Source organism: Pantoea sp. GW821-FHT03E06 (assembly GCF_059420725.1).
Window position 1 is genome coordinate 3,502,186 of record NZ_JBWKUG010000001.1, and the last position, 112,366, is coordinate 3,614,551.

General features: G+C 54.8%; 112 protein-coding genes, 1 tRNA gene and 1 riboswitch (2 of these 114 running past the window's edge). Of the genes, 37 read left to right on the plus strand and 76 right to left on the minus strand.

The genetic code is table 11. From position 1 onward, the window contains the following. The 9 genes from deoB to AC07WB_RS16225 form a co-directional block, all read right to left on the minus strand. On the minus strand, positions 1-232 hold the 5' end (the start) of the coding sequence (gene deoB / locus AC07WB_RS16185; protein WP_494940843.1) for a phosphopentomutase. The gene continues 992 nt to the left of window position 1, outside the view; the window shows 232 of its 1,224 coding nt (coding positions 1-232); it begins with the start codon at positions 230-232; its stop codon lies beyond the left edge, outside the window. 94 nt (positions 233-326) lie between these two features. After that, entirely contained in the window at positions 327-1,649 is a 1,323-nt protein-coding gene (gene deoA / locus AC07WB_RS16190) for a thymidine phosphorylase (RefSeq protein ID WP_494940844.1), read from the minus strand. Between the two features lie 62 nt (positions 1,650-1,711). Next, entirely contained in the window at positions 1,712-2,491 is a 780-nt protein-coding gene (gene deoC, locus AC07WB_RS16195) for a deoxyribose-phosphate aldolase (RefSeq protein ID WP_494940845.1), read from the minus strand. A gap of 294 nt (positions 2,492-2,785) precedes the next feature. Beyond that, positions 2,786-3,565, minus strand: a complete 780-nt coding sequence (locus AC07WB_RS16200; RefSeq protein WP_494940846.1) for a TatD family hydrolase — start codon at positions 3,563-3,565, stop codon at positions 2,786-2,788. Then, positions 3,562-4,614: a patatin-like phospholipase family protein gene (locus tag AC07WB_RS16205; RefSeq protein ID WP_345828305.1), complete on the minus strand. Its 1,053-nt coding sequence runs from the start codon at positions 4,612-4,614 to the stop codon at positions 3,562-3,564. Before AC07WB_RS16205 ends, AC07WB_RS16200 begins: the two co-directional genes overlap by 4 nt. Positions 4,615-4,788: 174 nt before the next feature. Then, positions 4,789-4,950, minus strand: a complete 162-nt coding sequence (locus tag AC07WB_RS16210) for a DUF1328 domain-containing protein (protein ID WP_007893192.1) — start codon at positions 4,948-4,950, stop codon at positions 4,789-4,791. Positions 4,951-5,043: 93 nt separating this feature from the next. Continuing rightward, positions 5,044-5,658 carry a molecular chaperone OsmY gene (osmY, locus tag AC07WB_RS16215; RefSeq protein WP_097096031.1) on the minus strand — a complete coding sequence of 205 codons (615 nt, stop codon included), beginning with the start codon at positions 5,656-5,658 and terminating at the stop codon, positions 5,044-5,046. Positions 5,659-5,919: 261 nt separating this feature from the next. Continuing rightward, complete coding sequence (prfC, locus tag AC07WB_RS16220) at positions 5,920-7,509, minus strand: peptide chain release factor 3 (RefSeq protein ID WP_494940847.1); 1,590 nt, start codon at positions 7,507-7,509, stop codon at positions 5,920-5,922. Between the two features lie 286 nt (positions 7,510-7,795). Then, entirely contained in the window at positions 7,796-8,899 is a 1,104-nt protein-coding gene (locus AC07WB_RS16225; RefSeq protein ID WP_097096029.1) for a M20 peptidase aminoacylase family protein, read from the minus strand. Positions 8,900-9,137: 238 nt separating this feature from the next. Here AC07WB_RS16225 and ftnA point away from each other — a divergent pair, with 238 nt between their 5' ends. Continuing rightward, positions 9,138-9,644 carry a non-heme ferritin gene (ftnA, locus tag AC07WB_RS16230; protein ID WP_097096028.1) on the plus strand — a complete coding sequence of 169 codons (507 nt, stop codon included), beginning with the start codon at positions 9,138-9,140 and terminating at the stop codon, positions 9,642-9,644. Between the two features lie 107 nt (positions 9,645-9,751). Here the strand turns inward: ftnA and AC07WB_RS16235 are convergent, their stop codons facing one another. The 11 genes from AC07WB_RS16235 to AC07WB_RS16285 all read right to left on the minus strand — a co-directional run bounded on the left by AC07WB_RS16235 (position 9,752) and on the right by AC07WB_RS16285 (position 24,491). Continuing rightward, positions 9,752-12,595 carry an EAL domain-containing protein gene (locus tag AC07WB_RS16235; protein ID WP_494940848.1) on the minus strand — a complete coding sequence of 948 codons (2,844 nt, stop codon included), beginning with the start codon at positions 12,593-12,595 and terminating at the stop codon, positions 9,752-9,754. A gap of 202 nt (positions 12,596-12,797) precedes the next feature. Beyond that, positions 12,798-14,534 carry an ABC transporter permease gene (locus tag AC07WB_RS16240; protein ID WP_494940849.1) on the minus strand — a complete coding sequence of 579 codons (1,737 nt, stop codon included), beginning with the start codon at positions 14,532-14,534 and terminating at the stop codon, positions 12,798-12,800. A gap of 2 nt (positions 14,535-14,536) precedes the next feature. Further along, positions 14,537-15,523: an ABC transporter substrate-binding protein gene (locus tag AC07WB_RS16245; RefSeq protein ID WP_494940850.1), complete on the minus strand. Its 987-nt coding sequence runs from the start codon at positions 15,521-15,523 to the stop codon at positions 14,537-14,539. Between the two features lie 24 nt (positions 15,524-15,547). Beyond that, entirely contained in the window at positions 15,548-16,615 is a 1,068-nt protein-coding gene (locus AC07WB_RS16250; RefSeq protein WP_494940851.1) for an ABC transporter ATP-binding protein, read from the minus strand. Positions 16,616-16,767: 152 nt separating this feature from the next. Further along, positions 16,768-18,468, minus strand: coding sequence for a bifunctional ornithine lipid synthase OlsF (gene olsF / locus AC07WB_RS16255; protein ID WP_345828284.1), 1,701 nt, complete (start codon positions 18,466-18,468; stop codon positions 16,768-16,770). Positions 18,469-18,600: 132 nt separating this feature from the next. Beyond that, on the minus strand, positions 18,601-19,305 hold the full coding sequence (locus AC07WB_RS16260) for a proteasome-type protease (protein ID WP_494940852.1): 705 nt from the start codon (positions 19,303-19,305) through the stop codon (positions 18,601-18,603). 20 nt (positions 19,306-19,325) lie between these two features. Further along, positions 19,326-20,123 carry a transglutaminase family protein gene (locus AC07WB_RS16265; protein WP_097096021.1) on the minus strand — a complete coding sequence of 266 codons (798 nt, stop codon included), beginning with the start codon at positions 20,121-20,123 and terminating at the stop codon, positions 19,326-19,328. Further along, positions 20,120-21,049: an alpha-E domain-containing protein gene (locus AC07WB_RS16270; protein WP_345828280.1), complete on the minus strand. Its 930-nt coding sequence runs from the start codon at positions 21,047-21,049 to the stop codon at positions 20,120-20,122. Before AC07WB_RS16270 ends, AC07WB_RS16265 begins: the two co-directional genes overlap by 4 nt. Beyond that, positions 21,043-22,482, minus strand: a complete 1,440-nt coding sequence (locus AC07WB_RS16275; RefSeq protein WP_097096019.1) for a circularly permuted type 2 ATP-grasp protein — start codon at positions 22,480-22,482, stop codon at positions 21,043-21,045. The genes AC07WB_RS16270 and AC07WB_RS16275 overlap by 7 nt, the downstream gene beginning before the upstream one ends. 111 nt (positions 22,483-22,593) lie before the next feature. Continuing rightward, the gene (locus AC07WB_RS16280; RefSeq protein WP_494940853.1) at positions 22,594-23,202 is read right to left on the minus strand and encodes a hypothetical protein; all 609 of its coding nucleotides are present in this window, start codon (positions 23,200-23,202) and stop codon (positions 22,594-22,596) included. 596 nt (positions 23,203-23,798) lie between these two features. Then, entirely contained in the window at positions 23,799-24,491 is a 693-nt protein-coding gene (locus AC07WB_RS16285; protein WP_097096017.1) for a FliA/WhiG family RNA polymerase sigma factor, read from the minus strand. An 882-nt stretch (positions 24,492-25,373) separates the two neighbouring features. Here AC07WB_RS16285 and AC07WB_RS16290 point away from each other — a divergent pair. After that, positions 25,374-25,856, plus strand: a complete 483-nt coding sequence (locus tag AC07WB_RS16290) for a YlaC family protein (RefSeq protein ID WP_097096015.1) — start codon at positions 25,374-25,376, stop codon at positions 25,854-25,856. Here the strand turns inward: AC07WB_RS16290 and AC07WB_RS16295 are convergent. From AC07WB_RS16295 to AC07WB_RS16305, 3 genes are all read right to left on the minus strand, one after another. Further along, on the minus strand, positions 25,853-27,265 hold the full coding sequence (locus AC07WB_RS16295) for an aminotransferase-like domain-containing protein (protein ID WP_345829839.1): 1,413 nt from the start codon (positions 27,263-27,265) through the stop codon (positions 25,853-25,855). The two genes, AC07WB_RS16290 and AC07WB_RS16295, sit on opposite strands and share 4 nt — an antisense overlap. A gap of 96 nt (positions 27,266-27,361) precedes the next feature. Next, positions 27,362-29,452: a putative bifunctional diguanylate cyclase/phosphodiesterase gene (locus AC07WB_RS16300; RefSeq protein WP_097096013.1), complete on the minus strand. Its 2,091-nt coding sequence runs from the start codon at positions 29,450-29,452 to the stop codon at positions 27,362-27,364. 159 nt (positions 29,453-29,611) lie between these two features. Then, on the minus strand, positions 29,612-31,696 hold the full coding sequence (locus tag AC07WB_RS16305; RefSeq protein WP_400458314.1) for a putative bifunctional diguanylate cyclase/phosphodiesterase: 2,085 nt from the start codon (positions 31,694-31,696) through the stop codon (positions 29,612-29,614). 548 nt (positions 31,697-32,244) lie between these two features. Here AC07WB_RS16305 and AC07WB_RS16310 point away from each other — a divergent pair. The 5 genes from AC07WB_RS16310 to AC07WB_RS16330 are packed head-to-tail and all read left to right on the plus strand — an operon-like array spanning position 32,245 to position 37,467. After that, entirely contained in the window at positions 32,245-32,814 is a 570-nt protein-coding gene (locus tag AC07WB_RS16310; RefSeq protein ID WP_097096011.1) for a spore coat protein U domain-containing protein, read from the plus strand. A 22-nt stretch (positions 32,815-32,836) separates the two neighbouring features. Beyond that, on the plus strand, positions 32,837-33,352 hold the full coding sequence (locus tag AC07WB_RS16315; RefSeq protein ID WP_400458313.1) for a Csu type fimbrial protein: 516 nt from the start codon (positions 32,837-32,839) through the stop codon (positions 33,350-33,352). 25 nt (positions 33,353-33,377) lie between these two features. After that, positions 33,378-34,076, plus strand: a complete 699-nt coding sequence (locus AC07WB_RS16320) for a fimbrial biogenesis chaperone (protein ID WP_176519149.1) — start codon at positions 33,378-33,380, stop codon at positions 34,074-34,076. Beyond that, positions 34,076-36,505 carry a fimbria/pilus outer membrane usher protein gene (locus AC07WB_RS16325; protein WP_097096009.1) on the plus strand — a complete coding sequence of 810 codons (2,430 nt, stop codon included), beginning with the start codon at positions 34,076-34,078 and terminating at the stop codon, positions 36,503-36,505. The genes AC07WB_RS16320 and AC07WB_RS16325 overlap by 1 nt, the downstream gene beginning before the upstream one ends. After that, a complete protein-coding gene (locus AC07WB_RS16330) occupies positions 36,502-37,467 on the plus strand; it encodes a Csu type fimbrial protein (RefSeq protein WP_400458312.1) in 966 nt (321 codons plus the stop codon). Before AC07WB_RS16325 ends, AC07WB_RS16330 begins: the two co-directional genes overlap by 4 nt. A gap of 88 nt (positions 37,468-37,555) precedes the next feature. On the opposite strand, the gene AC07WB_RS16335 is transcribed toward AC07WB_RS16330, so the two are convergent. The 3 genes from AC07WB_RS16335 to exbB all read right to left on the minus strand — a co-directional run bounded on the left by AC07WB_RS16335 (position 37,556) and on the right by exbB (position 40,214). After that, positions 37,556-38,875 carry an MFS transporter gene (locus AC07WB_RS16335; protein ID WP_097096007.1) on the minus strand — a complete coding sequence of 440 codons (1,320 nt, stop codon included), beginning with the start codon at positions 38,873-38,875 and terminating at the stop codon, positions 37,556-37,558. A 182-nt stretch (positions 38,876-39,057) separates the two neighbouring features. Then, positions 39,058-39,480 (minus strand): TonB system transport protein ExbD, encoded by a 423-nt coding sequence (exbD, locus tag AC07WB_RS16340; RefSeq protein ID WP_097096006.1) that lies wholly within the window; start codon positions 39,478-39,480, stop codon positions 39,058-39,060. A gap of 5 nt (positions 39,481-39,485) precedes the next feature. Beyond that, positions 39,486-40,214, minus strand: a complete 729-nt coding sequence (gene exbB, locus AC07WB_RS16345) for a tol-pal system-associated acyl-CoA thioesterase (protein WP_176519207.1) — start codon at positions 40,212-40,214, stop codon at positions 39,486-39,488. Positions 40,215-40,474: 260 nt separating this feature from the next. Here exbB and metC point away from each other — a divergent pair, with 260 nt between their 5' ends. Continuing rightward, complete coding sequence (gene metC / locus AC07WB_RS16350) at positions 40,475-41,665, plus strand: cystathionine beta-lyase (protein WP_494940854.1); 1,191 nt, start codon at positions 40,475-40,477, stop codon at positions 41,663-41,665. A gap of 97 nt (positions 41,666-41,762) precedes the next feature. Next, entirely contained in the window at positions 41,763-42,425 is a 663-nt protein-coding gene (locus AC07WB_RS16355) for a DedA family protein (protein WP_097096003.1), read from the plus strand. Here the strand turns inward: AC07WB_RS16355 and AC07WB_RS16360 are convergent, their stop codons facing one another. Continuing rightward, complete coding sequence (locus tag AC07WB_RS16360; RefSeq protein WP_097096002.1) at positions 42,426-43,346, minus strand: AraC family transcriptional regulator; 921 nt, start codon at positions 43,344-43,346, stop codon at positions 42,426-42,428. Between the two features lie 205 nt (positions 43,347-43,551). On the opposite strand from AC07WB_RS16360, the gene dkgA reads away from it, so the two are divergent. After that, positions 43,552-44,379: a 2,5-didehydrogluconate reductase DkgA gene (dkgA, locus tag AC07WB_RS16365; protein ID WP_097096001.1), complete on the plus strand. Its 828-nt coding sequence runs from the start codon at positions 43,552-43,554 to the stop codon at positions 44,377-44,379. Between the two features lie 62 nt (positions 44,380-44,441). Here dkgA and ftsP read toward each other — a convergent pair whose 3' ends face one another. The 3 genes from ftsP to parC form a co-directional block, all read right to left on the minus strand. Beyond that, a complete protein-coding gene (ftsP, locus tag AC07WB_RS16370; protein WP_097096000.1) occupies positions 44,442-45,869 on the minus strand; it encodes a cell division protein FtsP in 1,428 nt (475 codons plus the stop codon). Positions 45,870-45,988: 119 nt separating this feature from the next. Beyond that, entirely contained in the window at positions 45,989-46,726 is a 738-nt protein-coding gene (locus tag AC07WB_RS16375) for a 1-acylglycerol-3-phosphate O-acyltransferase (RefSeq protein WP_097095999.1), read from the minus strand. Positions 46,727-46,767: 41 nt separating this feature from the next. Further along, positions 46,768-49,038 carry a DNA topoisomerase IV subunit A gene (gene parC, locus AC07WB_RS16380; protein ID WP_097095998.1) on the minus strand — a complete coding sequence of 757 codons (2,271 nt, stop codon included), beginning with the start codon at positions 49,036-49,038 and terminating at the stop codon, positions 46,768-46,770. A 407-nt stretch (positions 49,039-49,445) separates the two neighbouring features. On the opposite strand from parC, the gene AC07WB_RS16385 reads away from it, so the two are divergent. The 8 genes from AC07WB_RS16385 (at position 49,446) to AC07WB_RS16420 (ending at position 55,924) form a co-directional block, all read left to right on the plus strand. Further along, positions 49,446-51,008 (plus strand): BglG family transcription antiterminator, encoded by a 1,563-nt coding sequence (locus tag AC07WB_RS16385; RefSeq protein WP_494940855.1) that lies wholly within the window; start codon positions 49,446-49,448, stop codon positions 51,006-51,008. Positions 51,009-51,025: 17 nt separating this feature from the next. Further along, positions 51,026-51,496: a PTS sugar transporter subunit IIA gene (locus AC07WB_RS16390; RefSeq protein WP_097095996.1), complete on the plus strand. Its 471-nt coding sequence runs from the start codon at positions 51,026-51,028 to the stop codon at positions 51,494-51,496. 24 nt (positions 51,497-51,520) lie between these two features. After that, complete coding sequence (locus AC07WB_RS16395; protein ID WP_008103372.1) at positions 51,521-51,835, plus strand: PTS fructose transporter subunit IIB; 315 nt, start codon at positions 51,521-51,523, stop codon at positions 51,833-51,835. An 11-nt stretch (positions 51,836-51,846) separates the two neighbouring features. Beyond that, positions 51,847-52,938, plus strand: a complete 1,092-nt coding sequence (locus tag AC07WB_RS16400) for a PTS fructose transporter subunit IIC (RefSeq protein ID WP_097095994.1) — start codon at positions 51,847-51,849, stop codon at positions 52,936-52,938. Positions 52,939-52,947: 9 nt separating this feature from the next. Then, entirely contained in the window at positions 52,948-53,796 is an 849-nt protein-coding gene (locus tag AC07WB_RS16405) for a class II fructose-bisphosphate aldolase (protein WP_494940856.1), read from the plus strand. 127 nt (positions 53,797-53,923) lie between these two features. Continuing rightward, positions 53,924-54,784: a ketose-bisphosphate aldolase gene (locus AC07WB_RS16410; protein ID WP_097095992.1), complete on the plus strand. Its 861-nt coding sequence runs from the start codon at positions 53,924-53,926 to the stop codon at positions 54,782-54,784. A gap of 218 nt (positions 54,785-55,002) precedes the next feature. Continuing rightward, positions 55,003-55,584, plus strand: coding sequence for an NAD(P)H-dependent oxidoreductase (locus tag AC07WB_RS16415; protein ID WP_345828263.1), 582 nt, complete (start codon positions 55,003-55,005; stop codon positions 55,582-55,584). A 31-nt stretch (positions 55,585-55,615) separates the two neighbouring features. Continuing rightward, positions 55,616-55,924 carry a putative quinol monooxygenase gene (locus AC07WB_RS16420; RefSeq protein WP_097095990.1) on the plus strand — a complete coding sequence of 103 codons (309 nt, stop codon included), beginning with the start codon at positions 55,616-55,618 and terminating at the stop codon, positions 55,922-55,924. Positions 55,925-55,960: 36 nt separating this feature from the next. Here AC07WB_RS16420 and AC07WB_RS16425 read toward each other — a convergent pair whose 3' ends face one another. The 6 genes from AC07WB_RS16425 to nudF are packed head-to-tail and all read right to left on the minus strand — an operon-like array spanning position 55,961 to position 61,371. Next, positions 55,961-56,860 (minus strand): LysR substrate-binding domain-containing protein, encoded by a 900-nt coding sequence (locus AC07WB_RS16425; RefSeq protein ID WP_097095989.1) that lies wholly within the window; start codon positions 56,858-56,860, stop codon positions 55,961-55,963. A 56-nt stretch (positions 56,861-56,916) separates the two neighbouring features. After that, on the minus strand, positions 56,917-58,812 hold the full coding sequence (parE, locus tag AC07WB_RS16430) for a DNA topoisomerase IV subunit B (protein WP_345828261.1): 1,896 nt from the start codon (positions 58,810-58,812) through the stop codon (positions 56,917-56,919). 46 nt (positions 58,813-58,858) lie between these two features. Next, positions 58,859-59,440, minus strand: a complete 582-nt coding sequence (yqiA, locus tag AC07WB_RS16435) for an esterase YqiA (RefSeq protein ID WP_097095987.1) — start codon at positions 59,438-59,440, stop codon at positions 58,859-58,861. A 3-nt stretch (positions 59,441-59,443) separates the two neighbouring features. After that, positions 59,444-60,271, minus strand: a complete 828-nt coding sequence (cpdA, locus tag AC07WB_RS16440) for a 3',5'-cyclic-AMP phosphodiesterase (RefSeq protein ID WP_345828260.1) — start codon at positions 60,269-60,271, stop codon at positions 59,444-59,446. 42 nt (positions 60,272-60,313) lie between these two features. Further along, a complete protein-coding gene (locus AC07WB_RS16445; protein WP_008103400.1) occupies positions 60,314-60,739 on the minus strand; it encodes a DUF1249 family protein in 426 nt (141 codons plus the stop codon). Beyond that, complete coding sequence (nudF, locus tag AC07WB_RS16450) at positions 60,736-61,371, minus strand: ADP-ribose diphosphatase (protein WP_097095985.1); 636 nt, start codon at positions 61,369-61,371, stop codon at positions 60,736-60,738. The genes AC07WB_RS16445 and nudF overlap by 4 nt, the downstream gene beginning before the upstream one ends. A 213-nt stretch (positions 61,372-61,584) precedes the next feature. On the opposite strand from nudF, the gene tolC reads away from it, so the two are divergent. The 3 genes from tolC (at position 61,585) to AC07WB_RS16465 (ending at position 65,045) form a co-directional block, all read left to right on the plus strand. After that, a complete protein-coding gene (gene tolC, locus AC07WB_RS16455; RefSeq protein ID WP_097095984.1) occupies positions 61,585-63,057 on the plus strand; it encodes an outer membrane channel protein TolC in 1,473 nt (490 codons plus the stop codon). A 141-nt stretch (positions 63,058-63,198) separates the two neighbouring features. Further along, positions 63,199-63,873, plus strand: a complete 675-nt coding sequence (locus tag AC07WB_RS16460; protein ID WP_345828258.1) for a DUF1190 family protein — start codon at positions 63,199-63,201, stop codon at positions 63,871-63,873. Between the two features lie 8 nt (positions 63,874-63,881). Beyond that, positions 63,882-65,045: a glutathionylspermidine synthase family protein gene (locus AC07WB_RS16465; protein WP_494940857.1), complete on the plus strand. Its 1,164-nt coding sequence runs from the start codon at positions 63,882-63,884 to the stop codon at positions 65,043-65,045. A gap of 38 nt (positions 65,046-65,083) precedes the next feature. On the opposite strand, the gene ygiD is transcribed toward AC07WB_RS16465, so the two are convergent. Next, the gene (gene ygiD / locus AC07WB_RS16470; protein WP_494940858.1) at positions 65,084-65,869 is read right to left on the minus strand and encodes a 4,5-DOPA-extradiol-dioxygenase; all 786 of its coding nucleotides are present in this window, start codon (positions 65,867-65,869) and stop codon (positions 65,084-65,086) included. Positions 65,870-66,201: 332 nt separating this feature from the next. On the opposite strand from ygiD, the gene AC07WB_RS16475 reads away from it, so the two are divergent. After that, on the plus strand, positions 66,202-66,606 hold the full coding sequence (locus AC07WB_RS16475; protein WP_494940859.1) for a cell wall hydrolase: 405 nt from the start codon (positions 66,202-66,204) through the stop codon (positions 66,604-66,606). Positions 66,607-66,638: 32 nt separating this feature from the next. On the opposite strand, the gene ribB is transcribed toward AC07WB_RS16475, so the two are convergent. Continuing rightward, positions 66,639-67,295, minus strand: coding sequence for a 3,4-dihydroxy-2-butanone-4-phosphate synthase (ribB, locus tag AC07WB_RS16480; RefSeq protein ID WP_097095979.1), 657 nt, complete (start codon positions 67,293-67,295; stop codon positions 66,639-66,641). 105 nt (positions 67,296-67,400) lie between these two features. Continuing rightward, positions 67,401-67,550: riboswitch (FMN riboswitch) on the minus strand. Between the two features lie 171 nt (positions 67,551-67,721). Here ribB and ubiK point away from each other — a divergent pair. After that, the gene (ubiK, locus tag AC07WB_RS16485; protein ID WP_008103418.1) at positions 67,722-68,027 is read left to right on the plus strand and encodes a ubiquinone biosynthesis accessory factor UbiK; all 306 of its coding nucleotides are present in this window, start codon (positions 67,722-67,724) and stop codon (positions 68,025-68,027) included. Between the two features lie 37 nt (positions 68,028-68,064). Here ubiK and hldE read toward each other — a convergent pair whose 3' ends face one another. The 3 genes from hldE to AC07WB_RS16500 all read right to left on the minus strand — a co-directional run bounded on the left by hldE (position 68,065) and on the right by AC07WB_RS16500 (position 73,775). Then, positions 68,065-69,489 (minus strand): bifunctional D-glycero-beta-D-manno-heptose-7-phosphate kinase/D-glycero-beta-D-manno-heptose 1-phosphate adenylyltransferase HldE, encoded by a 1,425-nt coding sequence (gene hldE, locus AC07WB_RS16490; protein ID WP_345828251.1) that lies wholly within the window; start codon positions 69,487-69,489, stop codon positions 68,065-68,067. Positions 69,490-69,580: 91 nt separating this feature from the next. Next, the gene (glnE, locus tag AC07WB_RS16495; protein ID WP_494940860.1) at positions 69,581-72,439 is read right to left on the minus strand and encodes a bifunctional [glutamate--ammonia ligase]-adenylyl-L-tyrosine phosphorylase/[glutamate--ammonia-ligase] adenylyltransferase; all 2,859 of its coding nucleotides are present in this window, start codon (positions 72,437-72,439) and stop codon (positions 69,581-69,583) included. Positions 72,440-72,464: 25 nt separating this feature from the next. Continuing rightward, positions 72,465-73,775, minus strand: coding sequence for a CYTH domain-containing protein (locus AC07WB_RS16500; protein WP_097095976.1), 1,311 nt, complete (start codon positions 73,773-73,775; stop codon positions 72,465-72,467). 204 nt (positions 73,776-73,979) lie between these two features. Here AC07WB_RS16500 and AC07WB_RS16505 point away from each other — a divergent pair, with 204 nt between their 5' ends. Next, positions 73,980-74,603 carry a TIGR04211 family SH3 domain-containing protein gene (locus AC07WB_RS16505; RefSeq protein WP_097095975.1) on the plus strand — a complete coding sequence of 208 codons (624 nt, stop codon included), beginning with the start codon at positions 73,980-73,982 and terminating at the stop codon, positions 74,601-74,603. 142 nt (positions 74,604-74,745) lie between these two features. Next, positions 74,746-75,978 (plus strand): multifunctional CCA addition/repair protein, encoded by a 1,233-nt coding sequence (locus tag AC07WB_RS16510; protein WP_097095974.1) that lies wholly within the window; start codon positions 74,746-74,748, stop codon positions 75,976-75,978. 18 nt (positions 75,979-75,996) lie between these two features. On the opposite strand, the gene bacA is transcribed toward AC07WB_RS16510, so the two are convergent. Next, positions 75,997-76,815, minus strand: a complete 819-nt coding sequence (gene bacA, locus AC07WB_RS16515) for an undecaprenyl-diphosphate phosphatase (RefSeq protein ID WP_097095973.1) — start codon at positions 76,813-76,815, stop codon at positions 75,997-75,999. 191 nt (positions 76,816-77,006) lie between these two features. After that, positions 77,007-77,366, minus strand: a complete 360-nt coding sequence (folB, locus tag AC07WB_RS16520) for a bifunctional dihydroneopterin aldolase/7,8-dihydroneopterin epimerase (protein ID WP_097095972.1) — start codon at positions 77,364-77,366, stop codon at positions 77,007-77,009. A 107-nt stretch (positions 77,367-77,473) separates the two neighbouring features. Here folB and plsY point away from each other — a divergent pair, with 107 nt between their 5' ends. After that, on the plus strand, positions 77,474-78,073 hold the full coding sequence (gene plsY / locus AC07WB_RS16525; RefSeq protein ID WP_097095971.1) for a glycerol-3-phosphate 1-O-acyltransferase PlsY: 600 nt from the start codon (positions 77,474-77,476) through the stop codon (positions 78,071-78,073). A gap of 29 nt (positions 78,074-78,102) precedes the next feature. Here the strand turns inward: plsY and tsaD are convergent, their stop codons facing one another. Next, on the minus strand, positions 78,103-79,116 hold the full coding sequence (gene tsaD, locus AC07WB_RS16530; RefSeq protein ID WP_494940861.1) for a tRNA (adenosine(37)-N6)-threonylcarbamoyltransferase complex transferase subunit TsaD: 1,014 nt from the start codon (positions 79,114-79,116) through the stop codon (positions 78,103-78,105). Between the two features lie 281 nt (positions 79,117-79,397). Here tsaD and rpsU point away from each other — a divergent pair, with 281 nt between their 5' ends. The 3 genes from rpsU to rpoD all read left to right on the plus strand — a co-directional run bounded on the left by rpsU (position 79,398) and on the right by rpoD (position 83,695). After that, positions 79,398-79,613 carry a 30S ribosomal protein S21 gene (gene rpsU, locus AC07WB_RS16535; RefSeq protein ID WP_008103436.1) on the plus strand — a complete coding sequence of 72 codons (216 nt, stop codon included), beginning with the start codon at positions 79,398-79,400 and terminating at the stop codon, positions 79,611-79,613. 118 nt (positions 79,614-79,731) lie between these two features. Continuing rightward, positions 79,732-81,477 (plus strand): DNA primase, encoded by a 1,746-nt coding sequence (dnaG, locus tag AC07WB_RS16540; RefSeq protein WP_097095969.1) that lies wholly within the window; start codon positions 79,732-79,734, stop codon positions 81,475-81,477. Positions 81,478-81,853: 376 nt separating this feature from the next. Then, the gene (gene rpoD, locus AC07WB_RS16545) at positions 81,854-83,695 is read left to right on the plus strand and encodes an RNA polymerase sigma factor RpoD (RefSeq protein ID WP_097095968.1); all 1,842 of its coding nucleotides are present in this window, start codon (positions 81,854-81,856) and stop codon (positions 83,693-83,695) included. Positions 83,696-83,743: 48 nt separating this feature from the next. Here the strand turns inward: rpoD and AC07WB_RS16550 are convergent, their stop codons facing one another. The 3 genes from AC07WB_RS16550 to AC07WB_RS16560 all read right to left on the minus strand — a co-directional run bounded on the left by AC07WB_RS16550 (position 83,744) and on the right by AC07WB_RS16560 (position 85,691). Continuing rightward, positions 83,744-84,502 carry a substrate-binding domain-containing protein gene (locus tag AC07WB_RS16550; RefSeq protein WP_494940862.1) on the minus strand — a complete coding sequence of 253 codons (759 nt, stop codon included), beginning with the start codon at positions 84,500-84,502 and terminating at the stop codon, positions 83,744-83,746. Between the two features lie 89 nt (positions 84,503-84,591). Further along, the gene (mug, locus tag AC07WB_RS16555; RefSeq protein ID WP_097095966.1) at positions 84,592-85,107 is read right to left on the minus strand and encodes a G/U mismatch-specific DNA glycosylase; all 516 of its coding nucleotides are present in this window, start codon (positions 85,105-85,107) and stop codon (positions 84,592-84,594) included. Continuing rightward, the gene (locus AC07WB_RS16560; RefSeq protein WP_400458298.1) at positions 85,104-85,691 is read right to left on the minus strand and encodes a TetR/AcrR family transcriptional regulator; all 588 of its coding nucleotides are present in this window, start codon (positions 85,689-85,691) and stop codon (positions 85,104-85,106) included. Before AC07WB_RS16560 ends, mug begins: the two co-directional genes overlap by 4 nt. A gap of 133 nt (positions 85,692-85,824) precedes the next feature. Between AC07WB_RS16560 and AC07WB_RS16565 the strand changes: the two genes are divergently transcribed. The 3 genes from AC07WB_RS16565 (at position 85,825) to AC07WB_RS16575 (ending at position 87,438) form a co-directional block, all read left to right on the plus strand. Continuing rightward, complete coding sequence (locus AC07WB_RS16565; protein ID WP_400458297.1) at positions 85,825-86,610, plus strand: SDR family NAD(P)-dependent oxidoreductase; 786 nt, start codon at positions 85,825-85,827, stop codon at positions 86,608-86,610. Between the two features lie 187 nt (positions 86,611-86,797). After that, positions 86,798-86,873, plus strand: a tRNA-Ile gene (locus tag AC07WB_RS16570). Positions 86,874-87,030: 157 nt separating this feature from the next. Beyond that, positions 87,031-87,438, plus strand: coding sequence for a hypothetical protein (locus tag AC07WB_RS16575; RefSeq protein WP_494940863.1), 408 nt, complete (start codon positions 87,031-87,033; stop codon positions 87,436-87,438). Positions 87,439-87,485: 47 nt separating this feature from the next. Here AC07WB_RS16575 and AC07WB_RS16580 read toward each other — a convergent pair whose 3' ends face one another. The 9 genes from AC07WB_RS16580 to AC07WB_RS16620 all read right to left on the minus strand — a co-directional run bounded on the left by AC07WB_RS16580 (position 87,486) and on the right by AC07WB_RS16620 (position 94,770). Further along, positions 87,486-87,704, minus strand: a complete 219-nt coding sequence (locus AC07WB_RS16580) for an ogr/Delta-like zinc finger family protein (protein ID WP_010678536.1) — start codon at positions 87,702-87,704, stop codon at positions 87,486-87,488. Between the two features lie 68 nt (positions 87,705-87,772). Next, positions 87,773-88,945, minus strand: a complete 1,173-nt coding sequence (locus AC07WB_RS16585; protein ID WP_494940864.1) for a phage late control D family protein — start codon at positions 88,943-88,945, stop codon at positions 87,773-87,775. Beyond that, positions 88,942-89,469, minus strand: coding sequence for a phage tail protein (locus AC07WB_RS16590; protein WP_494940865.1), 528 nt, complete (start codon positions 89,467-89,469; stop codon positions 88,942-88,944). Before AC07WB_RS16590 ends, AC07WB_RS16585 begins: the two co-directional genes overlap by 4 nt. A 3-nt stretch (positions 89,470-89,472) precedes the next feature. Next, the gene (locus AC07WB_RS16595; protein WP_494940866.1) at positions 89,473-91,935 is read right to left on the minus strand and encodes a phage tail tape measure protein; all 2,463 of its coding nucleotides are present in this window, start codon (positions 91,933-91,935) and stop codon (positions 89,473-89,475) included. Beyond that, entirely contained in the window at positions 91,925-92,050 is a 126-nt protein-coding gene (locus AC07WB_RS16600) for a GpE family phage tail protein (protein ID WP_071778604.1), read from the minus strand. Before AC07WB_RS16600 ends, AC07WB_RS16595 begins: the two co-directional genes overlap by 11 nt. Before the next feature lie 32 nt (positions 92,051-92,082). Beyond that, on the minus strand, positions 92,083-92,361 hold the full coding sequence (locus AC07WB_RS16605; RefSeq protein ID WP_031594560.1) for a phage tail assembly protein: 279 nt from the start codon (positions 92,359-92,361) through the stop codon (positions 92,083-92,085). Positions 92,362-92,419: 58 nt separating this feature from the next. Then, positions 92,420-92,929: a phage major tail tube protein gene (locus AC07WB_RS16610; RefSeq protein WP_010246672.1), complete on the minus strand. Its 510-nt coding sequence runs from the start codon at positions 92,927-92,929 to the stop codon at positions 92,420-92,422. Positions 92,930-92,941: 12 nt separating this feature from the next. Then, the gene (locus tag AC07WB_RS16615; protein ID WP_494940867.1) at positions 92,942-94,111 is read right to left on the minus strand and encodes a phage tail sheath protein; all 1,170 of its coding nucleotides are present in this window, start codon (positions 94,109-94,111) and stop codon (positions 92,942-92,944) included. A gap of 80 nt (positions 94,112-94,191) precedes the next feature. Next, the gene (locus tag AC07WB_RS16620; RefSeq protein WP_494940868.1) at positions 94,192-94,770 is read right to left on the minus strand and encodes a recombinase family protein; all 579 of its coding nucleotides are present in this window, start codon (positions 94,768-94,770) and stop codon (positions 94,192-94,194) included. Positions 94,771-94,830: 60 nt separating this feature from the next. Between AC07WB_RS16620 and AC07WB_RS16625 the strand changes: the two genes are divergently transcribed. Together AC07WB_RS16625 and AC07WB_RS16630 are read left to right on the plus strand one after the other, a co-directional pair. Beyond that, positions 94,831-95,199: a gp53-like domain-containing protein gene (locus tag AC07WB_RS16625; RefSeq protein WP_494940869.1), complete on the plus strand. Its 369-nt coding sequence runs from the start codon at positions 94,831-94,833 to the stop codon at positions 95,197-95,199. Continuing rightward, positions 95,200-95,607 carry a tail fiber assembly protein gene (locus AC07WB_RS16630; RefSeq protein ID WP_494940870.1) on the plus strand — a complete coding sequence of 136 codons (408 nt, stop codon included), beginning with the start codon at positions 95,200-95,202 and terminating at the stop codon, positions 95,605-95,607. It begins immediately after the preceding gene. 35 nt (positions 95,608-95,642) lie between these two features. Here the strand turns inward: AC07WB_RS16630 and AC07WB_RS16635 are convergent, their stop codons facing one another. The 8 genes from AC07WB_RS16635 to AC07WB_RS16670 all read right to left on the minus strand — a co-directional run bounded on the left by AC07WB_RS16635 (position 95,643) and on the right by AC07WB_RS16670 (position 101,708). Then, complete coding sequence (locus AC07WB_RS16635) at positions 95,643-96,407, minus strand: hypothetical protein (RefSeq protein WP_494940871.1); 765 nt, start codon at positions 96,405-96,407, stop codon at positions 95,643-95,645. Continuing rightward, entirely contained in the window at positions 96,407-97,525 is a 1,119-nt protein-coding gene (locus AC07WB_RS16640; RefSeq protein ID WP_494940872.1) for a DGQHR domain-containing protein, read from the minus strand. The genes AC07WB_RS16635 and AC07WB_RS16640 overlap by 1 nt, the downstream gene beginning before the upstream one ends. A 104-nt stretch (positions 97,526-97,629) precedes the next feature. Continuing rightward, positions 97,630-98,025: a tail fiber assembly protein gene (locus tag AC07WB_RS16645; protein WP_494940873.1), complete on the minus strand. Its 396-nt coding sequence runs from the start codon at positions 98,023-98,025 to the stop codon at positions 97,630-97,632. Further along, on the minus strand, positions 98,025-99,257 hold the full coding sequence (locus AC07WB_RS16650; RefSeq protein ID WP_494940874.1) for a phage tail protein: 1,233 nt from the start codon (positions 99,255-99,257) through the stop codon (positions 98,025-98,027). Before AC07WB_RS16650 ends, AC07WB_RS16645 begins: the two co-directional genes overlap by 1 nt. Further along, positions 99,254-99,862, minus strand: coding sequence for a phage tail protein I (locus AC07WB_RS16655; protein ID WP_494940875.1), 609 nt, complete (start codon positions 99,860-99,862; stop codon positions 99,254-99,256). Before AC07WB_RS16655 ends, AC07WB_RS16650 begins: the two co-directional genes overlap by 4 nt. Continuing rightward, positions 99,855-100,763, minus strand: coding sequence for a baseplate assembly protein (locus AC07WB_RS16660; protein WP_494940876.1), 909 nt, complete (start codon positions 100,761-100,763; stop codon positions 99,855-99,857). The genes AC07WB_RS16655 and AC07WB_RS16660 overlap by 8 nt, the downstream gene beginning before the upstream one ends. Positions 100,764-100,767: 4 nt before the next feature. After that, positions 100,768-101,118 (minus strand): GPW/gp25 family protein, encoded by a 351-nt coding sequence (locus tag AC07WB_RS16665; RefSeq protein WP_494940877.1) that lies wholly within the window; start codon positions 101,116-101,118, stop codon positions 100,768-100,770. Continuing rightward, positions 101,115-101,708, minus strand: a complete 594-nt coding sequence (locus tag AC07WB_RS16670) for a phage baseplate assembly protein V (protein WP_494940878.1) — start codon at positions 101,706-101,708, stop codon at positions 101,115-101,117. The genes AC07WB_RS16665 and AC07WB_RS16670 overlap by 4 nt, the downstream gene beginning before the upstream one ends. 86 nt (positions 101,709-101,794) lie before the next feature. On the opposite strand from AC07WB_RS16670, the gene AC07WB_RS16675 reads away from it, so the two are divergent. Continuing rightward, positions 101,795-102,415 (plus strand): hypothetical protein, encoded by a 621-nt coding sequence (locus AC07WB_RS16675; RefSeq protein WP_494940879.1) that lies wholly within the window; start codon positions 101,795-101,797, stop codon positions 102,413-102,415. A 271-nt stretch (positions 102,416-102,686) separates the two neighbouring features. On the opposite strand, the gene AC07WB_RS16680 is transcribed toward AC07WB_RS16675, so the two are convergent. The 11 genes from AC07WB_RS16680 to AC07WB_RS16730 all read right to left on the minus strand — a co-directional run bounded on the left by AC07WB_RS16680 (position 102,687) and on the right by AC07WB_RS16730 (position 108,262). After that, positions 102,687-103,133 (minus strand): phage virion morphogenesis protein, encoded by a 447-nt coding sequence (locus AC07WB_RS16680; protein ID WP_494940880.1) that lies wholly within the window; start codon positions 103,131-103,133, stop codon positions 102,687-102,689. After that, a complete protein-coding gene (locus tag AC07WB_RS16685) occupies positions 103,130-103,597 on the minus strand; it encodes a phage tail protein (protein WP_494940881.1) in 468 nt (155 codons plus the stop codon). Before AC07WB_RS16685 ends, AC07WB_RS16680 begins: the two co-directional genes overlap by 4 nt. Next, positions 103,530-103,802 carry an Rz1-like lysis system protein LysC gene (gene lysC / locus AC07WB_RS16690; protein WP_242462570.1) on the minus strand — a complete coding sequence of 91 codons (273 nt, stop codon included), beginning with the start codon at positions 103,800-103,802 and terminating at the stop codon, positions 103,530-103,532. Before lysC ends, AC07WB_RS16685 begins: the two co-directional genes overlap by 68 nt. Next, positions 103,699-104,121, minus strand: a complete 423-nt coding sequence (gene lysB / locus AC07WB_RS16695) for an Rz-like lysis system protein LysB (protein WP_494940882.1) — start codon at positions 104,119-104,121, stop codon at positions 103,699-103,701. Before lysB ends, lysC begins: the two co-directional genes overlap by 104 nt. Further along, on the minus strand, positions 104,118-104,627 hold the full coding sequence (locus AC07WB_RS16700) for a lysozyme (protein WP_494940883.1): 510 nt from the start codon (positions 104,625-104,627) through the stop codon (positions 104,118-104,120). Before AC07WB_RS16700 ends, lysB begins: the two co-directional genes overlap by 4 nt. Next, the gene (locus AC07WB_RS16705) at positions 104,611-104,829 is read right to left on the minus strand and encodes an HP1 family phage holin (RefSeq protein ID WP_010255079.1); all 219 of its coding nucleotides are present in this window, start codon (positions 104,827-104,829) and stop codon (positions 104,611-104,613) included. Before AC07WB_RS16705 ends, AC07WB_RS16700 begins: the two co-directional genes overlap by 17 nt. 2 nt (positions 104,830-104,831) lie before the next feature. Then, complete coding sequence (locus tag AC07WB_RS16710; RefSeq protein WP_494940884.1) at positions 104,832-105,035, minus strand: tail protein X; 204 nt, start codon at positions 105,033-105,035, stop codon at positions 104,832-104,834. Then, on the minus strand, positions 105,035-105,505 hold the full coding sequence (locus tag AC07WB_RS16715) for a head completion/stabilization protein (protein ID WP_494940885.1): 471 nt from the start codon (positions 105,503-105,505) through the stop codon (positions 105,035-105,037). The genes AC07WB_RS16710 and AC07WB_RS16715 overlap by 1 nt, the downstream gene beginning before the upstream one ends. Positions 105,506-105,597: 92 nt before the next feature. Next, complete coding sequence (locus tag AC07WB_RS16720) at positions 105,598-106,266, minus strand: phage terminase small subunit (protein ID WP_494940886.1); 669 nt, start codon at positions 106,264-106,266, stop codon at positions 105,598-105,600. Positions 106,267-106,269: 3 nt separating this feature from the next. Further along, positions 106,270-107,361 carry a phage major capsid protein, P2 family gene (locus tag AC07WB_RS16725; RefSeq protein WP_494940887.1) on the minus strand — a complete coding sequence of 364 codons (1,092 nt, stop codon included), beginning with the start codon at positions 107,359-107,361 and terminating at the stop codon, positions 106,270-106,272. Between the two features lie 52 nt (positions 107,362-107,413). Further along, positions 107,414-108,262 carry a GPO family capsid scaffolding protein gene (locus AC07WB_RS16730; RefSeq protein WP_494940888.1) on the minus strand — a complete coding sequence of 283 codons (849 nt, stop codon included), beginning with the start codon at positions 108,260-108,262 and terminating at the stop codon, positions 107,414-107,416. 144 nt (positions 108,263-108,406) lie between these two features. On the opposite strand from AC07WB_RS16730, the gene AC07WB_RS16735 reads away from it, so the two are divergent. Together AC07WB_RS16735 and AC07WB_RS16740 are read left to right on the plus strand one after the other, a co-directional pair. Beyond that, entirely contained in the window at positions 108,407-110,170 is a 1,764-nt protein-coding gene (locus AC07WB_RS16735) for a terminase ATPase subunit family protein (protein WP_494940889.1), read from the plus strand. Then, positions 110,170-111,204 (plus strand): phage portal protein, encoded by a 1,035-nt coding sequence (locus AC07WB_RS16740; RefSeq protein WP_494940890.1) that lies wholly within the window; start codon positions 110,170-110,172, stop codon positions 111,202-111,204. The genes AC07WB_RS16735 and AC07WB_RS16740 overlap by 1 nt, the downstream gene beginning before the upstream one ends. Before the next feature lie 29 nt (positions 111,205-111,233). On the opposite strand, the gene AC07WB_RS16745 is transcribed toward AC07WB_RS16740, so the two are convergent. Further along, positions 111,234-112,366 carry the 3' portion of a hypothetical protein gene (locus AC07WB_RS16745; protein WP_494940891.1) on the minus strand. 79 nt of this gene lie beyond the right edge of the window, so the window shows 1,133 of its 1,212 coding nt (coding positions 80-1,212); the start codon falls outside the window, past its right edge; its stop codon occupies positions 111,234-111,236.

Sequence of the window (112,366 nt, forward strand, 5' to 3'; positions counted from 1 at the left end):
GATCGAGGCCTGGCGGGAAACGACCGGTGGAAAGCTCAGCGGCTTTGCCGAGTCCTAATTTAGTCAGGTTAGGTAAGTGCAGCGGGCCTTCGCGACCTTCATTGGCGCGGCCTTCGAAACACGCTTCGGCGATATGGCCGAGGGTGTCCGATCCTTCATCACCGAATTTATCGGCGTCTTTGCTAGAACCGATCCCGAAGGAGTCGAGAACCATAATAAAAGCACGTTTCATGCAAGTCTCCTGCGCAATGCGCGATGACAAGTCAAAAAAAAGCGATCAGATCAGTATACCCGAACGGCCGCTGCCTGGCACGCGGAAGCGTGCGTTATTCGCTCACGCGACGATAAACGACCGGTGTAATTTCGGGGGCCGCGTCGCTCAGCGTAATCGCGGCTTTCACCGCGGCGGCGGCCTGCTGCCACTGCGCTTCAGAGCTTGCGTGAATAATCGCCAGCGGACGCTGCGCGTCTATCGGGGTGCCGAGCGTGGTCATATCGCTTAAGCCCACGCTGTAATCAATGCTGTCGCTGGCGCGCTGGCGACCACCGCCGAGTGACACCACCGCCATGCCGAGCGCTCGCGTATCCATGGCGCTGACAATACCGGCGCTGTCGGCATACACCGCTTTGCTTAAGGTAGGTGCAGGTAAATAGTTGTCCATCCGCTCGATGAAATCTACCGGGCCCTTTTGCGCCGCTACCATGCGGGCGAACACTTCAGCAGCTTTACCGTTATCCAGCACCTGCTGCAGTTTTTTGCGCGCATCGGCGTCGTTTTCCGCCAGTTTGCCGGAGATCAGCATTTCTGAGCACAGCGCCATCGTCACTTCCAGCAAACGTGGATTCCGCGCAACGCCGGTCAGGAATTGCACCGCTTCACGCACTTCCAGCGCGTTGCCGGCGGTAGACGCCAGCACCTGGTTCATGTCGGTAAGCAGCGCGGTGGTTTTACATCCTGCACCGTTCGCCACGCCGACAATCGCCTGCGCCAGATTTTCTGACGCGTCGAAGGTCGGCATAAAGGCACCGGAGCCCACTTTGACGTCCATCACCAGTGCATCCAATCCTTCCGCCAGTTTTTTGGCGAGGATCGAGGCGGTGATCAGCGGAATCGAATCAACGGTGGCGGTGATATCGCGCGTGGCGTAGAAACGCTTGTCGGCCGGTGCCAGCGAGTTGGTCTGGCCGATAATGGCGATACCCACGTCTTTAATAATCTCGCGGAAACGATCGTCGCTGGGGAAGATATCGAAGCCGGGAATCGCTTCCAGTTTATCCAGCGTGCCGCCGGTGTGCCCCAGGCCACGACCGGAGATCATCGGCACATAACCACCGCAGGCCGCTACCATCGGGCCGAGCATCAGCGAGGTCACATCGCCCACGCCGCCGGTGGAGTGTTTATCCACAATTGGGCCGTTGAGGTTGAGCGATTTCCAGTTCAGCACCGTGCCGGAATCGCGCATCGCCATGGTTAGCGCTACGCGCTCTTCCAGCGTCATGTCATGGAAGTAAATGGTCATCGCCAGCGCGGCGATTTGGCCTTCCGAGACGCTGTTGTCGCGCACGCCGTTAATAAAGAAGCGAATCTCTGCTTCACTCAGCGCCTGGCCGTCGCGTTTTTTACGAATAATTTCTTGTGGCAGGAACACGGTTGCCTCCCTGGAATGAGGAGGTCGCCATGAATGGCGACCCTACAAAGAATGGGTTGAACTTAGTAGCCCGCTTTACTGGTCGCGGTTTCGTGGCCCAGCGTATTGAGCAGGCTTGCCAGCAGGCTGGACGCGCCAAAGCGGAAATGACGCGCATCCGCCCAGCCTTCACCCAGCGTGTCGTCAGCCAGCTTCAGATACAGCGCCGCATCTTCAGCGGTACGTACGCCGCCCGCCGGTTTAAAGCCGACCTGCTGCTGCACGCCTTTATCGCGGATCACCTGCATCATGATGGCCGCCACTTCTGGCGTGGCGTTGACCGGCACTTTACCGGTGGAGGTTTTGATGAAATCGGCGCCCGCATCAATTGAAATCTCAGAAGCCGCACGAATCAGTGCTTCATCTTTCAGCTCACCGCTTTCGATAATCACCTTCAGCAGTACGTTGGCGTCTGCGCAGGCTTTTTTACAGGCTTTCACCAGTTCAAAACCCACGTCGCGATTACCGGCAATCAGCGCGCGATACGGGAACACCACGTCGACTTCGTCGGCACCGTAAGCGATCGCCGCGCGGGTTTCGGCCAGCGCAATCTCGATGTCATCGTTGCCGTGCGGGAAGTTGGTGACGGTAGCAATGCGAATTTCTGTTGTACCCTGCTCGCGCAGCGCTTTACGCGCCGCCGGAATAAAGCGCGGATAGATACAGATTGCAGCGGTATTGCCGGCCGGCGATTTCGCCTGACGGCACAGCGCGATCACTTTCTCGTCGGTGTCGTCTTCGTTCAGGGTGGTTAAATCCATCAGTTGCAATGCGCGCTGTGCTGCTGCTTTCAGGTCGGTCATGATGCTCTCCAAAATTCAGATCGGCGGGCACAACCCACCGGGGAATGTGATAATTCTAACAATTATCGTGACAACGAATTGCGTTTCATGTCACACATGAACAGAAAACCCGTCATTCATATACAATAATTTAGTGATTAACATCACAAATAATTGCCAATCAAGCCAGAATACCGCCCAGCTCGCCATTGTTAGTATTATCACAAAAAAGGATGCAAAAGTGTACTATCGGCTCTATCACTGTAGCTAATCAGACGTAAGGTGGCGTAAATGCAGATTTTGTCGGGTGGGGAATCAGGCTGGCAGCGCAAAAAGACGCAGGCTGTTATGCCATAACGCATTGGCGATGGTTTCAGGGGATTCACTGCGCAGCTGGCACAGCACATCAAACACATTACGCGCCCGCTCGGGGCGATTCGGCTGGCCCTGAAAACCCTGCAGCGGCATATCCGGCGCATCGGTTTCCAGTAACAGCGACGCCAGCGGCAGATGGGCGATGGTATTGCGGGTTTTGCTGGCACGTTCATAGGTGATAGTGCCGCCGACGCCAATCGCGTAGCCGAGCTGAATAAAGCGCTCAGCCTGCTGCTGGCTACCGGCGAAACCGTGTACCACGCCACGACGCGGCAGATCGTGACGACGTAAGTGCATGGCTAACTGATCGTGGGTGCGACGTGAGTGCAGAATAACCGGCAGATCATACTGCTTCGCCAGCCTGAGCTGCTTATCGAGCAGCCGCGTCTGCTTAGCGAATTGCGCATCCTCCATGTAAAGATCGAGACCGATCTCACCGATCGCCACGCGCTTGCTGTCTGGCTTTTTCAGCCAGCTTTCCAGCGCCTCAAGATGCGCATCTTCCTGATGCTGCGCAATATTAATGGGATGCAGGCCCAGCGCAGCATACAGCGCGTCATGTTGCTGCGCGAGCTGGCTAACCCGAGCGAAACGGCTGGCATCTACGCTGGGCACAATAATGCGCTCCACGCCCGACTGCGCGGCACGCTCAATGCTAGCGTGCGCATCGTCAACAAATGGGGGAAAGTCAAAGTGGCAATGCGTGTCGATAAATCTCATGCCAGCGAACCTTTATTAAAATCTGCATCGTTTTCCGCCAGCGAAGGCGTAATTACAACGCGATTATCTGGCGCATTCGCTACGGCTGCCGGCGGCGTTACCGTGATCTGACGGACAAACGGCTCGGCATCGCTCAGCCATTGCCCAAGCGTGGCGAGGAAATAACGCCCGCTGCGCCGACCTAAATGGTAATCCTGATTCAGCGACGACATCCTGCTGCCGAGCGCCATGCTCGCCAGCGGTTTCGGCGGACAGATTTCGATGATGCGCAGATTATCCGGTGGCTGCTCAATAAACTGCTGAATCTCGCGATAGCTCTCTTCATGCTGATGCAAGATGTTGATCATCGGCTGCAAGGCGCTGTCGGACAAAAAACGCTCCATGCGTTTAAACCACTTCGGCGTGTATGACATCTGCGAAGGCACGGTGCGGATCACCACAATGGTGTCTGCGCCGCGTCGTGCCGCTTCACGCACCGGAATCGCATCGCTGATACCGCCATCCAGATAACTTACGCCGTCCATCTGCACGCCGCTGCGGTAAAAGCCGGGAATGGCGCTGGAGGCCTTAATGATGTCATGCCAGTTGGTGCTGGTAGGATTGAAATACTCTGCGCGATAATCATCGCTGCGGCAGGCGCACATATAGAATTCGCTGCCTTTGGCAAACAACCCTTCGGCGGTAGTCAGCGCCAGCGGAAACTCCTGCTTGGTAATATCGATTAGCCAATCGAGATCGATAAGATGCCCACCGCGCACGAAACGCAGCGGATCAAAAAACAATTTGCTGGTGGTGTAACGAGAAATCACGCGCCGCGCGTAGCCGGGCTGGCCACAGACAAAGGCAGACAAGTTTTGTGCACCTGCTGAAGTGCCGAGTAATAGCTGAAAGGGATTGAATCCTGCGCGTTGAAACTCATCGAGTACGCCTGCAGTGAAGATACCGCGCTGACCGCCGCCTTCGCAGACGAGGGCAATTTTATTGGCTTTGAAGGGCGTTAATGCAAGCGGTTCAATAGAACCCAACGTTAATGGAATACGCGTACCCATGGACATCCCTCAGTGTTTTGCTCTGAGGGAGCTGCCAGAGGCAGCATCCCGGAGAACCAGTCATTGTCGTTCCCTGACCAATTGCTTCTGCAATCGTCGCGGCTTCGTAGTATGCCGCAAATGACTGGTCTCCGCTTTAGGTGACTCGCGGGTTAACGTCTAAGACGCAAGTAGTCAGGGTCGTTTGCGCCCGGTAAACAGGCTCACGAGGAACAGAATAATACCGACAATGAAGACAATTTTAGCTGCCCATGCTGCCGTACCCGCCAGACCGCCGAAACCTAATGCTGCAGCAATCAGAGCGATGACCAGAAAGATAATACCCCAACGAAACATAAGCCTCTCCTTTACCATTGTGAAAATCGAACTGCTTATTTACACCTTTGTTTTTATTACGAAACGGCATCAGATGATGCCGTAACGCTCGCGTTAAGATTTCACCTTCAGGTCATTCTTCACGCTTTTCACGCCTTCAATGGCTTTAGCGATTTTCTCTGCACGATCGGACTGTGCCTGGTTCGCCACCTCTCCAGATAACTGCACCACGCCATCGGTGGTTTCCACCTTCACGTTGCGCGACGGTACGATGTCATCTGCTAAAAGCTTAGCTTTAATTTCGCTGGTGGTGGCGGTATCACCGGCATACCCCTTCAGCGAAGCATTTTTGCTGTCTTTAACGTGTAGTTTGTCACTGACGGATTTCACACCTTCGACTTTCTGCACCAGCGCGACGGCTTTTTCCGCCTGATCCTGAGAAGCAACGAAGCCGCTCAAGGTCACTACGCCATCATGCGTTTTGACGGAGATATCCGTGCTTTTAATCGCTTCATCATCCACCAGCGCTGCTTTAGCTTTGGCGGTGATGCCGCTGTCATCCATATAACCATCGACTTTTTTCATAGAACTATCGATTTTCGCACCCGCGCTGTCGGAGGTTTGCTGTGCTTTCTGCGACATGGATTCATCGGCAAAAGCGGCACCGCTCAACAGAGCAGAACCCGCCAGAGCAGCAATCAGGGTTTTGGCAATCTTAGTCTTATTCATCGATATCATCCTTCTATCAGTTAACTCATCCGTTATCGCGGATGCGCCAGCAACGAACGGCGTTGCTGAGTTGATGGACGTAATGAAACCTGAAAGGTCTCTTTTCTCGTCCGACAGGATAAGAGTAGTAGGGATTACAGCTTTTGCTGACTCTTGTGGTTGATATATCGCCAAAAAGAGAAAAAAACAGCGGAATTAGGAGGAGTCTGTAACAAAGAAAACAGGGCCAGTGAAAATTACTGGCCCTGCTGATAACGCCAATTAGTGCTCGCGCGTTTTGCGGAAAGTCACGTCAGGATAGCGTTCCTGCGTGATGTTAAGGTTTACCATGGTTGGTGCGATATAAGTGAGGTTATCACCGCCGTCTAGCGCCAGGTTAACTTCGTTTTTACGCTGGAAATCGTCGAATTTTTTCGCGTCATCGCACTCAACCCAACGAGCGGTTGAGACGTTGATGGCTTCGTAAATCGCTTCAACGTTGTATTCGCTTTTCAGGCGTGCCACCACCACTTCAAACTGCAGCACACCAACCGCGCCGACGATCAGATCGTTGTTATGCACCGGGCGGAACACCTGCACGGCGCCCTCTTCCGACAGCTGAACCAGCCCTTTCAGCAGCTGTTTCTGCTTCAACGGATCGCGCAGGCGAATACGACGGAACAGCTCTGGCGCGAAGTTCGGAATGCCGGTGAACTTCATGTTTTCACCCTGGGTAAAGGTGTCGCCGATCTGGATAGTGCCATGGTTGTGCAAACCGATGATGTCGCCAGGATACGCTTCTTCAACGTGCGAACGGTCGCCCGCCATAAAGGTCAGCGCATCGGAAATCACCACATCTTTACCGGTACGAACCTGACGCAGCTTCATGCCTTTTTCGTACTTGCCGGATACCACGCGCATAAATGCCACGCGGTCGCGGTGTTTCGGGTCCATGTTTGCCTGGATCTTAAACACGAAGCCGCTGAACTTCTCTTCTTTCGCTTCCACCAGACGCGCGTCAGTGTTGCGTGGCATCGGACGCGGTGCCCAGGAAACCAGGCCATCCAGCATATGGTCAACGCCGAAGTTACCCAGCGCGGTACCGAAGAACACCGGGGTGATTTCGCCGCTCAGGAACAGCTCTTGATCGAACTCGTGCGATGCGCCCTGCACCAGCTCCAGCTCGTCGCGCAGCTGCTGAGCCAGATCTTCGCCTACCGCCGCATCCAGCTCTGGATTCGCCAGACCTTTAACGATGCGCACTTCCTGAATGGTGTGACCTTTACCGGTTTGATACAGGTAGGTTTCGTCGTTATAGAGGTGATACACCCCTTTGAACAACTTGCCGCAGCCAATCGGCCAGGTGATTGGCGCGCAGGCAATCTTCAGCTCGCTCTCCACTTCATCCAGCAGCTCCATCGGATCGCGGATGTCACGGTCAAGTTTGTTCATGAAGGTGATGATCGGCGTATCGCGCAGGCGTGTGACTTCCATCAGCTTGCGGGTACGATCTTCAACACCTTTCGCGGCGTCAATCACCATCAGACAGCAGTCGACCGCCGTTAGCGTACGGTAAGTATCTTCGGAGAAGTCTTCGTGTCCTGGGGTATCCAGCAGGTTCACAAGGCTATCGCGATACGGGAACTGCATCACCGAGGTGGTGATGGAGATACCACGTTGTTTCTCCATCTCCATCCAGTCTGATTTTGCGTGCTGATTGGAGCCGCGGCCTTTAACGGTACCGGCGGTTTGAATCGCCTGTCCGAACAGCAGCACTTTTTCGGTAATTGTGGTTTTACCGGCGTCCGGGTGCGAGATGATCGCAAAGGTACGGCGGCGCGCCACTTCTTCTAAAAAGGGGGCATTCGACATGAGTGAATTCTTCTTCAAGGGCAGCGCGCGGGTGGCGAGCTGCGATAAATCGTTTCGGGGTCATTCCGCGGGATAACGCGGCCAATGGTGACGCAGTGGCGTCGGTTCACAGCAAGATATGCGCGATCTACATTGGCGGCAGTCCTGAAGTCCCATCAGTATTGAGGCGGCATAGCATACAATATTTCGCGGAGGGGGGAAATCGTCGGATGGCCGGGCTTGTAGGGTGCGCATTCATGCGCACCAGGGAGCGTCCAGGTCAGCATAAATGCTGACCCTACGTGTTTCAGCCCAGAACCCGCACCGCCGCCGCTTTAAAGATCTTCACGCCAATCTCCAGCGAACTCAGCTCAAAACGCATATCAGGATGATGCAGGCCCGGCACCAGATTGGTTCCCAGTCCCCAGAAACCGGCCTTCAGCTGCGGATTTTTCACCGGATAATAAAAGAAATCCTCGCTGCCCGGCGTGGTTTTGGTCTCCAGCAGCCCCGCTTCGCCCAGCACATCAACAATCGCCGCGCGAATCACCGCGGTAGCTTCCTCATGGATCTCCGCGGCAGGCATCTCTTTCAACACCACCACGTCGGCCGTGGCGCCCAGCGCCGCCACGCTGTGCTGAATCGCCAGCGTCACCTTCTCTTTCAGCAAGTCCATCGGCGCGTTTTCCTGCGACCGCAGATCCCACACCACGCGCGCCTCATCCGGTACCGAATTGGTGACACCGGCATCGCACAGGAAGCGCGTCGCTTTGACGCTCCAGGTTAATCCCGGCGGCAGATGGATGGCGTTCACCGCCTGCACCGCTTGCACTGCCGCATCTAACGCGTTGACGCCCAAATGTGGCCGCGCCGCATGCGCGGGAGCCCCTTTAATGGTGGCTTCCAGCGTGCTGCAGGCAGAATAGATCACCGCCGGCGTCGCCTGTCCCACATGGCACTCTTCCAGCGGACGCACGTGAAAGCCGAGGATCATCTCCACGTCATCAAGCGCGCCGCCCTCAATCATCGCCAGCGCACCGGCCCCCAGCTCTTCCGCGGGCTGGAACAGCAGCTTCAGCCGCCCTTTCTTGATTGCACCCTCTTTCAGCAGCTCCTGCGCCGCCGTTAGCACCACCGACGAATGCCCATCGTGGCCGCAGGTATGACGCGCGCAGGGCACGCCATCAATAATATGACCTAGCGCATCCATGTCCGCCCGCAGCGCCAGCACCGGGCCGGGCACGCCGCTGTCAATTTCCGCCACGATACCGGTCGTGTTATTGATACCGCGCGTGACCTTCATGCCAGCGCTTTCCAGCTGGTCGGCAATATAAGCTGAGGTTTTAAATTCCTGAAAACCCAACTCGGGGATTTCATGCAGAAAATGGTAATGCTCTAAGACATTCGACACCGCTAAGCTCCTGACAAGTAAAGGCAAGCCCCAGCATCGCCCGATGTGCCGCTATAATCAATCCAGCGTGAATGAAAATTAGTCAAAACTGAGAACTCTTCGCATTCAACAAGTGGAATAATTCCATTTACAATCAATAAGATAAATTCAACCTTTTTACGGAAAACCCTTCACAAAAAAGTATAGATTGATGCATAATTCATCGCACTTCACCTGATAAATTAAAAAGGAATCAGCCATGTTAACTGCTGAAATGACCTCTCGTTTAAACGACCAACTGAACCTGGAATTCTTTTCTGCCAACCTGTATCTGCAGATGAGCGCCTGGTGCAGCGATAAAGGCTATGAAGGTGCCGCTTCATTCCTGAAAATGCATTCACGCGAAGAGATGCAGCACATGCAAAAGCTGTTCGATTACGTTAGCGATGCAGGTGCCCTTCCGGTTCTGGGCAGCATTGCTGCTCCGGCAATTAGCTGGACCTCGTTGAATGACGTGCTGGAAGAAGCGCTGAAGCATGAGCAGCTGATCACCAAAAAAATCAATGAGCTGGTGCATTCGGCATTAACCACGCAGGATTATTCAACCTTCAACTTCCTGCAGTGGTACGTGGCAGAGCAGCATGAAGAAGAGAAGCTGTTCAAAACCGTGCTGGATAAACTGGCGCTGGTGGGCAATAAAGGCGAAGGCCTGTTCCTGGTGGACAAAGATCTCGGCCACATGTCCGTTGACGGCCACGGCGCATAAAAAAAAAGATTACACACAGCAAAACCGCTAACGCCCGACATGTCGGGCGTTTTTTTATGGCTTCGCAGGGAAGATTGTAAGGTCGCCATTCATGGCGACCAGGATAATTAATCCAGCTCTTTCAAACGCAGTTCCGATGGCTGTGGACGCCCAAAGAAATAGCCCTGGAACAACGTACAGCCCTCTTCGCGCAGCTTGGCAAACTGCTCGCTGCTCTCTACACCTTCGGCGGTGATCTGAATATCGAGGCTGCGGCTCATGCCGGTAATGGCGCGGATAATCGCCAGCGCTTCGCGGCTATCGCCCATATCGTTGATGAACGACTTATCGATTTTGATCTTGTCGAACGGGAACGATCGCAAATAGCTCAGCGATGAATAGCCGGTGCCAAAATCATCGAGCGCAATCTGCACGCCGAGGGTTTTCAGGCTTTGCAGCGTGCGGATATTACCGAGCGTATCGTCCAGCAGCACCGATTCAGTGATCTCCACCTCCAGCCGATGCGGCGCCAGCCCTGATTCCCGCAGCGCGCCTTCGACCACCGAAACCAGCGAGCTGTTCTTGAACTGCAGCGGTGACAAATTCACCGAGACCGATTGCTCCGTGCCCCAGCTCTGTGCTTCGCGGCAGGCTTCATACAGCGCATACGCGCCGAGCATATGGATCAAGCCGGTCTCTTCGGCGATGGGGATAAAATCATTCGGCATGATCAGCCCCTTAATCGGGTGATGCCAGCGCATCAGCGCTTCATAGCCAATAATACCGTTCTCATCGGTGATCGGCTGGTAATAGAGCTTAAGCTGGCGGCCAGTAATGGCTTCACGCAGATCGTTCTCGATCACGCGACGGCTGCGCGCCAGATCGTCCATCGCCAGCGTGAAGTGTTCAAAGCGGTTGCGGCCATTGCGCTTGGCTTCGTACAGCGCCATATCGGCGCAGCGCAGCATATGTTCGGGGGTATTGGTGGTTTGTGACGTCAGCGCAATTCCCACGCTTAAGCCCACCGACAAATTATGCCCTTCAATGTTCACCGGTGGGCGAATCGCTTCTATGAGCCGCTGCGCCACCATCGCTGCTTCATCCGCACCGCGAACATTCGGTAGCACAATGGCAAACTCATCGCCCCCAATGCGTGCCAATGTATCGTGATCGCGCAGGGCGCTGCGCAGGCGTTTCGCCACCACGCGCAACAGATCGTCACCAATCTGGTGGCCCAGCGCATCATTCACATTCTTGAAGTTGTCGAGATCGAGACAGAGCGTCGCGCTGATGTACTTGTTCTGGCTATCAACCCGCAGCGCTTCGCTCAGCTTCTGGCGGAACAGCACGCGGTTTGGCAGGCTGGTGAGGTTATCGTGGTGCGCCATATGGCGTATACGCGCATCCGCTTCGCGCTGATCCGTTACGTCTTCCACAATCAGCATCACGTAGTTTTGACGCATATCCTTGCCGCTGATGGTGGTGGCGCGGGTATGCAGAATGCGCTCGCCGCCGGCGGTTAGCAGCAGCTGTTCCCGTGAATGAATACCTTCGCTACGCAACGCCACATCCGCCAGGCTGTTGAAGTAATCCCCCAGCTCCGGCGACATACATTCGTGCGGGCGTTTATGCATGATCAGCGCTTTGTTGATGCCAAACAGCTGCTCGGCTTTGTCATTTACCATCAAAATTTCACGGCTGATGGCGTCTTCGACAATCACACAAGAGGGAATATTACTGATGATGGTGTCGAGAAAGCCGGATAACTCCGACATTTTCGCGCTCTGCGTCTGCGCCAAATCCCGCGCGCGCAGCAGCTTTTGCTCATTATCTCGACGTTCGGTCACGTCGCGGGTAATTTTGGCGAAGCCAATCAGTTTGCCGGTTTCATCGCTAATCGCTTCGATAACCACGTGCGCCCAAAAGGCGGAACCGTCTTTACGGTAGCGCCAGCCTTCATCTTCAAAACGCCCGGTTTTTAACGCAATCCCGAGATTCGCTTCAGGCGCATTGGCATTGCGCTCGGCTGAACTGTAAAACACCGAGAAGTGTTGGCCAATAATCTCATCGGCAACATAGCCTTTGGCACGCTGTGCACCGCTATTCCAGTTCACCACTCGGCCCTGCACATCCAGCATATAAATGGCGTAATCGCGCACGCCCTCAACCAATAGGCGGAAGTTTTTCTCTTGCTCGTGCTGTTTGCGCAGTAGCGCCTGCTGCTCGGTACAGTCGCGAGTGATTTTAGCGTAGCCGATCAGCTTGCCGGCATCATCACGAATTGCGTCAATGATGACGTGCGCCCAAAAAGCGCTGCCGTCTTTGCGATAACGGTAACCTTCATCCTCAAATCGACCGGTTTTAAACGCGGTGCTGAGGTTCTTCTCCGGGATGTGATTGAGGCGATCCTGCGCACTGTAGAAGCGCGAGAAGTGCTGCCCAACGATCTCTTCCGCCACGTAGCCTTTTGCGCGCTGTGCGCCTACGTTCCAATTTTCAACGTTGCCGTCCAAATCGAGCATGTAGATGGCGTAATCGCTAACGCCCTCCACCAGCATACGAAAACGCTGCTCCTGTTCCCGCTGTTTCCGCTGTAATGCCTGTTGTTCGGTGCAATCGCGGGTGATTTTGGCGAAGCCCAATAGCTCACCGTACTCATCACGAATGGCGTCAATCACCACGTGTGCCCAAAACGCGCTGCCGTCTTTACGATAGCGCCAGCCTTCGGTTTCGAAACGTCCCGTCGCTGTAGCGATGGAAAGCCCACGCTGCGGTGCGCCGTTCTTACGATCGTCTTCGCTGTAGAACAGCGCAAAATTCTTCCCAACAATCTCGTCGGGCGTGTAGCCCTTGGCGCGTTCGGCCCCGGTGTTCCAGTTCGCCACGGTGCCATCGGGTTTGAGCATGTAAATGGCGTAATCCACTACGCTCTGCACCAGGAGTCGGTACATGACGTCAGAGTTATTATTCATTGTTATTCGCCTATTGCTGGCCTGGTGTTATGCAGAATTTTTAAGAAAATTCTTAATTATCATGCAGACTTAAGCGCAAATACGCAGCGCTGACAAGCGCTATTCGCCCACAGACAAATGTTGGTAGGTAGATTATCGGCAGTGGCGAGAAAATGTTCAGCGGGATACTTAACCATTCATCATGCGTTGACGGAAACGCCCGTTACGCTTGCCAGGGAAGAACGCCTTGCGGCAGGCGTCGCGCCAGATAGGTGGCGAGCGTCATCAATAAGCAAACCACAACAATCATCAGGCAGCCCACTGCCGCCGCCAGCGAAGCCGATCCGCCTTCGTCAAGAAACACAATGGTAGGTCCAATGGTTTGGGTTTGCGAAGTGACCAGCAATATCGAGACCTGAATTTCATTCAGGGCGGTGAGAAAGACCAGCACGCTGCCCGCCAGCGCGGCGGGCGCAGCCAAAGGCAGCAGAATATCGCGCATGCGCCGCATAAAGCCGGCGCCGCACAAACGTGCCGCTTCATCCAGCGCCGGCTCCAGCTGTGCGAATCCGGCCAGCGTCGGACGCAGCACCAGCGCGAGGAAGTTTGCCAGATAGGCGGCGAGGATGATCCACACCGTGCCGTACAGCGAAACGTTGACGATCGGCAGCGGGCGCAGGAAGAACAGCATCGCCGCCACGCCGGTCACAATTCCCGGCAGCGCGTAGGTGAGTTCACTCGCCAGCCACAGGCCGCGCACCAGTTTTGTACGACGCCAGCTAAGGAAGTAAGCGAGGAATAACGCGCAAACCGTCAGAATCAGCGCCGCTAGCGTGGTCAATCCCAGACTGGTGAGGAAAGCCTGACGCACAGCCGGATAGCCCCACAAGGCGGCGCGGAAGTTTTCCAGCGTCAGCGTTTGCCAGGTCAGCGCCTGGCCAAAGCCGCGGGTTAACGCCGTGATAAGCAAGGCACTGAGCGGTAAAAGTAGCGTCAATGCCATCCACCACCACGCCAGCGCTTCAATAGCCACACGGGCACGCCCCAGCGATTGCTGCCACAGGCGCGGTGCGCCGTTAACGCGCACATCATGCCGCCCGCCCAGCCACGCGCTGGCCGCCATGCCCGCCAGCGTAATCGCCGCGATCAGCAAGGCGTATACCGCCGTATTCGGCAGCGCACTCGGGCCAATACCATTGAGCTGCTGATACACCAGCGTGATAAGCGTTGGCACGCGCGCCGGAATGCCGAGCAGGGCCTGAATACCAAAATTGCCTGCTGCGGCAACAAAAGTGAGGGCGGCACCGGCAAAAATCGCCGGCCGTGCCAGCGGCAAAATAACGGTGAATAACACACGCAGGCGCGTCGCCCCGCTCGCCTGCGCCGCTTCGACTAAGTCTGCCGGTAAACGCCGCAAACCGGCGCGCACGGTGAGAAACACCAGCGGCGCATTGTGCGTCCCCAGCAGTAGCACAATGCCGGTAAGGGAATAGAGCGGTTGTTCACCCGGCGCAAACCACGGCAGCCCCATCGCGGCACACAGCAGCGCCAGCGGACTGCCCGGTGCCAGCGCCTGTAGCCAGGCCAGCGCCGTGACCTGCGGCGGAATCATCAGCGGCAGAATAAAGGCAAATACCCACGCGGTTTTGCCGCGCAGGTTGCTGAGCGCCACCAGCCAGGCGGCGGCGGTGCCCAGCACCACGGAAATCAAGGTGGAACTCAGCGCGATAAACAACGTGTTGCCGCTGGCGATAAGCACGCGTTCGCTGGTCAGCAGACGCGCTAAACGCGCCATGTCCGGCACGCCGGCAGGCGCGATAGCGGTCCATACCAGCCGCAGCAGTGGCGCGACCGACAGTAAACCAATCAGCACTACCATCAGCGCCAGAACCAGGCGTTCGCTGTTAACGCGTTTACCGCCGCGCGCCGCGCTGCGCCATTCGTTGCTGACCACGCTCATGCTTAGCCGCCGAACAGCGCGGTGAATTGATCGCGCACCGCGGCGTCTTCTTTAATCGCTTTCGCGACGTCAGGCGACAGCAGCTTGATCTGGTCGATCGGCGTGAAGCCTGCTGGCGCCGCAACGCGATCGTCCACCGGACGGTTGCCCTGTTCGACCACGAGTTTCTGGCCCGGCTCCGACAGCATAAAGTTCACAAACGCCTTGGCGGCAGGCAGATTATGCACCGACTTCATGATGGCTACCGGCTCGGTCACATAGGAAACGCCTTCTTTCGGATAGACCAGGTCAACCGGGGAGCCTTTTTTCTTCGCCAGAATCACGTCGGCATCGGTGATGATGCCGTATTTATCCAGCCCGCTGGCGACGGCTTTCAGCGCAGGGCCGTTACCGCCCTGCGGCGCCACGCCAATCGCCGCAAGCTGCTTATAGAAGTTCCAGCCAATGGACGGCGTGTTGATGTCGGTGTGCAGCTTGTAGAGCGCCGCGCCGGAATAGAGCGGGCTAGGCACCGCAATCTGCCCCTTGTTGGCTTCAACCGCCAACGCGTTCCAGCTATCAATCGGCTGCGCGTGCTGCGTGTTATAGGCAATCACCGTGGCGATGATTTTGGTGCCAAAAAAGGTTTTATCTTTATCGTAAAACGCCGGATTGATATGGCTGAGTGGCGCGTCGCTGTAGCGGTAGAGCTGGTTTTCATTCTTGAGCGCGCCGAGGTTAATGGCATCGGCAATCAGCAGTACATCGGGCTTCGCCTGGCCGCTCATCATCTCGGTGCGCAGCACGTTCATCAATTGCGTGGTGCCGTTACGCGTCCACTCCACCTGCACATTCGGATAGGCTGCTTTGAATGCATCCATGGTCTGCTGAGCAATTTCCGGTGCCTGCGAGGTGTAAACCACCAGCTTTCCCGCTGGCGCGTCGTCGGCATGGCTGAAGGCTGAAACGAGTAATCCGGCTAACATCAAAACGTTAAATGACGTACGCATAGCATTTCCCTGAGTTGATAACGATTAAGAAGGCAGAATCCAACCGTCGCGCAGCGCCACACCCAGCGTAGCGTCGACAACGGGTAAAGGTGGCCCATCCAGCAGCAACGTGATGCGGGTTTCAGGTGCCGCCAGCGGCGTGACAATCAGCTGATAATGGCCGCCGCGATAAATCACCCGCTGCACCTGGGCGGCAAACTGCGGTTCGCCAGGCTGCGCCAGGCGGAAGTCCACCGCATGAAAACTGGCTTGCCCGTGCGGCTGCGGGCGCTGCTCAGGCGAGCAGCGTAACGACACGCGCAAACCGCACAGCGTGGCCTGCGCGCGGCCTGCGCCGAACGGTTCGATGTCGTGGATGGGCAGCACTTTGCCGTCATCAATAAAGCGGGCAACCATCTCATTCGCCGGTTCACGCCACAGCGTGTGCGGCGTGGCAAACTGCATCACGCGTCCGCCATCCATCACCACGATGCGGTCGGCCAGCGCCATGGCTTCATGCTGATCGTGAGTGATATAAAGCAAAGTCGCGTGGCTGTGATGGTGGAAGCGGCGGAACTCCTCTTCCATTGTGGCGCGCAGGTGCACATCAAGATTCGCCAGCGGTTCGTCGAGCAATACCAGCGTTGGCTGCGCGACCAGACAACGCGCCAGCGCCACACGCTGACGCTGACCACCGGAGAGATCGGCGGGACGACGCGTGGCAAAATCCTGCAATCCCACCAGTTCCAGTGCCTGATCGGTGCGGCGTTCGCGTTCTGCACGCGCCACGCCATTGACCTTCAGGCTGTAGGCGACATTTTCCGCAACCGTCATATGCGGCCACAGCGCGTAGCTTTGGAACACCACGCCAAGCTGACGATCTTCCGGCGGCACGTGAACGCCCGGAGCCGCAAAGCAGCGATTGCCAACGTGGATTTCCCCGGCATCGGCGGTTTCAAATCCGGCCAGCAGGCGCAGTAATGTGGTTTTGCCGCAGCCCGACGGGCCTAATACGGCGATGAATTCTCCCTGCGCAATCTGCAGCGAGATATCTTGCAACACCGGCTGCGCCGCAAAGGATTTGCACAGCCCGCGCAGTATGATTGATGCCATGTTTCGGGCCTTTCTTAATCAGTCCGGCTAAGACCCTACGACACTGTGATGACGATTCCATGACATTGAGCCTGGTCGCCATAAATGACGACCCTACATAAACATACGATCCCCGCCACCTCGCCGTAGGGGCGCCATTTATGGCGACCGCATCACAGATGCATCCCGATATAACGCTCATAGCGCGCGGGCTTAACCCGGGTGAGATCCACCAGCACCAACCCATCAATACAGTGGTTAAAATCGGGGTCGCTGCCGAAATCGATAAACTGCACGCCGCCCGGTTCGCATACCTCAGAATACTGTTTGTACAGCGTGGGAATAGCGGTGCCGAGGTTGGCCAGCAGGTGTTTAAGGCGTCGCAAATCTTCGCTGTAATTATCGCCGGTGAACTGCGCCAGCACTTCCGGCAGCGATGCTGGATAGGGGCGACGCGAGGTTGCCAGCGGCAGTTCGGTAGGGAAATAGAGACGATAGAACGCCACCAGCAAATCGCGCGCCGCCAGCGGCATCCCGCCGGAGATCGATACCGGACCGAACAGATAGCGGGTTTCGGGATATTTGGCGATATAGGCGCCAATCCCCATCCACAGATAATCAAGGCCGCGTTTCCCCCAGTAAGCGGGTTGAATAAAACTGCGGCCCAGTTCGAGACCTTGATGGATAATCGGCAGCATACGCTCGTCGTAGTGGAACAGGCTGTCGCTGTAAATGCCCTCCAGTCCGCGACGCGCCAGCTGCTCGGCGCCCGGAATAAAGCGATAGGCACCGACAATTTCCAGTTCATCGTCATCCCACAAAATCAGGTGATAATAATCATCATCGTATTTGTCGAGATCGCGACGGCGCCCGCTGCCCTCGCCGACCGCGCGGAACGCCACTTCACGTAAACGGCCCAGCTCGCGCAGCAGCGGTACCCAACTCGCGCCATTACGTCGCCACAGGTAGATCTGTTTGCCATCCGGCAGCGTGCCGAGTCGTTCGCTCTCCAGCAGCGCTTTTTTCAGCTCGGCACGATCTTCCGGGCGGGCAATCGCCGCTGCGGTCTGGAACAGGCCGCGTCGCCCCTGCCCGATGCGATACAGATGCTTACGCAGCCGCTTCGCCAGCTCTTTGCCGGGCGTATGGCCATCATGCCAATGCGCAAAGGGGATCTGCTCGCCGATATGCAGCTTGATGCGCGCGCCGCGCTGACGAAACATCTCACGTACCAGCATCAGCAACGCCAGCGGTGCGGCAATTTTCGCTGCCGCGTAAAATGCCAGGCTGTTACGCCCCACCACATGCACCGGTACGATAGGCGCGCGGGCACGCGCGGCGAGACGCAGAAAGCTGTGATGCCAGTGACGATCGCGCACGCCTCGACTGGTAAGCCGCGAGACTTCACCCGCCGGGAAGATGATCAGTACACCCTGATTATCAAGATGCTGCTGCATGCGCGTGAACTGTTCGCGGCTGGTGCGGTTGCCCATGTTATCCACCGGCAGCATCATGTTGTTGATCGGTTCCAGCATCATCAACATGCGGTTGGCCACGATCTTCACATCGCGCCGCACCTGCGAAACGGCCGCCAGCAGGGCTAATCCATCCAGGGCGCCAAGCGGATGATTAGCGACAATCACCACCGGGCCACGCGTGGGGATTTGTTCCAGATCGCGCTCGCTCAGTTCACAACGCACATCCAGATGCTCCAGCACTTGCTCCACCATATCCACGCCTTTGAGGTGGCGATAGCGGGCAGCAAATGCCTGGAATTCATGTTCGCGAACCGCCCATTTCAGCGCGTTTTTTTGCCAGTTCGCGGGTTGGTGACCGGGCCAGTACGTATCGAGAAGCTGATCAACTGAAAACATTATTCACCTTTTTATGCGCAGCGATTAATCGCTTCGACGTTAAAACGGCTTGTTTTCAGATTTATGACCGGGATGTACTAACCGAGGAAAAAGTCAGAAGGGGCAAACGCGGCGAGGCGTCTGCCATTCAGGCTACAGCTGCAGGGGGGGCAACTGCGAAAACACGCTCAATAAGCCTTTGCTCCACAGCTGACGAATCTGTGAAAAATAGGGGTGCTGCTCGGTGATGTGATACTGCTGGTTATCGCTGAAACTGTCGGTGTGATACACCATCACATCCAGCGGCAGGCCCACGGAAATATTACTGGCGAGCGTCGAATCCATTGAGATCAGCGCACACTGCATGGCCTGGCTAAGCGGCGTTTCATAACGCAGCACGCGATCGATAATCGGTTTGCCATATTTGCTCTCGCCAATCTGGAAATAAGGTGTGTCGACGCTGGCCTCAATGAAATTACCCTGCGGATAGATCTGGAACAGACGCGGCTCCTCACCATGAATCTGGCCGCCCAACAGCAGCGTGCCACCAAACTCTTCGCCGTCGCGTTTGATCACCTCCCGCAGCGTTTCCCCTACCATCAGCGCAATGTCATACAGCGATCGCCCATTGAGCAAATTGGGCTGTTCGCTATCGCCGTTGTTACGTCGCAGCAGGCTGAGTACGCTCTGCGTGGTGGCCAGATTGCCTGCGCTTTGCAGCACCAGCGTGCGTTCATCATCCACCTGAAAAACATGCAGTTTACGGAACGAGGAGATATGATCAACGCCCGCATTGGTGCGCGAATCGGAGACAAAAATCATCCCTGACGATAAACGCATTGCCACACAATAAGTCATAATCGTGCCTATTCAGATTGCTACTGCGCATGCACCTGCAGCACCGCAGCCACCGCCAGCATATCTTCACCGCCGCCGCCCAGCCGCATACCGCGCACCGGACATGCATCGAGATAATCCACGCCAACCGCCAGCCGCAAATGCTGACGCGTACTGCGGGTATTATTGGTGATATCAAAGCTGTGCCAACTGCCATCCAGCCAGGCTTCAACCCAGGCATGAGTGGCGACGTGCTCAACGTTTTCAGTATAGAGATAGCCGCTGACATAGCGCGCCGGAATGCCAAGGCTGCGACAGCAGGCGAGAAAAACGTGGCTGTGATCCTGGCAAACACCGCTGCCGGCAGCAAATACTTTCGCTGCGGCATCTGTTACCTGAGTGCTGCCAGGACGATACGGCATTTTCAGCAGCAGTTCGTCCATGAGCTTTTCCAGGCTGGCCAGCGGCTTCTCTGGCCGCCAGTAGCGCTGAGCAAAATCGCGAATCTCGCCGTTGGGCTGGGTTAACGGCGTTGAGCGCAGAAACACCAGCGGCGATAGCGCGCATTCCGGATCGGGTGCCCACTCGCCGTCATCGAGGATCTCCACCACCCCGCGCGCTGCGATAGCCAATTGCTGATGCGGCGTATCCAGCGTCAGCACATGCATTACATTGCCGTAGGCATCTTCTGTACGCGTGGCGGCACACGGCAGCTCCAAATCCCACGAGATAATCTGCTGATGCACCGAGTTTTGCGGCGTCAGGCGCAGATACTGGGTGCTGAGTTTTACCTGCTGCTCGTAGGCGTAGCTGGTTTTATGCTCAATGTTCAGTCTCATTTCGCCTCCAGATAGGTGTGATTAATACTCTCGGCCAGCGCGTTAAGACGCGTGAGGAAGTGATTGAGCCAGCCATCCAACCCTTCGTGCGTCAGGCTTTCCCAGGTGCTGAAACGCATCTCCGCCAGTAGCACGGTGATCAGATAACGTGGACGATCTTCGCCGCTGCTGCCGATCTGCTCCAGCTGGGTAGCGATCTCATCAATGCAGGAGTGCAGCGATCGCGGACTTTCGCTGCGCAGGATCAGCATCTCGTTCACCAGATCGGGAAACAGCTGCTGCTTAAAGATAGCGTTATAGGCTTCGCGCGCTGAGACCGCACGCAGCAGGGTATCGAGACAATAATATTCGCGTACCGAATCCGACTGCTGCTCCAGCAGCTGCTGATTCACACTCAGCAAACGCGCGGTGCCATCGCTGCGCTCCATCAGGGTGCCGATACGAATAAAACACATGGCATCGCCGCGCAGCAAAGTGCCGAACATCGCGCCGCGAAACAGGTGCGAGCGCTCTTTAACCCAATCAAAAAAGGTATCGGCATTAGCGCTGGTAATACCGCGTCGTCGCGTATTGCGCATTTCAATCCAGGTGGAATTAATGCTCTCCCACACTTCCGATGACAAACTGCCGCGCACCGCATGCGCGTTGTTCCACGCCTCCTGCCAGCAGCTGAAAATACTGCTCGGATTGCGATCGTCGAGGGCAAAGAAGTTGAACAGCTGCGCCATGGTGAAACGGCCGTTGAGGGTTTCAAACAGCTCGCGTGTGCCGGTAAGATTGAGCGGCAGCAGCAGCTCATCCCCCTGGCTACCGCGCACCGGCATCAACGATAAGCGATTGGTGACGTCTAACACACGAGCGAGTTGTTCCGCGCGCTCCAGATAGCGCGCCATCCAATAAAGACCACTGGCGGTGCGGCTTAGCATGATGCGTCATCCTCCAAAACCCAGGTATCTTTAGTGCCACCGCCCTGCGACGAGTTCACCACCAGCGATCCTTCATTTAACGCTACGCGAGTTAACCCCCCGGGCACCAGCCGAATGTCGGCACCGCACAAGGCAAACGGTCGCAGATCGATATGGCGCGGCGCCAGGCCGTTATCAATAAAGGTTGGGCAAGTGGAGAGCGAAAGCGTGTCCTGCGCGATGTAGTTTTCCGGTCGCGCTTTGAGGCGATCGCGGAAATCACTCAGCTCTTGCTGGCTTGCCACCGGACCAATCAACATGCCGTAACCGCCGGCGCCATGTACCTCTTTCACCACCATTTTGCTGAGGTTAGCAAGCACATAGGTGAGATCCTGCGGTTTACGACACTGCCAGGTGGGCACGTTATTGAGGATCGGATCTTCATCGAGATAGAAGCGGATCATCTCCGGCACATAAGGATAGATCGATTTATCATCGGCAACGCCGGTGCCGATGGCGTTAGCCAGCACCACGTTGCCGGAGCGATACACCGACAGCAGACCGGGCACCCCGAGCATTGAATCAGGACGAAACGCCAGCGGATCGAGGAAGGCATCATCCACGCGACGGTAGATCACATCCACCTTGCACGGCCCGGCGGTGGTGCGCATCATCACCGCGCCGTCCTTCACGAACAGGTCGGCGCTTTCCACCAGCTCCACGCCCATCTGCTGCGCGAGGAAGCTGTGTTCAAAGTAGGCGCTGTTGAAGCGGCCTGGCGTCAGCACCACCACTACCGGATCGTTAACCGGCGAGCTTTCGCGCAGGGTTTGCAGCAGGTGTGAGGGGTAACGCTCTACCGGCGCGATATGCTGTTCGGCGAACAGCTCCGGATAGAGCCGCATCATCATTTTGCGGTTTTCCAGCATGTACGAGACGCCGGACGGCGTGCGCAGATTGTCCTCCAGTACGTAATAGTCGCCATCGTTATTACGCACCATATCCACGCCGACAATGTGCGCATATATGTTGCGATGCAGATCGACACCCTGCATACAGGGCTGATACTGATCGTTAACCAGCACCTGTTCGGCGGGGACAATTCCGGCTTTAAGGATGTGTTGCTGATGGTAGATATCATGCAGGAAGGCGTTAAGGGCCTGGACGCGCTGGCGGATGCCGCGGTCGAGCATTGCCCATTCTCGCGCAGGTATGATGCGCGGCACGCTGTCGAAGGGAATTAAACGCTCCGCTCCACCATCGTCACCGTATACGTTGAACGTAATGCCCACACGATGAAACAGCAGTTCCGCCTCTTCGCGCTTGCGCGCCACTGCATCGACGTCCGCCTGCTGTAACCATTCCCAGTATTGCTGATAATGAGCGCGGTGTTGGCCATCGCTTAGCAACATCTCATCATAGAAGTGCGATGCTATCTGGTAGCTTTCTTTCATGATTTACCCGGCGCTTGTCAGAGGACCTCACTCTCTCCTGCACAAACTGTGCCAGAGGCTTGCCCCGGCATGGCACACGCGCCGCGCGGACGATTACGGCTGATTTGCACCTTACTGGTGCATCAGCTGCTGCGCGATTGGCAGCCAAATCTCCGTCATCGCGCCATTGCCACCGGTGAAGGGATCGCGATGCGGCAAGGGGACATGCTGGATCTTCTCCTTCGACGCACGTAAACGCGATGGCTCATCACGCACGGTTTCCGGGGACATCCCTTCAGGATAGGCGCCCACGGTGAAAAAATCCTCAGAGGCAAATACCTGCTTATGGCCCACTCCGGCGGGGATCAGCACCGCATCGCCTTCGCGTAGCGTCACCATGCGACCGCTGTCCCCGCCAAACAGCACTTCCGCCCAGCCGGCGCCGACGCCTAAGACTTCATGCGTGTTGGGGTGATAATGCGTATAGGGGAAGATCGGCGAGCGCCAGGCAGCGGGCCAGCCGTTGCGGGTAAAGGTTTTTTCAAACCAGGCCGCGCTGTCTGCCGCTTCATCTTCATCCGGCACGATACCGGGCCAGATAATCAGCGGCAGCGGATTGTTAGGCACGCCACCGGACGGCAGCGATAGCATCAAATGTTGCGGATTGCTGGACGATCCAGCGGAAAAGGTGCCGGCGGCGAAAGACATCAGTAACAGCAGGCTGGAGTTGTTGGCAGTCATACTCTTTCTCCGGTTAACCACATGGCTTAATTGTGGCTTACCTCACAGCCATTGCAATGTGCGCCCGCCAACAAAATTCACATAAAAGAATGATTTAGCTAACTAAAGCCAAATTAGTTGGCAACATATTTAACATTTCGTGCCGCCATTCTGCAGTTACCCTAAATGACAATCCTACAAGAGATCCGGCGCTGTTGTAGGGTGCGCATTTATGGCGACCCTGCGAGACTTCCGGCGCTGTTGTAGGGTGCGCATTAATGCGCACCTGGTCGCCATCAATGGCGACCCTACGAGGTTCCGGCGCTGTTGTCGGGTGCGCATTTATGCGCACCTGGTCGCCATCAATGGCGACCCTACGAGAGTTCCGGCGCTGTTGTAGGGTGCGCATTTATGCGCACCTGGCCGCCATCAATGGCAGCCCTGCGAGGGTTCCGGCGATGTCGTAGGGTGCGCATTTATGCGCACCTGGCAAATTACAGGCAAAAAAAAGCCGGTGGATTTCGCCACCGGTCGAACCCACAAATGGATTCAAAGGCACTGACAGGTTATCGCAGGCATTTAGCGTTCTGATGTCAGAACGTTAATTGCAGGATGCTCTACTCAAAGAATTGTTTAATCTTCACGCCAATCTTCTTATTAATCTGGCAGACGCGCGCTTCGGTGAGCTCGAGCACCAGCGCAATCTCTTTCAGGCTCATTTCGTGCTGGTAATAGAGGCTGAGAATCAACTGTTCGCGCTCGCTCAGCGAAGCCAGCGCGGTCTTTAGCGTGCGCTGAATGCTAATTTCCTCTTCCAGCGCACGTCCGCTTAACACACTGCTCAGCGCTTCGCCTGCCAGCAGATCGTCAAAACTCTCCATCGCGCTAGCGGATTCCAGCAGCAAATACTCCTGCACCTCTTCCGGACTGAGCTTGAGGTGTCGACGCAACTCTTCTTCGTTCGGTTCGTGGCCGAGACGGCGCGTGAGTGCGCGCACCGCATCATTGATTTTGTGCGTTTTCTGCCGCAGACGTCGCGGACGCCAGTCGTGCAGACGCAGCTGATCCAACACCGCTCCCCGCACGCGCTGTAAAGCGTAACCGGCAAAATGATCGTCAGGACGGCCATAACGACGTAGCGATTCAAGCAGCCCCATAAAGGCAATTTGTTCCAGATCGCCACGATCCATCACCGCATCCGTTTGGGCGGAGAGCTGCCGTACTACGCGCTTCACCAGCGGCTGCCACTGTTGCAGGTAGCGCGTCTCTTCAACAGGCGTCAGTTCGGTGACTTCATTGAATACGCTCATGAAATCTCCTCACGACAAAACCCGTCTGGCGACGGACTTGAACGACTGATAGCGATTTGACGGAGATTTCACGGTATCCGGAGTCGATATAATCAATACATGCTGATGGATATATTTCTCAGGCAGATTCATAGTGAAATCCGCCTGAGAAATAAAGCGACCATCATTATTTTTCTGTATTGCCCCACCGATACTCATAATAAAAAACGTCCTGAACGCCGATTAAAAATCGCGCCTTTATTAATAAAAGCGTTGTCTTATTACGTATGCCAATGCATGCGAGTTAAAAAGATAACAGCCATACTAACGCTATTAATACGGACTACGCACCAGCCGCTATTGATAACTAATAGCCACCGTTACCTTTAATGGCGATGAGTATACGCATCAGAATATTCTTAGCTATAAGGTTTAATGAATTAAAATATTAATCAATTAAAATCAATAAGTTGAATAAATTAATTAATAATTAACACCGTTAAAAAAACAATAAATCATTAATTTTCACCTTTTTTGTAATATTGAGAATTGTTTCTATTTTCATGAATGAAGTAATCGGTAACCTAAACCCCCACCTTAATAGCGCATACTGCTCAGCAGGTAATAGCCGGATCGGGCAGGTAGCGTGGTTAATTGAGGTGATGCACGCTGATGTGATGGAGATCCACTATTTTCCAGGCGTCGATAAAACAGCGTTGCTCTGAACATATCCTCTGTAATCAACCTTTATCACTGCGCGTCGGCGCCTATTGCGCTATAAGGTCAACGTGCAGAACCAGCCGCCCCTTCAGCAACTGTTATAAAAAAACACCGTAAATCTGTCACTAATTCGCTTCACTGTTATGTGCTTTACTGGCAGGTAGTAATAATTAGAGGTGAACAATGGACGCGATCAAACAAATCCTGCTCGACGAAATCGCCACGCTGAACCGTGAGGGACGGCGCGATAATTTGCCGCGCTTTAGCTTTTCCTTCCTGAAAACCCATCCGGGACTCTGGGCCATTATGTACCTGTGCTACGCGCTGTGCGTGGCGCTGATCTTCTCAACCGACATGCTCGGCTGGCCCGCCTTTTGGTTTGCCACTGTGTTTGTGCTGGTGATGAGTGTATTGATGCTGATGGATATCAATCCAAAATATCGCTTCGAAGATATCGATACGCTGGATTTGCGCGTTTGCTATAACGGCGAATGGTATTACGTGCAGCCGGTTTCCCAGCAGGCGCTGGACAAAATTCTTGAGAATCCGCAGACGCCGGATCGCGTGCGCAGCGGCATCGATCGATTGATGAAGCAGAAGGGCGAAGTGGATTTCTACGACGTTTATTATCTGACCTGGGGCCACCAGCAGGCAGCCCTGGTTTAACGATGTAATCCAGCAATCAGTTTGCCCAGTGTTTCTACCGCCGCCTCGGCACGTGCATCCCACGGCCAGGCGGTGTTAAAGCGAAAACAGTGGCTAAAGCCCTCGCTGCTGGAAAACAGCTGGCCGGGAGCAATACTGATCCCCTCCTGTAGCGCCAGGTGATACAGCTGCGTGGTGTTAATCTGCGCGGGCAGCGTTACCCAGAGAAAATAGCCGCCCGGCGTATCGCTAATCCTTGCCGCTTCCGGCAATACCCGTCGTAGCGCCTGTTGCGCCAGCTGTTTACGTTTTGCCAGCGTCTGACGCAGCTTCTTCAAATGCGCATCGTAGCTACGCGTGCTGAGAAAATCGGCTAACGCCAGCTGCATTGGTGCACTGGTCGATAACGTGCTCATCAGCTGAATACGCTGCACGCGCTGCGCATGCCGACCAGCGGCTACCCAACCGACGCGAAATCCCGCCACCAGATTTTTCGAGAAGCTGCCGCAGTGCAGCACGTTGCCCTCACGATCAAAGGCTTTGGCCGGCAGCGGCTTATCTTGTCCCTCATACAAATCGCTATACACATCGTCTTCGATCATTGCCACGTTATAGCGCGCCAGCAGAGCCACCAGCTGCTGTTTACGCTCTGCGCTCAGGGTGAAACCGAGTGGGTTTTGCCGGTTGGTCATTAACCAGCAGGCTTTCACCGGCCAGCGCTGCAGCGCCTGCTCCAGCTCAGCCAGATCCATGCCGTGTTCAACATCACTGGCGATGGCAATGGCGTTCAGCTTGAGGCGTTCAATGGCCTGCAAAGCGCCATAAAAGGAGGGATTCTCAAGGATGACCCAATCACCGGGTTCGGTAACGGCCTGCAGGCTCAGATTGAGCGCTTCCATCGCGCCGTTGGTGATGACGATATCATCCGGCGATAGCGTAATGCCCTGTTGCGCATAGCGCTGAGCCAGAATTTTACGCAGCGCTTCATTGCCCGGCGGCAAGTTATTCAGCGCATCCGTGGGCTTCAGATTATGGGAGACTTTCACCAACGAGCGCATCAACTGGCGCTGGGGGAACAGTTCAGGATCGGGAAAAGCAGAGCCAAACGGTATGATGGCGGGATTACGCGTGGCCTGCAGCACGTCAAACACAAAGCTGTTGGTATCCGCCTGGTCGGTTTTCGCCACTTCACGGGTGGGCAGACGGGGACGACTTTCTGCGGCGCGCGGCGCCACGTAATAGCCCGATTGCGGCTTCGACACAATCCAGCCCTGGCTTTCCAGCACCTCATACGCGTGCATCACCGTCATCAGGCTCAGCCCGCTCTGCTCAGCCTGCTGGCGTAGCGACGGCAGTTTTTCACCCGGCGGCCAGATACGTGCCTCGATTTGCGTGCGAAGCTGTTCCACCAACTGCTGATATTTCGCCACCCGAACTCCCATGTAGAGGATTTGGCGGCTAGTTTCCCTCACCCTATGCCTCTCCCGCAAGCGGGAGAGGGAGGAATCGGAGAGACAACGTGCTGGCTAAGTGACGCGCTCCAGCTCTAACGCTTCTGCATAAAAATTCGGCAGTTCGCCAATGCGCTCTGGCGGGACCGGTTTGCCCAACAAATAGCCCTGCAAGGTATCGCAACCCAAGCCGGTAAGAAACGCCTGCTGATCCTGGGTTTCTACCCCTTCGGCCACCACCTTTAGATGCAGCGACTGCGCTAAGGCAACGATGGCGGAAACAATAGTGGCATCTTCAGACTGCGCCTGAAGTTCATTGACGAAAGCGCGGTCGATCTTCAGTTCACTCGCCGGTAAACGCTTGAGATACAACAAACTCGAGTAGCCGGTACCGAAATCGTCAATCGAGGCTTTGACGCCCATATTGGTGAGCTCGGTCAGAATGCGTACGCTCACTTCAGGATCGCGCATCGCCGTGGTTTCAGTCACCTCAAGCGTTAAAAGCTCCGCCGGGATTTGGTGCTTATCCAGCGCTTCGGTCACGGTTTCCACCAGATTGCTCTGCTCAAACTGGAGCGCCGACAGGTTCACCGCTACGGACCAATGCGGATGCCCCTGTAGATGCCATGTGCGCAGCTGGCGACAGGCTTCGTTAATGACCCAGTTGCCAATGTTCACAATCATGCCGGTCTTTTCCGCCATCGGCAGGAAGGTATCCGGGGCCAGAAGGCCACGCGTAGGATGTTGCCAGCGCAGCAGCGCTTCAAAGCCGAGGATCGGTCCGCTCGGTGCGCAGTATTTAGGTTGGTAAAACAGCCGCAGTTCCTGATTATCCAGCGCTTGCCACAGATCGTTGTTCAACTGCAGCTGCGACTGCGCCAGGGTGTTCATCGACTGCTGGAAGAAGGTGTAACCGTTGCGGCCATTATTTTTAGTGTGATACATGGCGGCATCGGCATTAAACATCAGCTCGCGGTCGTCTTTGCCATCCCCCGGATAAACGGCAATGCCAATACTCAGTGACACCACCAGCTCATAACGCGAGATGTCAAACGGGCGATCGATGGCCTTCACCAGCGTATCCGCTACCGCCGCCGCATCGTTCGGATCATCAATTTCCAGCAGCAGCACAAATTCGTCGCCGCCCATCCGCGCCAGCGTGTAGTGCCCTTTCATCTGGTCGGTCATACGCTCGGTGACGCCAATCAGCAGATTATCACCAACGTGATGGCCAAAGGCGTCATTGACTGCCTTGAAGCCATCCAGATCCATAAACATCAGCGCAAACTGTGATTTCTCGCGGTTCGCTTTATTGATGGCTTGTTCAAGGCGATCTTCCAAAAGAATACGGTTGGGCAAGCGCGTCAGGTTGTCGTGCAAGGCCAGCTGGGCCAGCTCGCGGTTAGCTTCGGCCAGTGATTGCGCCAGAATTGAGGTGCGCGCCTGCATGCGGGCATCCAGCATCGATACCAGCAAGGTAATGCCAAGGATCGCCAGCGTCACCACCGTGACCACAATTGCCAACCAGTTACTGTTTACGCCCATGTGCGTGGCGTGGCTGTGCATCGGAAAGTTGGCGGCGGCCATGCCGGTATAATGCATACCTGCAATGGCACAGCCCATCACCACCGATGCCCCGAGCCGCAGCAGCGTCACGCGGCCATGTCCTTCGCGCAGGTGAAACGCCAGCCACAGCGCCGCGCAGGAGGCGACCATGGCGATGGCCACCGACGCAGCTACCCAGCCCCAGTTCCAGCTAATACCCGGTGCAAACATCAGCGCCGCCATGCCGGTGTAGTGCATGGCAACGACCCCGGAACCCAGCACCAGTGCCCCGCCAATTAATCGTGTCCAGGGAAGTTCCTTGGTCGCACAAGCCAGCCACAGGGCAAAAATCGAGGCCAGCACCGCCACCACCATTGAGGCGACGGTGAGCAGGGGATCGTAGCTCATCACCATATCGAGGCTCATCGACAACATGCCGATGAAGTGCATTGCCCAGACGCCGACGCCCATGGCGAATCCACCGCCAAGCAACCAAACCAGCGCCACCTTGCCAGTTGAGGAAGCCACGCGTCCTGCCATATCAAGCGCAGTAAACGAGGCCAGCATCGCTACCAAAATCGAAACGATGACGGTAAATGAGTCATACGAAGTCACTAACATAGTGATTTCCTAAGTTGAAGCCGTTTTAAGTCAGCTGTGGTGTGGTTAAAAAGAGTGAAATCTATTGGTTTTATTGTAGGAATTATCGGCAGTTATCCTGCCGATCTGAGCCGATGAACGATGAAACCTTCCAATGCGGAAGAACACAAAAAATGATTATTACGCGCCAGAAGACACGACGTTATCCGTAAATGCCAGCGCAGCGGTAAACTCCCCGATGCGCTCCGCCGGGGTCGGTTTACCCAGCAGATAGCCCTGTAAGGTATCGAAGCCTAAACCGGTTAATAAGCGCTGCTGCTCTTCCGTTTCAACGCCTTCTGCCACCATGCGCAGGTTCAGCGAGCGAGCCAGCGTGAGCATCGCACTCACCACCGTGGCGTCTTCGCTATCCGCGCGCAAACTATTAATAAAGGCGCGATCGATTTTCAGCTCGCTCGCTTCCAGATGTTTCAGATGCAGCAGATTGGCATAGCCGATGCCAAAATTATCGATAGCCACTTTCACCCCTAGCCGATGCAACTCGGCAATGCGCTGCTGGCTAAACTGCGGATCGCGCATGGCGATATTTTCAGTAATTTCCAGCATCAGCGCCCCGTCGGGGATCTGATGACGCTGCAGCGCCTGGTGCAGGCTTTCAATCAGATCGCGCTGTTGGAATTGCAGCGCCGAGAGATTGACCGATACGCTCCAGTCGCCGTTGCCTTCATCGCGCCACTGTTTTAGCTGGCGGCAGGCTTCGTTGATCACCCAATTACCCAGCGCCACAATCTGGCCGGTTTTCTCAGCTCGCGCCAGAAACATGTCCGGCATCAGCAGCCCACGACGCGGATGCTGCCAGCGCAGCAACGCCTCAAACCCCATCAGCACCGTGCCTCCGGCGCGAAATTTAGGTTGATAGAACAGACGCATTTCCTGATATTCCAGGGCATTCCACAGATCGTTGGCGAGCGCCAGCTGGTGCTGAGCAACAGCACTCATGGCCGGTTCAAACAGGCACCAGCCGTTACGCCCGCTGTGCTTGGTGTGATACATGGCGGAATCGGCGTTGAACATCATCTCCTGCTGGCTGCGCCCGTGCAGCGGGAAGATGACAATGCCGATGCTGAGCGAAACACGCAGCGAATAACGATCTAACTCAAAGGGGACATCAATGGCTTGCACCAGCTGCTGCGCCAGATTTGTCGCCTGATGAACAGCGTACTGCGGGCACAGCAGCACAAATTCATCGCCGCCTAAACGCGCCAGCAAAATATCTTCACTGACTTCCGCCTGCAAGCGATCGGCCACCGCAATCAGCAAGCGATCCCCCACATGATGGCCCCAGGTATCGTTGACCGCTTTAAACCCGTCGAGGTCCATAAACATCAGTGCGAAGGTTTCATCCTGCAGCGTAGCCTGCTTGATCTGTGTGGTGAGCTGCTGCTCTAGCATCACGCGGTTCGGCAGCGCAGTGAGGTTGTCATGCAGCGCAAGCTGGCGCAGTTCGCTGTTGGCACGCTTCAATTTGGCTGCAAGACGCGCCGCGCGCAGCTGAGCGTCCAGCATTGAAATCAGCAGCGTCAATCCAAGAATACTCAGCGTGATAATGGTGACCCACACCGCCAGCCCCTCTTCACTGACGCCGTGATGCTGCATCATCATCGGCTGGCTGTAGTCCGCCGCGGCCATACCGGTGTAATGCATGCCGGCAATGGCAATACTCATCACCAGCGCCGCACAGACACGCAATATCAGCAGGCTTTCCCCCTGGCGTAGATGAAAGGCCAGCCACAGCGCGGCACCGGACGCCGCGTAGGCAATCACCACGGATAACGTCACCAGCGGCATATTCCACCTAATCGCCGTCTCAATCATTAGAGCGTTCATGCCGATGTAGTGCATGGCAATCACGCCGCTACCGAGTATTAACGTGCCGCGCATTAAGCGCCGGCGCGTGAGGTGACTGCCCTGCACGCTTTGGGCAAACGCGAAGATAGACGTCGCAATAGCGACCAGTAAGGAGAGTGCCGTGAGCGGGATGTCATAGCGCATGGTCACCGGCATCATCATCGCCAGCATGCCAATAAAGTGCATCGCCCAGATGCCAATGCCCATTGCGGTGCCGCCGCCCACTAACCACAGTTTTGCCAGGCAACCGCGGGATACGGCGACGCGGCCTGCTGTATCTAATGCGGTAAAGGCGGCGATGAAGGCCACAATCAGTGAAACGGAAACCAGAACGCTATCCCAGGTAACCAACAGCATGTGCGCTCCTAAACTCAACCTGCTACGGAGCAGGTTTGGTGTCATCAAATAAAAACAAGGAAGATAAAGCGCCGATTACGGGCGAATAATGACCATTAGCGGCGAAAAAGTGAGAATACCAGGTCCAGTAAAAACTGGAGCTCTCATGCTATTTATTTTTATTTTCATCATCAGTCATCGGGTGGAAAATTAATAATATCTGATTAATGCACGAACATAGCATTGAACCGACGCGCGTGATAGAGGGGGAAATCGCCGGCTGTTTAGTTTTTTTAACTGGCCGACACCCCTTGTTATTACTGAGTTATCGGCGAAAAACGTCAATTGATTAGGGAAAAAATGAACCCTGGGTGCACAAGGCCAGATTTGCTGATCTATAGTAAATAAAACTGATATAAATCATTAATGCACCATCCAGGAATATTCTTAGGTGGTAGGCGCTTACGCTGTCGGGCCAAATGCGGCTCTTGTTTGATTTCGGATGTATTTTCATAAATGAATGACCAGGTGAAAAAGCACTGACCTTGGATAATCAGTAAGGAATGATTATGAAACTCAAGCTTTTTCTTGTGGCTTCTAGCCTAAGCGCCGCCCTTGCTCCCACCGCTGTTTTTGCCGCCACCACAACGGGAACCATCAATGCCACATTGACGCTTACCACCGGTTGTTTAGTGAACGGTCAGTCTGCAACGACCGGGGTTAACTTCGGTACCCTGAACTTCGGTAGCAGCGCAGCCACCTTCGATACCTTGAACGCGACGTTGGTGGGCGCATCTGGCAACGGTATATTTGTTCGCTGTACCACCGGGCAAACCTTCAACGTACAGGTCACCAGCAGTAACGCCGCACCGGCGACCATTTACGGCACGGTGAGTGGCCAGCCACGCTACCTGATCCTCGGCTCCAACAATACGCAGGGCATTGCCTATACGCTGTATAGCGATGCCGCATTTACCACCGCGATCGCCAATAACACCAATATCGCCCCCAGCGGCACTACCGACCCGACGTTGGGTACCAACTACGCCATTTATGGTCGCGTGGTGGGAGGTGGCTTTAACCCGCTGATCCCAGCTGGCACCTATACGGACACGATTAACGTGGCGGTGAATTACTGAGAGAAGCGTAAGGGTTCTCAGGGTGGCCGTGGTGCAGCGTGGGCTGCACTGTGCAGGTGGCCTTGCCCTGCTGATAGGGAGTGTCTCCGCCTGGGGGTTGCCGACGGCAACCTTTCAGGTCTCAGCATCAGTAGTGGCAGGTTGTGTCGTATCCGGTACCAATACCGGGGTATTCGGCACGCTTAATTTCGGCACACAACCGGGCGTGTCCTCCAGCAGCGTCAGCGCCAGCTATGTGCAAAGCACCACCATCACGCTCGCCTGCACGCCAGGCACCGCTGTCAGCATGAGCATCAACGGCGGCAACAACTACACCGCGACCCGCAACCTCAAACACACCAGCAACACCAATACCGTGGCGTATGGCTTGTACAGCAATGCCGCTCATACCACGGCGATTCCGGTGAACAGCGCCGTTGCGCTGAGCTACAGCAATGCCAATAACATTACGCTGCCTATTTACGGCCTGCTAACGCTACCCGGCCCGACGCGCGCCGGGACGTATACCGATACCTTAACCGTCACCCTGAGCTGGTGACGTTAGTACCATGAAGGATGACAAAATGATGAACCTGCGCGCCCTGATACTCTTGTTATGTGTGGCACTAACACCTGCGGTGAAGGCAGCCAATTCACTGATGGTTTGGCCCATCGATCCGGCCATTGATCCCGAAGAAAAAGCCAGCGAACTGTGGCTGGAGAATCGCGGCAATGCCACCACCATGATGCAGGTACGCATCTTCAGCTGGCAGCAAATCAACGGCCAGGAACAGTATCAAACGCAGCAGCAAGTGGTGGCGAGCCCGCCGATGGTGCGTCTTGAACCGGGACAGAAACAGCTGGTGCGTTTAATCAAGCAAACGCCACCCGCCGCCGGGCGTGAAATGTCGTATCGCGTGGTACTGGATGAAATCCCTACGCCGCGCACGCCGGGGGAAAACCAGGCGGGTCTTACCTTCCAGATGCGCTATTCGGTACCGTTATTCGTCTATGGCAACGGCGTCACGCGCGATACGGCACAACCGCAGTTGAGCTGGCAAGAGGTAAACAGCGGCGGCAAGCGCTGGCTGGAGCTGACCAATCGCGGCAACGGTCACGCGCGATTAAGTAATGTCACCATCGGCGGACGCCGCATGGGTAACGGTTTATTCGGTTACGTGTTGGCCAACAGTAGTCATCGCTGGCCGTTAACCAGCAGCGTGAGCGGTGAACTCTCGGCCGAGATGAATAAAGGCCACTGGAGCAGCGCTGCCGCGCGTTGATGAAGTTTACGCCGCATCCCTGCGCGCTGGCGGTTGCCAGCGTGCTTTGCATCAGCCCGATGATCAGCAGTGCCGAGACCTTCTCTGAGCTGCCGCCACCGCCTGCGCTGGAGAATAGCGCCAGCGGTCAGCAATATATGCTGGAACTGGTGGTGAATCAGGGCGGGCGTGGCGATATCGTACCGGTTGAACGCAAAAACGGTGATTTCTGGCTACGACGCGGGGATTTAGAGCGTGCCGGTATTCCTGCCGAGAAGCTGCAAGGTCAGCAGATCGATGTGAATCAATTAGCCAAAGTGGAGTATGACGAACAGCGCCAACGCCTATTGCTCACGGTACCCGCCGCGTGGCTGCCGGGACAGACCATTGGTCAGCAACAGAACGCACCGCGCTTTCCGGGGCGCGCCAGTAACGGCGCCCTGCTCAACTACGACTTCTACGCCACGCGGACGGATAACGCCGGTTCGCGTCTTTCCAGCTGGAACGAGCTGCGTTTCTTCGGACCGATTGGCCAGTTTTCCACTAACGGCGTGTACGTGCAGCAGCTGGAAGGCGGCGTTTCCGGTCAGCAGGAAGGCTATATTCGTTACGATACCTGGTTTAGCAATGAAAACGAGAACGCGGCTATCAGCTGGCGCGCCGGGGATTTGGTTACCGATGCCCTGAGCTGGAGCAACAGCGTGCGCCTCGGCGGCGTGCAGATTGGGCGTGATTTCAGCGTACGACCCGATCTGGTGACCTATCCTTTGCCGGCGTTTTCCGGCCAGGCGGCAGTCCCCTCCTCGGTCGACCTCTTCATTAACGGCTACCGCAGCGCGCAGGCCGACGTGCAGCCCGGCCCGTGGTCGCTCACTAACGTGCCTTTCGTCAACGGCGCCGGTGATGCGGTGATCACCACCACCGATGCGGTAGGCCGACAAATCACCACCACGCTGCCGTTTTACGTCTCCAGCAGCTTGCTGAAACAAGGGTTATCCGATTATTCGTTCTCCGCCGGTGCGATACGCGAAAATTACGGCGTGCAAAATTTTGATTATGGCGCTGCAGCGGCGAGCGGCTCCTATCGCTATGGCTTAACGGATTGGTTGACGCTGGAAAGCCATGCGGAAGGCAGCAGCAGCGTTGCCATGGGCGGCGCAGGCGGACTGCTGAAGCTCGGCAGCTGGGGGGTGATTAATGGCGCGCTGGCGCAGAGCCAGATGGCTGGTGATCCCGGCACTCAGTACAGCTGGGGTTATCAGTACAACAATAGCTGGTTCAGCCTTGGCACTCAGCACATTCTGCGCACCGCCGATTTCGGCAACCTCGCACTGGTGGGCAGCCGCGGCGACAACGCGAACACCAGCTACTCGCTGTCGCGGCGCAGCGCGCAATACACCGCCAGCGTGTCGCTGAATGATTATGGCAGCCTGGGGCTGGCATATATTGATATCGCTGGCGGCAGCGGCGATCGCACGCGCTTGATGAATCTCTCATGGAGTAAAAATCTGTGGGGCAACAGCAGCGTGTATATCTCCGCCAGCCGCGACCAGCAACAGGGTGACTGGAGCGGCGCGATTTCCCTTGTGATCCCATTTGGTGAGCAGAGCAGCGCATCAGTGAGCATGGAGCGCGATCAGCAAGGCAACAATAATCAGCGCCTGTATGTTTCACGCGCGATGCCAACCGATGGCGGCTTCGCCTATGATGCGGCGTGGGCCAATCAGGGCAGCGACAGCGGCGATTATCGCCAGGCCAGCTTACGCTATCGTAATAATAAAATTGATACCTCCGCCGGTTTTTACGGCGATAACGATAACACCACGCAATGGGCCGATTTCACCGGTTCGCTGGTGTTAATGGATAACCGCGTCTTTGCCGCCAACGACATCAACGATGCGTTCGTCGTGGTGAAAACCGACTATCCGGACGTTACGGTACGTTACGAAAACCAATCGATGGGACGCACAGATAAACAGGGTTATTTGCTGGTTCCGTCCATCAGCAGCTACTACGGCGCGAAATACGACATCGATACGCTCGATCTGCCAGCCGATCGCACTGCGCCAAAGGTCGAACAGCGCTTTGCTGTGAAGCGCAAAAGTGGCTATTTGCTCAATTTCCCGGTGGAGCGTCTGCGCGCTGCCAGCGTCGTGCTACATGACAGCAGCGGGCAGCCGCTGCCGATTTCCAGCCAGGTATTACGTCCTAATCAGGCCACCGAATACGTCGGCTGGGATGGCATTGTGTGGATGGAAGATCTCGGCGCCAGTAATCCGATACATGTGGTTACACCGGATGGACGCAGTTGCAATACGCAGTTGGATATCGCTGACGGCCAGCCAAAAGCGTTGCAAACTTACGGGCCGCTTACCTGCCCGCTGCCGCCGCCAGCGCAAGGTTCTGCGGTGAGTACCGCGGATAATTCACAGTCAGGGATTTCACCATGAAAAGGCTTCTGCTCCTGCTGGTGCTGTTTTTACTGCCAATGACCAGCTTTGCGCTCTGTACCTTATCGGCGCCGACCGCCACATTCGGTTCGGTCACCACTTTCTCCGTGGGTTCAACCGCCAATACCACCTCAAGTACCACCAATGTTAACTGTGGTTCGGGCACGCTTTCGTTGTTGGGTAGCGATAACATTACTTACGCGTTTACCACCGCCTCCAATCTGAGCGGAAACCGTGCAGCGCTGAAAACTGCGGCCAGCGGCACCGACAGCATCCCGATTCAGATGTGCATTGATAGCGCCTGCGCCACCGAATTACAGCAGGGTGGCAGCTATCGCTGGAGCTCAGCGTCCTTGCTCGCACTAGGAAACAGCCTCAACTTCAATATTCCGCTCTTTTTCCGCACCGTGCCCGGACAGGTGGTGGCGGCAGGCACCTATACCACCACCATAACGTTGACGGTAAGTTATACGGTGTGCGCGGGATTAAATGTGGCGGGATTGTGCGTGGGAACCGTGCAAACCAGCACCGGCACGGCAATGCCGATTACGGTTAATCTGGTGATTACCAACGACTGCACCACCATTACCGCACCCGATGTCAGCTTTGGCAGTGCACCGCTGGTGGGGAGTTTTTCTACGGTGCAGCAAACCATTAACGTGGTGTGTTCGAAAGGCAGCACTTATACCGTGGGTTTGAGCAACGGCAGCTACTACAGTGGTACCACGCGCCAGATGGCGAGCGGCACCAATCGGCTGGCTTACGATATCTACAAAGGCACCACCACCACGTCTCGCTGGGGGCCAACCGGCACCGATCGCTGGAGCAGTACCACCTCTACCTCGCTGAATGCGGATACCGTGACGCGTAACTTCACCTATACCGCACAAATTCTCACCACGCAGAATACGCCTGCGGCGGGGAATTATACCGATAGCGTGGTGGTGGATGTGTCGTTTTAGTATGGAGATGGGGATCAGGTCGCCATGAATGGCGACCCTACAATGTATGCATCGGTTTTCGTAGGGTCGCCATTCATGGCGACCAGGTTTACGACGCGCTTAACGAAACGGCGCCGTGACGCGCCTGATACTGCTTCACCATGCGGCCAATCAGCAGCGTACCAATCAATCCGCACACCGCAGCAAACGACAGCCACACGCCCGGCATTGCTTTATCGCCCGTGGCATGAATCAGATAACTCGATACCGCTGGGGTAAAACCGCCAAACAGCGCAGTGGCCAGACTATAAGCCATTGAAAAACCGGTGGCGCGCACCTCGGCTGGCATGATCTCAGCCAGATAGACCACCATGGCACCGTTATAGCTGGCATACAGGAACGATAGCCACAGCTCTGCTTCAACCAGATGGGCGAAGGTCGGCGATCCAACGAGCCAGTGCAGTACCGGCCAGGTGGTAACAATCATCAGTATCGTGAAAATAATCAGCAGCGGGCGACGACCGACGCGATCCGATAGCGCCCCCATCACCGGTAACCAAAACAGGTTGGATATGCCGACAAACAGCGTGACGAGGAAGCTCTGTTTGTCGCTCATCATCAGCACGGTTTTGCCAAAAGTGGGCGTGAAGGCGGTGATCATGTAGAACATCACGGTGGTGGTCACCACCATTAACATGCCCGCCAGCACCAGCGCCCAGTTTTGACCTACTGAACGTACGATCTGGCTCATTGAGGGATGATGCTTACGCTGGCTAAACGCTTCCGTCTCTTCCAGCATGCGGCGGATATAGAACAGGAATGGCACAATCATACAGCCCACTACGAACGGAATACGCCAGCCCCATTCTGTGACGGCGTCTTTCGCCAGCAGGTGGTTTAATCCCAGGCCAAGCAGCGCGGCGAAGATCACCGCCACCTGCTGGCTGCCCGATTGCCAGCTAACATAAAAGCCTTTGCGCCCTTTCGGTGCCACTTCGGCCAGGTAAACCGATACGCCGCCCAATTCAACGCCGGCGGAGAAGCCCTGCAATAAGCGTCCCAGCAAAATTAAAATCGGCGCGGCGGCACCCAGCGTGGCATAGCCAGGCACCAGCGCGATGGTTAACGTCCCGATCGCCATCAAACCCAGCGTCAATAGCAGGCCTTTGCGACGCCCGTGATGATCGATGTAGGCACCGAGAATGATTGCTCCCAACGGGCGCATCAGGAAGCCGGCACCGAAGGTCATCAGCGTGAGCATCAAAGAGGCAAAGGGATCATCACCGGGGAAAAAGGTTTTGGCGATCGCCGTGGCGTAATAGCCAAATACCATGAAATCGTACATCTCAAGGAAGTTACCGCTGGTAACGCTAAAGATGGTTTTGGCACCGCCCTGCGACGACTTTTGTAAAGAGTGACTTGAGCTCATATTGTCCTTCCTGGTTTTTCTTCCGTTTTAACGTGCTAAGCCAGGAATAGATGTGATCTTCTTCACCATTGCAGTTTACAAAAATGAGACCAAAAGTAACAAGAAATTAACAAGTTGAGTGCGGGACATAAAAAAAGGCCGCCATGAATGGCGACCCTACGAGAAGGTTGGGTGAGATTAACTTACTTCTTCACCGTTTCCATGCCCATCAACCCAATTTTCAGGTAACCGGCTTCGCGCAGCTGATCCATTACGCTCATCAGCGTGGCGTAATCCACGGATTTATCCGCCTGGAAGAAAATGGTGGTGTCTTTGTTGCCTTCTGTTTGAGCCGTCAGCGCATTTACCAGCGTCTCTTTCGTCACCGCATCGTTACCGATATAAATCTGCTTGTCTTCCTTGATGGAGAGATAAACCGGTTTTTCCGGACGCGGCTGAGGCGCGCTGGTGGAAGCGGGCAGATTCACGCGTACATCCACCGTCGCCAATGGCGCGGCAACCATAAAGATGATCAGCAAAACCAACATGACGTCGATAAACGGCGTCACGTTGATTTCATGCATTTCGCCATCGCCTACCGAATCATCGTTTAAACGCATCGCCATAATACTTATCCTACGCGCAGTTTCTGTGCCGCTGCCGGACGGTTGGCTTCTTTTGCGGTATCAACGTTGCCGAGGTCAAGGTCGCGGCTCTGCAGCAGCATGACCTGAGCGGCCACATCGCCCAGCGAGGCTTTGTAGCTGGCAATCATACGTGCGAAGACGTTATAGATAACCACCGCAGGAATCGCCGCAACCAGACCAATGGCGGTTGCCAGCAGCGCTTCCGCGATACCCGGCGCAACCACAGCAAGGTTGGTGGTTTGCGTTTTAGCGATACCGATGAAGCTGTTCATGATGCCCCATACGGTACCGAACAGGCCGATAAACGGTGCGACCGAACCGATGGTGGCGAGGAAGCCATTGCCGCGACCGGCATGACGGCTGAAGGCCGCAACGCGACGGTCCAGACGGAAGCTGGTGCGCTCTTTAATGCCGTCGAGATCTTCAGTGCCGGCTGACAGCTCCAGCTCATTCTGCGCATCATTGAGCAACACAGCGCTGTGGCTGTTGCCTTTGAAGTTTTCAGCAGCACGGTACGCATCGTTTAACGATCGGGCTTCGCCCAGCGCCTGCTGTTCGCGCTTCAGGCGACGTTTCGCCCCGCTCAGCTCAGCAAACTTACCGAAGAAAATCGCCCAGGTGACGACAGACGCCATTAACAGGCCAATCATCACAATCTTTACCACGATATCGGCATGCTGATACATGCCCCAAACGGAGAGATCCGTTTGCATCAAATCACTGGCTACCACGCTGCATCTCCAACTTCTGTTGCACAGTTCACGATTGAAGCGCGGATCATAGCAAAAAAAGCGCCCGAAGTGATAGTGGTTCTCATTACTATTTACAAAGCAAAGGTGTCATTTATTTCCACCATTTAGCTGACGTTATGCGCAATACTGGCCTCACTCTGATAATCCGCATTCAGGCTCAACCCACTACGCTGATTCGTGGTAACGTGGATGTTTTGTGGGAAATGTCAGGTAAGGCAGTGATGGCAACGAAAAAAATAGACACCACGCTTGTCAGCGCGGGACGCAGCAAACGTTACACTCAGGGCTCAGTTAACAGCGTGATTCAACGCGCTTCCTCACTGGTTTTTGATACGGTCGCCGACAAAAAACGCGCCACCGCCGGTCGCGCTAAAGGCGAACTGTTTTATGGCCGTCGCGGCACCCTCACCCATTTCTCGCTGCAGGATGCCATGACCGAGCTGGAAGGCGGCGCGGGTTGTGTGCTCTATCCCTGTGGTGCCGCAGCGGTATCGAATGCCATCTTGTCCTTCGTGGAAGCCGGTGACCATATTCTGGTAAGCGGTGCGGTCTACGAACCGACGCAGGATTTCTGCTCAAAAATTCTTAGCAAGCTGAATGTCGCTACCACCTATTTCGATCACTGCATCGGCAGCGAAATCGGTGAGCTGGTTCAGCCTAATACGCGCGTTGTCTTCCTCGAATCGCCGGCTTCTATCACCATGGAAGTGCAGGATATCCCGGCGATTGTGGCTGCGGTGCGCGCGAAAGCGCCAGACGCGGTCATCATGATCGATAATACCTGGGCGGCGGGCGTATTGTTTAACGCGCTGGAGCATGGCATTGATATTTCGATCCAGGCCGGCACCAAATACATTATTGGGCACAGCGATGCGATGATTGGCACCGCGGTGGCGAATGAGCGCTGCTGGGCGCAGCTGCGCGAGAATTCGTATCTGATGGGCCAGATGGTCGATGCCGATACCGCCTATATGGCGAGCCGAGGCCTGCGTACGCTGGGGACGCGCCTGCGTCAGCACGAAGAGAGCGGATTGCAGGTAGCCGAGTGGCTGGCCGCGCAGCCGGAAGTGGCGCGCGTTAATCACCCGGCGCTGGCCCAGTGTAAAGGCCACGCATTCTGGCAGCGCGACTTCAGCGGCAGCAGCGGTCTGTTCTCTTTCATCCTGCATGAAAAATTAAGTCGTGAGCAGCTGGCAAACTACCTCGATCACTTCCACCATTTCAGCATGGCTTATTCATGGGGCGGCTATGAATCACTGATTCTGGCCAATCAGCCTGAGGAACTGGCGGCGATTCGTCCGGCGGGTGGCGTCGATTTTGACGGCACCTTAGTCCGTTTGCACATCGGCCTTGAGCATGTGGATGACCTGCTGGATGACTTAAAAGCCGGCTTTGCTCGCTTAAAAAATTAAACAGAACATAAACCACGCTGTGGTGACGATGAGAGATCAACGAATGCCATGCCACAGAAGGTTAAAATAGAATCCTTGTGACTCGATGGAATAGCTGATGGGTGTTTTACATGAGATTGTCCAGGCGCTTTGGCATCAGGATTTTGCCGCGCTGGGTAATCCGGATGTCGTGTGGATTGTCTACGGCGTGATGTTTTTGACGCTGTTTCTGGAAAACGGTTTATTGCCCGCCTCGTTTCTGCCGGGTGACAGCTTGCTGTTACTGGCGGGTGCGATGGTGGCGAAAGGTGTGATGGATTTCGTGCCGACCATTGTGATTCTAACCACTGCAGCCAGCCTTGGCTGCTGGCTGAGCTATCTGCAAGGCCGCTGGCTGGGTAACACCAAACTGGTGAAAAGCTGGTTATTGCATTTACCGGCGCAATATCACCAGCGCGCGTGGAATATGTTTGATCGTCATGGCCTGATGGCGCTGCTGGTGGGCCGCTTCCTCGCCTTTGTGCGCACGCTGCTGCCGACCATGGCGGGTATTTCGGGTTTGAAAAACGGCCGCTTTCAGCTGTTTAACTGGCTCAGCGGCCTACTGTGGGTGGGGATTGTGGTGACGTTGGGCTACGGCATCAGCCACGTGCCTTTTATCAAGCGCCACGAAGATCAGGTGATGGCTATCCTGATGATCCTGCCCATCGCGCTGCTGTTTATCGGCCTTGCCGGCAGCATTGTGGTGATTTGGAAAAAACGCCGCCAGAAAGTCTCGTGATTACGACGCGGCGTCAAACGGTAATACCGGTACGGTTTGACGCACGCGGCTCGCCTCCTCTCCCGGCGTCACGCCGAAATAGCGCTTAAATTCCCGCGAAAATTGCGACGGGCTTTCATAGCCCACGCGCACCGCTGCCGCGCTGGCTTTCATGCCATCCTGCAGCATCATCAGACGCGCCTGATGCAGGCGATAGCGTTTGAGATACTGCAGCGGCGAAGTTTGCGTTACCGCTTTGAAGTTGTGATGAAATGCCGAAATGCTCATGTTCACCTCGGCCGCCAGCATGTCCACGCTGAGGCTTTCGGCAAAGTTGTTTTCGATGCGACGTAACGCGCGAGCAATTTGGCTGAACTGCGTCTGACGATTCACCAGCGACAGCAGCGCGCCGCCAATGGGACCGATTAATACGTAATAGATGATTTCGCGGACCAGCTGCGGGCCGAGCACGCGGGCATCACGCGGATTGTTCATGACATCCAGCAAGCGCTCAGCGGCGCAGAGCATCTCATCACTCATGAACGCCGAGTGAATACCTGACGTTTGCGCCTGCGGCTGGAACTGCTCGTCATCACCAATATCCATCAGCAAATCCTGCAGACTGGCGATATCGACGCTCAAACACATGCCCGCCAGCGGCTCTTCCAGCGTGGCTTCGGTTTCACACTCCACCGGCAGCGGCACGGTGAGCATCAAATATTTGGTGGCATCGTAGTGAAAGACGGTGCTGCCGAGATAACCGGTTTTGCGCCCCTGAAAAAGAATCACAATGCCGGGCTGATACATCATTGGCGTACGCGGCAAGGTTTCGCAGGCATAGATTAACCGCACGTTTTCTACTGCGCACAGCGGCTTATTCAGGTCGCTCATCAAAGCAACCACGCGCTGCGCCAGCTGGCGACAAAGGACGTCGTTGGACATGGTTCTCTCACTGGCAGCCAAAAACGCAGTGTGCCGTAACGCTGCTCAAAACTCCATCATGCCGGAGAATCAGGCAAGATTTTTGCAGAAATCGCCCAGGCAAAAGTGCTGCTCGCTTGCCACAATGATCCGCAGGCAAGGTTTGTTGACTAGACTTAAGCACATCTTTTCTACGGTAAGTCACTGCAACTGATAAGGAGCAATTATGGCAGAGCAACCCATCATTAAATTGCGCGACGGCAACATGATGCCGCAGCTTGGCCTTGGCGTTTGGCAAGCAAGCATTGAAGATGCGCGCAACGCGATACTGGAAGCGTTGAAAGTCGGCTATCGCTCCATCGATACCGCGGCCATCTATAAAAATGAGGAAGCGGTAGGACAGGCGCTGCAGGATACTGACGTGGCGCGCGAAGACATTTTTATCACCACCAAGCTGTGGAATGACGACCAAACCAACTGGCAGCAGGCGATAGAAACCAGCCTGCAAAAGTTACAGCTGGAGCAGGTCGATTTGTATCTGATGCACTGGCCGTGCCCGGAGAAAGATAACTACGTCGACGCCTGGAAAGGGATGATTGAGCTGCAGCAGCAGGGCTTAACCAAAAGCATCGGCGTGTGTAATTTCCACGAGACGCATCTCAAGCGTTTGATCGACGAAACCGGCGTAACACCGGTGGTGAACCAGGTGGAGCTGCATCCAATGCTGCAACAGCGCACGCTGCATGCGTGGAATGCGCTGCACCAGATTCAAACCGAATCCTGGAGTCCGCTGGCGCAGGGCGGCAAAGGCGTGTTTGATCAGGAGATCATCCGCGAGCTGGCGAAGAAGTACGGTAAGACGCCCGCACAGATCGTTATCCGCTGGCATCTGGATAGCGGTTTAGTGGTGATTCCTAAGTCGATCACCCCGGAACGTATCCGCGAGAATTTCCAGGTGTTTGATTTCAGGTTAGATAAGACCGAGGTGAGTGAGATCAGTAAGCTGGATAGCGGGAATCGTCTGGGACCGGATCCGGATGCGTTTAACGGCTAGCGTTTTGAAAAGGTCGCTATTCATGGCGACCCTACGGTGCGCATACATGCGCACCGTTTTAATTAAGACGTAGGATTCACCAATAACTGCCCCGCCGTACCGCGATCCGCCATCTCTAGCGCCTGGCTGTAATAGACAAACGGGAAGTGATCCGACGAACTCTGCGGGAAGCTCACCAGCAGCTCAACGCTGCCATCCACCCACACCGTATCTTTCCAGCCGCGATCTTCACCCATCGGCTGCGCACCATTCACATTCTTAATCAGGAACATCACGCCCTGAATATGCAGTGATTGCGGACGATCGGCGTGAATAATCCAGCGCTCAAACGTACCCTGCTGCACGGTGGTGTCAATTCGATTCATATCCCACAGCACGCCGTTAATACCCGGCTCGCTGTCACCAATGCGGAATTCACGCGTGCGTACCGCTACGCCGTCGAGAATCTGATCCGCCAGCAAACGCATTGGCAAATTATCCGTCACCAGTGGCAACAAACCGGTTGGGCGCAAGCTTAGCACCAGCGTGTTGGTCAGAATTGAGGATGGCTCAAACAGGCCGCGCAGGCGATCCATAATGCCCGCCGCCGTGCCGGCCGTAATCGAGACTTCATCCCCCTGCGACATGTCTACCAACACTTCGCGACGTTCGCCCGGCGCCAGTGACAGCAGCTGTACCGCAACCGGTGCAGGCAAGAACCCTTGATCGCTGGCGATTACCGTAAAGGGACGATTATCGGAGAAGCTAAGATCGAAACGGCGCGCGTTCGAGCCATTTAGCAGGCGCAGGCGCACCCAGCCGCGAGACACTTCCACATAGGGATTTTGTACCCCATTCACCAGCAGCACGTCGCCAATAAAACCGCCGTTGGACGGTGGGTTGTAAACCGGCGTGGCGAAATTATCGAGGCGCTTGTCCTGAATGATCAGCGGGAAATCATCGACACCGTAATGCTTCGGCAAAGGCAACGACTTGCTGACATCATCTTCAACCAGCCACATGCCTGCCAGGCCATTATAGACGTGCGGCGCCATGCGGTTTGGCGTGTTGGCGTGATACCACAGCGTGCCTGCACCCTGGCGAATCGGCAGCACTGGCGCCCAATCCGCGCCGGCGGACATCAGGCGCGGTGCGCCGCCCATCAAGGCGCCAGGCACCTGCAAACCGCTAACGGTCATGGATACCGGCTCGTTGAGGCGGTTGCTGTAAATCAGCTTCACATCATCGCCGCTGTAAACGCGCACCGTTGGGCCGAGGTACATACCGTTAATGCCCCACACCGGAACTTTGTTACTGTTGCCGCTAAATGACCAGTGGCTGCGCTGCAAGGTTAAAAACAGCGGCTGTCCGCGACGTGATTCAATCAGCGGAGGAATCGGAAGCGGCGTGTCGCCGATGGGCGCGGCAGCGCGGGCGGCGTAAGGCATAGCACCGGAAGCCAGTGCGATACCGGCAGATAGCTGAATAAACTGACGTCTGCTGCAAGACATAAAACTTCAGACCTTTTGAGCGTGGCGTGAAGACGCCGTGTCCATGTTGTTCTAATTAATTATTAGTTGCTGTGCTGCTTGAGAACGGGGCAGATGATCATCTGCCCCATTTTTGCTGGTCAGAGTTTACCGTTTTTTTCGCGCTCGGCGACTTCAGCGTTCAATTCTTCCAGTTTAGCCGACATTAATTCACGGCAGTGCGTGGCGAGCTTGCGCACCGAGGTGGTGGCAAACTGCGACGTATCGACCGGCGGCAGCATCTCAACAATCACCAGGCCGTTATTCCAGCGGTTCAGTTTGATCTTGTCATGAGTGTTGGAGACCACGATCGGAATGATCGGTACGCCAGCCGCCACCGCCGCATGGAACGCGCCGGTTTTGAACGGCAGCAGACCACGACCACGGCTGCGCGTCCCTTCCGGGAACATCCAGAACGAGATGCGCTTTTTGTTGAACTGATTGACCAGCTCACTGATGGTGCCGTGCGCTTTTGAGCGATTATCCCGATCAATCAGCAAGTTACCGGTTAGCCAATACAGCTGGCCAAAAAACGGAATCCACAGCAGGCTTTTCTTGCCGACGGTGACCGTTGTTGGCTGCACAATTTTGGCTGCGGTGATCATGTCGTAGTTGTTCTGATGGTTGGCGATGTAGATCGCGTTTCCGTAATGCGCGGCTTCTGGCGGCTTACGCAATTCCACTTTGACGCCAAACACCGTCGACAGACGACCCAGCATATGGCCGAACGTCGCCACGTGACGCGGATTACGCGGTGAAAACAGACACCAGATAATGCCGATAATACTCACCACAATCGAATAAACAATAACAATAATTGCGCGTAAAATTAGTAACATAGATTCCTCAAATTGGGCATTCCATCCCCTGAACTAAAGCGTTACTCTTCGCTCGCGTCGGCTTTTGGACGCGCTGGTGCATTCACTTCTACGCTATCGATGCGTTGCAGCCCGCGCGCGATGCTGCCGCGACGACCGCGATCTGCACGTACTTTCTGCAGATCTTCATCACGCATAATCAGCTTACGTTTGCCGACATAGACGGTGATGGAAGCGCCCGGCGGCAGAATCAGCAGCCACTGGAGTTTGTCGGTGCCGGCAGCGATATCCGCTGACGGAATCGAGATGATTTTGTTGCCCTTGCCTTTCGACATTTGCGGCAGATCGCCGACCGGGAACATCAACATCCTTCCAGCCTGGGTAATCGCCAGCAGCATGTCATCGCCGGAATGCACCGCCATTGGCGTCATCACTTTAGCGTTTTCCGGCAGCGTCAGCAGCGCTTTACCGGCGCGATTGCGCGAAACCAGGTCGGCAAAGGTACAGATAAAGCCGTAGCCCGCATCTGATGCCATCAGCAGTTTCTGATCGTCGGGTTCCATCAGCACCTGCTCAATCACCGCGCCCGGCGGTGGCGTCAGTTTGCCGGTAAGCGGCTCGCCTTGCCCGCGTGCTGACGGCAAGGAGGTGGGATCCAGCGTATAGCTGCGTCCGGTGGAGTCGATAAAGGCCACCGGCTGATTACTCTTACCGCGCGCGGCAGCCAGATAGCTGTCACCCGCTTTGTAGCTCAAGCCCGCGGGATCGATATCGTGGCCTTTGGCGCTGCGCACCCAGCCCATCTGCGACAGCACGATAGTGACCGGCTCGGCGCTCACCAGCTCGGTTTCGCTTAGCGCTTTCGCCTCTTCACGTTCGCGCAGCGGTGAACGGCGATCGTCGCCGTAGGTTTGGCTATCGGCCAGCAGCTCTTTCTTCATCAGGTTGCTCATCTTGCGCTCGGACGCCAGAATCGCCTGCAGCTGGTCACGCTCTTTTTCCAGTTCCGCTTGCTCACCGCGAATTTTCATCTCTTCCAGTTTGGCGAGATGACGCAGTTTTAACTCAAGAATGGCTTCGGCCTGGGTTTCGCTGATCTCAAAGCGCGACATCAGCACCGGCTTCGGCTCATCCTCATTACGAATGATGTGGATCACTTCATCAATGTTGAGGAAAGCCACCAACATACCTTCAAGGATATGCAGGCGGCGCAACACGCGATCCAGGCGATAGTTGAGGCGGCGCGTCACGGTCGCGCGACGATACACCAACCATTCCGACAGGATTTCCAGCAGGTTTTTCACTGCCGGACGGTTATCCAGCCCAATCATATTCAGGTTAACGCGATAGCTTTTTTCCAGATCGGTGGTGGCAAACAGATGATTCATCACCTGCTCCAAATCAACACGATTGGAGCGCGGCACAATCACCAGTCGCGTCGGGTTCTCGTGGTTAGATTCATCGCGCAGATCTTCCACCATCGGCAACTTCTTGTTGCGCATCTGGTTAGCGATTTGCTCCAGCACGCGCGCGCCAGAAACCTGATGCGGCAGCGCGGTGATCACCACGTCGCCATCTTCCTTTTTCCACACCGCACGCTGGCGAATGGAACCGCGACCGCTTTCATAGATCTTACGGATTTCGCTGCGTGGCGTGATGATTTCGGCCTCGGTCGGATAATCCGGGCCTTGCACAATCTCCAGCAGCTCATTCAGCGTGGTATTCGGGCTATCGATCAGTTTAACCGCGGCTTCAGCCACTTCGCGCAGGTTGTGCGGCGGAATGTCGGTTGCCATACCCACGGCAATGCCGGTGGTGCCGTTCAGCAGAATGTTGGGCAGGCGTGCCGGCAACATTTTCGGTTCCTGCAAGGTACCGTCAAAGTTGGGGATGTAATCAGACGTGCCCTGACCGAGTTCACCCAGCAGGATTTCAGCGTATTTTGACAGGCGCGATTCGGTGTAACGCATCGCGGCGAAAGATTTCGGATCGTCGGGTGCGCCCCAGTTTCCCTGGCCATCTACCAGCGGATAGCGATAGGAGAACGGCTGCGCCATTAACACCATCGCTTCATAGCAGGCGCTGTCGCCATGCGGATGGTATTTACCCAGCACGTCACCCACGGTACGCGCCGATTTTTTGAATTTGGCACTGGCATTCAGGCCCAATTCCGACATGGCATACACAATGCGGCGCTGCACTGGCTTGAGACCGTCGCCGATATACGGCAACGCACGGTCCATGATCACGTACATGGAGTAGTTCAGGTACGCGTTTTCCGTAAACTTGTGCAGGGCTAGACGCTCTGCACCATCCTGCGTCAATTCGCTCATTAAGATCGCATCCTCACTTCGTGGCCCGCAACGACGGGTCATCCGGCGCTCATTTGGCGAGGATATTACCTTATTCGTGCGATTTAGTCACAAAGAAGCCGGTGCAGCGAAAAGATTCCTGCGGCGCTAAATAACGTGATATCGCTTAGAAAAATAAAAGGGGATGCGAGCGACATCACACTTAATATCGCCAATGTTATGTGAGCAAGCTCGCAATTAATTTCCTTTCTCGTTTTGCATATTAATTATGTCCTGTCACGCGGACAACATTTAGTATTGTTGCTTACGCCTGACTCTCCTAAATTCATACTCCACAAGACCCACACTTTTGCGCTTCTGATTTCTGGCATGGAATAAATATAAACATCACGTCGCCATTAACGTATTGCCAAAATAAGGGTGAACGCATGCAAATACTGACTTCACGACAACACCGATTAGTAAAATTGCTGCTGCATCATGCCGCTCCGCAGCCCAGTAAAGCGTTAGCGTTACAGCTTGGCGTGTCTGAGAAAACCATTCAGCGCGATTTACAGTGGCTTGAGAGCTGGCTCAGCAACTGGTCGCTGCAGCTGGAAAAAATGCCGGGACGCGGCGTACGCCTGCGGGTGGATGATATCCAACTGCGCTTGCAGCTTGAGCAGCAGCTTACCAGCGATGAGAGCAGCGCCGAAGCGCTCAGCCACAATAGCCGAAGAGTGAAGATTGCCTCGCAGTTATTGAGTGATGCGCCGCGCGCCACCTCAATCAGCAAGCTTTCGGAACGCTACTTTATTAGCCATGCGTCTATCGTGAACGATCTGAAGGTGATTGAAGAGTGGCTGCAACCGCTGGGGTTAACTTTACAGCGCGGCCCCAGCGGCACCCATATTGAAGGCAATGAGCAGATGCTACGCCAGGCGATGGTGTCGCTGATTAATGATGTGATGCAGCAAAATGTCGCTGGTACACCGCTGCTGCCGCGGCTCGATCCCGGTAGTCAGCAGGCGCTGGTGCACTATTTTGGTGATGAAGATGTGGCGTTTGTGCAGCGGCTCCTAAAGCACATGGAGCAGCAGCTGAGTTATCCGCTGGGCGATGCGTGGTATCTCAACCTGTGCACTCATATTCTGATCATGATGCATCGAATGGCGCAGGGTAATGCACTGGCGCTGGAAACGCTAACCAGCGCGCACGATCTCGATCAGCGCATTCTCACTATTGCGCAGCACATGGTGACGCAGATTGAGCAACGGATGTGCTGCGCGCTGCCAGCGGATGAAGTGGGCTTTATTTATCAATATATCGTTTCGTCCGGCATTGTCGTGGAAGAACGCGGTGACAATACGCCGCTACATAATCAATTTTCCACTGCGGAATCAGTAAAAATCACCTGTGAATTGATCGATCGCTTTTCATCTTTTATTCAGCAGGATTTAGCGCAAGACCGTTTATTATTTGAAGGATTATTGGTTCATATAAAGCCCTTATTAAATCGACTCAAATACCATATTCATATTCGTAATCCGCTGCTGGAGGATATTCAGCAGGAAATGAAAGAAATATTTTCTCTGACTAAACAGGCGATGCAATTAACAGCGCGCAGCCAGGGACTTTCATCGGTGGCGGATGACGAAATAGGCTATTTGTGTGTGCACTTCCAGGCCGCGCTGGAGCGGCAAATCGCCCATAAACGCATCCTGGTGGTGTGCTCCAGCGGGGTGGGAACATCGCATTTGCTCAAGAGCCGCATCCTGCGCGCCTTCCCGGATTGGGAAATTGTTGGCGTGGTATCGGCCAGCAATCACGCGGCTTTCTGCCAGCACCAAACGGTGGATCTGGTGATTACCACCATTCACCTCAACGCCGCGGCAATTCCGTCGGTGTATGTCAGTGCCTTCTTTAACGATGACGATATTCGGCGGGTGACTGACGCCATGATTGGCAGCCAGCTACCTGACGGCGCGTCCTGCGCGTTGGCTGAACATTAATTGAATGAGGATTCACCATGGATATTTCCCGCATTCTCACGCCACGCCGCGTTAACCTGGCGCTAACCGCCACCAGCAAAGAAGAAGCAATTCATGAGCTGACCGATTTGCTCTACCACGATGGTGCCATCAGCGATCGCGCCGCATTTATCGAAGATGTCTGGCTGCGCGAGGCCGAAGGTTCCACCGGCTTCGAAAATCACATCGCCATCCCGCACGGTAAATCTGCGGCGGTGAAGCACACCACGCTTGCCATCGGCCGCACCCAGCACGACATTCCGTGGGAAACGCTGGATGGCAGCCAGGTGCGCTGCATCATCCTGTTCGCCGTGCGGCTGGAAGATCAGAACACCACCCATATTCGCCTGTTGTCGCAGGTGGCCAGCGCGCTGGCCGATGATGAGGTGATAGCCCAACTGCTGGTAGAAAACGATCCCAGCAATATCATCCGGCTGTTTAGTCAGTACGCCGAAACCGATCTCTGTTAACACCCTAACGCTTTGAGGTGACACATGAATATCGTCTGTGTAGCAGCCTGCACGGCAGGCATCGCGCATACCTATATTGCGCGCGAGAAACTGATCAAAGGCGCGCACGCGCTGGGCCACACCATCCACGTGGAAACGCAGGGCACTATTGGCACCGAAACCGCGCTGACGCAGGAGGACATTGCCGCCGCTGACGTGGTGATCCTTGCGGTCGACGTGAAGATCAAAGGCGAAGAGCGCTTCCAGGGCAAACCCATTGTGCGAGTGAAAACCGAAGTGGTGATTAAGTCACCGGTGAAATTCCTCGAAAAAGTGGCGGATTCACTGGCGCGCGCCTGAGGAGATCCATCATGAGTGATAACAAACGTCAGTACGGTCAGGAGATCAAAGGCCATCTGCTCACCGGTATTTCCTGGATGATCCCGCTGATCGTCGCCGCCGGGATCTGTATCGCCCTTGGGCAGGTGATCGGCGGGCCGGACGTCGGCAAACATACCGGCACCCTCGCCTGGATGCTTAATCAGATCGGCGGCTGGGGCATGGGCCTGATCGTACCGCTGATCAGCGCGGCGATCGCCTATTCGATCGCCGATCGTCCCGGCTTTGCGCCCGGCCTGATCGTCGGCTTTATCTGCGGTCAGATCGGCACCGGTTTTATTGGCGGCATTTTCGGGGGTTTCCTCGTCGGTTACACGGTGCTGCTGCTGCGCCGCACCATCAGGCTGCCGAAATCAATGCAGGGATTAATGCCGATTATGGTGCTGCCGGTGCTCAGCACCGTTATTGCCGGGCTACTGATGATGACCTTTATCGGCCAGCCGATTGTCTGGCTGCAAAAGGCGCTGATTGCGCTGCTGGAATCGATGCAGGGCGGCTCGAAGTTTGTGATGGGCGCGATTCTAGGCGCGATGGCCACCTTCGACTTCGGCGGACCGGTGAACAAAACCATGTCGCTGTTCGCCGACGGCATGCTGGTTGACGGCATTTACGGGCCGGAAGCGGTGAAGTTTGTCGGCTCAATGATTCCACCATTCGGTATCACGCTGTCGTATCTGCTGAGCCGCAACAAGTACACCAAAGCGGAAAAAGAGGCGCTGAAAGCCGCCTTCCCGATGGGCATCTGCATGATTACCGAAGGAGTGATTCCGATTGCAGCACGTGACCTGTTCCGCGTGGTCGGCAGCTGTGTTGTGGCCTCGGCCATCGCCGGTGGGTTGATTATGGTGTGGGGCGTGGGCGCGCCGGTGCCGCACGGCGGGATGTTTGTGGTGCCGCTGTTCAATAAACCCTGGCTGTTCTGCTTAGCGCTCGGCATCGGCACCACGGTGTGCGGCGTGATGCTGTCGGTGCTGAAAAAACCGGTTACCCAGGCGGATGAAGAGTTCGATGACGTGGAAGCACCCGGCGTCCGCGATGAAGAGATCAAATTCACTCTGGAATAAGGAGCCACTATGTTTGCCATGATGAATGACCTGATTCAGGCCGCTGCCCAACAGCGCTACGCGGTGCTGGCGATCAACTGCTTCAACCTTGAAACCGCGCGTGCCGCCATTCAGGCCGCTGAGCAGCAGCGTGCCCCGCTTATTCTGAATGTTTACCAGGGACATAGCGCGCACTTTCCGCCGGCGATTGCGGTGCCATTGGTAAAAGCGCTGGCCGAATCGGCTCGCGTGCCGGTGGCGCTGGCGCTCGATCACGGCAAAGCGTTTTCGCTGATTGGTCAGGCATTTCGCGCCGGTTTTACCGGACTGATGATTGATGCTTCATCTGAACCGCTGGCAGAAAACATTCGCCAGACTGCCGCCGTGGTGAAGATGGCACATACCGCGGGCGTTTGCGTGGAAGGCGAGCTCGGACATATCGCTGATGCGCCGACCTATGAACTGGCCGATGCCTCGGTGAAGATGACGCAGGTGGCGGACGTGCTGCCGTTTATCGAACAAACCCATATCGATCTGCTGGCGATTTCGGTCGGCACGGCGCACGGACTTTATCCGGCTGGGGTGAAGCCGAAGATCGATTTCCAGCGCTTAGAGGAGTTGCACGCGGTCTCCACCCGGCCGCTGGCGCTGCATGGCGGTTCAGGCACGCCCGCGGAGGATATTCGTCGCGTGAGCGAGTTTGGCGTCGCCAAGATCAATGTCGGTGCGGCGGTGTTTGAAGGCGGAAAAAGGGCCGTCGAACAGGCGCTAAAGCATCCCCACGCCGAGTTAGCCGATCTGCTTGGGCTCATGGAATCTGCCTGCCGTGAGGTGGTGGCTGAGTATCTGAGCTGGTCGGGATCGGCGGGCAAGGTTTAGCCATCAGTTGATTGGCGGTCGCCATGAATGGCGACCCTACATCGCATTATCAATTTCACATTCATATCCATCATCGGGTCGGCGCGCGCGTCGGCTCCGGTAAACATCACGCTGAGGAAAAATTAACATGTTGATTTCAATGAAAGAAATGTTGGCACCGACTCGTGAACACCGCTACGCGATTGGCGCATTTAACGTGGCGGACAGCTGCTTTATTCGCGCGGTAGTCGAAGAAGCCGAAGCCACGCATACGCCAGCCATCATCTCCATCCACCCGAGCGAGCTGGAGTTTGTCACTGACGAATTCTTTGGCTATGTGCGTGAACGTACGCTCAAGAGCAAGGTGCCTTTCACTATCCACCTCGATCACGGCGCCTCCATCGCTCAGGTGCTGCGCGCCATTCAGTGCGGTTTCACCTCGGTGATGATCGATGGTTCCCTGCTGCCTTATGAAGAGAACGTGGCGCTGACTAAAGAGGTGGTGAAGCTGGCGCATTCTGTAGGCGTTTCGGTAGAAGGTGAACTGGGCACCATCGGCGATACCGGAACGTCGGTAGAAGGCGGCGTGAGTAAGGTGATCTACACCGAACCGGCGCAGGCGGAAGATTTTGTACAGCGCACCGGCGTGGATACGCTGGCGGTGGCGATCGGCACCGCGCACGGCATCTACCCGAAAAATATGAAGCCAGAATTGCAGATGCATATCCTGAAAGACATTTCGCAGCGCCTCACCATCCCGCTGGTGCTACACGGCGGTTCGGCCAATCCAGATGCAGAGATCGCCGAAGCGGTGACGCTGGGCGTGGGTAAAATCAATATCTCTAGCGACATGAAATACGCCTACTTCGCTAAGCTGCGTGAGATTCTGGCGCGCGAAACCTGGTGGGATCCCAACGTGATTTACCCCGATGCCATCACTGCCGCGAAGGAAGTCATTCGCTACAAAATGAATCTGTTTGGTGGGTTGGGTAAGGCGAGTTTGTACTGATCGTTCTGCTACCTTGCGCAATAAATTGCGCTGCTACAGAAAATGCGAGTGTAGCGGCGCGGTTTATCGCGCATTTTTTTGCCATTCCGCTTGCTCGGATTGTTTCATAACCTGCCGCATTATTGCTTTTTTGGCAAAAGTGTTGTGATCAACCACGCATTTTTCTCTTTCCTGCGCGCGCGTAGAGTGTGCGCCATCAACGAGAAACGGAGCGAGTTATGAGCAATATTTTAATTATCGACGGCGGCAAAACCTTCGCCCATTCGAAAGGCGAGCTGAACCACACTTTGACAGAAGTTGCTGCCAGCCAGCTGCGCGACCTTGGCCACCAGGTGCAAGTGACCATTGCCGACAGCGATTATAACGTGGCAGAAGAAGTGCAAAAGTACCTCGATAGCGATGTGGTGATCTATCAGATGCCGGGTTGGTGGATGGGTGAGCCGTGGACCGTAAAAAAATACATCGATGATGTCTTCACCGAAGGTCACGGTTCACTGTATGCCAGCGATGGTCGTACGCGCAGCGATGCCGGTAAAAAATACGGTTCTGGCGGGTTAATCCAGGGCAAAAAATATATGCTGTCATTGACCTGGAATGCGCCGCTGGAAGCCTTTAACGATCCAGAGCAGTTCTTCGAAGGCGTTGGCGTGGATGGTTTATATCTGCACTTCCACAAAGCCAATCAGTTCCTGGGGATGGACGCTTTGCCGACCTTTATCTGTAATGATGTGATTAAAATGCCGGACGTGCCGCGCGATATTGAACGTTATCGGACTCATCTCAGCCAGATTTTTGCTTAACTGTAAGCACCCAGGGAAAAGAGGAAGCACTATGTTAACCGTCGTTGCAGAAATTTGTGTGAAACCAGGCCGCCGCAAGGTCGTGCTGGATGCCATCAACAAACTGATTCCTACCGTGCTGGAAGAAGAGGGATGCCATCAATACGATGCACTCGTCGACCACCAGGCGCAGGTGCCGTGGAAACAGAATTCGCCTGACTCTATTTTTATGCTGGAACAGTGGGAATCACTGCGTCATCTCGAGCAGCATCAGCAGATGCCGCACATGGATGCTCATCGCTCAGTGATTAAAGACGACGTGGTGGATGTGAAAATCCTCGTGCTGGAACCCGTGGGCTAATGCGCTTAGGCCTCTGCCCGGTGCAGAGGCTTTTTACTAAAGTAGCTGATTTTCTTCAATCTTCTCACGCAGAAAATCGAGAAAGCAGGTAATGCGCGACGTCAGAGATTGATTGCGGTAATAGACAGCATGAATCGGTAGACGAAGCTCACGCGTCTCCTGCTCCAGTACCTGCACCAGCTTTCCTCGCTCACGATCCTCACGACTGACAAAATCCGATAATCGTGCAATGCCCTGCCCGGCCAACGCCAGCTGACGTAACGTTTCGCCGCTTGACGCCGAGAGCGTCGGTTTTATCTGCAAAAACTCGCCTTCGCGCTGCCATACCGGCCAGATGTTATGCGCATCCAGCTGGCTAAAACCGAGCAGCTGGTGGCTGGACAACGCGGCAACGCTCTCCGGTGCGCCATGCTGTTGCAAATAAGCCGGGCTGGCCACTAAACGCGTGGCGCTGCTGCCCAGCACGCGAGCGCGTAGCGTTGAATCACGCAGTTCCCCCACACGAATGGCAATATCGGTTTGCTGCTCCAGCAGATCGATCATGATGTCGTCGGTATTCAGTTCCAGCAGGATTTGTGGATAACGCTGACGGAATTCAGCCACCAGCGGCACAATCACATGCAGCATAAACGGCGCGTTGGCGTTAACCCGTAATCTTCCGGATGGGATCTCACGGCGCTGGGCGATCTGCTCTTCGGCTAGCTCGACGGCGGAGAGGATCTGGCGCGCATGATCGAGAAAAATCAAGCCTTCTTCCGTGAGCGCAAGGCGACGGGTAGTACGATGTAAAAGCGTGGTTTGTAACTTACCTTCGAGGCGGCTCAGCGCCCGACTGATACCTGAACTGGTTTGATCAAGCTGATCGGCGGCAGCGGTAATCGATCCGCTATCCACTACCGCGACCCAGGCGCGTAACTCTTCCAGTGTGATTTTCACGTTCCCTTCCCCGGCGAATAGCAAAATAATAAAGGACGCCGCAGCGCCCCTTATTGTTAGACTTCGAGGTCGGCTAAATCGCCTTTCTCTTGCAGCCAGTTACGGCGGTCTTCCGAACGTTTCTTCGCCAGCAACATATCCATAACGCGTAGCGTTTGCTCCACATCATCATCGCTCACTGTCAGCTGGACCAGACGACGCGTGTTGGGATCGAGCGTGGTTTCACGCAGTTGTAGCGGGTTCATTTCCCCCAGGCCTTTAAAGCGCTGCACATTTGGCTTGCCTTTCTTGCGCTTCAGCTGCTCCAGCACGCCCTCTTTCTCATCCTCGTCCAGCGCGTAATAGACTTCCTTGCCGAGATCGATGCGATAGAGCGGTGGCATCGCCACATACACGTGGCCGTGCTGCACCAGCGAGCGGAAATGCTTCACAAACAGCGCACACAGCAAGGTCGCAATGTGTAAACCATCCGAGTCCGCATCCGCAAGGATACAGATCTTGCCGTAACGCAGTTGGCTCAGATCGTCGCTGTCGGGATCGATACCGATCGCCACAGAGATATCATGCACTTCCTGCGAGGCCAGCACTTCATCTGAAGAGACTTCCCAGGTATTGAGGATCTTACCTTTCAGCGGCATGATCGCCTGATATTCACGATCGCGCGCCTGTTTGGCCGATCCGCCGGCGGAATCCCCTTCCACGAGGAACAATTCCGTCTTGTTCAGATCCTGCGCGGTGCAGTCCGCTAGCTTGCCGGGCAATGCCGGCCCGCTGGTGAGTTTTTTACGCACGACCTTCTTCGCTGCACGCATACGGCGCTGGGCGCTGGAGATCGCCAGTTCGGCTAGCATTTCAGCCGCCTGCACGTTCTGGTTCAGCCACAGGCTAAAGGCATCTTTCACTACGGCTGAGACAAACGCCGCACACTGACGTGACGACAAGCGCTCTTTAGTCTGACCGGCAAATTGTGGATCCTGCATCTTCACCGACAGCACGTAAGCGCAGCGATCCCAGATATCTTCCGCTGAGAGCTTTACGCCGCGCGGCAGAATATTGCGGAATTCACAAAACTCGCGCATCGCATCCAGCAAACCCTGACGTAAGCCGTTGACGTGCGTGCCGCCTTGCATGGTCGGGATCAGGTTAACGTAGCTTTCTGTCAGCAGTTCACCGCCTTCCGGCAGCCACAGCAGCGCCCAATCTACCGCTTCAACATCGCCAGCAAAGCTGCCGACGAACGGTTTTTCCGGCAGCGTTGGCAGGCCATCGACCGCTTCGCAGAGGTAGTCAGTCAAACCATCCTGATACATCCACGTCTGTTCGGTATCGTTAACCTTGTCTTTAAAGACAATCTCCACGCCTGGGCACAGCACGGCTTTGGCTTTTAACAGATGCGATAAGCGGGAAACTGAGAAGCGCGGGCTATCGAAGAAGCTGGCATCTGGCCAGAAATGCACGCTGGTGCCGGTGTTACGTTTGCCAACGGTGCCGGTAACCGTAAGATCCTGTACTTTGTCGCCATTTTCAAAGGCGATCTGGTAGATTTCGCCGTTGCGGCGCACGGTGACTTCGACCCGCTTAGATAAGGCGTTAACCACCGAGATCCCCACGCCGTGTAGACCGCCGGAGAACTGATAGTTTTTATTGGAGAATTTGCCGCCCGCATGCAGCCGACAAAGAATCAGCTCAACCGCAGGCACGCCCTCTTCGGGATGGATATCCACCGGCATGCCACGCCCGTCATCAATCACTTCCAGCGACTGATCGGCATGAAGAATCACTTCCACGCGTTTAGCATGACCCGCCAGCGCCTCATCGACGCTGTTATCGATCACTTCCTGGCCTAGATGGTTCGGGCGCGTGGTATCGGTGTACATCCCCGGACGACGACGCACCGGTTCAAGGCCGGTCAGGACCTCAATGGCATCGGCATTATAGCTTGATTGGCTCATCGTAAATGTCTGATTAGCAATAAGAAAATGGCCCCACCTCGCGGAATTACTGAGCGTTTAATCCCAGAAAATCAATAATTTGTGCGAAATGGCGTTCGAATCCGATATAGGCATGATTGCCGCCCTCTTCAACCGTCTGGCGGCATGCGCTGTAATACTCCAGCGCCTGGCGATAGTCGAGTATTTCATCGCCGGTTTGTTGCAGCAACCAAAGTAAATCGGGCGCTTCAAGAGGGTCAATCTGCATGACTTTCAGATCGTAAATGTGGCGAGACTCTAACACATATTGCTGGCCGGTGTAGGGATTACGATTTTCCCCCAGATAATCCACCAGCAGCTCAAACGGGCGCACGGCGGGATTGACCACCACCGCGGGCAACATAAAACACTGCGACAGCCAGGTAGCAAAATAACCGCCGAGCGACGATCCTACCAACCCCAGCGGTTCACCCGCATATTGCATCACCAGATCTTCCAGCATACTGGCTGCTTCCGCCGGGAAAGCCGGCAGCTGTGGCACCATAACCTGAAGCTGCGGATGCCGCTCGCTGAGCCATTGTTGCAGCTGGGTGGCTTTCGCCGATTGCGGTGAACTGTTGAATCCATGCAGATAGATCAGCGCCGCCATCGCTTAGTAGCCCTCAGAATCAAGGTCGGGGCGGAACATGTCACTTTGCAAGCGGTTCACTTCGGTTTCCAGCGTGCCGTCCGGTTGCAAGGTAAACCAGCGCCAGCCAGGGGCGAGCGTATCAATGGTGAAGTTGGTGCAGTGAGGTTTGAACTGTACGCAGGTTGACGGCGAAGCCAGCACGCGACGGCCATGCCAATCGAGATCGAGTTCCTGATGAATATGACCGCACACCAGATTTCGCGCACGCGGGAAGTGTTGCAACACCGCTTCCAGCTGATGAGGATTGCGTAAACTGTGCTGATCTAACCAGGTACAGCCGGAAGCGAGTGGATGATGGTGCAGCAGCACCAGCGTATGACGCTCCGGATATTTGCGCAGAGCGCTATCCAGCCACTCCAGTTGATATTCACTCAACATGCCGTGCGGCACGCCAAACACCTGGCTATCCAGCAGTACCAGCTGCCAGTGATCGCCTAATAAGACATGCTTGTCTGACTTAATGCCGGCATCAGCTAAGGTATCCACCATCGCTGGCTGAAAATCGTGATTACCCGGCAGCCAGACGCAAGGCTTTGGCAGGCGTGAAATGCCCGCTACAAAGTGTTGGTAAGCTTCAACGGTGTGATCCTGAGCGAGATCGCCTGTGGCGATAATCAGATCATAGTTATGCTGCTGTGCCTCAATGGCGTCCAGCACGGCATCAAAACTCGACCAGGTATTCACCCCAAGTAGCGATTGATGTTTTCCAGCAAAAAGATGGGTATCCGTGATTTGTAAAATCCTGATATCAGACCCATCTACCGCAGGAAGAGTTAGCAGGCTATCCAAAGCGTTTCCTTAATCTCCACGCCATCGTTGCTTTTTACGCTATCAGCAGACCGGTACGGCCACAGCGCCGTGCGCCAGGCAGTAGCGCAGCCAATCCGCAAGGAACTGGTTAATCTGATGTTTTTCATCGCGCTGATGCAGTTTTTTATTAGGATAATCATAGCGCGCTTTAAAACGGTAGATCTGTTTAGTGGAACACACTTCAGCGACCATCGCATCATGATAGAGCCGCACGGACATGGATGGCAGGCTCCAGTAGCTCACCGCCGGCGCCACCTGGCGCACTTCAACCAGCGTGGTGTAGCGCGTTGATTCTTCGATGGTGAGCTGATAACTGGCGCCGTTCACCTGATAAATCACCGATGCGCCTGCTTCGTCATTACGCGGCAGCAGGCGGCGCAGCTGAGCGAAATTGGTTTCGCACAGACGCATCATTTCGGGAAAGTCAGGGGTGTAGCGCTGTTTCATTTTAGCTTCCACTCTTCTCGTAGTTTTTCATGGTGCAACGCCAGCCATTGCAAGGCGATGACAGATGCTGCGTTATCAATAATCCCCTCTTCCACCCAGCGATAGGCCTGTTCACGGCTTACCACATGGACAAGAATATCCTCATTCTCTTCCTCCAGCCCGTGATTTCCCTCTGCCAGGCTGGCATCCACTTCGCCCACCAGCACCGACAAACGTTCAGACGTTCCGCCCGGGCTGGCTAAGTAATTCACTATCGGTTTGACGCGACCAACCTTGAGGCCGGCCTCTTCTACCGCCTCACGGCGCGCGACATCTTCCGGTGTTTCACCGGTTTCGATAATGCCGGCCACCATTTCCAGCAGCCAGGGCGTTGGGCTGGAATCATAAGCCGGGATGCGGATTTGTTCGATCAGCACCACTTCGTCACGTAAGGGATCATAGGGTAGCAGCACGGCAGCGTGACCGCGCTCAAAAACTTCGCGTACCACTTCACCACTCATTTCGCCATTAAAACGGCGGTGACGAAAACGGTAACTCACGATGGAAAAAAAACCATCGTAACGCGTTTCGCGTGCAATAATTTCTACATCGTTTTTTGTGAAAGTCACAGGGGATTTTTTTTCACTTACCATCGTCTGATTCCTTATGCAGATTGGGGTGGAGCAAAGAAAAGCCAAGCCCGCCGCTCCGTCCGAGTGGTTCTTTTTGAATTAATTGCGTAAATTAGGGGAAGAAGGCACGTTCAGCCAACTTATCTCTGACGCCGCCTCTGTAGAATCGGCGATTATTTTTTTGGCTTACCTGCAGCGCTACCAGTGCAATTTGCTGCAACAAAAGGAATGCAAATGAAAAAACTGCTCCCACTTTTTATTGGACTGAGCCTGGGCGGATTCAGCCTGGCCAGCCAGGCAGAAAACCTGTTGCAGGTCTATCAGCAGGCGCGCCTTAGCAACCCCGATCTGCGTGCTTCCGCTGCGGATCGCGACGCTGCATTTGAAAAGATCAATGAAGCGCGTAGTCCTTTATTGCCGCAGCTAGGCTTGGGCGCAGATTATACTTATAACAATGGCTACCGCGACAGCAGCGGACTTCATTCCAACACGACCAGCGCGTCTCTGCAATTAACTCAAACTATTTTCGACATGTCGAAATGGCGCGCGCTGTCACTGCAGGAAAAAGCGGCTGGTATCCAGGACGTCACTTATCAGGTTGCCCAGCAAGACCTGATTCTGAACAGTGCAACTGCCTATTTCAACGTGTTGAAGGCGATCGATACGCTTTCTTACACTGAAGCACAGAAACAATCGATCTACCGCGAATTGGATCAAACCACCCAGCGCTTCAACGTTGGGCTGGTGGCGATCACTGACGTTCAAAACGCCCGCGCGCAATATGACAGCGTCCTGGCTAACGAAGTCACTGCCCGCAACAACCTCGATAACGCCGTGGAATCGCTGCGCCAGATTACCGGCATGGATTATCTGTCGCTGGCTTCACTGAATATCGATCGTTTTAAAACGGCGCGTCCCGATGCCGTTGCTGCGCTGCTGAAACAAGCTGAAAGCCGTAACCTGAACTTGCTTTCTGCACGTCTGAGCCAGGATCTGGCACGTGAGCAGATTCGTTCAGCGGAAACCGGCCACATGCCAACGCTGGATTTGACGGCCTCAACCGGTATGTCTAACAGCAAATATGGCGGCAGCCGCGCGAATCAGAGCGCAAGCAGCACCGACTCAATTACCGGTTCTAACCAGGTTGGCCTGAGCTTCACCATGCCGCTGTACAGCGGTGGTTCTGTGACTTCACAGGTGAAACAGGCGCAGTACAATTATGTTGCCGCTAGCGAGCAGCTGGAAGGCGCGCACCGTAGCGCGGTGCAAACCGTCCGTTCCTCATTCAACAACGTGAATGCGTCTATCAGCAGCATCGATGCCTACAAGCAGGCGGTTGTCTCTGCGCAGAGTTCACTTGATGCGATGGAAGCCGGTTATCAGGTGGGTACGCGGACGATCGTGGATGTGTTGGATGCCACCACCACGCTGTTCAACGCTAAACAGCAGCTTTCTGACGCACGTTACAGCTACCTCATTAACCAGCTGAATATTAAATATGCGCTGGGTACGCTGAACGAGCAGGATCTGCAACAGCTGAACAGTTCACTCGGCAAAGAGGTGACGACAGCACCCGAAGTTGTTGCACCGGAAAACAACCAGCAAGCCGCCCGCGTGGATAACGGTCCGCAGACGACAGCGCCTTCAAGCGCCGCACGAGCGCGTCCCGCTGCCGCCCGCAGCAGTGGAAATCCCTTCGGTAATTGATTTATAAAGGGGTCGCTTGCGGCCCCTTTCGCATTCAATCGTATAACAACGTAAAGATCCCCTCTCCCTCTGGCGTCACGCTTCATTTTCCACCACTCATCCCCTATCCTAACCCCCACCTTTGGGCACAGGATAAAGATAATGAAACGGACGAAAAATATTCGCCACGCCGCTTTCCGTAAAAGCTGGCAGGCACGCCACTTAACGCCGGTTGCATTTGCCGTTAGCGCAGTGTTTATGCTGGCAGGCTGCGAACAGAGTGACGAAACGGTTTCCCTCTACCAAAACGCGGATGATTGTGCAAAAGCCAATCCAGGCGAGAGCGCGCAATGTACCACTGCGTACAATAACGCCTTGAAAGAAGCCGAACGTACCGCGCCAAAATATGCCACGCGTGAGGATTGCGTTGCAGAGTTTGGTGAAAATCAGTGCCAGCAAACGCCGGCGCAGGCAGGCGTTGGTACCACCGCGAATAACGCGGAAGCACAGCAAAGCGGCAGCTTCTGGATGCCGTTGATGGCCGGTTACATGATGGGCCGGATGATGGGCGGCGGCGCAGGCTTTGCCCAGCAACCGCTCTTCTCACCGAAGAATCCAAATAGCCCAGCAAACGGCAAATTTGTTGATGCAGCGGGTAAAAATTACGGTAATGCCACCTCAGGCCGCACAATGAACGTGCCAAAAACCGCCATGGCACCTAAACCGGCAACCACCTCCACCATTACCCGCGGCGGTTTCGGTGACAGCGTGGCAAAACAAAACACCATGCAGCGCAGCAGTGCCTCCGGCACCAGCAGCCGTTCGCTGGGAGGCTAAGCCGCAGCATGCAACGTATTGCAATCAGCGAGCGCCCAGACTGGCGTGAAAAAGCAGCGGAGTATGGCTTCCAGTTTCACACCATGTATGGCGAGCCGTACTGGTGTGAAGATGCTTACTATCAGTTCACGCTAGCGCAGGTTGAACAGCTGGAAGAGACCACCGCCGAACTGCATCAGATGTGTTTACAGGCCGTGGAAAAGGTGGTGAATAGCGAGGCGCTACTCACCCGTTTCTGCATTCCTAAGCACACATGGGATTTTGTGCGTGAGTCCTGGAAGCTACGCCAGCCTTCACTTTATTCGCGCCTCGATCTGGCATGGGATGGTAAAGGTGATGCCAAACTCCTGGAAAATAATGCAGATACGCCAACCTCGCTGTATGAAGCGGCATTCTTTCAGTGGATCTGGCTAGAAGATCAAGTTAAAGCGGGCAATCTGCCGCACGGCAGTGACCAATTCAACAGCCTGCAAGAGAAGTTGATTGATCGCTTTGCCACACTGCATCAGCAACACGGTTTTAACTGGCTGCACTTTTCCTGCTGCCGGGACACCGAAGAAGATCGCGCTACGGTGCAATATCTGCAGGACTGCGCTACCGAAGCCGGGCTGCCGAGTGAATTTCTCTATATTGATGAAATTGGGTTAGGCGAAAGAGGCCAGTTTACCGATGTAAACGATCAGGTTATCAGCAACCTATTTAAACTCTATCCGTGGGAATTCATGCTGCGCGAAGTGTTCTCTACCAAGCTCGCGGATGCCGGTGTCCGTTGGCTGGAGCCTGCGTGGAAAAGCATTATTTCCAATAAGGCGCTGCTGCCGCTGCTGTGGGAGATGTTCCCTACCCATCCTAACCTGCTGCCCGCCTATTTTGCAGATGACAAAAACGCGCCGCAGATGGATAAATATGTGGTGAAACCGCTGTTTTCGCGCGAAGGGGCCAATATTCGCATCATCGAAAATGGTCAGGAGATCGCGCGTGCCGACGGCCCGTATGGCGAAGAAGGCATGATTATTCAGCAGTTCTATCAGTTACCTAAATTTGGTGATAGCTACACGCTGATTGGTAGCTGGCTGATTGACGATCAACCTGCCGGCATTGGCCTGCGTGAAGATCGTGCCTTGATCACTCAGGATCTGTCTCGCTTTTATCCCCACACTTTTATTGAGTAAACGCTGCGCCGCCCGCAATCCTCGGGCGGCCAGAATAGTTAACCAACCTGCACTGACATCATACTGATCGCGCCCATCTCCATCCCTTCCACCGGGAGCGTAATCGCTTCATCAGCGGCGCGTGCGCCCAGAATATACAGCAGCGGCAGATAGTGTTCCGGCGTTGGGTTTGACTGCTGCGCATCTGGATGTTGCATAAAATTCACCAGAGGATGATCCGCCACCTCGCCCTGGAAGCTCAGGTTCTCACGTACGAACTGATTAAAACTCTCTGCCCAGGGATAAGCGGTTTCTGCTCCCTGCCAGCGCAGCATACGCAGATTATGTACCACGTTACCGCTAGCAACGATCATCACACCTTCGTCGCGTAACGAGGCTAGCCTTTGCCCCACTTCGTAGTACCATGCGGCGGGTTTAGTGCCGTCGATACTCAGCTGCACAACGGGAATATCGGCAGCTGGATACATTTTTGCCAGCACGCCCCAGGATCCATGATCAAATCCCCACTCCTGATCGGCCTTGACTGCAATCGGCGCCAGTAAATCAATCACCTGCTGCGCTAAATCGGGCGATCCAGGCGCCGGGTAGCGCACATCAAACAGCGCTTGTGGGAAACCGCCAAAGTCATGGATGGTGCGTGGATCCTTCATCGCCGTCACGGCCGTACCCCGCGTATACCAATGTGCCGAAACGGCGAGAATAGCGCGCGGTCGCGGCAATGTGGCACCTAAATGCTGCCAGGCTTGGGTATAACGGTTATCTTCCAGGACGTTCATTGGGCTGCCATGACCAAGGAACAGCGCGGGCATACGGGTGTGGCTCATGATTAATCCTCTGGCGAATTGTAGCTTTGTTAACCGCTACGATACGCGCTTTCATGGCCGGATTAACGCTGATAAGCATGATGTTCTTCATCAGTTAATTTGAACAAATTTTCCATTGAAACGCCCATGGCTTTTCCCCTGACGTCAACACACCGGCTTAACTACTTCCCCTTTTCTTTTTGAAGCAAGATTCGTCGCAATCTTACCCATGACATCTCCAGTTATCAGGCACATAGCTTGGAGGCAGCGGCGAGCCAGACAGGTCTTGTTACATCGCCGAAAGCTGATTCTTACACTCCCCTCGGTTTAACAAACATGAGGGGTGGAACATTATGTTAATTGAGGCAGCAATATTGTGCCTGGCGATGAATATCTACCATGAAGCGCGTGGTGAACCGATTAAAGGACAAATAGCCATAGGTACGTTGACCATGAACCGGGCAAAGGGGGAGATCAAAGAGATCTGCCCTGTGGTGTACGCACCGAAGCAGTTCTCCTGGACGTCTTTCAGGAAAAAACCTTATCGTTCTCCGCCCAGAGAAGACAAGAACTGGCAGCAAGCCAGAAAGCTGGCGAAAAAGATCGTAAAGGGGGAATTAAAAGACGTGACGAAAGGAGCGACCTTTTTTCACGCACACGGTGCTAAACCGGCATGGCGTCATACGTTCCAACGTACAGTGGTGATTGGTAATCATGTGTTTTACGCCAAACGAGCACGCATAAAAAAAGCCGGATAGTGTCTCCGGCCCTTTCTATTATCATCATCCAGTTAGCTGGCCTGACGCGTCTCGCGCTGACGGCGATATGCAACCAGATCTTCGATGGTGACAACCGGCATATCATGTTGCTTAGCAAACACAATCGCTTCTGGCGCATGCGCCATGCTGCCATCATCGTTGGTCAATTCACACAGCACGCCTGCAGGCTTGAATCCTGCCAACGTCACCAGATCGATGGTGGCTTCAGTATGCCCACCACGTGTCAGCACACCGCCTTCACGCGCACGCAGCGGGAAAACATGGCCCGGACGATTTAAGTCAGAAGGCTTAGCGCCATCCGCTACCGCAGCACGAATAGTGGTAATGCGATCGGCTGCAGAAACGCCTGTTGTTACGCCGGCTGCAGCTTCGATTGTTACAGTAAAACCGGTGCCATAAGCGCTGGTGTTATCTTCAACCATCATCGGCAGTTCAAGCTGTTTGCGATGCTCTTCAGTGATACAGAGACAAACAATGCCGCTACCGTGGCGGATAGTTAACGCCATCTGTTCAACGGTCATGGTTTCTGCAGCGAAGATCATATCGCCTTCGTTTTCACGATTTTCATCGTCAAGCACCATCACACCGCGACCATTACGCAGCGCATCAATGGCGCGTTCTACACGCTGTTCAGGCGTGCCAAATTCAGAAAGAAGCGTCTGATTCATGGTAAAAAACCTTATAAAAATATGAGTTACCAGAACCAGGGCGTGCTTAGGAGTGCGTACAAAACACATGGCAATAACGTGACGCGGGCAAAGCCCGGCAGATGTCGTTACCCTCTCCCATCCGGACTCTAACCGTCGGCTCCGGAATCACACCGGATCTGCTGACCTATCACTTTGCAGTGATAGCGCTCGCGGGCTTTCAGCAGACGCTGATTTACCGCCGGTGGGGAATTTCGCCCCGCCCTGAGAATAAGCGGATAAACTATAACGCCAATCATCTGGTCGGGCAATCGACAAAAGTGCAAATGCTTTTGCATTTCCTGCGTTGCGGAATTCAGGTTTAACCTTTTCGTTTCAGGCATTACACTTAATAGCTATTAAGTCCGAACACGCACTGCTATCGGCCACCGTAATCAGGAAATCATCATGATCGACACGAAAAAAATTGAACAACTGGCTCGCCAGGTACATGAAGCTATGCCGAAAGGTATTCGTGATTTTGGCGACGATGTCGAAAAGAAAATCCGTCAGGTTTTGCAGGCGCAATTGACGCGCATGGATTTGGTCAATCGTGAAGAGTTCGACGTACAGACGCAGGTTTTGCTGCGCACACGTGAGAAACTTGCCGCACTGGAACAGCGTTTGGCGAAGTTGGAAAGTGAGAGCCCAGCGGCACCGGCTCCAGCGATTATCACGCCCGATCCGGCTGGCAAAATCGATACTCCGCAGTAATGTATTTGGCGGGAGAGATTCTCCCGCCAGCTCAAGCTTAATGACTGCGAATGGTTTTGATGATGTTGCTGGTTGAAATACCATCTTCAAAGTTGAGCACACGCACGTCGCCGCCGTTCGCCCACACTTCTTTGCTTCCCGCGATATCTTCCGGCTTGTAATCGCCGCCTTTCACCAGCAGATCGGGCAGGACTTCAGCGATGAGACGCTGTGGCGTATCTTCTTCAAACAATACTACCCAATCAACGGCTTCCAGCGCACCCAGCACAATCATGCGGTTTTCCTGCGGATTCACCGGACGCGTTTCGCCTTTCAGCCGCCTGGTAGAAGCATCGCTATTTACCGCCACAATCAGGCGATCGCCTAACTTACGCGCATTGGCCAGATAGGAAACATGGCCCGCATGCAGGATATCGAATACTCCGTTGGTCATAACCACTTTTTCACCGCGCTGGCGCGCCTGCGCCACAGCGGCTTTCAACTCTGACTCATTCATCACGCCAAAACCGCTTTCCGGACGAGCATGAATGGCGTTCTCCAACTCAACGGTGCTGACGGTGGAAGTACCCAACTTGCCTACCACCACACCCGCCGCCGCATTGGCGAGGAAACAGGCATCCTCCAGGCTATCGCCCGCCGCCAATACCGCCGCCAGCACACCAATCACCGTATCACCGGCACCGGTGACGTCATACACTTCCTGCGCCTGCGTGGGCAAATGCAGCGGCGCTTTGCCGGGTTGGAGCAGCGTCATTCCGTTTTCTGAGCGGGTAACCAGCAGCGCGGAGAGTTCGAAATCGGCAATCAGCTGCATACCACGGCTGACAATCTCATCAACGGTTTTGCATTTACCCACCACGGCTTCAAACTCAGACAAATTAGGTGTCAGCAGCGTCGCACCACGATAACGTTCGAAATCCGTGCCTTTTGGATCGATCAGCACGGGCACATTGGCTTCACGCGCCAGCTGAATCATGGTCTGTACGCTATTCAGCGCGCCTTTAGCGTAGTCTGACAGTACCAGCGCACCCGCCTGCTTCAGCGATTGACGCATGCGATCGTGAATCGGCTGCGGATCCACTTCCTCAAACCCTTCTTCGAAGTCGAGGCGAATAAGTTGCTGATTACGGGATAACACGCGCAGTTTGGTAATGGTCGGATGGCTTTTTACTGCTACAAAATCGCAGTCAACCTTCACTTTCTGCAGCGTTTCGCTTAACACTCGCGCGGCATCGTCAGCACCGGTCAGACCAATCAGGCGAGATGCAGCACCGAGCGCGGCAATGTTCATCGCAACGTTAGCCGCACCGCCCGGACGCTCTTCAATGGTATCCACTTTTACCACCGGTACCGGCGCTTCCGGCGAAATACGGCTGGTTGGGCCATACCAATAGCGGTCCAACATCACGTCGCCGACGACCAACACGGTGGCCTTGCCAAAGGTGGGCAGTGTTACTTTCATTCCAAAGACTCCAGACTACGGTCAAAATTATGCGCGGATAATACCATATACCCTTCCTACGTTAAGTTGCAGGGTTTCGAAGCCCTATGGCTTACTGTCCCGCGCGATCTGATTCGGCAACGTTCAACCAACGCTGCCAGCTGCTGTTTACCACCGCTCGCTCAGCGGCAAAGGCGTCGGGCGCAACATGTCCCGGTAATTCCTGTAGCGCAAGATGATGTAGCGCATCACGCAGCGTTACGTAGGCGTGCGTCAGTGCCTGTGCCTCATCTTCCGGCATGATGTGATGCCGGGCCATCAGCTCAAATATGCGCACGTTATCCGACCAGCGCGTCAATGCGGGCTGTGCAGCGGCGTAGCCTAAGACAAAGTATTGTGCGATGAATTCAATATCGGTGATACCGCCCTCATCGGTCTTAATCTCCCAGCGGCCTTTATGTTTATTGCTGAGATGCGCGCGCATTTTTTCGCGCATTTCGCGCACTTCTTTCTGCAACGTATCGCGCTCTCGCGGCAGGCAGAGAATACCGCGCCGGATATCATCAAAACGTTCGCAGAGCGCGGGCTCACCGAACACAATGCGCGCGCGCACTAATGCCTGGTGTTCCCAGGTCCAGGCTTCGCTACGCTGATACTCGTTGAAGGCGGCAAAGGTGCTCACCAGCATCCCTGCGGCGCCAGAAGGACGCAGACGCGCATCCACCTCATACAAAATGCCGGAGGAGGTACGCGTGCTGAACAGATGCATCACGCGCTGTGCCAGGCGTAGATAGAACTGGCGGCCATCAATGACGCGTTCACCATCCGTTTCCGCATCATCAGGGCAATCGTGCAGGAAGACCAAATCGAGATCGGAGCTATAACCCAGTTCCCAGCCACCGAGCTTGCCATAGCCCACCACCGCGAAACCCCGTTCGCTATCGCTGGTGAGATGTGATGGACGCCCATAACGTTGCACCATCATTTGCCAGGCTTGCTGCACTACCGATTCAATTATCGCCTCCGCCAGCCAGGTTAAGTGATCGCTCACTTTCATGACCGGCAGCGTTTCAGCAATATCAGCAGCGGCAATGCGCAGATGCTGCGCCTGCTTAAACTGGCGCAGCGCTTCCAACTGCTGCTCTTCGTCATCGGTGGGGATGCGCAGCAGATACTGACGCAACTCATCGCGGTACGCATCGGTAGCGGTAGGTTGATAAAGGGTTGCCGGATCGAGCAGCTCATCCAGCAGCAGCGGATAACGCGCCAGCTGGCTGGCAATCATCGGTGATGCGGCGCAGAGGCGAATCAGATGGCGCAGCGCGCCATGATATTCGGTTAACAACTCGAGATAGGTACTGCGCGTCAACACGCCCAACAGCAGCGGCGTCAGGCGGTTCAGCAGCACATCCGCATCCTCGCGTGGGCAAACCTCACTGAGCAGACGCGGCATCAGCTGATCAAGCGCCAAACGCCCGCGCGGGCCAATAGTACGGCGACTCACATCCTGGCGAAAATTGTTTAGCGCATTGTAAAGCGCGTGACGCTGCGCATCATTCAGCTGCGGCACTACCGGAATAAGGTCGTTCTCTTCTAGCGCGTCTTGCCATAGCCCGGCAAATTCAGCCAGCTGTGGCTGATCGTCAACGTCAGGCGCATCGTCACCAATCAACTCATCAAAGATGGCGCGCACGCCAGCCATGTGCTCTTCAAGCTGCGCCATCAGCGCATGCCAGTCCACCGCGCCCATTGCCCACGCTAAGCGCTGGCGATCGAGTTCGTTTTCCGGCAGCGTTTGCGTCTGCTCGTCATTAATACTTTGCAGAAGGTTTTCCAGGCGACGCAGGAAAAGATAGGCTTCACGCAGATGTTCAACCTGCTGCTGGCTAAGTAAAGCCAGTTCGCCAATCGCTTCGAGCGTAGGCAGCAAGGATCGTAATTGTAGTGAGCGCTCACGTCCTCCTCGAATCAGCTGGAATACCTGAACGATGAATTCTGTTTCACGGATACCGCCCGCGCCGAGTTTGATGTTGTCTTTCAAGCCCCGTCGGCGCACTTCGCGTGCAATCATACCTTTCATGTTACGCAGCGACTGGATCACGCTGAAATCGATGTAACGCCGGTAGACAAACGGGCGCAGCATTTGCTGCAATTCCTGGCTCCAGTGGCCACGGTCATCGCCCATCAGCCGGGCTTTAACCATCGCGTAGCGTTCCCAGTCGCGCCCCTGTTCCTGGTAATAATCCTCCAGTGCAGCAAAGCTCAGCACCAGCGGACCGCTGTCACCAAACGGGCGCAGGCGCATATCCACGCGATAGACAAATCCATCTACCGTCGGCTGATCGAGAACTTTGATCAGGCGCTGGCCCATGCGCGTAAAGAACTGTGCATTGTCGAGTTCGCGCCGTCCGCCGTGCGTGACACCGTTTTCCGGCCAGGCAAAAATCAGGTCGATATCAGAAGAGAAGTTAAGCTCGCAGCCACCCAGTTTACCCATACCCAGGATCAGCATCGGTTGGGCTTCTCCGGCGTCATTGCAGGGGGTGCCGAAATCACGGCTGCAATCCTGCCATACCCAATCGCGCGCTGCCGCAATCAGAATTTCCGCCAGCGTGCTGAGCTGCTGCAAGCTCTGTTCCGTGCTGGAGTGCTGCAGCGCCTGCATCCAGGCAATACGCACCAGCATATGCCGGCGGAACAGACGAAGTTCGCGCATCAGGGAGGATTCGTTATCAACCGCTTGCAGCGCGTCATTCAGCCAGCGGGCATAGTGCTGCCACTCATCTGGCGCGGGCGCTTGCTGCTGCAAATGCTGCCACCATTCCGGATGCTGCTGCAGGTTATCGAGGATAAAGTCACTAAAGGTCAGCGCACCAGCCTGTTCTGGCGTGAACGCTGAGAGTGGCAAACCAAGTCGCTCTGCCACATTAGCCAACTGCGCCTGCATCAGCGCTGGTAACGGTAACAACATCGTCTCTCCCTGATTGGATTTTTCGTTAGCGTTTGATTCCGCTATTGAGCCAGAATGGCGCGGGCCGAATAGCGAGATTAGCCAGATGAATTAAGCCTCGCTCCTGCTTTTCCCGAATGGCATGCTGCAACTCCTGCCACCCTTCCAGCCAGCTATTAACATCCTCGGCCGGATAGGCGCCCGCCAGCAAATTAACCGCCAGCAGCTGACGATTTAGGCGCGTCGCCTTATCCTGAAACTCATTGAACAGCTGAACGCCATCAAAGGTTTCTCTGAGGTCGGCTGCAATACGGCTCAGCATAATATCGCTGAAGCGTTTGAAGGATCCCTGCAATTTGCTGCGACTCTTGTCGTCGAGCCAATTCTGCCACTGAGACTCAACCAGCCAGTGAGTAAGCGCTAACTGGGCTTCGACGGAGGTGAGTGAGAAACAGGCTGCTTCCGCATTGTTCTCTTCATCAGCTAGCATCTCTTCAAGACGCGTCAACTTCTGACGCAGATCGCTGCTGGCCTTGCGTGGGACCAAAGCACCAAACAGTGAAAAGGCCTGGCGCAGCGTTTCCAGCGCTTCAATCACCGACGCTTTGGCATTTTTATTGCCGCGCAGCCAAACTTCTTCATGATATTGCCAATGCGTCAGCGCGGCGGTCATGGCGTTGATCATGCCCTGCTCCACCGACGCTTTGGCGGCGATTTTCTGCAACGGCAGGGCACGCACTGGACGAGGCAGATTGCCTTGCGCCAGCTGATAGCCGCGCGCCGCTTTGCTCAGGCTGCCGAGGCGTAATCCACCCAGCGCAATCAAAGCATCAGCAAACTTCAGCAGGTCATCGCGCTGCCCGCTTTTAAGCTCAAGCTCAACTTCATACAACGGCTCACTGAGCTCACCCGCCGTCACCTCACCGCGATCAAACGCCACTTCAATTTCACTGCCGCCAAACTCCACCAGCCATGTTTCACGCTGGAAGTGGGTGCTAAACAGCGGTTGCAGTTGCGATTGCAGCGCAGTGATATCGGTGCCTGCTGGCCAGATTTCAGTGGGAAGACGCGCAATATCCAGCTGTGGCTCCGTGAGATCAACGTTGTACTCCGGACGCTGATGCAAGCCACCCACGGTTTTACCGGCGGCTTTCAGCGTCATTTCATAACGTTGATCAACGCCGCGAATGCGCAGGCCCATATCCCAGCGACGCAGCTGGTTGTCGTCGGTTTCATAATAGATGTTAGTCAGATCGCGCGCGGCGAAATGCTGATGTGGCCAGGCGGCAAGCTTTTCAGCCAGTTTTTCGGCGGCTTGCGGAGTGGCAATGAACTTTAATTCGATTTCAATGGTCATAATTTTTTATTCAATACGCTGCTGGCACTTACGAGTTTAATCTGGCGAAGAGTAATGCACCGGAAGCCCGCTGTCTCCGCTTTCTTGTGCTTTTACGACCCTTTTCGCACCAGATTGAGACCAGGATAGTTCTCATTCAGATTTATGAGAAGCGTCTCCAGACTGTGCCGGTAATTTTACGCCATTAAGAAAAAACGATATCGAATGAAAAAAATCACACTCGCTGCTCTTTCTTTGCTGGCTTTCAGCGCCATCACACCTGCCCATGCTGCTGACGAAAAGCGTTATATCTCCGATGAATTATCCACTTGGGTGCGCAGCGGCCCAGGCGATCAATATCGCCTGATTGGCAAGCTGAACGCCGGAGAGGAAGTCACCTTACTGCAAACCAACAGTGATTCCCAATATGGCCAAATCCGTGATGCAGAAGGTAAAACTAACTGGATTCCACTGTCGCAGCTGAGCGCCAATCCCAGCCTGCGCACTCGCGTGCCGCAGCTGGAGCAGCAGGTTAAAGACCTGACTGCGAAGCTGGCGAACATCGATAACAGCTGGAACCAACGCACCTCCGAGATGCAAAACAAAGTCGCCAACAGCGACGGCACCATTGACGGCCTTAAAGCTGAGAATCAGAAGCTGAAGAACGAGCTGATCGTCGCGCAGAAGAAAGTCAGCGCCGCGAATGTGCAGCTGGATGACAAACAGCGCACCATCATCATGCAGTGGTTTATGTATGGCGGCGGCGTGCTGGGCGTGGGCTTACTGCTGGGTCTGCTGCTGCCGCACATGGTGCCGCGCCGCAAGAAAAACGATCGCTGGATGAATTAACGCGCCACCTAGATTTGTTCTTTTATTCAAGGGGATCGTAAGATGCCCTTTCTGTCGTGCCCGATTTTTAGCCAAAGTATGCAACAATAAAGCAACAAGCGTGTTGTGCACGCAATTTCTGATTTGCTTCTGGAGTGGTTGAGTGAAGACGTTTCTGGTCGGTGGCGCAGTGCGCGATGCCTTGCTGCGATTACCGGTAAAAGATAGAGATTGGGTGGTAGTCGGCGCTACAGCCGATACCATGCTGGCGGAAGGGTATCAGCAGGTAGGCCGGGATTTTCCGGTTTTTTTGCATCCGCGCAGCCGTGAAGAGTACGCGCTGGCACGAACAGAGCGCAAAAGCGGCAATGGTTACACCGGTTTTGTGACGCAATTCGCGCCTGACGTCACGCTGGAGCAGGATCTGCAGCGCCGCGATCTTACCATCAATGCCATCGCACAAGACGAAAGTGGTGAGCTAATCGATCCTTACGGTGGCCAGCGCGATCTGGCTCAGCGCCAGCTTCGCCATGTTTCTGCCGCTTTTAATGAAGATCCGCTGCGAGTGCTGCGCGTGGCGCGTTTTGCCGCCCGCTTTGCCCACCTTAATTTCCGGATTGCGGATGAAACCCTGGCGCTGATGCGTGAAATGGCCGCCAGCGGTGAACTGGCTCATCTCACGGCAGAACGCGTGTGGAAAGAGACGGAAAAAGCGTTGCTGACGCATAATCCGCAGGTCTATTTCCAGGTACTGCGTGATTGTGGCGCGCTGCACGTCTTGTTCCCGGAAATTGATAACCTTTACGGCATCCCTGCGCCAATCAAATGGCACCCAGAAATTGATACCGGCATACACGCGTTGATGACGCTGACGTTATCCGCCGCGCTCTCGGATCAGCTTGATGTCCGTTTCGCCACGCTCTTTCACGATGTCGGCAAAGCGCTAACGCCAGCGGACAAATGGCCTAGCCATCATGGTCACGGCCTGGCGGGAGTGCCCATCGTTGAAGCGCTGTGCCAACGCCTGCGCGTGCCGAATCACGTGCGTGATTTGGCGTTGGTCGTCACAGAATTCCACGACGTGGTGCACACCATTGAACGTCAGCCGGCCGATGCGCTCATCGCGTTGTTTGATCGCATAGATGCCTGGCGCAAACCCGATCGCGTAGAGAAAATGGCACTGACCAGCGAAGCCGATGCGCGCGGCCGAAGCGGCCTGGAAAGCATGGCTTATCCGCAAGGCGATTATTTGCGCCTGGCATTTACGCTAGCGCAAGCGGTGCCCACTAAAGAAGTGGTTGCGGCAGGTTTTAAAGGGGCTGAAGTACGGGAAGAGTTAACGCGTCGACGTATTGCGGTACTGCAGGCGGAATTGATTAACGCGCGGCCAGCGTAACCGGCCGCGCGGGATAACTTACATAAAGATGGCGTAAACCACGGCCGCGATAATGAAGCGGTAGATGGCGAAAGAGACGAACGAGATACGCTTAATCAGCTCCAGGAACACTTTGATTGCCAGCAGCGCCACAATGAAAGCGGTCACGAAACCTACCGCAAACATCGGGAGATCCTGCATCGTCAGGAATCCCAGACTCTTATAGAGATCAAGGCCGGTTGCACCAATCATCATCGGCACCGCCAGAATGAACGAGAATTCCGACGCCGCATAACGGCTTACGCCCATCAGCATACCGCCCGAAATTGTCGCTCCCGAGCGAGAGAAGCCCGGCCACAGCGCCAGACACTGGAAGCAGCCAATCATAAATGCCTGGCGATAGGTAATGTCATCCACGCCAACGGCTTTGGGTTGTTTTGGTTTGAAATACTCGGCCACCAACAGCAGCACACCGCCGACAACCAGCGCGTACATCACGTTAATCGGGTTAAACAACGTTTTGATTTGATCGTGCAGCAGCAAACCAATTACCACCGCTGGCACCATACCCAGCAGAATATGAATCAGCGTTAACCTTCCGGTCCCTACACCTTCGTGTTTGACCTCACCAAAGTGAATGCCGATTAAACCAAACAGTCGGCGCCAGAACATCACCACCACAGCCAGAATCGATCCCAGCTGGATCACCACTTCGAAGGTTTCGGCGGTCTCGCCTTCAAAACCCAGCAGGTGGCCAACAATAATCATGTGGCCCGTGGAAGAGACCGGCAGGAATTCCGTGAGGCCTTCTACAATCCCCAGGATTGCAGCTACCCAAAGCTGATGAATGTCTGCCATCAAAATTTATCCTCTATCCGTTTTAAACAGTAAAAAGGCGGTCGCAAAGGGCTACCGCCTGAAATTATGCCTGCGCTACGCTGAAGGAAACCTTAAGAAATTCAGGCACGATCGATTGGTCAGCGCAGCGGCCTCAAGTGAGACACACCATAATTTGGTTTGGTTTCATTGTGATGGCAATCACGGAAGATTTATTTCGGAATAGTCCCGCGCTCAATACGCACGCCAACGCTCGCAGCCTGGGCGATAGCCCCCGGTTTACCTACCTTTATGCGTACTCCCGGCGTTTTGAAACGATTCATCAACAGATCGGCGATTTCTTCCGCCACCCTTTCGACGAGGGCAAAACGCCGGCCTTGTAGGTGATTGAGGATCGCTTCGGTGACATCGGCATAGCTCAGACAATCATTCACATCATCGCTGGCCGCGGCCTGACGGTTGTCCCATGCCATTTCGACATCGAGCACCAATTTCAGTAGCATGCCTTGCTCCCAGTCGTAAACGCCAATGTGGGTGAACACGGTGAGTTGCTCGATAAATACGATATCCATGATGTCAGTCTCTGTTTTTGGCTAAGCCGGATACCACTTCCGGCGGATTATGCGTATTATCCACGCTTATCGAGAACAAAACGACCCAAAAGGAACGGTACGAAGCTATGAGTGCTATCGCGCTTGGTATGATTATTTTCGCGTATCTTTGCGGTTCGATTTCCAGTGCGATACTGGTTTGTAAACTGGCTGGTTTACCCGATCCGCGCACGCAGGGCTCAGGCAATCCTGGCGCTACCAATGTTTTACGCATTGGTGGTAAGGCTGCGGCGGCGGCGGTGCTGATTTTCGACGTGGCGAAAGGCATGATTCCGGTGTGGATAGCTTATCTGCTGCACGTTGCGCCACTCTATCTTGGCCTAACGGCAATTGCCGCCTGCCTTGGCCACATCTATCCGGTATTCTTCCGTTTTCGCGGCGGTAAAGGCGTGGCAACCGCCTTCGGTGCCATCGCACCGATCGGCTGGGATTTGACGGGTTTGATGACCGGCACCTGGCTGCTAACGGTGCTGCTAAGCGGTTATTCGTCACTGGGTGCGATTGTTAGCGCGCTGATCGCCCCGTTTTATGTCTGGTGGTTCAAGCCGCAGTTTACCTTTCCGGTGTCCATGCTCTCCTGCCTGATTCTGTTGCGGCATCACGACAACATCCAGCGCCTGTGGCGCGGCCAGGAAAATAAGATCTGGAAGCGGAAAAAGAAGAAATAAAAAAACCGGCGCGATGCCGGTTTTTCGTTTTAGATGGCGGGCAGTTCTGACAGCGGCCAGCGCGGTCGCACGCTGACGCCAAGCTCTCCACGCGTGCCACCTTTCAGTCGCACCATACCGGCATAGGCGATCATTGCGCCGTTATCGGTGCAGAATTCAGGACGCGCGTAAAACACTTCGCCGCCGCGCTTTTGCATCATCTCAGCCATGCGCTCACGCAGCGTGCGGTTGGCGCTGACGCCACCGGCAATCACTAAACGTTTAAAACCGGTTTGCTCAAGCGCGCGTTTGCACTTGATCATTAAAGTATCAACCACCGCATCTTCAAACGCGCGGGCAATATCAGCACGTGCTTGTTCGTCGCCCTGATGCTCGCGAATGGTATTCGCCGCAAAGGTTTTCAGGCCGGAGAAGCTGAAGTCCAGCCCCGGACGATCGGTCATCGGACGCGGGAACCTGAAGCGGTTTGGCGTACCCTGCTGTGCCATACGCGATAACATCGGCCCGCCGGGGTAATCCAGACCGAGCAATTTGGCGGTTTTATCAAAGGCTTCACCGGCTGCATCGTCAATCGATTCACCAAGCAAAGTGTATTCACCAATACCGGTCACGCTGATCAATTGCGTGTGACCGCCGGAAACCAGCAGCGCGACAAACGGGAACTGCGGCGGATGCTCTTCCAGCATCGGCGCCAGCAGATGCCCTTCCATGTGATGCACCGGTACCGCCGGCACATTCCAGGCGAAGGCCAACGCACGCCCAATAGTCGCCCCAACCAGCAGCGCGCCAACCAATCCTGGCCCCGCCGTATAGGCAACGCCGTCAATTTGCTGCGGCTCAAGACCGGCTTCTTTCAGCGCGGCCTGAATCAGCGGCACGGTTTTGCGCACGTGGTCGCGCGATGCCAGTTCTGGCACTACACCGCCGTAATCGGCATGCAGTTTCACCTGGCTATATAATTGATTTGCCAGCAGACCGGACGCATCGTCATAAATCGCGATGCCGGTTTCATCGCAGGACGTTTCAATACCCAGAACTCGCATAGCTTTTATCACCCTCTTCTTGCGGCGCGCAGTGTAGCACAGCCAAATCACAGCCCAGACACTTTGGCCAGGAAAAAGTGTTTTTCTGTCGCATAAAGAGTGCGCTATACTCCACGGCCTGAAAAAACCGGCAGCCGCGAAGGCATATGCCCCTGTTGGTTCTAAATTATACATGGTGCTTTACAAGTCGGCCGCGGCTGGAGTAAAATGCTGCACCATTTTGAAATGTGCTGGCGCCGCAGTCAGCAGCAAAAACCGAATTTTATCGAGGTAAGAGTTACATGCCGGTAATTAAAGTACGTGAAAACGAGCCGTTCGACGTAGCACTGCGTCGCTTCAAGCGTTCATGCGAGAAAGCAGGTGTTCTGGCAGAAGTTCGTAGCCGTGAGTTCTACGAAAAGCCTACCACCGAGCGTAAGCGCGCTAAAGCATCTGCAGTTAAGCGTCACGCCAAGAAACTGGCTCGCGAAAACGCACGCCGCACTCGTCTGTACTAATTTCTTGCGGAAGTTCGCTTCCGCCGCGTGATAAACGCAGACAGAGTCAAGTAAAAGGCCGTGCTTTCCGAAAGGAAGCGCGGCTTGTTGTCGTTTATGAGCTGAAAAATCGGGGCTTATGGCAGGACGAATTCCACGCGTATTTATCAACGACTTACTTGCCCGCACGGACATCGTGGATCTTATCGATGCCCGCGTTAAGCTGAAAAAGCAGGGTAAGAATTATCACGCGTGCTGTCCTTTTCATAACGAGAAAACCCCCTCTTTCACCGTCAGCGGTGAGAAGCAGTTTTATTACTGCTTCGGTTGCGGAGCCAAGGGCAACGCCATCGATTTCCTGATGAATCACGATCGTCTGGAATTTGTTGAGAGCGTTGAGGAGCTGGCTACGCTTCACGGCTTAGAAGTGCCGTATGAAGCGGGCAACGGCCCCAGCCAAATGGAACGCCATCAGCGTCAAAGTCTTTATCAGTTGCTGGAAGGCCTGAACGGCTTTTATCAACAGAGCCTGCGGAATCCGCAAGCGCAATCTGCTCAGAATTATCTCGCCACGCGCGGACTCAGCCAGGAAGTGATCGATCACTTCGCTATCGGCTATGCGCCCGCCGGTTGGGATAATGTACTGAAGCGCTTTGGCCAGCAAAAAGACGATCGCGAATCACTGATGGAAGCCGGCATGTTGGTCAGCAATGACTCAGGCCGCACCTACGATCGTTTCCGCGATCGCGTGATGTTCCCTATTCGCGATAAGCGTGGCCGCGTAATAGGTTTTGGTGGTCGCGTGCTGGGCAATGATACGCCGAAGTATCTGAACTCACCTGAAACACCCATTTTTCATAAAGGCCGCCAGCTGTACGGGCTTTATGAAGCACAAAAAAATCATCCGCAACCCGCGCGTTTGCTGGTGGTAGAAGGTTACATGGACGTGGTGGCGCTGGCGCAATTTGGCATCGATTATGCCGTTGCTTCGCTGGGCACCTCGACCACTGCGGAACACGTTCAGCTGCTGTATCGTTCAACCGATACCGTGATTTGCTGTTACGACGGCGACCGCGCCGGACGTGAGGCCGCGTGGCGTACGCTCGAAACCGCATTGCCATACATGAATGATGGTCGTCAGCTACGCTTTATGTTTTTGCCCGATGGCGAGGATCCAGACACGCTAGTACGCAAAGAGGGCAAAGAAGCCTTCGAAGCGCGGATGGAGCAGGCAACACCGCTCTCCACGTTTTTGTTCGATAGCTTAATGCCGCAGGTGGATTTGAGTACCCGTGACGGTAAGACCAAGCTGGCGACACTGGCGCTGCCGCTGATTAGTCAGATTCCTGGTGAAACCTTACGCATTTATATGCGTCAAACTTTGGGTAACAAACTCGGCATTCTTGACGATAACCAGTTAGACAAGCTGATGCCGAAGCTGGCCGAAAGCGGAGTGCTACCAACGGCGCCACCGTTGAAGCGCACCACCATGCGCGTGTTGATTGCGTTATTGGTGCAGAATCCGCAATTTGCTTCCATCGTGCCTACACTGGATGGACTCGAGCAGTCGAAAATGGCGGGTTTACCGCTATTTGTGGAGTTAGTCAGTCGTTGTACAGAGAATCCTGGCCTGACGACCGGACAGCTACTAGAGTTATATCGCGGGACAAATTTTAGCCAGACCCTTGAAACACTGGCCACCTGGAACCACATGATAGTGGATGAAGAGGCGGAAGAAGTGTTTCAGGATTCACTGGCAAGTATTTATGATTCCGCGCTCGAACAGCGCCTTGAAGCATTAATCGCACGTGAGCGAACGGAAGGCCTAAGCGCCATCGAACGTCGCGAGTTCTGGGCTTTAAGCCAGGCATTAGCGAAAAAATAAGATTTTTACTGGGTCAGAACTGCAAGCACGTTAAAAACCGCATTTTGGCTCAGTCATTTCCGGATTATTAGACGCGATAAGCGAAGCCGGAAACATCACCCTATTAGGGCCCTAGGCGTTGAAGCCAGTTTCGTTACCGCCAGCGCGCAGCACCCGGAGCGTACTAAAGTACGTGAGGAGTGCGAGCACTGCCGGGGACGAAAATGGCAAGTAAGCCAGGCCCAGAAAGAACAAAAGCGGCTTAAGTGCCGAATATAGAAGGGCAAAAGCCCTGGCCGCGATGTAGGCAGCGGCAAAAACACAACGCCTTCACTGTTATAGTTGGCTCGCCGCCGACCGACACCAATCTAATTAACAGAAGTGTGGATACCGTCTTATGGAGCAAAACCCGCAGTCACAGCTTAAGCTACTTGTCACCCGTGGTAAGGAGCAAGGCTATCTGACCTATGCTGAGGTCAATGACCATCTGCCGGAAGATATCGTCGACTCCGATCAGATCGAAGACATCATTCAGATGATTAATGACATGGGTATTCAGGTCGTAGAAGAAGCGCCTGATGCCGATGATCTGATCCTGAATGAGAACAGCTCCGACACTGACGAAGATGCCGCAGAAGCCGCCGCTCAGGTTTTATCCAGTGTTGAATCTGAAATTGGCCGTACCACCGACCCGGTGCGCATGTATATGCGTGAAATGGGTACCGTTGAACTGCTGACGCGCGAAGGCGAAATTGACATCGCTAAGCGCATCGAAGACGGTATCAACCAGGTTCAATGCTCTGTTGCCGAATATCCGGAAGCGATCACCTATCTGCTCGATCAGTACGATCGCGTAGAAGCGGGCGACTCTCGCCTGTCCGATTTAATCATCGGCTTCATCGATCCTAACGCGGAAGAAGATATTGCGCCGACCGCAACTCACGTTGGTTCTGAGTTATCGCAGGAAGATCGCGATGATGATGAAGAAGAAGACGAAGAGGATGATGACAGCTCTGACGATGACAACTCCATCGATCCAGAACTGGCTCGCGAGAAGTTTGGCGACCTGCGTACGCAGTATGAAACCACGCGTACCGTCATCAAAGCCAAAGGCCGCAGCCACGCGGACGCCGTTGCTGAAATCCAAAATCTGTCTGAAGTGTTTAAACAGTTCCGCCTGGTACCGAAGCAATTCGATTACCTGGTAAACAATATGCGTGAAATGATGGAGCGCGTGCGTACGCAAGAGCGCCTGATCATGAAGCTGTGTATTGAACTGTGCAAAATGCCGAAGAAAAACTTCATCACGTTGTTTACCGGCAACGAGACCAGCCCAAGCTGGTTTAAAGCCGCACTGGCCATGAACAAACCATGGTCAGAGAAGCTGCTGGAAGTCGAAGATGATGTGATGCGTTCGCTGTACAAACTGCAGCAGATCGAAGAAGAAACCGGCTTGACCATCGAGCAGGTGAAAGACATTAACCGTCGTATGTCTATCGGCGAGGCGAAAGCGCGTCGTGCGAAGAAAGAGATGGTTGAAGCAAACTTACGTCTGGTTATTTCTATCGCGAAGAAATACACCAACCGTGGTCTGCAGTTCCTCGATTTGATTCAGGAAGGCAACATCGGCCTGATGAAAGCGGTTGATAAGTTTGAATACCGTCGTGGTTATAAGTTCTCAACTTACGCCACCTGGTGGATTCGTCAGGCTATCACCCGTTCCATCGCGGACCAGGCACGTACCATCCGTATCCCGGTGCATATGATTGAGACCATCAACAAACTCAATCGTATCTCGCGTCAGATGCTGCAAGAGATGGGTCGTGAGCCGACGCCGGAAGAGCTGGCCGAACGCATGTTGATGCCAGAAGATAAGATCCGCAAAGTGCTGAAAATCGCTAAAGAGCCTATCTCGATGGAGACGCCGATTGGTGATGATGAAGATTCGCATCTGGGCGATTTTATCGAAGACACCACGCTGGAGCTGCCGCTGGATTCCGCTACCTCGGAAAGCCTGCGCTCAGCCACCCACGATGTGTTGGCTGGTTTGACAGCGCGTGAAGCGAAAGTTCTGCGTATGCGTTTCGGTATCGATATGAACACCGACCATACGCTGGAAGAGGTCGGCAAACAGTTTGACGTTACGCGTGAGCGTATTCGTCAGATCGAAGCCAAGGCGCTGCGTAAGCTGCGTCATCCAAGCCGCTCTGAAGTGCTGCGTAGCTTCCTCGACGATTAATCGATGTCGAGACGAAAAACCCCGGCTTGCCGGGGTTTTTTATTGCCATCAGTACGGCGTTAAACCTTTTTCCTGCATCATCTGGCGCGCTTTATCGCTTTGCAAATACTTCACAAACTGCGCCGCCGCTCGCTTTTGCTGCGTGTCACGCGTGATCACCGCGCCATACAGCGTATCCTGCTGCACAGCCTGCGGAATCAGTCCCACTATAGTAATGCCCTGCACCGCTTTTAATTCACTGTTCTGCTGAAAACCCAGTTCCGCTTTGCCCTGAGCGACAGCTTCACCGACCGGCGTTGCCGGGATCACCGCTATTTTTTTTGCGGTTTCAGCACCCAATGCCAGCTTACCCAGCATTTTGGTTTGGATATATTTGCCGCTAGCGCTATCGGACACCGCAATACTCGATGCCTCAGTTAGCGCCTGTTTGAATTTAGCGACGCTGCTGATATCCGGCTGCCCGCTGCCCTGCTTCACCGCCATGGCAATATACGAATGCGCCAGAACCTGATGGCTGTGGCTATCCACCCAATTGGCCTGCTCGAGCGGTTTGATAGCGTAATCAACCATCACTAACACATCGGCGCTATCGTGGCGTTTAAGACGATTGGGAATGGCTTGCGGCGTAGCTCCCATGGAAGGCGCCGCTTCCAGTTGAATACTGTTACCGGTTTTTTGCTGATAATCCTGTTTCAGGCTTTCAATCACCGGATACATTCCGCCGGAACTGAACACCTTAAGCGTTGCGGCCTGCACACCGCTTTGTGTCGCCAGCAGTAGTGTTGCCAGCGCAATCATGTGTTTCATCTGCCCTCACCTTTTATTGCCATAAAGGATTGGGTTTAGACAGGTTCGCGGAGGGATACAACGCTCGGACCACACTTAACGGAGCGAGCTCACGCTTTTTTCTGTAACCAATCATGCAGTTGACGATAGGATGCAACCATCTCCTCTAGCGTTGCGCGGTTTAAGCCGCTCGGATTTGGCAGCACCCATAAACGCGTTGCGCCGAAAGTTTGCGGCTGCTCACCCCACTCCACTTTGCGCTGTCGAAACGCTTTCTGGAAAGCCTCTTTCCCCAATACCGCCAACGCACGCGGCTGATAATGCAGGATCTTTTGCTGTAGCCGCGTGCCGCCGTCGCGCAGCTCATGACCATCAAGCTCATTCGCCTGCACCGTGGGACGCTCAACCAGCATTGTGATGCCACAGCCCGTTTCCAGTAGCCGCTGCTCCTGCTCAGGCTTGAGTAGCTCACGTGTAAAACCGGCCTGATAAATCACTTTCCAGAAGCGGTTGCCTGGATGGGCAAAGTGAAAACCGGTGTGCGCCGAAGATTTGCCCGGATTGATGCCGCAAAACAGCACCTGTAAATCGGGGGCGACAATATCGCGAATATCATGCTCGCTCATATCGTCTCCAGACCAGCGCGTTGTTTCACCGAACGGCGGCTCATTGCCAGCAAAGTGCGCGCTTCATCGTCATCGGCGCAGGCTCGTGCCAGCGCTACAGCGCCAACCATTTCTGCCAGCATACTGGTGGCGGCCTCATCCGCTTGCGGGTGATGCAACTCCTGTAGCGTCTGCACTAAACGCTGGCGCACCGCTTCACGTCGCTGAGAAAAAAGTGCGCGCGTATCCTCTGGCAAATGTGCCATTTCACTCACCAGCGCGGGCATCGGACAGCCTTCACCCGGCGTGCGGCAATGATGCTCCGACAGATAGTTATCTACCAGCTGATTAAGCCGCTGTGCCGGATCCTGAAGCGCGGTGATATCCGCGAAGCGTCGCGCTGAGTCTGTAAACATCTCAGAGATGACGGCTTTCACCAGCTCCTCACGCGAGGCGAAGTGGGCATAAAATCCGCCGTGGGTTAACCCTGCGCGCTTCATCAGGGCCGCCACACCAATGCCTTCCGTCCCGCTCTCGCGCATCGCCACAGAGGCCTCATCCAAAATGCGCTGCCGCGTACGCGCTTTATGGCTCAGCTTTTCCATCTCATTTATCCGCTCATCGTTAGTGACAATCAGTGTAATTATTACGAGCATCATATTCTAGCTTGACGTCGAATATGATGGGCGTCATATTTAACCACGTAAATATGATAACCATCATTTCAAGGAAACCACTATGTCACAACAACTGGCTTTGATCACCGGCGCCTCAAGCGGTATTGGCGCAACCTATGCAAAACAACTGGCAGCACGCGGCGCAAACCTGATCCTGGTGGCGCGCGATGCGGCCAGGCTCAATGCGCTGGCCCAGTCTCTGCGCGATGAGCATGGCGTGGAAGTTAACGTATTAGCCGCAGACCTCACCCATCACGCTGACTTGCAGAAAGTTGACCGTGAAATCCATGAAAATACGCAGATTACGATGCTGGTGAACAATGCCGGTATGACGGTAGAAGGCGAATTTATTGAAGGTGACATTGCCCAGATCCAGACGATGCTGACATTAAATATCACGGCACTGACCCAACTCGCACACAGTGCTGCGCAGGTATTTCGTGCTCGCCGCAGCGGCACCATTGTGAATATCGCTTCGGTATTAGCGCTGGTGAGTGAATCCGCGAACAGCGCCTATAACGCCAGCAAAGCTTACGTGCTTTCTCTGACGCGCAATATGAACCGTGAGCTTGTCGACAGCGGCGTGCGAGTGCAGGCGGTGCTGCCAGGCTTAACGCGTACCGAAATCTTCGAACGTGCAGGCAAATCTATCAACGATCTTCCGGCGGAGATGCTGATGGAAGTGGATGATTTGGTATCCGCAGCGCTCAGCGGATTAGATGCGGGTGAGTTGGTTACGATTCCGTCAGTAGAGGATATCAGCCTGTGGCAGCGCTACGACGAAGCACGCATTGCCATTTTACCGTATATCTCGCTGAACAAGCCTGCATCGCGCTATTTATCGTAATGGCGGCCTTTTTGCACCAGTTTGGTCTTAAAAAGCGATCAGGGTTGAGCGCTTAATAATCGATAGCGTGTGGGATAATAGATTTTTCTTTTTGAGATCAAAGAGTCAGCCATTGCTGTAATTTTCACCATCCAAATGGCGAACTCTGGATCACCCCATCAAGATACTCTATAATCCCCGCTCCGCTGGCCCCTTAGCTCAGTGGTTAGAGCAGGCGACTCATAATCGCTTGGTCGCTGGTTCAAACCCAGCAGGGGCCACCAAATTTTACTATAAAAAACATATAGTTAAGCCGCTCATTGAAGCGGCTTTTTTGTATCTGGTATTTCGAGTGGCGGTAAAGTGGCGGTGCATTTTCACCGCCACCTTACTCCCCCGATTGATTTGCTAGGTATACTCACTTCAAAAGGACGATTGATAATGCGATTACATTTAGCCCTGATCAGCACTGCGTTAATGTTCTCTTCAGTTGCTGCGGCGCAAGCTTCAGACGCGATCACCCTCAAGAATAAACTTAAGCCCTGGCAACCAACGGAAATCAGCCTTAAGGATGACCAGCTAACTGTTGTTATACCTGCCGCCACTATTGATGATGAAACTTATAAATTAATTACCTCCAGCGGGATATGCTCCCCTATCTGGACAAAAGACGTACCAGTTGATTACCTAAAAAAAATCAAGGCAATCAACGTAACCAACAAATTTAAAGCCAGCGGATACTCTTTTGAAAACCCGCTATCGACCTGTAATGAAATGGGTAAATTGATGGATAAGCCCGCAACTGCGTTGCTACTTGGCAATACTCATGTTTTCAAAGGTAGCGAATAGCGCCCACCAAAAACCCCGCTAATGCGGGGTTCTCTCTGCTGCTCAAATTAGTGCAACAAGGATGGCTGGGATTCATGTCCGGTGAAAATCGGCACACGATTCACCTGGCCGGGCGTTACAATAATCATCGCTAACGTTTCGTGCGTTTTGAAAGAACAGCTGCAATTGATGTTCTGGCACTGGTGGTAACGTTCTTTTGTTTCTTTTGAAATGTATCTGCTGCTTTTAGCGTGTGCGGCGGTCTGGCATAACGGACAATGCATCATCGGTGGCGTCTCCCTGTAAGCTCGTAGCTTTAATACCCTTAAATACCAAAATGAGCAACAACTTTCACTTATTGTGAATCATCTTCGTCTGATTCTGCCTGATACTCTACATCAGAGAGCAAGACTTCAAATTCAATCTGCGTAGTATATCCGCTGCCGCTCAGACTATGCGTCACCTTACTGATTATCCACGGCTGCGCATCAATCACGGATTTAAAGCCGCTCACCCTGACAGGCGTTTCCGGGTACAGGTCGGCGCGCCCCATTGCAAGCGTAAGCGAGAACTCAGCGACGCCGCGCTGCAGCTTATCCCACTTTGCTTTTGCTGCCCGCATCGCGGCTGCTTTCGATGCATACACGGTCGTCAGCGTGAATATGTTGTCTTCCGTGCCAGCCAGATAATCCCCCTCGCTGGCCTCCGGCGTTTTGGTCGCGGTCGTCTTGTTCTTTTTTGCCGCCGGGTGCTCCAGCGCGCGCAGATGCTTTTCTTTCGGCTTTCGCTTTACCTTAACTTTCTTAGGCTTAGGTTCTTTGGTATGCAGCCAGCTCGCTGATACGCCGGTATATGCGCCACGGTCAGCAATGCTGAAGCTGTGCCGGTCGCCATCCTGCCGCGTGATCGTCATCTGCGGAATGGGCTTGCCGCTGGCGGTGACGCCGTTACCGGGCTTTATAAACAGAAGCCGCCCGGCCTTCACTGCCGCAACCGCACCATAAAGCGTGGCGAGTCGCGTCAGGAATTTAGCGTCTGTTTCCTGCGTCTGGTCAATGTGCGCTACGGCAATTCCGGCGAACCCATCAGCCAGCATGGGCTTTAGGTTATTGCGCGCGGCTATCTGCGTGACGACTTCCCCCAGGGTGGTGTCGTGATAGGACACCTCCCGGCGGGAATTGAGCGAGCCACGAAAATCGGCACTGCGCGCGCGAATTGTCATGGTGTCCGGCGCACCATGATGCTCAACCTCATCAACGGTGAAATTGCCTTTACCGAAAAGCGTCTGTCCTTTCCAGCCGAGAAACAGCGTTATCACTGCGCCGCGTACCGGCATCGCCAGCTGCCCGTCGGCGTCGTCCAGCTCAATATCCAGCTGGTCAGCTTCAAAGCCGCGATTGTCGGTCAGCGTCATCGAGATAAGGCGATCCCGGATGTTGGTTGTGACGTCATTAGAATTAACCTTCAGCATGAAATCCGGCGTCAGCCGCGCCCCGGCCTGCACCGGCAGGCTGCTTATCCCGATCATCCGAGCAGCCCCCCTGCGGTTGAAATCAGGCTACCGGCCGCCGACCTCACGCCGTCGATTGCTGACGTAAGCTGACCTGGCAGACTGGCGGAGCCGCTGATAAGCCCGTCAGCCTGCTTTTTCAGATCGCCAAACATGGAGGTGAGCGACTCATCAACGCGTTTCAGGCTCAGCGTAAACATGATTTTGCTGGCCGTGCCGTTGGGGTAGAACTCACTGAAGGTGTTAGAAATACTCTCGATCACGTACATGCCGTAAATCATGCCGCTGCCGCCAATCAGCGGCCACGCCATCCCCTCGTCGGCCATCAGGCGGATTGTCATGAGCGACAGCGAGCCGCCCGTGATTTCCGGGCGCAGCTCCCCGGATAGCGTGATTTTTTCATCGCCCGGCCCGATAAACTGCGCCGACGGTCGCTGCCCGAACCGGCTGTTAGTGGGCCAGCGGTAGTCGATATTCTGCTGCATATCCCCGTAAGGCAGGGTCTGTCGCATAAACGGCATCATGCCGTAAATCATCATCATCGGTTAATCCTCCCAGCCCATTTTGCTGCGGTTCTGCGCCTGACGATTGCGCTGCTCTTTAGCCTGGTGCTGCGCCATCAGCGCCATTGCGTCGTCTTTGGTCATGCCCTTGTGCATGTTGATTTCATACTGATAAGTATTCTGGCTGCGGTCGGTGAATCCGCCCCCGGCTGATGGTGAGGAAACCGGCCGGTAAGGCGCGCCACCGTAGGCGATGTTGTATTTCAGCCCGCCGGTATCGGCGCCCGCACCGCCTGTCGCAACCGGATCAGGCGACGGCACCTTGTCTTTCAGTCCATCGGATTTCGTGTCGATGATGCCGAGCTTTTCCAGCACCCAGTCAATGCCTCCCATCAGCTGATCGAGTGCGTGTCCCGGAATTTTCAGCGCCTCGGCCAGCATGTTGCCGAACTTCTTACCCATGTCTCCGGCGGCGGCGAGCTCGGTCTGCGTGGATTTCACCGGCTCCAGCAGTTTGCCGAACCAGTCCCAAAGCTCTTTGACCTTGCCACCTACCCACTCAAAAACCGGCTTCAGCGAACCGAAGGAATCACTGATCGGCCCCATCGCAGCAGTGAAGCCTTCGGCCATGCCCGCGATAAACGCGCTTATAGGTTCCCAGTATTTGCGCACCAGTAGCGCCCCGGCCACGATTGCCGCCGCGACGGCCATAACCGGCAGCGTGATAGCGCCGAGCGCGGCCATAATGGCTCCGCCCGCGATGCTGAATGCCGTACCGAGGAAGCCCGCCCCGGCAATCAGGGTATTTACGCCCGCAATCACCGGCCAGGCAACCAGCCCGATAGCGCCCAGCGCCCCGGCCAGCAACAGCCCGCCCATTACCACTTTTGCGATACCGCCTGCCAGCTCAGGGTTAGCTTTAATCCAGTTATCAACCGTCAGCAGCAGTGCTGCTGTGTCCTGGGTAAGTGTACGCAGGCTGCCGTCGTTCTGATCAAACAGGTCGGTGCCGATAGCCTCATACGCAGACTGCAGCTCTTTCAGATCGCCGCCGAGGTTATCCTGCATGACCTGGACCAGCTCGGCAGTTTTGCCATCAGAGGCTTTAAACTCGGCGGTCAGCTGGTCGAGTTTGCCGGTTGAGGCTGCAGTCATCAGCAGGGCGGCCGATGAGCTGGCCTCCTCGCCGAAGATGGTTTTCATGTACTCGGCGCGCTGGCCTGTTCCCAGCTTGTGACGATCAAAACTTGCCTGCATTTCTTTCAGGATGGTGAAGATCGGGCGGGTATTTCCTTTGCCGTCTGCGGTCTTAATTCCCAGCTCTTTGATAGCTTTAAATGATTCGCCGGTAGGAGCCTGCAGCCTGCTCAGCACAGCTCGGCTTCCGGTACCGGCCATTGAGCCGGTGATTTTCCCGTCATGCAGAGCGCCGATCATTGCTGCCGCCTGCTCGATACTGACGCCTGCATTTTTTGCTACCGGGGCGACGTAGGTCAGCGCATCACTCAGCCCGTCAAAGTCAGAAGCCGTTTTATTCAGTGTCATCGAAAGCACGTCGCCGATGTGTGCAACCTTATCGTTTGAGAGCTGGAAAGCTGATTTCATCCCCATCAGCAGCCCGGCGTTTTCCTCCATCGTGCGCTTATTTGCCAGTGCCATATTGAGCGTAACCGGCGTAACCGCCTCAACGGCAGCGGCATCGCCGCCGCCTTTGGCGATAACGATTTGCGCGCCTGCCGCATCATCGGCAGAGGCGGCGGTTGTATCACCGAGCTGGCGCGCCTGCGCAGACAGGGCTTTCATTTCCTTTGAGTCTTTTGCTACACCGAGCACGGCCTGCAGTTCGGAATTCTTCTGTGCAAACTCAAAGCCCGGCATCAGCAGCGAGGTTGCCGCCATGCCGCCGACCGTTGCCGCACCGATACCGGCCGCGCCCATATTGCGCACCTTGCCCGACAACTCCTGCCCTTTACGGTAGCGCTCGCTTGTCTGGTTCAGCCGCTCCTGCTGTGCATTCAGCCGCTGCAGCTCCATTTTCTGACGGCTCAGGCTGACGGTCGCCTGCGCCGAGGCGGTTCTCAGTCGCTGCTGCTCGCTGCTCAGGGTTTTAGTGGAAATCCCCGCTGCGTTAAGTACCTCGCGCTGCTGCTGCACCGAAAGGCGCAGGCTGTTGGACTTCGTCTGCAGCTCAGACGCTGCCTGACGGGCTTTTTCCAGTGCGCGGGCCTGCTGTGTCGTCGGGCGTTCCGTGTTTTTAAACTGCACGGCCAGCGCTGCTACCTCCTGCTTTGCGTCTTTGAGGCTCTGCTGCGTGACGGCCAGCTGCGCACTGGCCTTGCGGAAGCCATCAATTTTCCCCGCCTGCGCGTCCAGTTCCTTAATCGTCGTCTGCGTCTGGCGTATGTCAGACGAAAGATTTTTGGCTGCGGTCTGTACGGCTTTGAAGGGGCGCGAGGCTTTGTCTACCGCATTCAGCAGCACCTGAACCTTGAGGTTATTGCTCATCCGGGGTTGCTCCGCTGCGGATAAAGGCTTTATGCCGCCAGCCCATCAGCTCGGCCAGCGGCATGTCGTACATCTCGGAAGGTTGCCAGTGAAATATCGTGGCAATGTCGGCCATCAGGTCATTGACCGTCAGGCCGTGCGGCCAGTCTATTCGTCCGACTTCGACTGCAAAAAACCAATCACCTTGCCGCCCAGCGCAATCAGGTCAACCGGATCAAGGGCGTTACATTCGGCCTTAGTCAGTGCTGGCAGGGTAATGCGGGGCAGCACGGTCAGCAGGGAGTCAACATCCGACTGGCACAGATCAGCCAGGCGCACGCCGCGCAGACTACCGGCATTCGGCTTAATCAGCTCCACGCTTTTGATTTCGGTTTCACCGCGCATCAGCGGGGTTTCAAACTCAACAACGTTATCTTTCTTTTCCATGATTGTTCTCTGTTCACTGTAGTCAGGTAAAGCCAGCGACTTGCGCTGGCGTCAGGATTTATACCAGGCCGAGGTTTTTACGGCGCTGTTCCAGCCGGTCAACGCCGTTGACCTTCTCCACCATGTTGATGGTGTCGATTTCGATCAGCTCTTTGCCGTTAAAGGTCAGCTTGTAATAGGTGTTTTTGGAGGTGATTTTGGTTTCGGTATCTTCACCCTGCTTGGCTTCGCCAAAATCAAACGACTGATGCTTACCGCGCACCTCAATCTCTACCGCGATTTCCTCGCCTGTATCGTCGCGCTGGTAAGAGCCGGTAAAGCGCAGGGGAATGTCAGACGCACCCCATTGCGTGAGAACCAGCTCATCGATGCCGCCGATGCTCCATTCAACATCGAGCGCGTCATCTTCCAGACCGTTATCGATAAAGGCCGCGCCGCTCATGCCGCCTGCGCGGAACGGGTCGAGCTTGCGCGCCAGCTTCGGCAGGGTCACGGCGGTGACGACGCCCTGATAGCTGTTGGCGTTATTAAAAAGGTTCATGCCCTTCAGTTTGCGTGGCAGTGCCATTTATCCGGCTCCTCAGCTGTTTACGGATGCGGCGAAGTTCGCCAGATAGGTGTCGGTGATGCGCTGGCGCAGCGTCAGGTCTTCCAGCGGCGGAACCGGCGTATAGTCGTAATCGATAAAGAGCTTGCCCGCCTTCAGGGTGTCTTTATCGTTGGCGCTTTCGTCATACCAGGCAGATGCACCCAGCAGATAACCGGCGTTAACCAGCTCGCGGAATTTCGCATTGATGCCCGCGATAATCTCGCGCACCAGAACCGGCGTAAGCGGCTTATCAACCGCCCACATGTGCGCCTCGGCCATCGTGTCGGCCAGCACCTGCGCCGTGCGGGTGTAGTTCTCAAACTGAAACAGCGGGTCATCACTGCAGGTGCGGTTGCCCCAGAAGCGGAAACCGTCTTTACGGATCAGCGTGGTGACGTCGGCCTCATTGAGCAGGTCGGCGTCGGTGCCGGTTTGCTGCAGATCCCAGAACACCGATGCGGAAATCCCGGTCACGCCGTTTACGCCGACGTTAGACAGGGTTTTATGCCAGCCGGTGTCGTTGTCGATTTTGGCACGCAGGCCCAGCGCGCGCCCGGTCGCAAAGGCGGTATCGGATTTACTGGTTGCGGTGTTCCATGCAACGAAATCAGGCCAGATAACCATGATTTCGCGCTGGCTGAAGTTCTGGCGGTACAGGCGGGCTTCGGAAATGGTTTTACATTCCCATGCTGACACATAGGCAAAGGCGCGCAGCTGCTCCGCAATGCTGGCAAGCGCGGTTGCCACTGGCAGTGAATCCAGTCCCGGCACGCCGAGGATGCGCGGCTTCACATCGAGCTGGGTCTGCGCGGCGAGCAGCGCTTTCATGCCGGTATACTGGCCGCTTTCATCCGTGCCGCCGATGATATTGGACGTGGTTTCGGCTTCGTCTGCACCTTCAGCGACGCGCACGATGACGGTCACGGGTTTTGACTGGTCAGCAATGGCCTGCAGCGCAGCGGCAAGCGTGCCTTTTTTACCGGCCTTGCCGACAGCTGCCTGCACGTTGGTGATAAGTACCGGCGTATTGAGCGGAAAGGTTGCCGCGTCCGCATCCTGCGCAGTGCAGACCATGCCGACGATTGCAGTTGATACGGTTGTAATGGTGCGCGTGCCGTCGTTAACTTCGACGACGCGGACACCATGATGATAATCAGACATCTGATGCACTCCGTTTTGAGGGTGTGCTCAGGGTGTCAGGTCAGGTTTTGCAGTGCATCTGATGGGGGTTTGCTGGTCAGTCAGCAGACAGAATTAATAATCTGGCGCTGCCTCTCGGCCGGAATGTACCGGTAAAGGGTTTTTACTGATACCTCCAGCACAAGGGCGATCTGCTGCAGTGTTGCGCCGTTCGCCAGCATTCTTTCAGCGCGGCCGATAACGTCCGGCGTCATTACGCGACGCCTGCCGCCGATGCGCCCTTTATCCCGCGCAGCGGCCAGCCCGGCGCGCGTGCGCTCTATTATCAGCTCGCGCTCCATCTCAGCCAGCGCCCCCATGACGTGAAAGAAAAACCGCCCCATCGGCGTGCTGGTATCAATACTGTCGGTCAGACTGCGAAAGTTAACGCCACGTTCGCGCAGCTCCTCCGTCAGCATGACCAGGTGGCGCATACTCCTGCCGAGCCGGTCGAGCTTCCACACGATCAACGTGTCGCCGGGCTGCAGGCAGCGCAGCGCCTTTTTCAGTCCCGGCCTTTCACTCGTTTTTCCGCTTATCCTGTCCTCGAAGATCAGCTCACATTCTGCGCTCTGTAACGCAACCCGCTGTAAATCCGTGTTCTGGTCATTTGTTGATACCCGAATGTAACCAATCAGCACCCTGATCTCTCCGCAAATGGCCGCAAGTGTGCCAGTGCGGCCCGGCGCAGGGCCAGGCGTTTGTTTCTCAGAAATCTCGGTTTAGGCGACGCAGCAAAAAAGACGGTCGGAAATGGCGGCGGACAACTGCCTGATATGAGTTTCTTCACGATTGTGAAAGGCGGTAACGGATACTGCAAATTCCCGAACGGCCTGATCCTGCAATGGGGGAGTGGCAGCTTTGCACAGCAGTCAACCACGATAGTTACGCTCCCTGTGTCGTTTCCAAGCGCCGGATTATCACTTGTTGCTAATAAAGGATCTTCGATTCCGAGTAAAGGGGAATACGCAGTAGGTGTGCAGTTTCGTGATAAGTCGTCTTTTTCTCTTACAAACTCCGGCCCGGATACCACTATGCAGGGTATTTGGTGGATAGCATTAGGAATTTAAATGAAAAAATATTCGCCCTCAAATAATGCCTTTTACGATACCGCCATCAACAAGGAGATCCCAGGCGATGCGATTAATATTACTGATCAGGCATGGTCTGATTTATTGGCCGGACAGGCAGAAGGCAAGCTGATTGCCTGCGGTGCTGATTTGCAGCCTTGCCTAAAAGAGCAGTTAGCACCAACACGCGAAGTACTCATAGCACAGGCTGAACAGAAAAAAAATCAACTGCGCATAGCGGTTGATTCTGAAATTAACTGGCGTCAGGATGCTGTGGATACGGATATAGCAACCGAGGAAGAAAAAAACACGTTAGCAGAATTGAAAAAATACCGCGTGATGTTAATGCGGATAAATGTAGAAAATACTGAAAGAATTCTTTGGCCCACACAGCCTGTGAATATTTAATGAGAAAGGGGCTGGCAACCCCTTACCCCTGAAGGTTACTTCAAGTCATCTATCAACTTTTGGAACTCTACCACAGGATTTCCTGAGACTCTTAACAAGCTTTTCAGATACCTCACATCATTAGTGTTAAGCCTAAAGTTTGTATTCATCTTCAGTTTATTTAAAGCCTCTTTCATTATCTCCAGTGGCAATGCAAGTACGGCATGATCACTATCAAAGCAGTATTTTTTCTCACTATCCAAAATATACTCTTTAAGCAAGACCTGCAAACCAACCGAAGACTTATTGAAAATAATAGGCATTCCGGGTTCAGTAAAGCGCCCATTCTTGTAGTTCGCTTCTTCTCTTTTCATCATAAGCCAGTCAAATGGCTCATTCATGTCAATTTCTTGAGTAACAAAAGGGCTTGAGCTATTGTTTTTCTTAAACAGACTCATAACTAATTTATGAGTTGTTCCACTAGCTTTTGTCGGAAACTCTCCCTGCCTAACCTTGATAGAAAATCCTTTTGAACCCACATAAAAAATACACAAACCATCAACCGAAAGCATCGCCCTTAAAGAATAAAACGCGCAATAATAGAGTTTGACCGTCGCCCAACTAAAAAAGCCAGCCTCAACTCCTTTTATAGCTTCAGCATATGAGATAAGCGCAGAATAGAGGTAATTAATTGCATCATTTTTAAGGCACTTGTCTAGCTCAGTTGCCGCTGGGCCTGTTAAGACGCAATTTCCAATTGTAGATAAATTGCCTGCATTGAGGTTAAACTTCCCATTTATGCATACCTGAGCATGATGCATTAGAATCTAAGCTCCTTTTGTTCTACTTTAGGTTCAAAAGACTTATCCAGCCTGTCAATAATCACCCGGATAGCTTCTTTTCCTGATATTTTACTCACCTCATCCTGTTTAATTAAACCGTTTTGTCTAATGTTAAGTACTTCCTCAATGGTTCCTTGCTCAAACGATTTCTTTTGCGTGCAATACGGTATTATTTTAGTGACATAGAATTCACATGCTGCACTAAAACCTGCTGCGAACTGGAATGCATTAGAGCTCGAATCCCAGCTTTCTTCATAATCGTTAGCAATTGCCGAAAAATAGTTATAAAAGCATTTGAACTGAAGAGACAGCTCAGTTATTCCTACCTGTTCAAATATAGCCTTTTCTTCTACCAAAGGTTTAATAGCACTTACAGCTGTTGAAAGCGCAATCCCTCCTTTACGTCTTTTCTCACCCGGGAACTTTATTTTCCCAAAATAGGGTGAAGTCTCTTCTTTGTTTAGGTATTCAGCAATATCTCTTGCTCTGGAAGATGCTGGGTCAAGCGTAGTATCAGAACTGATTCCATACAAATCATAAACCAAACTGCGTGGCGCAGGCTTTTGCTCAGTGTTGATAGCTAAAAATATGTCAGCACATTCTTTTGTTGTTAGATTTAAGTATATTACAACAGGAATCTGGAGGTTCTCAAGACTTGAGTCCTCTTTTATAGCAGCTTTTATTCCAGCCACTCTATGTTGTCCATCTATTATTTGAGCTGATCGGTTTTTAATCTCAAACTCAATCGAAGTATCTTTTATCTGAAAGCTATCTGTACTCGTCCAGTTAAGTACAATGGCTGCAGGGAAGTCGCCCCCTGAAAGAACAAATTCCTTTATTCCTTTTATTCTTCTTTCAATCAAAATTCGCTGTACAGCCCCAACCTCATCGTCAACGCCTCTAACTGCTGTATAAGTAATATCGCTAAGAGTTTTTGCAGACATGCTTGTCAATATGAAATTTCTATGAGCTTGTTTTATGTTAATAATTTCATTGATAATCACACTATCACCTTTTCCTTTTAATGATTCTACAACTACTAAAACTTCGTTATTTCGAAAATAATCAGCAAAATGCTCACGTAGCTTAAAAAACATAAGAATAATTTAAGCTTTATAACATAAAGTCAACTGCCAACATTAGTGCCAATCTCAATAATTTACGTAAGCATGTGAAATATATGATAAAAGATTTTACTGTTCTATTTCTCTGGTCTAATCGGCCATTCGATATCAGGTGCCTTATTGGTATTAATCCGGCTTAGTTCTAACCGGTATCGCTTCCACTCTGCCAGCCGGGTGATCTCCTCATCTGTCGCAATGCTGATATCAACCGCATCCTGCAGCGGCGCAATAGTCCGGTTTGCCTCATCCATCTCAGCGGCCAGCCTGCTGCTGGCAATCAGCTCCGCATTTTCATCATCTGTTACCGGCGCAGTAAACACGCCGCCGCTGTAGCGATAATTTACCTCAGGCTGTTCGGGCAGCGTGGTGATATCAACCCATAACAGTGACGGGTGATAAAGTTTTTCAGGCTTTACATTCAGCGAGACTACTTCCGCAACGCGCTGTTCTTCAATACGGGCATAAGTTTTCATCAGCTGAATTCCTCAATATAAATAACACCATCTGATCCATAGCTGCCGATAAAGGGATCGGCGCGGGTAGAGCCGCTACCGCCAGCACCAAAGGTGTTTCTTTTGCCGGTTAATGTTCCTTCCCCGCTTCGGAAGCCGCCGCCCCAGTAACTTACTCCGCCATCACCAGAGCCGCCCCGGTAGGGATTTGTGGCGGTCGAGATAATGCCCGGCGCATCGCTGCCGTCGCCGCCCTGAATATTCAAATCACCACCTACAGCCTTTCCGCCCGCGCCGCCCGCATCACCTGACGAAGTATTCACGCCGTTGCCCGCCGTCAGCAGGCCGTTGAAAGTGCTGCTTGTTGCTGAAAGGGTTTCATCACTGCCACGGCCTACCACGCCGGGGTAAGTTTTGGTGTCGTCCACGTTCAGCCAGGCGATGACTGTTCCGCCCGCGCCGCCACCTGCACCACGGCTTGTAAGCCCGCTCCCCCATCCGAGATAGCCATAGCCTCTGCCCCCGCCGCCGGTCAGGATAATTTTGATGCGTTTTGTTCCGGGCGTGGGCTTGTAATTGATCGCCCCCGGCGTGGTAAAAATCTGGCGGTCAATAAAACGGCCTGCAAACTTTTCAGTTAAACCGAGGTTTTTGAGAACATCTGCAATCAGCCCGGCGTCTTTGATTTCAGCCAGGGCATTTGCGATCTGCAGGTACTGGCTGTGTGGGTTTTTAGCATCGGTATGACTTTTCATTACGCTGTCAGCGTAGGCTTTCACCTCGATCACAGCGTCATCAACATACTTACGCGTTGCCAGCACGACTGACGGATCAATTTTCAGTGTGACGGCCGTTGTGCTGTTCACGATCAAAATCATGCGCACGGTCTGCGTGCGGCCGCTACCTTCGGCCAGCTGGGGCTTGTAAGTTTCCGGGCAGTTAGCAACGGCAATCAGCACGCCGTCGGCGTCATACAGGCCAATCTCGCGGATCCAGAAACCGCCCTCACTTTCGGGAATAATCTGCTCGGCAATAATCTGGCTGCTGTTTGCCGCGTCAATGGTCAGCGAATTAAGCTGCGCGCGTCGCTGCTCGCCGATGAGCTTAGTCTGCGCCGCATCAGGCGTCGGCAGCGTGCCGCCACCGTCCCCGACTCCTAATGATGTGATATTCACTTTCGTACCAAGTGCGGCAGCGTTCGCCAGCTTAGCCGCGCCCTGATTGGTCAGCAGGGCAAAATATTTTGTCGTCATGCGCTCACTTCCGTCAGGTCAATAAGATGCACCGCCACGCCGGAATAACCCGGCCCGCCGACACTGATAAGTTCTGGTGTATAGGGATAAACGGTCAGCTCATCCCCGCTGTAGCTGGCAACGGCAACCGGCAGCGTTCCGTTCGCGTCCAGATTGATAGACAGGCCGATAAGGTGACGGCTGCAGGGCTTCGCGTCGTCTATCAGGCGCTCCAGCTCGTTATACATTTCCTCCGTAATGCCGGTATCCAGCACGCCCACGTCCAGCCGGAACGTGCCGGGCGCCTCACCGGTTTTCCACCACTCAATGATTCTGATGAGATAGCCCAGCGGCTCAACGACGCGGCGGATAGCGCCTATCGTTCCCTTGTGCCGGTGCACGTACTGCGAGGCAGCAACCACGGCGCGCTTTGTCGATTCCGGCCAAGCTGAATCCCAGCGGTCAACTGACCACGCCCACGCCAGATAGGGCAGAAGCTCTACCGGGCAGGCTTGCGGATTCCATAACTGGCGCAGCGGCAAGCTCATCGTACCTGAGCTTGCCAGCGCCTCTGCGGCAGCAACCTCAAGCGCTGACGAGCCGGTCGGCAGCAGGCGATCACTCATCCGAGCCTCCCACGGTCAGCGTGTAGCCCGTGCAGTAAGCGGCCTGGGTTTTATCTAGCACCACGTCAGCAGAAGGCTTGATAAGGTTGACGCGCTGCACGCCCTCAACGTGCATGGCGGCATAGAGCGCAGAAAGACGAATGTCACGGCCGAGGCGCTTTTGTGCGCTGACAAAGGCGGCGAGTTTTGCCTCTGAAGCGGCGCGGATTGGCTCCGCCTCCGGCCCCGGATAGAGGTACAGCTCGGCCTCGATTTCGTAACTAACAATCTTCGCTGACTGCACGCTCACCCGGTCTGCAACCGGACGCACGTCTTCGTCATTGAGCGCAGCGTTAACCACGGCCAGCAAATCATCACCGGCCACGCCGCTGCCCTCACGCGCGAGCACTGTCACTGTGACCACTGCAGGCGACGGGCTGATGGCTGATGCATCGGCTACGCGGCCGTCGGCGCTTCTGGCGTGATACTCATATGCACCGGTCGGCCCGGCAACGCTCAGACCCTCAAACGCCGAGGCAATGCGCAGCCGCAAATCGTCGTTACTTTCCATCACGGCGGCGGTCGGTGGGATGGTCGTATTGTCGGCCGGGGTAATGGTCAGGCGGGTTACGCCATTATTCGCGCCGAGCTGGTCAAGGTCGCCGTCAAGTGCATATGCCACCATGACGGCCTTTGCCGCCTCGTTAATGCGCTGGCGAAGGAGCAGCTCGCGGTAAGCGTTTTCCTGCAGCAGCTTAACAATGGGCTCTGACTCCAGCGTCAGCGTGCGAGCGACCGCCTCCTGCTGGTCGGCTGGGTAAAGGGAAATCAGCGTCGCCTTTCTCTCGGCAAGCAGGCTTTCATAGTCCAGCGGCTCCACCACGTCAGGCGCGGGCAGCTGGCTCAGGTCGATAGTTGCCATAGTCTCAGCTCACAGGAACGGTTAAGGAAAAAGGCTGCGCGCTGTCAGTGCGGTTGCCAGACAGCTCAACCACCATTGCGCCATTGATATCCGAATCAAAGCTGATGGCGGTCAGCTTTACCCGCGGCTCCCACTTCAGAATCGCCATATAGCAGGCCGACATAATCTGCAGGCGCAGCGCCTCGTTTTGCGGCTGGTCAATCAGCGCGGATAAAAGCGAACCATACTGGCGACGCATCACCCTGGTGCCGACAGGGGTCAGCAGAATGTCACGCACTGACTGCCGGATGTGATCGAGGTCGGTCAGCGCGCCGCCGGTTTCGCGGTTCATGCCGATGTATTTAGCGGTTGTCATATCGGTTCCCCCGTCTGACCGCCGCTGTCGCCAGGATGTTTATGCTTATGCAGAACCTTGCCGTTTGAGGAAAGGTTGCCGCCGGTATGTGTAACGTCGCCTTTCATCGTGCCGCCCTGGGTGACTTCCAGCTGCGCAGTTTTAAGCAGCGTTGTGCATTCCACCTCCGGCGAGTCGAACAGGATTTTTACCGCCGCTTTAATAGTTGCGGTCTTTATGCCGGTCGCAGTCAGCGCGCCGTTTTCCGGCTCGTACTCGATCACCGCGCCGTCAGGAAATGACCAGTGCAGCGCATCGGCCGAGGCTGACGGAGCCGGGTTGTCATCGGAAAAAATACCCGGCAGCACAAAGCCGGTATCAAGTTCGCCGCCGAGGCAAAGAACAAGAACCTGCTCACCCACTGAAGGCGCATTCCAGGAGCGAGTTTTACCCGCGCGGGCGCTCAGCCAGTGCAGCCAGCTGGTTGTATTTTTTCCCGTATCGACACGGCACAGCCCGCCATCGAGATTGACGGCTGAAACGGTTCCGATGCGGATCAGGTTGCGCAGCAGGCGCATGATTTCTGACACACTTTCGTTTAAATTATTCATTTAGGTATGATGCTCTGACTCAACAGGCATTAACTACTTAGGTTTGTCCGGCTATCTGCCAGCAAACAAACTTCGCGGAGAGAGGGATGAGCAAGGAAGAGAAGCGCGCCTTTTATGAAAAACTGTATTTTCACGAGGCAGATACCAAAGAAAAATTGCATGCGAGGGTTCAGGGTGTTTTTGCATTCTTTGCTTTGATAGGCACAGCAATTTCTTATGTTTTTAAAAATCTAACCTTCTATAATGCATGGACTTTTTACTTCATACATGGCCTCTTGGCGTTATCAGTGATTCTTTTATTATTTGCTTCATTAAAATTAAGGAAAGCCTTTTGGGGAAATAAGTATGCAAGAATTGCAACTCCTAATGAAATGCAGGCTTATGAAGAACAGCTTCAAGAGCACCAAACAAATCAATTGAAATACCAAAAAGAGAATCCGCTTATCTCTATTGACGTGGTCAATATTGATGAGGAAATAGCTGATTGGCTTAACGATAGTTTTATGAAAGCGGCAAGTCATAACATGGAAGTGAATAGCCTCCGTAGTGAAAAAATACATGAGGCAATTTATTTGATGTTTATTAGCTTATTGCCTTTGGCTATTGCTATGTTACTTTTCTTAAGTTTTAATCTTGATAGTAGCGCACCGAGAAATGCAAAACCTCTAAAAACTAACATTGTGGTTTGTAACCCCATTAGCCTCTAGCGGAGAGTATTATGTCCGATAAAAAGCCCAGCAATCCACCACCACCACCACCTAAAGCGCCATCTCCTCCACCGATGAAATTCGTTAAAGATCACGATGACACAAAAGGCACAACGCGTAAGGACGGAAAATGATTAAAAAACAGCTCTCAAATAAGTCATCGCCCCCACCGCCACCAAAAGCACCAACACCACCGCCGGTGTACTATGGTAATAATCATAACCCGCCAAAACCAAAACGATAATAAAAAGCCAGCCTACAGGCTGGCTTTTTACATGAGTGCATCTATCACCATTTCCTCAAGCTTTTTAATGTCCTTAACAGATATTCCCAGCAACGGTCGTGCCTCATACTGCACCTCTTTACCTTTACGCGCTGGCCGGTCGCGCAGCCCGTAATGATGCACGCGGGCCATGCGCTGCACGTTGCCCGCAAACTCGATCACTGCCTCATTCGGGCTGGCCTGCGTTTTCATGTATTTAGCCGTGCGCAGCTTTGCAAACATCTCGCGCTTTATGCGGCCCTTTTTGCTGCGCACCGGCTGCGTTTTGCGGGGCTTGAACGGCGTGCCGTCTGGTGCCTGCTGTCGCTTAATGTTCTGCTGCTGACTCGCGCGCAGCGTCTTCGCGATGGTTCGCGCCATTTCTTTACGCGCCGGGGCTGACAGGCTGCTGATAAGCGCCTCAAGTCGGTCATTTACAAGCTGAAGCTCGCTCATGCCTGCCACTCGCTGACCAGCTCGCCCTTAACGTAAAGCTGCACCGGCCGCGCGTCATTCTCCGGCAGCGGGTTTTCGCCGACGTGGGTGACGTGCAGCCCGTCATCGGCCTGCTTTACGATCACGCGCTCGCTCAGTTGCAGCTCAATGCTGATATCGCTGGCCGTATCGCTGATAACGTCAGCCTGAAAGGTAAAGCCCGTCCGGCGCTTTTCTTCAGTTGCCATAATGTCGGGCTCATTGGTTCGCAGCCATGCCAGCAGCGGCACAATCAACAGGTCGATGTTACCGGCGTAGTCGGTGATAACCATGTTGAGCCGGTACTGGTATTCAAACGACAGCGAGCTGGCAATCGTCGAGACAATGCGCCCGCTGTCGATAAACACGTTCAGTGCGTCAGGGTTTCGCTGCAGCTCCGGCACGCTGTCTGTCAGCGCCTGGCGCAGTTGTTGAGGTTTCAGCATCGTGTTGTTCCTGGCAGTCTTTGATAATTTCGACCTGCAGCCCGCAGGCAGCGAGTGCGGCCTCAAGCTGGCGATTATCCGCCGCCAGATCCCCCGCCGTTTTAAGGCTGTTTCCCGGCACCGGGCAGCTTGTCACGCGCGGACACCCAATCCAGATAATCTCTGGCGCTGGCGAAGGCCGGACGGGCGTGCAGCCGGATAACATCGTCAGGCAGAGCAGCAGCAGACCAGTCACGTAGTATCGGATGTGCATCGGTTTCTCTCTGTATGGTCATTTCACGGTTAAGCGCGGCCGTGCTGGCGCGCCCCTGCATCAGCCGCAGCTCGGCCTCACGCTTCTGGCTGGCCCTCGCATCGGCATCCAGCCTGGCTATCGCCCTGTCGCGGCTCTCTATACCGGCCGACAGCGTGCCGATAATGCGCTGTGCGCTGGTCAGGTCGTCTTTTGCGACCTTCCACTGCCAGCCGGTTACGCCCAGCGCCAGCAGAGCCACGGCCAGAAGCAGCGCTATCAGGCGCGTCATGACACCCCCCGCAGGCAGTAGGCTGTCTCATTCGCGCGGCGGTTCTCCAGCCCGCGATTTCTCACGCCCTTAACGAACACCCAGCGCCGCATCTCATTACAGGCATCAAGCCAGTGCTGCAGCCTGATGTAACGGGCAAAGGTCGAGCTGCAGGCCGCGCGCACGCCGACGTTAAATGCGAATGAAACGGCCGTGTCATAGACCGGCAGTGGCATATCGCTGCGCATACAGGCATCGATCCCGCGCTCGACGCGCATCACGTCATACACCAGATTGACCGCCGCCTGTCGCTCGCTGATCTGGCTTTGCGGCGTCACGCCCTCTGTGTGACCGATGCCGTTCGTCCATACACCGGCGCTGCACTGATAGGGCGAGGTGCGGCACCCCTCAGCGTTGGCGATGAGCGCCAGTCCCGCCTCGGACGTTTTCAGGGTTTTAAACTGTGGCAGCAGCGCGGCAATCGCCAGCACGGCCACCACGGCGCAGCGTTTAACGGTCTGGCTCAAGGCTCACCCCCCGCAGGCGCTGCAGCTCGTATGTTTTACGGCGGTAATGCCAGTTGATAAAAAACGTCGCCACGTTAGTAATGAGCGTGATAACCGCCACGCCGGAACCGACCATAAAGGCGATATCCTGTGGCGTATGACGCCCGAACCACATCAGGATGAGGCCAATCAGGTAGTTGATCACAGAGCTGATTTTTTCCATTTTTAGTCCCACAGGTTGACGGTTTCACCTGCTGAAGAGTCAGGCAGATCGGGCAGCGTTACCTCACAGCCGTGCGGCAGCACCGGCCCGCTTTCGGCAAGGCCCGGATTAGCCGCGTAAACCAGCTCGACGACCTGCCCGGTTCGCCCGTAATAGCGCTGGCAGATTTCGTCAACGGTATCGCCCTGCTGTGCGTAAATGTTCATCAGAGCAGATCCACAATGCAGCCAGGCTTACCGGCGATTCGGCTGATACTGAATCGCGCGTCGCGCCAGTACTCGTCGGCGCTCGCCTCGATTTCGCCCGCCTTTTTCGTGCCGCTGGCGTCATAGCCGCGATAGCGCTCAACGATGGTGGCGGCGGTCAGCGCGCTGACGGCGGCAAGGTAGGCCGTAACCTTTTCGCTCTCACCGTCGAGCGCCTCTGCAGGCACGTCGGCCAGCACCTTAAAGCCCGCCGCCATCTGTACGGCGCGCCAGTCGTACAGCTCGGCGTTAACTTCTGAAATAGCCGTCTTCACGGCAAGACGCAGGCGCTGCGCCGTGACCGTTCCCTCATAGCGCAGTGAATCGCGCAGCTGCTGCAGGTCAACGTCAGGCCAGAAAAACGTATTCTTTACCGGCGGCTCGGCAGCGTCTGCCGGTCGCGGGGCGGGGATAACAACCGTGTTATTCATAATCGGCCTTTGAAATAGGTGGGCGGTGGAGGACGGCCCAGACACTGAAAGTGCGTTGCCGTCCTGCCGCCCGTGCGCGGGGTCGCGTTCGGTCAGCGGCTGGCGATGGCCTGCTTTTTCATCGCCGTTCCCAGCCGCTCAATGTCTTTTTTGACGCCGCAGGCGTCGTGCAGCTGATGCGCCCTTACAAGGTGGGGCATCGCCTCCGAAGCCCTGCCCGCATCGCGAAGCACATACCCGGTTATCTTGTGCAGCTTGGCGCGCACCTGATCGGGCATGTCTTCGGATTCCGTCATCGCAATGGTTGCCAGCAGCGGGTCAACATCGACCGGCGCTTTAGCCGTCCAGGCGCGCGTTGCCGCGCTGGCGACTTCCTCGGCCAGAAGGTAAGGCAGGCTGGCGCGCTTAAAGCCGTCAGGCGGCACAAGGCCATGCGTCAGCGCGTACCGGGCAATCTCCAGCGCGCCGGGCACGTCGCCCGCATCAAGCCGCCAGATCATGACGGTCATCAGCACGGCATCCTGTGCGCCTTTGCCTTTATCCAGCACGCCGGACACCCACGGCAGGTACTCAGGCAGCAGCTGACGCTTCATTTCCGCCTTGCGCTCGTTCGAGTGCACTTTCTTCAGGCGGCGCTTGTCGTCGTTGAGCTTGATGAGCATCTGCTCATAGCCGCTGGCGTGGCGCAGCGGGTTGTCGGCGTTCTGCGAGGCTTCGATAGCCTGCTGGCGCATGCGGTGACGTCGGGCAGGGCTTAACATGCGTTACGCCTCCGGGGTTACTACTGCCGCTGCTTCCTGCGTTGTGGCTGCAGGTTCAGCGAACACACCGACTTCGATGTTTTCAACCAGGCAACCGGCCGCGTAATCCTCGATCACGTAGTCCTCGTTAATTGACTCGTAGTTTTCGATGCGGTCGCGCTTCGGCACTTCGTCAATCAGGCGGCGGTGCGTGCCTTCCTGCCAGTAAATCGACAGGTTATCGGTGCGGGTAATAAACATCGCGTCGGCCGGGAAGTAAGGCACGCGCACCGCTGGCAGACCGCCGATGCGTTTCTGACTGATAATGACGTCAGCGGCCAGCTGCTCGGTATTGGCCTGCGACTGATTGACGATCGGGAAGTATTTATCAGCCAGCAGCTGACGGCCCACGATAACAACCAGCTCCGGGTCTTCCTGATACCACGGCTCGATCAGGGTGTTGGTGGCATCCATCACCAGCGCGTCGAGGTTGGCATAATCGCCGTTTTTGCCGACGCGGATTTTTTCAGAAACGACGGTGCCGTCTTCCTCGGTGATTTTGCTCATCACGCGCGCCGGTGCATCGTTGCGGTACTTCTGCAGCCAGCCCACGGCCACGTCCTGCAGCATCGGGAACTTGGCGCGGTTCGAGGTTTTGGCGCGTGTAACGCCGTTGAAGCCGATCATGATGCGGTCAAGCGCCTGGCGCTTCACGATGGCATCACGCAGACGGGCCTGAAAATCTTCATAACGCGCCCACAGGTCGAGCGTGTTATAGCGGATATGAAAGTCATAGTTGACCTGCACACATTCATAGCCCTGTTTATCCAGCGCGGCAAAGTCAGCGGTTTCGCGCTCGTCACCGCCTGCCGTGTCGGTAACGCTGGCAATCGAGCCGGACACGCCGATCCCGATTTTCTCACCCTTCATTTCGGACACCGGCACGATGTTGATGCGGGTCAGGAAGTCGGAAGACTCCTGCACGCGGTTCATCAGGGTCTGCGTGACCGTCGGCTCAACGGTAAATTTCTTGTTCATGTCGTCGGTTTCGACGCCGTTCAGCTCGGCCAGGCGGGTCATGAACTGGTTAAACTTAAAGCGGGTATTCTTGCGCATTAGCGTTCCTGTTTATCTCTGTGTTGGGTTTTAACGTTCAGGCCACGCCTGATTAGCAGTCGGTCTGCGCGCCGGACTTCGGATCGCTGCCGGTTGCCGCCGGGCGGCGGTTAAAACTGCCGTCGGTCTGCGAAAGCTGGCCCTGCAGCGCAGCGAAAGCGGTGCGGTCTTCCCCGGCCTGCTGCTCGATTGCCTCCAGACGTGCGGTGACGGATTGCTCCAGCGCCGACAGCTCCTGCGTCTGGCTCTCCGCGTTCAGCTGCACCTGCTCGGCGACAGCCGTTACCGCCGCGCTGACGTCGGCGAACTGCTCACCATCGGTTTTCTTTTTCGCGGAGAACATCGCCGAGATGCGCGCCAGCAGGGACGGTGACGGCTCGGCCACTTCCTCAAACTCGATCACGGTTTCTTCAGCGGCGGTAAAGAGGTTGCCTTTATCCAGCTTGCGGGACGCCAGCGGATTAACTTTGGCCGTGGCGCTGAAGCTCAGGATTTCCGTACCCAGGCTTGCCGGGTCATCGGTGACGGCCAGGCCGACGAGATACGCCTCGCCCGTGTCGGCGAACTCCGGGTTAACTTCAATAGAGGTGTAGATTTTCTGGCGCGCTTTGGTCAGCTCGACCAGCTCAGGCGTCGGATCAATCCAGCCGAACAGCGCCAGCTTGCCCTTGAGCGGGCCGTCGCCGATTTCTTCCGCCTCGACGGCGGTCACATCGCCAAAGCGGCGGAAGGTGCTGTCAGCGGCATAGCCCCGGATGTGCTCCATGTTGATGCGTGCGCCGTACATTTCCGGGCTGTAGTTTTTCGCCATCTGCGAAATCCAGTCGCGGGAAATGACTCGGCCGTCGGTAGTTGCGCCTTCAACTGCGATACGAAAACGCTTTGCTTTGATTGCTGCCATTAATCAGGCTCCGGTCAGGTGTTGGGTCGGTTCGGGGCCAGTTTCCCCGTCGCCACACAATCCCTCAACGAATGCCAGCCCGCTGATGAATCAGCAAACAGGGACAGCAGGCGCGCCATTTTCGGCACCGGTAGCCTTGCCGGTATGAACATGACACCGACAACCATCATCAGCGATCCGCGCCGTCAGGCCGCGCTGCTTTACTGGCAGGGTTATTCCGTGCGCCAGATTGCGGAGACGCTCGGACAGAAAACGCCAACCGTGCAGAGCTGGAAGCTGCGCGACGCGTGGGACAACGTTGCGCCCATCAGTCGCGTTGAATCCAGCATGGAAGCCCGGCTGATTCAGCTCATCATGAAAGAGGTAAAGGGGAATGGTGATTACAAAGAGATAGACGCGCTCGGCCGTCAGATTGAGCGCCTTGCCCGCGTTGAGCGCTACCGCAGCAGCGGCAACGAGGCCGACTTAAACCCCAACGTGCGCAACCGCAACAAAGGCGAGCGCCAGCCGGTTGTTAAAAATGAGTTCAGCGAGGAACAGACAGACAAGCTGACCCGCTATTTTATGGATAACTGCTTTGAGTATCAGCTCAACTGGCACCGCGCAGGACTGACTCACCGCATCCGCAATATCCTGAAGTCCCGCCAGATTGGCGCTACGTTCTACTTTGCCCGCGAGGCGCTCATCGATGCGCTGACCACCGGGCGCAACCAGATATTTCTTTCAGCCAGCAAGGCTCAGGCACACGTCTTTAAAAACTATATTCTCGACTTCGCCCGCGAGGCTGACGTTGACCTGAAAGGCGATCCCATTGTGCTCCCGAACGGCGCGCGTCTGATATTCCTCGGCACTAACGTGCGCACCGCGCAGAGCTACACCGGCAACCTCTATCTGGACGAATATTTCTGGATCCCGAAATTCCAGGAGCTGCGCAAAGTTGCCAGCGGCATGTCGCTGCACAAGAAATGGCGCACGACTTATTTTTCCACGCCGTCAGCTCTTTCACACAGCGCCTATCCGTTCTGGTCTGGCGAGCTGTTTAACAAGGGACGGCGCAGCAAAGATGATCGCATCGAGATAGACCTGTCGCATTCACACCTGGCAAAAGGCGCGCTGTGCGGTGACGGGCAATGGCGGCAGATTGTCACGGTTGAGGATGCGCTGACCGGCGGCTGCAACCTGTTCGACATTGACCAGCTGCAGCTTGAATACAGCCCGACGGAATATCAGAACCTGCTGATGTGTGAGTTTGTCGACGACGAGGCGAGCGTGTTCCCGTTCGCCGAGCTGCAGAGCTGCATGATCGACAGCCTGGAAGAGTGGGAAGATTTTAACCCGTACCTGCCGCGACCGTTTGCATACCGGCCGGTCTGGATTGGCTATGACCCGTCACATACCGGCGACAGCGCAGGCTGTGCGGTTATCGCGCCGCCGCTCGTTGCTGGCGGTAAGTTCCGCGTGCTGGAGCGCCACCAGTGGCGGGGCATGGACTTTGCCGCGCAGGCGAAATCTATCGAGGACTTAACGAAAAAATACACCGTGGAATATATCGGCGTGGACGCCACCGGCATCGGCCAGGGTGTTTTCCAGCTGGTACGCCAGTTTTACCCGGCCGCGCGTGAAATTAAATACTCGCCGGAAGTAAAAACCGCAATGGTGCTTAAGGCAAAAGACACCATCAGCAGCGGGCGGCTTGAGTATGACGCCGGGGCGACGGACATCACGCAGTCGTTTATGGCAATCCGTAAAACCATGACGGCCAGCGGCAACCGCTCAACCTACGAGGCGAGCCGCAGCGAAGAGGCCAGCCACGCCGACGTCGCCTGGGCCATCATGCACGCACTGTTAAACGAACCGCTTACCGCAGCCAGCGGCGGCGCTAATCCCTCAATTCTGGAATTTTACTGATGAGCAAATGCAGAGGCCGCAAGGCTCACACCGCCACAACACAGCCGGTACAGGCAACCGCACCGCAGCAGCACGCCGAGGCGTTTACCTTTGGCGATCCGACGCCGGTCATGGATAAGCGCGATATTCTGGATTATGCCGAGTGCATCGGTAACGGGCGCTGGTTTGAGCCGCCGGTCAGCTTTAGCGGGCTGGCTAAAAGCCTGCGCTCAGCTGTACATCACAGCTCGCCGATTTATGTAAAGCGCAACATTCTGGCATCAACCTTTATCCCGCACCCGATGATGAGTCAGCAGGAGTTCAGCAAGTTTGCGCTGGATTATCTGGTTTTCGGTAACGCCTTTGCCGAGCTGCGCCGCAATGGTCTAGGTAAGCCGCTGCGCCTTGAAACCACTCCGGCCAAATTTACCCGCAGGGGCGTGAAGGATGGCGTTTACTGGTTTGTGAATGACTGGAAAGAGCCGCATGAATTTTCGGCCGGCAGCGTGTTTCACCTGCTGGAGCCGGATATCAATCAGGAGCTGTACGGCCTACCGGAATACCTCAGCGCGCTCAATTCGGCCTGGCTGAATGAGGCGGCGACGCTGTTCCGCCGCAAGTATTACCAGAACGGCGCGCACGCCGGTTATATCCTTTACATGACCGATGCGGCGCAGAGCAGCAGCGACGTTGACCGGATGCGCCAGGCAATGCGCGACACGAAAGGGCTGGGTAACTTCCGTAACCTGTTCATGTACGCGCCGAACGGAAAGCCGGACGGGATTAAGATCCTGCCGCTGAGTGAAGTGGCGACGAAAGACGATTTCTTTAATATCAAGAAAGCCAGCCGCGACGACCTGTTAAGCGCGCACCGCGTGCCGCCGCAGATGATGGGAATTATCCCGGACAACTCCGGCGGATTCGGAGACGCGGTGAAAGCGGCGCAGGTTTTTGTTCGCAATGAGCTGACGCCACTGCAGGAGCGAATGAAGGAAATAAATTACTGGATTGGTCATCCCGTAATATCATTCAAAAATTACACGTTAGAGGTTTAGATAGAGGCACCTGCATCGGCAGGTGCTTTTCACATTGGAAGTGACGAATCAACATCTTGGATATTGAATGTTTTATTATCATATGCGCAGGTAAATCTTACCTCTAATTGGCTCCAGAATAATGGAGGGTGATTGCGCGATAGCTTAATAAAGTTAATGAGCGCAGGCATATCTAATACATGCACTTTACAACCTGTCGCTTCGTAGATTTTACGCACTTTTTCATTAGGCTCACCATCCTCGACAAGTGAAAGCTCAGGGATAACAATTATGATGTGTTTATTATGCCCTGCATTAATCTCTACTTCCCTCTCGCAATCAACGAGCTTAACCCCAAGCGAGCATTTTTTTGCTACGCCTATTATCTGCCCCAGAGCCTCTTTAAGTAATCGGTTAGTTGTACTTTTACTTCTGCTGAATGAAACCAACTTCCCTCTCTCTACAATCCCTGAACTTTTAGATTCAATCAACAAAACATTGAGGTCATCCATGGCTAAAACATCCGTCAATTCTCTTTTTTTATTTCCATGCATTATAAGTGGAGATTGGATTACATCCCCCCTAAAAAGACTGACCAGAGAACGTGCAATCATCTCCTCCTGTACATACCCTTCGCTACCATCCTTACCTTCTGATAAATCATAATGCATACTTGAAAGGTGGTTATCGTATACAGACATCGGATAAGACTTTAATTCATTTATTTCCATCGTCTGACTTGCAACTTTAGTAGGCCACTTTTTATCGCACATGTAATTTTCAACTAGTTCTGAATAAAAAGAGTCTGCTAATATATTTAGCAAAGCATAAGAGGCAGGAGTTCTAAATCCATTCAAAAGCCATGCTTTAACTTCACGAATAATTTCAACATCAAGCGAAACAACGCCATAAGCGACGCTATGATTTAGGTCATTGAAGAAAGTAATGCTTATCCTAGCGAAGTTTTCATTTATAAGATGGATTAACCCGGGTGATTCAATCTCATCTTTAATCGGCCTAACAAATATTAATGGAACATCATCTGTATCTTTTACGGACATTCCTAAGGACATAAAGTTGTCATCACCTGAAGTCATTGCAAAGTGAATGATTGTAGGGGCACCCAATAAAATTGATTTAATAGCCATCGTAGGCAGTTTGACAATAATTCCAATAGTTAGAC

Excerpts from the sequence above, each read along its gene's own strand:
- deoC (WP_494940845.1), bottom strand. The coding sequence starts at position 2,491 with ATGACCGACCTGAAAGCAGCAGCACAGCGCGCATTGCAACTGATGGAT.
- AC07WB_RS16200 (WP_494940846.1), bottom strand. The coding sequence starts at position 3,565 with ATGAGATTTATCGACACGCATTGCCACTTTGACTTTCCCCCATTTGTT.
- AC07WB_RS16205 (WP_345828305.1), bottom strand. The coding sequence starts at position 4,614 with ATGGGTACGCGTATTCCATTAACGTTGGGTTCTATTGAACCGCTTGCA.
- AC07WB_RS16210 (WP_007893192.1), bottom strand. The coding sequence starts at position 4,950 with ATGTTTCGTTGGGGTATTATCTTTCTGGTCATCGCTCTGATTGCTGCA.
- osmY (WP_097096031.1), bottom strand. The coding sequence starts at position 5,658 with ATGAATAAGACTAAGATTGCCAAAACCCTGATTGCTGCTCTGGCGGGT.
- prfC (WP_494940847.1), bottom strand. The coding sequence starts at position 7,509 with ATGTCGAATGCCCCCTTTTTAGAAGAAGTGGCGCGCCGCCGTACCTTT.
- ftnA (WP_097096028.1), top strand. The coding sequence starts at position 9,138 with ATGTTAACTGCTGAAATGACCTCTCGTTTAAACGACCAACTGAACCTG.
- AC07WB_RS16235 (WP_494940848.1), bottom strand. The coding sequence starts at position 12,595 with ATGAATAATAACTCTGACGTCATGTACCGACTCCTGGTGCAGAGCGTA.
- AC07WB_RS16240 (WP_494940849.1), bottom strand. The coding sequence starts at position 14,534 with ATGAGCGTGGTCAGCAACGAATGGCGCAGCGCGGCGCGCGGCGGTAAA.
- AC07WB_RS16245 (WP_494940850.1), bottom strand. The coding sequence starts at position 15,523 with ATGCGTACGTCATTTAACGTTTTGATGTTAGCCGGATTACTCGTTTCA.
- AC07WB_RS16250 (WP_494940851.1), bottom strand. The coding sequence starts at position 16,615 with ATGGCATCAATCATACTGCGCGGGCTGTGCAAATCCTTTGCGGCGCAG.
- olsF (WP_345828284.1), bottom strand. The coding sequence starts at position 18,468 with ATGTTTTCAGTTGATCAGCTTCTCGATACGTACTGGCCCGGTCACCAA.
- AC07WB_RS16260 (WP_494940852.1), bottom strand. The coding sequence starts at position 19,305 with ATGACTTATTGTGTGGCAATGCGTTTATCGTCAGGGATGATTTTTGTC.
- AC07WB_RS16265 (WP_097096021.1), bottom strand. The coding sequence starts at position 20,123 with ATGAGACTGAACATTGAGCATAAAACCAGCTACGCCTACGAGCAGCAG.
- AC07WB_RS16270 (WP_345828280.1), bottom strand. The coding sequence starts at position 21,049 with ATGCTAAGCCGCACCGCCAGTGGTCTTTATTGGATGGCGCGCTATCTG.
- AC07WB_RS16275 (WP_097096019.1), bottom strand. The coding sequence starts at position 22,482 with ATGAAAGAAAGCTACCAGATAGCATCGCACTTCTATGATGAGATGTTG.
- AC07WB_RS16280 (WP_494940853.1), bottom strand. The coding sequence starts at position 23,202 with ATGACTGCCAACAACTCCAGCCTGCTGTTACTGATGTCTTTCGCCGCC.
- AC07WB_RS16285 (WP_097096017.1), bottom strand. The coding sequence starts at position 24,491 with ATGAGCGTATTCAATGAAGTCACCGAACTGACGCCTGTTGAAGAGACG.
- AC07WB_RS16290 (WP_097096015.1), top strand. The coding sequence starts at position 25,374 with ATGGACGCGATCAAACAAATCCTGCTCGACGAAATCGCCACGCTGAAC.
- AC07WB_RS16300 (WP_097096013.1), bottom strand. The coding sequence starts at position 29,452 with ATGTTAGTGACTTCGTATGACTCATTTACCGTCATCGTTTCGATTTTG.
- AC07WB_RS16305 (WP_400458314.1), bottom strand. The coding sequence starts at position 31,696 with ATGCTGTTGGTTACCTGGGATAGCGTTCTGGTTTCCGTTTCACTGATT.
- AC07WB_RS16310 (WP_097096011.1), top strand. The coding sequence starts at position 32,245 with ATGAAACTCAAGCTTTTTCTTGTGGCTTCTAGCCTAAGCGCCGCCCTT.
- AC07WB_RS16320 (WP_176519149.1), top strand. The coding sequence starts at position 33,378 with ATGATGAACCTGCGCGCCCTGATACTCTTGTTATGTGTGGCACTAACA.
- AC07WB_RS16325 (WP_097096009.1), top strand. The coding sequence starts at position 34,076 with ATGAAGTTTACGCCGCATCCCTGCGCGCTGGCGGTTGCCAGCGTGCTT.
- AC07WB_RS16330 (WP_400458312.1), top strand. The coding sequence starts at position 36,502 with ATGAAAAGGCTTCTGCTCCTGCTGGTGCTGTTTTTACTGCCAATGACC.
- AC07WB_RS16335 (WP_097096007.1), bottom strand. The coding sequence starts at position 38,875 with ATGAGCTCAAGTCACTCTTTACAAAAGTCGTCGCAGGGCGGTGCCAAA.
- exbD (WP_097096006.1), bottom strand. The coding sequence starts at position 39,480 with ATGGCGATGCGTTTAAACGATGATTCGGTAGGCGATGGCGAAATGCAT.
- exbB (WP_176519207.1), bottom strand. The coding sequence starts at position 40,214 with ATGCAAACGGATCTCTCCGTTTGGGGCATGTATCAGCATGCCGATATC.
- metC (WP_494940854.1), top strand. The coding sequence starts at position 40,475 with ATGGCAACGAAAAAAATAGACACCACGCTTGTCAGCGCGGGACGCAGC.
- AC07WB_RS16355 (WP_097096003.1), top strand. The coding sequence starts at position 41,763 with ATGGGTGTTTTACATGAGATTGTCCAGGCGCTTTGGCATCAGGATTTT.
- AC07WB_RS16360 (WP_097096002.1), bottom strand. The coding sequence starts at position 43,346 with ATGTCCAACGACGTCCTTTGTCGCCAGCTGGCGCAGCGCGTGGTTGCT.
- dkgA (WP_097096001.1), top strand. The coding sequence starts at position 43,552 with ATGGCAGAGCAACCCATCATTAAATTGCGCGACGGCAACATGATGCCG.
- ftsP (WP_097096000.1), bottom strand. The coding sequence starts at position 45,869 with ATGTCTTGCAGCAGACGTCAGTTTATTCAGCTATCTGCCGGTATCGCA.
- AC07WB_RS16375 (WP_097095999.1), bottom strand. The coding sequence starts at position 46,726 with ATGTTACTAATTTTACGCGCAATTATTGTTATTGTTTATTCGATTGTG.
- parC (WP_097095998.1), bottom strand. The coding sequence starts at position 49,038 with ATGAGCGAATTGACGCAGGATGGTGCAGAGCGTCTAGCCCTGCACAAG.
- AC07WB_RS16385 (WP_494940855.1), top strand. The coding sequence starts at position 49,446 with ATGCAAATACTGACTTCACGACAACACCGATTAGTAAAATTGCTGCTG.
- AC07WB_RS16390 (WP_097095996.1), top strand. The coding sequence starts at position 51,026 with ATGGATATTTCCCGCATTCTCACGCCACGCCGCGTTAACCTGGCGCTA.
- AC07WB_RS16395 (WP_008103372.1), top strand. The coding sequence starts at position 51,521 with ATGAATATCGTCTGTGTAGCAGCCTGCACGGCAGGCATCGCGCATACC.
- AC07WB_RS16400 (WP_097095994.1), top strand. The coding sequence starts at position 51,847 with ATGAGTGATAACAAACGTCAGTACGGTCAGGAGATCAAAGGCCATCTG.
- AC07WB_RS16405 (WP_494940856.1), top strand. The coding sequence starts at position 52,948 with ATGTTTGCCATGATGAATGACCTGATTCAGGCCGCTGCCCAACAGCGC.
- AC07WB_RS16410 (WP_097095992.1), top strand. The coding sequence starts at position 53,924 with ATGTTGATTTCAATGAAAGAAATGTTGGCACCGACTCGTGAACACCGC.
- AC07WB_RS16415 (WP_345828263.1), top strand. The coding sequence starts at position 55,003 with ATGAGCAATATTTTAATTATCGACGGCGGCAAAACCTTCGCCCATTCG.
- AC07WB_RS16420 (WP_097095990.1), top strand. The coding sequence starts at position 55,616 with ATGTTAACCGTCGTTGCAGAAATTTGTGTGAAACCAGGCCGCCGCAAG.
- parE (WP_345828261.1), bottom strand. The coding sequence starts at position 58,812 with ATGAGCCAATCAAGCTATAATGCCGATGCCATTGAGGTCCTGACCGGC.
- yqiA (WP_097095987.1), bottom strand. The coding sequence starts at position 59,440 with ATGGCGGCGCTGATCTATCTGCATGGATTCAACAGTTCACCGCAATCG.
- AC07WB_RS16445 (WP_008103400.1), bottom strand. The coding sequence starts at position 60,739 with ATGAAACAGCGCTACACCCCTGACTTTCCCGAAATGATGCGTCTGTGC.
- nudF (WP_097095985.1), bottom strand. The coding sequence starts at position 61,371 with ATGGTAAGTGAAAAAAAATCCCCTGTGACTTTCACAAAAAACGATGTA.
- tolC (WP_097095984.1), top strand. The coding sequence starts at position 61,585 with ATGAAAAAACTGCTCCCACTTTTTATTGGACTGAGCCTGGGCGGATTC.
- AC07WB_RS16460 (WP_345828258.1), top strand. The coding sequence starts at position 63,199 with ATGAAACGGACGAAAAATATTCGCCACGCCGCTTTCCGTAAAAGCTGG.
- AC07WB_RS16465 (WP_494940857.1), top strand. The coding sequence starts at position 63,882 with ATGCAACGTATTGCAATCAGCGAGCGCCCAGACTGGCGTGAAAAAGCA.
- ygiD (WP_494940858.1), bottom strand. The coding sequence starts at position 65,869 with ATGAGCCACACCCGTATGCCCGCGCTGTTCCTTGGTCATGGCAGCCCA.
- AC07WB_RS16475 (WP_494940859.1), top strand. The coding sequence starts at position 66,202 with ATGTTAATTGAGGCAGCAATATTGTGCCTGGCGATGAATATCTACCAT.
- ribB (WP_097095979.1), bottom strand. The coding sequence starts at position 67,295 with ATGAATCAGACGCTTCTTTCTGAATTTGGCACGCCTGAACAGCGTGTA.
- ubiK (WP_008103418.1), top strand. The coding sequence starts at position 67,722 with ATGATCGACACGAAAAAAATTGAACAACTGGCTCGCCAGGTACATGAA.
- hldE (WP_345828251.1), bottom strand. The coding sequence starts at position 69,489 with ATGAAAGTAACACTGCCCACCTTTGGCAAGGCCACCGTGTTGGTCGTC.
- glnE (WP_494940860.1), bottom strand. The coding sequence starts at position 72,439 with ATGTTGTTACCGTTACCAGCGCTGATGCAGGCGCAGTTGGCTAATGTG.
- AC07WB_RS16500 (WP_097095976.1), bottom strand. The coding sequence starts at position 73,775 with ATGACCATTGAAATCGAATTAAAGTTCATTGCCACTCCGCAAGCCGCC.
- AC07WB_RS16505 (WP_097095975.1), top strand. The coding sequence starts at position 73,980 with ATGAAAAAAATCACACTCGCTGCTCTTTCTTTGCTGGCTTTCAGCGCC.
- bacA (WP_097095973.1), bottom strand. The coding sequence starts at position 76,815 with ATGGCAGACATTCATCAGCTTTGGGTAGCTGCAATCCTGGGGATTGTA.
- folB (WP_097095972.1), bottom strand. The coding sequence starts at position 77,366 with ATGGATATCGTATTTATCGAGCAACTCACCGTGTTCACCCACATTGGC.
- plsY (WP_097095971.1), top strand. The coding sequence starts at position 77,474 with ATGAGTGCTATCGCGCTTGGTATGATTATTTTCGCGTATCTTTGCGGT.
- tsaD (WP_494940861.1), bottom strand. The coding sequence starts at position 79,116 with ATGCGAGTTCTGGGTATTGAAACGTCCTGCGATGAAACCGGCATCGCG.
- rpsU (WP_008103436.1), top strand. The coding sequence starts at position 79,398 with ATGCCGGTAATTAAAGTACGTGAAAACGAGCCGTTCGACGTAGCACTG.
- dnaG (WP_097095969.1), top strand. The coding sequence starts at position 79,732 with ATGGCAGGACGAATTCCACGCGTATTTATCAACGACTTACTTGCCCGC.
- rpoD (WP_097095968.1), top strand. The coding sequence starts at position 81,854 with ATGGAGCAAAACCCGCAGTCACAGCTTAAGCTACTTGTCACCCGTGGT.
- AC07WB_RS16550 (WP_494940862.1), bottom strand. The coding sequence starts at position 84,502 with ATGAAACACATGATTGCGCTGGCAACACTACTGCTGGCGACACAAAGC.
- mug (WP_097095966.1), bottom strand. The coding sequence starts at position 85,107 with ATGAGCGAGCATGATATTCGCGATATTGTCGCCCCCGATTTACAGGTG.
- AC07WB_RS16560 (WP_400458298.1), bottom strand. The coding sequence starts at position 85,691 with ATGGAAAAGCTGAGCCATAAAGCGCGTACGCGGCAGCGCATTTTGGAT.
- AC07WB_RS16565 (WP_400458297.1), top strand. The coding sequence starts at position 85,825 with ATGTCACAACAACTGGCTTTGATCACCGGCGCCTCAAGCGGTATTGGC.
- AC07WB_RS16575 (WP_494940863.1), top strand. The coding sequence starts at position 87,031 with ATGCGATTACATTTAGCCCTGATCAGCACTGCGTTAATGTTCTCTTCA.
- AC07WB_RS16580 (WP_010678536.1), bottom strand. The coding sequence starts at position 87,704 with ATGATGCATTGTCCGTTATGCCAGACCGCCGCACACGCTAAAAGCAGC.
- AC07WB_RS16585 (WP_494940864.1), bottom strand. The coding sequence starts at position 88,945 with ATGATCGGGATAAGCAGCCTGCCGGTGCAGGCCGGGGCGCGGCTGACG.
- AC07WB_RS16590 (WP_494940865.1), bottom strand. The coding sequence starts at position 89,469 with ATGATGATGATTTACGGCATGATGCCGTTTATGCGACAGACCCTGCCT.
- AC07WB_RS16595 (WP_494940866.1), bottom strand. The coding sequence starts at position 91,935 with ATGAGCAATAACCTCAAGGTTCAGGTGCTGCTGAATGCGGTAGACAAA.
- AC07WB_RS16600 (WP_071778604.1), bottom strand. The coding sequence starts at position 92,050 with ATGGCCGACATTGCCACGATATTTCACTGGCAACCTTCCGAGATGTAC.
- AC07WB_RS16605 (WP_031594560.1), bottom strand. The coding sequence starts at position 92,361 with ATGGAAAAGAAAGATAACGTTGTTGAGTTTGAAACCCCGCTGATGCGC.
- AC07WB_RS16610 (WP_010246672.1), bottom strand. The coding sequence starts at position 92,929 with ATGGCACTGCCACGCAAACTGAAGGGCATGAACCTTTTTAATAACGCC.
- AC07WB_RS16615 (WP_494940867.1), bottom strand. The coding sequence starts at position 94,111 with ATGTCTGATTATCATCATGGTGTCCGCGTCGTCGAAGTTAACGACGGC.
- AC07WB_RS16630 (WP_494940870.1), top strand. The coding sequence starts at position 95,200 with ATGAAAAAATATTCGCCCTCAAATAATGCCTTTTACGATACCGCCATC.
- AC07WB_RS16635 (WP_494940871.1), bottom strand. The coding sequence starts at position 96,407 with ATGCATCATGCTCAGGTATGCATAAATGGGAAGTTTAACCTCAATGCA.
- AC07WB_RS16640 (WP_494940872.1), bottom strand. The coding sequence starts at position 97,525 with ATGTTTTTTAAGCTACGTGAGCATTTTGCTGATTATTTTCGAAATAAC.
- AC07WB_RS16645 (WP_494940873.1), bottom strand. The coding sequence starts at position 98,025 with ATGAAAACTTATGCCCGTATTGAAGAACAGCGCGTTGCGGAAGTAGTC.
- AC07WB_RS16650 (WP_494940874.1), bottom strand. The coding sequence starts at position 99,257 with ATGACGACAAAATATTTTGCCCTGCTGACCAATCAGGGCGCGGCTAAG.
- AC07WB_RS16655 (WP_494940875.1), bottom strand. The coding sequence starts at position 99,862 with ATGAGTGATCGCCTGCTGCCGACCGGCTCGTCAGCGCTTGAGGTTGCT.
- AC07WB_RS16660 (WP_494940876.1), bottom strand. The coding sequence starts at position 100,763 with ATGGCAACTATCGACCTGAGCCAGCTGCCCGCGCCTGACGTGGTGGAG.
- AC07WB_RS16665 (WP_494940877.1), bottom strand. The coding sequence starts at position 101,118 with ATGACAACCGCTAAATACATCGGCATGAACCGCGAAACCGGCGGCGCG.
- AC07WB_RS16670 (WP_494940878.1), bottom strand. The coding sequence starts at position 101,708 with ATGAATAATTTAAACGAAAGTGTGTCAGAAATCATGCGCCTGCTGCGC.
- AC07WB_RS16675 (WP_494940879.1), top strand. The coding sequence starts at position 101,795 with ATGAGCAAGGAAGAGAAGCGCGCCTTTTATGAAAAACTGTATTTTCAC.
- AC07WB_RS16680 (WP_494940880.1), bottom strand. The coding sequence starts at position 103,133 with ATGAGCGAGCTTCAGCTTGTAAATGACCGACTTGAGGCGCTTATCAGC.
- AC07WB_RS16685 (WP_494940881.1), bottom strand. The coding sequence starts at position 103,597 with ATGCTGAAACCTCAACAACTGCGCCAGGCGCTGACAGACAGCGTGCCG.
- lysC (WP_242462570.1), bottom strand. The coding sequence starts at position 103,802 with ATGTTATCCGGCTGCACGCCCGTCCGGCCTTCGCCAGCGCCAGAGATT.
- lysB (WP_494940882.1), bottom strand. The coding sequence starts at position 104,121 with ATGACGCGCCTGATAGCGCTGCTTCTGGCCGTGGCTCTGCTGGCGCTG.
- AC07WB_RS16705 (WP_010255079.1), bottom strand. The coding sequence starts at position 104,829 with ATGGAAAAAATCAGCTCTGTGATCAACTACCTGATTGGCCTCATCCTG.
- AC07WB_RS16710 (WP_494940884.1), bottom strand. The coding sequence starts at position 105,035 with ATGAACATTTACGCACAGCAGGGCGATACCGTTGACGAAATCTGCCAG.
- AC07WB_RS16715 (WP_494940885.1), bottom strand. The coding sequence starts at position 105,505 with ATGAATAACACGGTTGTTATCCCCGCCCCGCGACCGGCAGACGCTGCC.
- AC07WB_RS16720 (WP_494940886.1), bottom strand. The coding sequence starts at position 106,266 with ATGTTAAGCCCTGCCCGACGTCACCGCATGCGCCAGCAGGCTATCGAA.
- AC07WB_RS16725 (WP_494940887.1), bottom strand. The coding sequence starts at position 107,361 with ATGCGCAAGAATACCCGCTTTAAGTTTAACCAGTTCATGACCCGCCTG.
- AC07WB_RS16730 (WP_494940888.1), bottom strand. The coding sequence starts at position 108,262 with ATGGCAGCAATCAAAGCAAAGCGTTTTCGTATCGCAGTTGAAGGCGCA.
- AC07WB_RS16735 (WP_494940889.1), top strand. The coding sequence starts at position 108,407 with ATGAACATGACACCGACAACCATCATCAGCGATCCGCGCCGTCAGGCC.
- AC07WB_RS16740 (WP_494940890.1), top strand. The coding sequence starts at position 110,170 with ATGAGCAAATGCAGAGGCCGCAAGGCTCACACCGCCACAACACAGCCG.